This window comes from Heliophilum fasciatum, assembly GCF_004341395.1.
Lineage (GTDB): Bacteria > Bacillota > Desulfitobacteriia > Heliobacteriales > Heliobacteriaceae > Heliophilum > Heliophilum fasciatum.
On sequence record NZ_SLXT01000007.1, the window covers coordinates 57,672 to 145,157 of the forward strand.

Annotated in this window: 69 protein-coding genes, 1 pseudogene and 1 riboswitch (1 of these 71 cut by a window edge); of the genes and pseudogenes, 54 read left to right on the forward strand and 16 right to left on the reverse strand. The window is 51.5% G+C overall.

The features are described from left to right. The 8 genes from ilvN to cimA all read left to right on the forward strand — a co-directional run. A protein-coding gene (gene ilvN, locus EDD73_RS05225) for an acetolactate synthase small subunit (RefSeq protein ID WP_131918720.1) crosses the window boundary here: on the forward strand, positions 1-161 show its end. The gene continues 316 nt to the left of window position 1, outside the view; the window shows 161 of its 477 coding nt (coding positions 317-477); its start codon lies off the left edge, out of view; the stop codon is at positions 159-161. A gap of 112 nt (positions 162-273) precedes the next feature. Continuing rightward, positions 274-1,269 carry a ketol-acid reductoisomerase gene (ilvC, locus tag EDD73_RS05230; RefSeq protein ID WP_131918721.1) on the forward strand — a complete coding sequence of 332 codons (996 nt, stop codon included), beginning with the start codon at positions 274-276 and terminating at the stop codon, positions 1,267-1,269. A 15-nt stretch (positions 1,270-1,284) separates the two neighbouring features. Next, a complete protein-coding gene (gene ilvB, locus EDD73_RS05235) occupies positions 1,285-2,949 on the forward strand; it encodes a biosynthetic-type acetolactate synthase large subunit (protein WP_131918722.1) in 1,665 nt (554 codons plus the stop codon). 14 nt (positions 2,950-2,963) lie between these two features. Then, positions 2,964-4,520, forward strand: coding sequence for a 2-isopropylmalate synthase (locus tag EDD73_RS05240; protein ID WP_131918723.1), 1,557 nt, complete (start codon positions 2,964-2,966; stop codon positions 4,518-4,520). A gap of 24 nt (positions 4,521-4,544) precedes the next feature. Beyond that, positions 4,545-5,807 (forward strand): 3-isopropylmalate dehydratase large subunit, encoded by a 1,263-nt coding sequence (leuC, locus tag EDD73_RS05245; RefSeq protein ID WP_131918724.1) that lies wholly within the window; start codon positions 4,545-4,547, stop codon positions 5,805-5,807. Position 5,808: 1 nt separating this feature from the next. Beyond that, positions 5,809-6,309 carry a 3-isopropylmalate dehydratase small subunit gene (locus EDD73_RS05250; RefSeq protein ID WP_131918725.1) on the forward strand — a complete coding sequence of 167 codons (501 nt, stop codon included), beginning with the start codon at positions 5,809-5,811 and terminating at the stop codon, positions 6,307-6,309. 147 nt (positions 6,310-6,456) lie between these two features. Next, the gene (gene leuB, locus EDD73_RS05255) at positions 6,457-7,530 is read left to right on the forward strand and encodes a 3-isopropylmalate dehydrogenase (RefSeq protein ID WP_131918726.1); all 1,074 of its coding nucleotides are present in this window, start codon (positions 6,457-6,459) and stop codon (positions 7,528-7,530) included. Between the two features lie 37 nt (positions 7,531-7,567). Next, positions 7,568-9,157 (forward strand): citramalate synthase, encoded by a 1,590-nt coding sequence (cimA, locus tag EDD73_RS05260; protein ID WP_131918727.1) that lies wholly within the window; start codon positions 7,568-7,570, stop codon positions 9,155-9,157. A gap of 168 nt (positions 9,158-9,325) precedes the next feature. Here cimA and EDD73_RS05265 read toward each other — a convergent pair whose 3' ends face one another. Continuing rightward, entirely contained in the window at positions 9,326-9,724 is a 399-nt protein-coding gene (locus EDD73_RS05265) for a small basic family protein (RefSeq protein WP_131918728.1), read from the reverse strand. Between the two features lie 163 nt (positions 9,725-9,887). Between EDD73_RS05265 and cdaA the strand changes: the two genes are divergently transcribed. The 5 genes and pseudogenes from cdaA (at position 9,888) to EDD73_RS15585 (ending at position 15,289) form a co-directional block, all read left to right on the forward strand. Beyond that, a complete protein-coding gene (cdaA, locus tag EDD73_RS05270; RefSeq protein ID WP_131918789.1) occupies positions 9,888-10,670 on the forward strand; it encodes a diadenylate cyclase CdaA in 783 nt (260 codons plus the stop codon). Then, the gene (locus tag EDD73_RS05275; protein WP_131918729.1) at positions 10,667-11,725 is read left to right on the forward strand and encodes a CdaR family protein; all 1,059 of its coding nucleotides are present in this window, start codon (positions 10,667-10,669) and stop codon (positions 11,723-11,725) included. The genes cdaA and EDD73_RS05275 overlap by 4 nt, the downstream gene beginning before the upstream one ends. A gap of 100 nt (positions 11,726-11,825) precedes the next feature. Further along, positions 11,826-13,565: an NAD(P)/FAD-dependent oxidoreductase gene (locus EDD73_RS05280; RefSeq protein WP_131918730.1), complete on the forward strand. Its 1,740-nt coding sequence runs from the start codon at positions 11,826-11,828 to the stop codon at positions 13,563-13,565. A gap of 155 nt (positions 13,566-13,720) precedes the next feature. Then, positions 13,721-14,119: pseudogene (locus tag EDD73_RS15580) on the forward strand (phosphoglucosamine mutase); the annotation flags it as partial. A 174-nt stretch (positions 14,120-14,293) separates the two neighbouring features. Then, positions 14,294-15,289 carry a phosphohexomutase domain-containing protein gene (locus EDD73_RS15585; protein WP_131918790.1) on the forward strand — a complete coding sequence of 332 codons (996 nt, stop codon included), beginning with the start codon at positions 14,294-14,296 and terminating at the stop codon, positions 15,287-15,289. Between the two features lie 43 nt (positions 15,290-15,332). Here the strand turns inward: EDD73_RS15585 and EDD73_RS14810 are convergent, their stop codons facing one another. Continuing rightward, positions 15,333-15,488: a hypothetical protein gene (locus tag EDD73_RS14810; protein WP_165876340.1), complete on the reverse strand. Its 156-nt coding sequence runs from the start codon at positions 15,486-15,488 to the stop codon at positions 15,333-15,335. A 646-nt stretch (positions 15,489-16,134) separates the two neighbouring features. On the opposite strand from EDD73_RS14810, the gene glmS reads away from it, so the two are divergent. The 4 genes from glmS (at position 16,135) to EDD73_RS05310 (ending at position 22,187) form a co-directional block, all read left to right on the forward strand. Then, positions 16,135-17,970 carry a glutamine--fructose-6-phosphate transaminase (isomerizing) gene (gene glmS / locus EDD73_RS05295; protein ID WP_131918731.1) on the forward strand — a complete coding sequence of 612 codons (1,836 nt, stop codon included), beginning with the start codon at positions 16,135-16,137 and terminating at the stop codon, positions 17,968-17,970. A gap of 286 nt (positions 17,971-18,256) precedes the next feature. Beyond that, complete coding sequence (locus EDD73_RS05300) at positions 18,257-19,048, forward strand: hypothetical protein (RefSeq protein WP_131918732.1); 792 nt, start codon at positions 18,257-18,259, stop codon at positions 19,046-19,048. 753 nt (positions 19,049-19,801) lie between these two features. Next, complete coding sequence (locus EDD73_RS05305; RefSeq protein WP_131918733.1) at positions 19,802-21,358, forward strand: AAA family ATPase; 1,557 nt, start codon at positions 19,802-19,804, stop codon at positions 21,356-21,358. Then, on the forward strand, positions 21,351-22,187 hold the full coding sequence (locus EDD73_RS05310; RefSeq protein WP_131918734.1) for an HNH endonuclease: 837 nt from the start codon (positions 21,351-21,353) through the stop codon (positions 22,185-22,187). The genes EDD73_RS05305 and EDD73_RS05310 overlap by 8 nt, the downstream gene beginning before the upstream one ends. A gap of 231 nt (positions 22,188-22,418) precedes the next feature. Here EDD73_RS05310 and EDD73_RS05315 read toward each other — a convergent pair whose 3' ends face one another. Beyond that, positions 22,419-23,447: a hypothetical protein gene (locus tag EDD73_RS05315; protein WP_131918791.1), complete on the reverse strand. Its 1,029-nt coding sequence runs from the start codon at positions 23,445-23,447 to the stop codon at positions 22,419-22,421. Further along, entirely contained in the window at positions 23,431-25,758 is a 2,328-nt protein-coding gene (locus EDD73_RS05320; protein ID WP_131918735.1) for a DUF1156 domain-containing protein, read from the reverse strand. The genes EDD73_RS05315 and EDD73_RS05320 overlap by 17 nt, the downstream gene beginning before the upstream one ends. A 260-nt stretch (positions 25,759-26,018) precedes the next feature. Here EDD73_RS05320 and EDD73_RS05325 point away from each other — a divergent pair, with 260 nt between their 5' ends. Beyond that, the gene (locus tag EDD73_RS05325; protein WP_131918736.1) at positions 26,019-27,224 is read left to right on the forward strand and encodes a tetratricopeptide repeat protein; all 1,206 of its coding nucleotides are present in this window, start codon (positions 26,019-26,021) and stop codon (positions 27,222-27,224) included. Positions 27,225-27,396: 172 nt separating this feature from the next. On the opposite strand, the gene EDD73_RS14815 is transcribed toward EDD73_RS05325, so the two are convergent. Next, positions 27,397-27,852, reverse strand: coding sequence for a hypothetical protein (locus EDD73_RS14815; protein ID WP_165876341.1), 456 nt, complete (start codon positions 27,850-27,852; stop codon positions 27,397-27,399). Further along, a riboswitch (cyclic di-AMP (ydaO/yuaA leader) is annotated at positions 27,848-27,975 on the forward strand. (Overlaps the previous gene by 5 nt.) Positions 27,976-27,977: 2 nt before the next feature. Between EDD73_RS14815 and EDD73_RS05335 the strand changes: the two genes are divergently transcribed. Further along, entirely contained in the window at positions 27,978-28,589 is a 612-nt protein-coding gene (locus EDD73_RS05335) for a C40 family peptidase (protein WP_207668819.1), read from the forward strand. Between the two features lie 329 nt (positions 28,590-28,918). On the opposite strand, the gene EDD73_RS15530 is transcribed toward EDD73_RS05335, so the two are convergent. Next, positions 28,919-29,449, reverse strand: coding sequence for a (2Fe-2S)-binding protein (locus EDD73_RS15530; protein WP_341467346.1), 531 nt, complete (start codon positions 29,447-29,449; stop codon positions 28,919-28,921). Between the two features lie 47 nt (positions 29,450-29,496). Then, a complete protein-coding gene (locus tag EDD73_RS05345; RefSeq protein ID WP_131918738.1) occupies positions 29,497-29,961 on the reverse strand; it encodes a nucleoside deaminase in 465 nt (154 codons plus the stop codon). A gap of 383 nt (positions 29,962-30,344) precedes the next feature. On the opposite strand from EDD73_RS05345, the gene EDD73_RS05350 reads away from it, so the two are divergent. The 4 genes from EDD73_RS05350 (at position 30,345) to EDD73_RS05365 (ending at position 39,229) form a co-directional block, all read left to right on the forward strand. Then, a complete protein-coding gene (locus EDD73_RS05350) occupies positions 30,345-31,865 on the forward strand; it encodes a TIGR02677 family protein (RefSeq protein ID WP_131918739.1) in 1,521 nt (506 codons plus the stop codon). 31 nt (positions 31,866-31,896) lie between these two features. Then, the gene (locus EDD73_RS05355) at positions 31,897-33,267 is read left to right on the forward strand and encodes a TIGR02678 family protein (RefSeq protein ID WP_131918740.1); all 1,371 of its coding nucleotides are present in this window, start codon (positions 31,897-31,899) and stop codon (positions 33,265-33,267) included. A gap of 37 nt (positions 33,268-33,304) precedes the next feature. Further along, the gene (locus EDD73_RS05360; protein WP_131918741.1) at positions 33,305-37,579 is read left to right on the forward strand and encodes a TIGR02680 family protein; all 4,275 of its coding nucleotides are present in this window, start codon (positions 33,305-33,307) and stop codon (positions 37,577-37,579) included. Positions 37,580-37,690: 111 nt separating this feature from the next. Continuing rightward, positions 37,691-39,229, forward strand: a complete 1,539-nt coding sequence (locus tag EDD73_RS05365) for a TIGR02679 domain-containing protein (protein ID WP_131918742.1) — start codon at positions 37,691-37,693, stop codon at positions 39,227-39,229. Positions 39,230-39,580: 351 nt separating this feature from the next. Here EDD73_RS05365 and cooS read toward each other — a convergent pair whose 3' ends face one another. After that, positions 39,581-41,449 carry an anaerobic carbon-monoxide dehydrogenase catalytic subunit gene (gene cooS / locus EDD73_RS05370; protein ID WP_131918743.1) on the reverse strand — a complete coding sequence of 623 codons (1,869 nt, stop codon included), beginning with the start codon at positions 41,447-41,449 and terminating at the stop codon, positions 39,581-39,583. A gap of 76 nt (positions 41,450-41,525) precedes the next feature. Next, on the reverse strand, positions 41,526-41,942 hold the full coding sequence (locus tag EDD73_RS05375; RefSeq protein WP_131918744.1) for an RrF2 family transcriptional regulator: 417 nt from the start codon (positions 41,940-41,942) through the stop codon (positions 41,526-41,528). Between the two features lie 251 nt (positions 41,943-42,193). On the opposite strand from EDD73_RS05375, the gene EDD73_RS05380 reads away from it, so the two are divergent. Next, positions 42,194-43,852 carry an alkaline phosphatase gene (locus EDD73_RS05380; RefSeq protein WP_131918745.1) on the forward strand — a complete coding sequence of 553 codons (1,659 nt, stop codon included), beginning with the start codon at positions 42,194-42,196 and terminating at the stop codon, positions 43,850-43,852. 44 nt (positions 43,853-43,896) lie between these two features. Further along, positions 43,897-48,249: a choice-of-anchor I family protein gene (locus tag EDD73_RS05385; RefSeq protein ID WP_165876342.1), complete on the forward strand. Its 4,353-nt coding sequence runs from the start codon at positions 43,897-43,899 to the stop codon at positions 48,247-48,249. An 8-nt stretch (positions 48,250-48,257) separates the two neighbouring features. On the opposite strand, the gene EDD73_RS15075 is transcribed toward EDD73_RS05385, so the two are convergent. Then, the gene (locus EDD73_RS15075; protein ID WP_207668820.1) at positions 48,258-48,638 is read right to left on the reverse strand and encodes a YezD family protein; all 381 of its coding nucleotides are present in this window, start codon (positions 48,636-48,638) and stop codon (positions 48,258-48,260) included. Positions 48,639-48,958: 320 nt separating this feature from the next. Here EDD73_RS15075 and EDD73_RS05400 point away from each other — a divergent pair, with 320 nt between their 5' ends. The 13 genes from EDD73_RS05400 (at position 48,959) to EDD73_RS05460 (ending at position 63,023) form a co-directional block, all read left to right on the forward strand. Beyond that, the gene (locus tag EDD73_RS05400) at positions 48,959-49,444 is read left to right on the forward strand and encodes a NifB/NifX family molybdenum-iron cluster-binding protein (RefSeq protein WP_131918747.1); all 486 of its coding nucleotides are present in this window, start codon (positions 48,959-48,961) and stop codon (positions 49,442-49,444) included. Positions 49,445-49,608: 164 nt separating this feature from the next. Beyond that, a complete protein-coding gene (locus EDD73_RS05405) occupies positions 49,609-50,433 on the forward strand; it encodes an ABC transporter ATP-binding protein (RefSeq protein WP_131918748.1) in 825 nt (274 codons plus the stop codon). Between the two features lie 32 nt (positions 50,434-50,465). Beyond that, positions 50,466-51,470 (forward strand): ABC transporter permease, encoded by a 1,005-nt coding sequence (locus tag EDD73_RS05410; protein WP_207668821.1) that lies wholly within the window; start codon positions 50,466-50,468, stop codon positions 51,468-51,470. Between the two features lie 132 nt (positions 51,471-51,602). Beyond that, complete coding sequence (locus EDD73_RS05415; protein WP_131918750.1) at positions 51,603-52,610, forward strand: ABC transporter substrate-binding protein; 1,008 nt, start codon at positions 51,603-51,605, stop codon at positions 52,608-52,610. Positions 52,611-52,782: 172 nt separating this feature from the next. Further along, entirely contained in the window at positions 52,783-53,478 is a 696-nt protein-coding gene (locus tag EDD73_RS05420) for an ABC transporter ATP-binding protein (RefSeq protein ID WP_131918751.1), read from the forward strand. Next, positions 53,475-54,677, forward strand: coding sequence for an ABC transporter permease (locus tag EDD73_RS05425; RefSeq protein ID WP_131918752.1), 1,203 nt, complete (start codon positions 53,475-53,477; stop codon positions 54,675-54,677). Before EDD73_RS05420 ends, EDD73_RS05425 begins: the two co-directional genes overlap by 4 nt. 22 nt (positions 54,678-54,699) lie before the next feature. Then, complete coding sequence (locus EDD73_RS05430) at positions 54,700-56,010, forward strand: O-acetylhomoserine aminocarboxypropyltransferase/cysteine synthase family protein (RefSeq protein ID WP_131918753.1); 1,311 nt, start codon at positions 54,700-54,702, stop codon at positions 56,008-56,010. A 9-nt stretch (positions 56,011-56,019) separates the two neighbouring features. After that, entirely contained in the window at positions 56,020-57,501 is a 1,482-nt protein-coding gene (locus EDD73_RS05435) for a nitrogenase component 1 (RefSeq protein ID WP_131918754.1), read from the forward strand. Continuing rightward, a complete protein-coding gene (locus EDD73_RS05440) occupies positions 57,485-58,804 on the forward strand; it encodes a nitrogenase component 1 (RefSeq protein ID WP_131918755.1) in 1,320 nt (439 codons plus the stop codon). Before EDD73_RS05435 ends, EDD73_RS05440 begins: the two co-directional genes overlap by 17 nt. 253 nt (positions 58,805-59,057) lie before the next feature. Further along, positions 59,058-59,933 (forward strand): nitrogenase iron protein, encoded by an 876-nt coding sequence (gene nifH, locus EDD73_RS05445; RefSeq protein WP_131918756.1) that lies wholly within the window; start codon positions 59,058-59,060, stop codon positions 59,931-59,933. Between the two features lie 89 nt (positions 59,934-60,022). Beyond that, positions 60,023-60,949, forward strand: a complete 927-nt coding sequence (gene cysK / locus EDD73_RS05450; protein ID WP_131918757.1) for a cysteine synthase A — start codon at positions 60,023-60,025, stop codon at positions 60,947-60,949. 116 nt (positions 60,950-61,065) lie between these two features. After that, the gene (gene nifB, locus EDD73_RS05455; RefSeq protein WP_131918758.1) at positions 61,066-62,337 is read left to right on the forward strand and encodes a nitrogenase cofactor biosynthesis protein NifB; all 1,272 of its coding nucleotides are present in this window, start codon (positions 61,066-61,068) and stop codon (positions 62,335-62,337) included. A gap of 116 nt (positions 62,338-62,453) precedes the next feature. Continuing rightward, the gene (locus tag EDD73_RS05460; RefSeq protein ID WP_131918759.1) at positions 62,454-63,023 is read left to right on the forward strand and encodes a flavodoxin family protein; all 570 of its coding nucleotides are present in this window, start codon (positions 62,454-62,456) and stop codon (positions 63,021-63,023) included. Between the two features lie 138 nt (positions 63,024-63,161). Here EDD73_RS05460 and EDD73_RS05465 read toward each other — a convergent pair whose 3' ends face one another. Beyond that, the gene (locus EDD73_RS05465; RefSeq protein WP_131918760.1) at positions 63,162-63,437 is read right to left on the reverse strand and encodes a hypothetical protein; all 276 of its coding nucleotides are present in this window, start codon (positions 63,435-63,437) and stop codon (positions 63,162-63,164) included. A gap of 406 nt (positions 63,438-63,843) precedes the next feature. Between EDD73_RS05465 and EDD73_RS05470 the strand changes: the two genes are divergently transcribed. Genes EDD73_RS05470 through EDD73_RS05480 form a run of 3 tightly spaced genes read left to right on the forward strand, consistent with a single transcriptional unit; the run spans position 63,844 to position 67,839 of the window. Continuing rightward, positions 63,844-65,199 carry a nitrogenase component 1 gene (locus tag EDD73_RS05470; protein ID WP_131918761.1) on the forward strand — a complete coding sequence of 452 codons (1,356 nt, stop codon included), beginning with the start codon at positions 63,844-63,846 and terminating at the stop codon, positions 65,197-65,199. Between the two features lie 3 nt (positions 65,200-65,202). After that, positions 65,203-66,702, forward strand: coding sequence for a nitrogenase component 1 (locus tag EDD73_RS05475; protein WP_131918762.1), 1,500 nt, complete (start codon positions 65,203-65,205; stop codon positions 66,700-66,702). A 48-nt stretch (positions 66,703-66,750) separates the two neighbouring features. Continuing rightward, a complete protein-coding gene (locus EDD73_RS05480; protein WP_131918763.1) occupies positions 66,751-67,839 on the forward strand; it encodes a uroporphyrinogen decarboxylase family protein in 1,089 nt (362 codons plus the stop codon). Positions 67,840-67,949: 110 nt separating this feature from the next. Here the strand turns inward: EDD73_RS05480 and EDD73_RS05485 are convergent, their stop codons facing one another. Both EDD73_RS05485 and EDD73_RS05490 read right to left on the reverse strand, forming a co-directional pair. Continuing rightward, a complete protein-coding gene (locus tag EDD73_RS05485) occupies positions 67,950-69,272 on the reverse strand; it encodes a nitrogenase component 1 (RefSeq protein ID WP_131918764.1) in 1,323 nt (440 codons plus the stop codon). 18 nt (positions 69,273-69,290) lie between these two features. Further along, on the reverse strand, positions 69,291-70,757 hold the full coding sequence (locus EDD73_RS05490; RefSeq protein WP_131918765.1) for a nitrogenase component 1: 1,467 nt from the start codon (positions 70,755-70,757) through the stop codon (positions 69,291-69,293). A gap of 493 nt (positions 70,758-71,250) precedes the next feature. Here EDD73_RS05490 and EDD73_RS05495 point away from each other — a divergent pair, with 493 nt between their 5' ends. The 8 genes from EDD73_RS05495 to EDD73_RS05530 all read left to right on the forward strand — a co-directional run bounded on the left by EDD73_RS05495 (position 71,251) and on the right by EDD73_RS05530 (position 79,048). Beyond that, on the forward strand, positions 71,251-72,447 hold the full coding sequence (locus EDD73_RS05495) for an ABC transporter permease (protein WP_131918766.1): 1,197 nt from the start codon (positions 71,251-71,253) through the stop codon (positions 72,445-72,447). Between the two features lie 24 nt (positions 72,448-72,471). Beyond that, entirely contained in the window at positions 72,472-73,167 is a 696-nt protein-coding gene (locus tag EDD73_RS05500; RefSeq protein ID WP_243116806.1) for an ABC transporter ATP-binding protein, read from the forward strand. A 117-nt stretch (positions 73,168-73,284) separates the two neighbouring features. Further along, positions 73,285-74,076 (forward strand): ABC transporter permease, encoded by a 792-nt coding sequence (locus EDD73_RS05505; protein ID WP_131918767.1) that lies wholly within the window; start codon positions 73,285-73,287, stop codon positions 74,074-74,076. A gap of 41 nt (positions 74,077-74,117) precedes the next feature. Beyond that, positions 74,118-74,978 (forward strand): ABC transporter permease, encoded by an 861-nt coding sequence (locus tag EDD73_RS05510; protein WP_243116807.1) that lies wholly within the window; start codon positions 74,118-74,120, stop codon positions 74,976-74,978. Between the two features lie 62 nt (positions 74,979-75,040). After that, positions 75,041-76,057, forward strand: a complete 1,017-nt coding sequence (locus EDD73_RS05515) for an ABC transporter substrate-binding protein (protein ID WP_131918769.1) — start codon at positions 75,041-75,043, stop codon at positions 76,055-76,057. Positions 76,058-76,103: 46 nt separating this feature from the next. Next, positions 76,104-77,051 carry an ABC transporter ATP-binding protein gene (locus EDD73_RS05520; protein ID WP_131918770.1) on the forward strand — a complete coding sequence of 316 codons (948 nt, stop codon included), beginning with the start codon at positions 76,104-76,106 and terminating at the stop codon, positions 77,049-77,051. Positions 77,052-77,077: 26 nt separating this feature from the next. Next, complete coding sequence (locus tag EDD73_RS05525) at positions 77,078-78,250, forward strand: ABC transporter permease (RefSeq protein WP_165876343.1); 1,173 nt, start codon at positions 77,078-77,080, stop codon at positions 78,248-78,250. A gap of 24 nt (positions 78,251-78,274) precedes the next feature. Continuing rightward, on the forward strand, positions 78,275-79,048 hold the full coding sequence (locus EDD73_RS05530; RefSeq protein ID WP_131918772.1) for an ABC transporter permease: 774 nt from the start codon (positions 78,275-78,277) through the stop codon (positions 79,046-79,048). Between the two features lie 160 nt (positions 79,049-79,208). On the opposite strand, the gene EDD73_RS05535 is transcribed toward EDD73_RS05530, so the two are convergent. Both EDD73_RS05535 and EDD73_RS05540 read right to left on the reverse strand, forming a co-directional pair. Continuing rightward, a complete protein-coding gene (locus tag EDD73_RS05535; RefSeq protein WP_131918773.1) occupies positions 79,209-80,555 on the reverse strand; it encodes a nitrogenase component 1 in 1,347 nt (448 codons plus the stop codon). After that, complete coding sequence (locus tag EDD73_RS05540; protein ID WP_131918774.1) at positions 80,548-82,122, reverse strand: nitrogenase component 1; 1,575 nt, start codon at positions 82,120-82,122, stop codon at positions 80,548-80,550. Before EDD73_RS05540 ends, EDD73_RS05535 begins: the two co-directional genes overlap by 8 nt. 572 nt (positions 82,123-82,694) lie before the next feature. Between EDD73_RS05540 and EDD73_RS05545 the strand changes: the two genes are divergently transcribed. The 4 genes from EDD73_RS05545 to EDD73_RS05560 all read left to right on the forward strand — a co-directional run bounded on the left by EDD73_RS05545 (position 82,695) and on the right by EDD73_RS05560 (position 85,159). Further along, positions 82,695-82,982: a hypothetical protein gene (locus EDD73_RS05545; protein ID WP_131918775.1), complete on the forward strand. Its 288-nt coding sequence runs from the start codon at positions 82,695-82,697 to the stop codon at positions 82,980-82,982. 60 nt (positions 82,983-83,042) lie between these two features. After that, entirely contained in the window at positions 83,043-83,486 is a 444-nt protein-coding gene (locus tag EDD73_RS05550; protein ID WP_165876344.1) for a DUF4418 family protein, read from the forward strand. Positions 83,487-83,949: 463 nt separating this feature from the next. Further along, positions 83,950-84,768: an alpha/beta hydrolase family protein gene (locus tag EDD73_RS05555; protein WP_131918777.1), complete on the forward strand. Its 819-nt coding sequence runs from the start codon at positions 83,950-83,952 to the stop codon at positions 84,766-84,768. A gap of 208 nt (positions 84,769-84,976) precedes the next feature. Next, positions 84,977-85,159 carry an NAD(P)H-dependent oxidoreductase gene (locus tag EDD73_RS05560; RefSeq protein WP_243116808.1) on the forward strand — a complete coding sequence of 61 codons (183 nt, stop codon included), beginning with the start codon at positions 84,977-84,979 and terminating at the stop codon, positions 85,157-85,159. Between the two features lie 84 nt (positions 85,160-85,243). Here the strand turns inward: EDD73_RS05560 and EDD73_RS05565 are convergent, their stop codons facing one another. Beyond that, a complete protein-coding gene (locus EDD73_RS05565) occupies positions 85,244-85,618 on the reverse strand; it encodes a LysM peptidoglycan-binding domain-containing protein (protein WP_131918779.1) in 375 nt (124 codons plus the stop codon). Between the two features lie 269 nt (positions 85,619-85,887). Here EDD73_RS05565 and rpoN point away from each other — a divergent pair, with 269 nt between their 5' ends. Beyond that, the gene (rpoN, locus tag EDD73_RS05570) at positions 85,888-87,237 is read left to right on the forward strand and encodes an RNA polymerase factor sigma-54 (RefSeq protein ID WP_131918780.1); all 1,350 of its coding nucleotides are present in this window, start codon (positions 85,888-85,890) and stop codon (positions 87,235-87,237) included. The last annotated feature ends 249 nt before the right edge of the window (positions 87,238-87,486 follow it).

Consider the following 87,486-nt stretch of genomic DNA (forward strand, 5'->3'; position numbering starts at 1 on the left):
AAGTGTTTCGTGCCCGCATCGTCGATATGAGCCGCGCCTCCGTGACGATCGAAGCGACCGGTGATACCAGTAAGATCGAAGCGATTCTGACCACCTTCCGCCCCTACGGCATCAAAGAGTTTGCCCGGACCGGCCGCCTGTCGATGATGCGCGGCAAATAACACCTTTCCCCGGTACCATGATGACCGGGATGATTCTCAAGCTTGAAAACCGCGAACAGCGTTTTTCGTAAATAAAAATCAGGCAGTAATCGCCGAGGAGGATTTTTTACACATGAAAGTATTTTATGATTCCGATGCTGATCTCTCGCTTCTGGATGGAAAAACCGTTGCCGTGATCGGCTATGGCAGCCAAGGCCATGCCCAAGCCCAAAACCTCAAAGATTCCGGCGTCAACGTCATCATCGGCCTGCGCCCCAACTCGCCGCGGGTCAAGGAAGCCCAAGCTTTTGGCTTTGAAGTCTACTCCGTAGCGGAAGCCGCCCAAAAGGCTGATTTCATCCAAATCCTGTTACCTGACGAAGTGCAAGGCAAAGTCTACCGGGAAGAAATCGCCCCGTACCTCAAAGAAGGCGATGTGCTTTGCTTCTCCCACGGCTTCAACATCCACTTCGGCCAAATCCAACCGCCCAAAAACGTTGACGTCTTCCTCGTCGCACCGAAAAGCCCCGGCCACATGGTGCGCCGCATGTATGAAAAAGGCGCCGGTGTTCCCCACCTGATCGCCATCCATCAAGACTACTCGGGCCGCGCTCATGACATCGCACTGGCCTACGCCAAAGGCACCGGCGGTACCCGTGCCGGCGTCATCGAAACCACCTTCCGTGAAGAAACCGAAACGGATCTCTTCGGCGAACAAGTCGTACTTTGCGGCGGCGCCACGGCCCTCGTCAAAGCCGGTTTTGAAACGCTCGTTGAAGCCGGCTACGCTCCGGAAATGGCCTACTTTGAGTGTCTTCATGAACTGAAACTGATCGTTGATCTCATGTACGAAGGCGGCATCAGCGCCATGCGTTATTCCGTTTCCGATACCGCACAATGGGGCGACATGATCATCGGACCCCGCATCATCACCGAAGACACGAAAGACGAAATGCGCCAAGTGCTGGCCGAAATCCAAGACGGCACCTTCGCCAAAGAATGGCTCCTCGAAAACCAAGTCAACCGTCCGCAATTCAACGCGTTGGCCAAAGCTGACGAAGACCATGAAATTGAAGAAGTGGGCAAAAAACTGCGCGCCATGATGCCCTGGTTGAAAGCCACGAAGTAAGAGGGAGTGGAGACCATGGAATTGAACGGAGCCCAAGCGTTACTCAAAGCGCTGGAGGCCAATGGAGTGGACGTCATCTTTGGCTACCCCGGCGGATCAGTGCTGCCGATTTATGATGCCCTTCTTGATTCGCCCATCCACCACATCCTCGTGCGCTGTGAACAGGGTGCGGCTCATGCTGCCAGCGGTTATGCTCGGGCTTCGGGACGGCCAGGCGTTTGCCTGGCCACGTCCGGTCCCGGTGCGACCAACCTGGTCACCGGCATTGCCAACGCATATATGGACTCCATCCCCATGGTGGCCATCACCGGGCAAGTGCCCAGCTCCATGGTAGGCACCGATGCTTTCCAAGAAGTTGACATCACCGGCATCACCATGCCGATCATTAAACATAGCTATTTGGTACAAGATGTGACCGAGATCCCCCGCGTGGTCCAGGAAGCTTTTCACCTGGCTTCTACCGGGCGTCCCGGACCGGTGTTGATCGACATCCCCAAAGACGTTCAGCAAACCAAGTTGACCTGGGATGGACTACCGGAGATCGACATCAAAGGCTATAAACCCACCTTCAAAGGCCATCCGGCGCAGATTAAAAACGCCGTGCACATGATCGAAGCAAGTGAACGCCCCGTGATCCTCGTCGGTGGTGGCATCGTCAACCCCCAGGCTCCGGCCGAGTTGATGGAACTGGCACGGAAAGCGCAGATTCCGGTGACGACCACCTTGATGGCTGTCGGTGCTTTTCCCGAGACCGATGACCTGTCGCTGGGTCTTATCGGCATGCACGGTACGGCCTATGCCAACTTGGCCGTTTCCAATGCTGACCTCTTGATTGGCATCGGTGTTCGCTTTGGCGATCGCGCCACCGGGAACACAGCGCGCTTTGCGAAAAACGCCAAAATCATCCACATCGACATCGACCCGGCGGAGATCGGCAAAAACACCGAGATCGATTTGCCCATCGTCGGTGATGCCGGTACCGTCCTGGCCGAGATCAACCGCCTCGTCGGTGAGCACCGCCATGACGCGTGGATGGAACAGATCGCCACGTGGAAACGGGAGCGCCCCTTAAAATACCGCACCGATCGCCTGACGGTGCAGTATGTGCTGGAAGAAATGGGCGACTTGACGCGTGATCGGGCCATCGTCGCCACCGACGTTGGGCAGCATCAAATGTGGGCCGCCCAGCACTATAAGTTTCTCCGTCCCGGTCAACTGGTCACATCGGCCGGTCTCGGCTGCATGGGTTTTGGCCTGCCGGCGGCCAACGGTGTGCAAGTGGCTCGTCCCGATGACCTAGTGATTCTCGTCACCGGTGACGGTTCCATCCAGATGCAGATGCAAGAACTGGGCACGGCACGGCAAGAGAACTTGCCGCTCAAAATTGTGCTTTTCAATAACAACGCCCTGGGCATGGTTCGGCAGTTGCAGCATTTCTACTGTGACAAGCGCTTTTCCGGCGTCAAGCTGAGCTTTAACCCGGATTTTATCGCGCTGGCCAAAGCCTATGGCATTCAAACCTATCAGATCCACAGCAAAGAAGAAACCAAAGCGGTGCTGGAAGAAGCCTTCGCTCACCCAGGTATCGTGCTCGTCGAAGTACTTGTCGATGAAAACGAAATCGTCTATCCGTCGGTGCTCGGCAACAAAGGCCTCGATGAAACCTTAGTCTACGAGTAAGGAGGCGTGAAGCCATGTCCCAATCCAAGCAAGTTGTTATCTTTGACACAACCCTGCGCGACGGCGAACAGTCGCCGGGAGTAAGCCTCAACCTTCATGATAAAATTGAGATCGGCATGCAACTCGCGCGGCTGGGCGTCGATGTGATCGAAGCAGGCTTCCCGATTGCCTCGCCTGGAGACTTTGAAGCCGTCAAAGCGGTTGCCGAAAAAGTAAAGGGGCCGATCATTGCCGGTCTGGCCCGTGCCAATAAAAAAGACATCGATCGCGCCGCCGAAGCGTTGCGCGCCGCCGAGCATGCTCGCATTCACACCTTTATCGCCACTTCGGACATTCACATGCGTCATAAGCTGCGCATGGAGCCCGATCAAGTGCTGGAAGCGGCCGTGGAAGCTGTCCGCTACGCCAAGACCTTCACGTCCGATGTGGAATTTTCCGCCGAAGACGCCTTCCGCAGCGATGTGGCTTTTCTTTGCCGCCTCTTTGAACAAGTGATTCGCGCCGGTGCCAAGACGATCAACATCCCTGATACGGTCGGTTACGCCACGCCGCAAGAGTATGGACAGTTCATCCGCGATATCATCAACGGCACTCCGAACATCAACGAAGCCATCGTTTCCGTGCACTGCCACAATGACCTCGGCCTGGCCGTGGCCAACTCGCTCGCCGCCCTGGAAGCCGGTGCCCGCCAGTTGGAGTGCACCGTCAATGGCATCGGCGAACGGGCTGGCAATGCGTCGCTGGAAGAACTCGTCATGGCGCTCTATACGCGCTACTCAATCTACGGCCTCGACACGAAGATCAACAAAAGCGAAATTTACCGCTCGTCCCGTTTGGTTTCCAACTTGACGGGGATGGCCGTACAGGCCAACAAAGCCATCGTCGGCAAAAACGCTTTTGCCCACGAGTCCGGTATTCACCAGGACGGCGTGCTCAAAGAGCGCTCGACCTACGAGATCATGAATCCCAAGATGATCGGCATCTTTGAAAACAACATCGTTCTCGGCAAACACTCGGGCCGCCACGCGTTTCGCGAACGGCTCAAAGAGTTGGGCTACGAACTGAGCGATGAGGAAATGCAAAAAGCCTTCCTGCGCTTTAAGATGCTCGCCGATCGCAAGCGGGAGATCACCGATGCCGATCTGGCCGTCCTTGTCGACGACGAACGGCGCGAGGAGCCGGAAGCTTTTGTGCTCGACTACCTGCAAGTGACCAGCGGCACCACCTTGATGCCGACGGCCACGGTGCGCCTCGTCAGCGGTGACGGCAGCACCAACAAAGTAATCAGCGCATCGGCCCACGGTGACGGCCCCGTCGATGCCGTCTATAAGGCGATCGATCAAGCCACCGGTACGTCGGTGAAACTGACCCACTATGCCATCGCGGCGATCACCCCCGGCGAAGATGCCCAAGGGGAAGTGAGCGTTCGCGTGGAGCGTGACGGTTGCATCTACACCGGCCGCGGCGTCGATACGGATATTATCACGGCTTCCGCCAAAGCCTACCTCAATGGGATCAACAAAAGCATCAATGATAACCCACCGTCCCGCAAGCCCGACCGGGCGATCTAACATAGGGGAGGAACTACAGAGATCATGGGAATGACGATCACTGAAAAAATTCTCGCTGCCCACGCCGGCAAAGCGACGGTGGAGCCGGGCGAACTGATTCATGCCCAGCTCGATGCCGTGCTGGCCAATGACGTGACGGCGCCCGTTTCCATCAAAGAATTTGAAGCCCATAACATCGAAAAAGTCTTTGACAAAGAACGGGTCATTTTCGTGCAAGACCACTTTGTCCCCGCTAAAGACATCAAATCGGCTGAACAAGCTAAGATCATGCGCGATTTTGCCCGGAAGCATGAACTGCTCAATCATTTTGACGTGGGCGAAATGGGCATTGAACACTGCCTGTTGCCGGAAAAAGGCCTCGTCGGCCCTGGCGACGTGGTCATCGGCGCCGACTCCCATACCTGTACCTACGGTGCCCTGGGCGCTTTTGCGACCGGTGTTGGTTCGACCGACTTGGCAGCCGGTATGGCTCTTGGTGAAGCTTGGTTCAAAGTGCCCGAGACGATCAAGTTCGACTATGACGGCGTGTTGCCGGAAGATGTGACCGGCAAAGACCTGATCCTGCACACCATCGGCGACATCGGCGTCGACGGCGCCCTTTATCAAAGCATGGAGCTGACCGGCACGGCCATCGAAAACCTCTCCATGGACGGCCGCATGACCATGACCAACATGGCCATCGAAGCCGGCGCCAAAAACGGCATCATCGCTCCCGACAAAACCACGCTGGCCTACATCGAAGATCGGGCCGTCCGCCCTTTCAAAGTGTACGCTTCTGACAACGACGCCAAATACGTCCGCGAGATCAAGTATGACGTAGAAAAACTGGAGCCTGTCGTGGCTTTCCCGCACTTACCGGAAAACACCAAACCCGTTTCCGAAGCTGGCCACGTCGAAATCGACCAAGTCGTCATCGGTTCCTGCACCAACGGCCGCATCGAAGATCTGCGCCTGGCCGCGAAGATCTTCCAAGGCAAAAAAGTGCATAAAAACGTTCGTTGCATCATTTTCCCTGGTACGCAGGCCATCTACAAGCAAGCGATCAAAGAAGGCTTGATGGAGATCTTCATCGACGCCGGCGTCGCGGTATCCACCCCGACCTGCGGACCTTGCCTCGGCGGCCACATGGGCATCCTGGCCAAAGGCGAACGGGCGTTGGCTACGACGAACCGCAACTTTGTCGGCCGTATGGGCCACCCCGAAAGTGAAGTCTACCTCTGCGGCTGCAATGTGGCCGCCGCTTCGGCCATCGCCGGACGCATCGTTCATCCCCGGGAGGTGGAATAACATGAAATTCAACGGACCTGTCTGGAAATTCGGCAAAGACATTGACACCGATGCCATCATCCCGGCCCGGTACCTGAACACGACGTCACCGGAAGAACTGGCCAAACACTGCATGGAAGACGCGGACCCGACGTTCCCGCAAAAAGTCAAAGCCGGCGACATCATCGTGGCCGACAAAAACTTTGGCTGCGGTTCCTCGCGCGAACACGCACCGATCTGCATCAAAGCAGCCGGTGTGAGTTGCGTCATCGCCAAATCCTTTGCCCGCATCTTCTTCCGTAACTCGATCAACATCGGCCTGCCGATCTTCGAGTGCCCCGAAGCGGTCGACGGCATCAGCGAAGGCGATGTGGTTTCGGTCAACGCGGCCGATGGCACCATCGTCAACGAAACAACCGGCGCCACATTTAAGGCCAAAGCGCTGCCGGCGTCGATGCAAGAACTGATCGCCGTGGGCGGTTTGATGAAATACGTCCAAGCTAAATTGGCGGCCAAAGCCTAATGGCCAAATGGTCTGATTGCCTGGACGAAAGCGTGAATCGAACCAAATAAGATTGAAATAGCAAGGGGAGCGATGCATTTCGCCACCCCTTGCTGTTCTATCCTCAGAACAAAACCATATTTGTGGAAATGAGAAAGGTGGACCACTGTGAACTATCGCATTGCTGTACTGCCGGGCGACGGCATCGGCGCCGAAGTTGTCCCACAGGCCCTTCGTGTGCTGGATGCTGTTGCCGCCAAAGCCGGCATCACGTTTGAATATACCTACGCACTGATCGGCGGCGCTGCTATCGACGCCACCGGCCATCCACTGCCTCCGGAAACGCTGGAACTCTGCCGCAACAGCGATGCGGTGCTGCTGGGCGCCATCGGCGGCCCCAAATGGGATACCTTGCCGTCGCACCTGCGTCCGGAAGTGGCAGCCCTCTTGCCGCTCCGTAAAGAACTGGGCCTCTACGCCAATATCCGTCCCTGCCATCTCTTCCCGGCCCTGGCTGATGCATCGACCTTAAAGCGCGAAGTACTGGAAGGCGTCGACATGGTTGTCATCCGTGAATTGACCGGCGGTCTGTACTTCGGCGAGAAAAAACGGGAAACCCTGGAAGACGGCAGTGAGCGCGCTGTCGATACCCTCGTCTACAGCACCCCCGAAGTGGAGCGCATCGTCCGCCTGGCTTGCGAAACGGCCAAAAACCGCCGCGGTCAAGTCTGCTCCGTCGATAAAGCCAACGTGCTGGAATCGTCCCGCCTGTGGCGTGAAACAGCCCTGAAAGTGGCCGAAGCGTACCCGGAAATCACCATGAGCCACATGTACGTTGACAATGCCGCCATGCAACTGGTGCGCAATCCGCGCCAGTTTGACGTGCTGGTCACGGAAAACATGTTCGGCGACATCCTGACCGATCAAGCATCGATGCTTTCGGGCTCCCTTGGTATGCTGGCGTCGGCCTCGATCGGCGGCGAAGTGGCCCTTTATGAGCCGGCCCACGGCTCGGCACCGGACATTGCCGGCCAAAACAAAGCCAACCCGCTGGCGACAATTCTTTCGGTGGCCATGATGCTCGAATACAGCTTCAAACGGGTCGAAGAAGCCCGCGCCATTGAAGCGGCTGTGGACCGTGTCCTGAACCAAGGCTACCGGACCGGCGACATCATGGAAGCCGGCAAGACCCTTGTCAACACAGTAGAGATGACAGATTGTGTGATCAACGCGCTGGCGTAAATGCCGGCGCTTGGCCTGAAAAAGAGAGGTGCCGACGGTGAACCGGGTTTTTATCTATGATACAACCTTGCGCGACGGAACGCAGGGTGAAGGCATTTCCTTAAGTGTCGAGGACAAAGTCAAAATTGCGCAGCGGTTAGACCGGCTCGGTGTGGCTTATATCGAAGGCGGCTGGCCCTCTTCGAACCCCAAAGACATGGAGTTTTTCCGCCGCGCCCAAAAGCTGCCCTGGAAAAACGCCAAGATCGCCGCATTTGGTTCGACCTGCCGTCCCGGCAGTATGGCCTGTGATGATCCGAACTTGAAAGCGATTGTTGAATCAGGTGCACCGGTAGCGACGATCTTCGGCAAGACCTGGGACTTTCATGTCACTACCGCACTCAAAACAACGCTGGAAGAAAACCTGCGCTTGATTCACGATTCGGTGACGTTTCTTAAAGAAAGCGGCATGGAAGTGATTTTCGATGCCGAGCATTTTTATGACGGTTATGCGGCCAACCCGGAATACGCCAAAGAAGCGATTCTGACGGCCGAAAAAGCCGGCGCCGACTGGGTCTGCCTGTGCGACACCAATGGCGGCACACTGCCCCAGGAGATCCTGGCGGTGACCCAGGAGATCGTCTTTTTAGCACGAGTGCCTATCGGTCTGCATGTGCACAACGACGGCGACTTGGCCGTGGCCAACTCCCTCATGGGTGTCATGGCCGGTGCCCGGCAAATCCAAGGAACGATCAACGGGTATGGCGAGCGTTGCGGCAACGCCAACCTTTGCTCGATCATCCCCAATGTGCAAGTCAAGATGAAGATGGATTGCATCCCCGGTGAGAGCTTGGCCCACTTGACCGATACGGCGCACTACATTGCCGAGATTGCCAATCAAACCCTCCGTAATGACATGCCCTATGTGGGGCGGTCGGCCTTTGCCCATAAGGGTGGTATGCACGTCTCGGCGCTGCTCAAAGATGCCCAGACCTACGAGCATGTCACACCGGAAACCGTGGGCAATCAGCGGCGCATTCTGGTTTCCGAGCTCTCCGGCATGAGCAATGTGATCTACAAAGCCAAAGAACTGGGACTCGATATCAGTCATCAAAACCCGCAAGCCCGGCAGATCATCGACAATATCAAAGAGCTGGAAAATCAGGGGTACCAGTTTGAAGGTGCCGAAGCGTCTTTTGAATTGATGCTGCGCCGCGCTTTTGATCAGGAGCCCGAACCCTTTGTCCTGGATGCCATCAAGCTGATGATCGAAAAGCGTTCCAATGCCGAATTCACATCGGAAGCGACGATCAAGCTGCGCATCGGTGATCAAGTGGTGCACACGGCGGCCGAAGGCAATGGTCCCGTCAACGCCGTCGATAATGCACTGCGCAAGGCCCTCGGTACCGCCTATCCCTTCCTGCAATCCTGTCACCTCAGTGACTACAAAGTCCGTGTGCTCGACGAGAAGAATGCGACCGGTTCACCGGTACGGGTCTTAATAGAGACGCGCGATGCCCATGATACCTGGAGCACCGTCGGTGTTTCGACGAACATCATTGAAGCTTCCTGGGAAGCGCTGCGGGACTCCTTCTTGTATGGCTGGTTGCAACAACAAAAAAAAGGGGATACTGACCCGGTAGGCTAACTTACGCCACGCTGCCTTCCCGGTTGCCGGTTTCTACACATACAAAAAAGCCTGCCCGGAGGGGGCAGGCTTTTTCTGTCGGCCGTTGTGATTTTCTTCGCATAAAGCATTGATTGAGGAGGAAGATCACTGATACAATTATCAAGCAAGAGATAGAGCGGTTTGGTCTTAGACTTGCTTCGGCGCTTCCGGGAGCGAGGATTCGACCGGTTTGGGCGGTTTGTGCTTGGAAGCAGCGATCCGACTAAAGACGTAGCGGCGAATGACGGCGAGGTTCTGGAAGATACGGACGCCAAAGGCAAAGACAGCCGCTAAAAAAAGATCCACACCGAGTCGGTCACCTACATAGGCCAGCAACGCAGCGAGGAAAGCATTGGTGAAAAAACCGGTCAAGAGTAAGGATGCATCAAAGCGATCCTCCAAGTAGCCGCGCAGGGAGCCAAAGACCGAATCAAGCGCTGCCAATACAGCCACGGACATATATTTGGCGTATTCCATGGGAATGGTGATGGAGAGGGCTGAACCGATAACGAGGCCCACGATCAATCCGATCAGAGGAAGCCACATGTTTTTTCACCGCCTGTTAGATATTCAAAGGAATTGATCATACCGAACTCATTATAGACATAAACCGGATGGGGTCACAAGGGATTTTCCATGAAGAAAACGAAAATCTTAAGAGAGAGGGGTGATCAAGTTGTTTCCACCGGACCTGGAGAAATTCAACGCCATGGCGGTCATCGATATTGTGGCCGTCGCTTATATTATCTATCGCTTCACCATGTTCATTAAGGGGACGCGGGCGGTACAACTGCTGAAAGGGCTTACCTTATTGATCATTACCTCCTATCTTGGAGAAGCGTTGAACTTAACCACCTTGAGCTGGCTCTTGAAACAAGCTTGGACGGCGCTGTTTGTGGCGTTGCCCGTTGTGTTTCAACCGGAACTGCGCCGAACGCTAGAGCAACTGGGCCGGGGCAAACTTTTTCAAGCGCCCCTGTCGACCTTAGCGGAAGAAGATCTGGATCAACTGATCAATGAAATTGTTCGGGCCTCCGGTGTCCTGGTGAAAAATAAAATTGGCGCCTTGATGGTCTTGGAGCGGCAAACCGGTGTTAATGATGTGATTGAAACGGGTACGCCCATCGATGGCAAAGTGTCGGCCGAATTTTTGATCAACATCTTTATTCCCAACACACCACTTCATGATGGGGCTTGCGTGATCCGTGGCGATCGTGTGGCGGCGGCCGGGTGTTATTTGCCGCTGACGGAAGAGCCGGGCTTAGCCAAAGAACTGGGTACGCGCCACCGCGCCGGGATCGGTATCACGGAGCAAAGCGATGCGATTTCGATTATCGTTTCCGAAGAGACGGGGACCTTATCAATTGCCACGGATGGTAAACTGACGCGCTTTTTAGATGAAAAATCGCTGCGCTTGCGCCTGGAAGAGTTGCTGCAAGCGAAAACAAGTGTGACCCGGTCGTTCTGGCAGTGGAGGGGGAACGGATCATGAATTGGGCCAGCATTGCCCGGCGAAACTGGGTATATAAAGTGGCAGCGCTTGTTTTGTCGGTGCTTCTTTGGGTGTATGTGCAAGCGGAGCAACAAGGCAGCCAAGTGCTGACGATTCCTCTCGATGTGGAGGGATTGGAAGCGGGCTATGTGCTTGATCCTGAACCACCGAAAGTGGTGGAACTGAAAGTCAAAGGCCCCAAAGCCAGCTTGACGACCTTATCCAGCCGGGATTTCCGTGCGCGGATCAGCTTGACCGGCGCCCGGCCGGGATCGGTGGTCATTGCCATTCAAGTCGATTCGCCGCCGGCCGTGCAAGTGATCAGCAAAACACCGGCTGAATTGGAACTGAATGTGGACACCTTGCACAACCGTTCGATCCCGGTGGCCTATGAATTTAAGGGCACCTTGCCGGCCGGCTATAAAGCTGGGCAGCCAGTCATCCGTCCGGGTGAAGTGATGGTCAGCGGTGCCAAAAACCGCGTAGATGCCATCAACCGCGTTTACGTGCAAATTCCCGTCAATAGCAAAGAGAACTTGGCTACGAGTTTGCCTGTACGTTTGCAGATTCCCGGCGGTACGGGAGAAGATAACAATGTGCGCATTTCGCCAAAAGCGGTGGATGTGTATATGCCGGTGACGGAAGAAGAGCAAGCCAGAACCGTACAGGTGCGGCCGGTTCAGAGCGGTAGCCCGGCCGATGGCTATAAAGTAGCGGGGCTCCGGGTGGAGCCGGCGCAAGTAGCGATCAGTGGGACGAGCTCGGCGCTGCAAACCATAACGGCGATCAGTACGGCGTCCCTGGATGTGAACGGTGCCCGGGCCGATGTGGTGCGTGATTTGCCGCTGCTCGTGCCCAACGGTGTGAAAGTCAGCGGGCCGCAGTCGGTACGGGTAACGGCTGTAGTTGTGCCGGCAAACAGCGGAACGGTGCCGACGCCGGCTCCGGCTCCGGTACCGGAAGCGCCGAAGGAACCGGTCAAAGAAGAGCCGACGCCCGGTGGAACGGCCGGAACTCCCGTTGGGCCGTCGACTGGGACGACCGGTGGGGAGTAGGGCGTTCGCGAGGACGTTGATGAGATCGGGAGACCATTGATCAGAGCGGGAAACCATGGGTTGATGGAAGCAGAAGCGAAAATAAAAGGAGTGCCCCTTTGTGAAAATACGCATTGCCAATTTGCGTTCTCATCTTGACGAAGAGCCGGCGAAACTACGGGCCAAGGCAGCGCGGCGCATCGGGTTGCATCCGAACCAGGTTGCCGATTGCCGTGTAGTCCGCGAGGCGATTGATGCCCGTAAAAAAACGGAAGTGCGCATCGTCTCGACGGTGGAACTGACGCTGAAGCCGGGTGTGAAGGTCGACCCGGCCATTTGGCAAAAGGATCCGCAGGTGACCTTGCCGGAGGCGGAGGCTAGTGAAGCGGTAACAACAGCACAACCTGATGGGGACCGGTGGCAGCGGGGGGAACGCCCCTTACGTCACCGGCCGGTTGTGATCGGTGCCGGGCCCTGCGGCTATTTTGCGGCGCTGCAATTAGCCGAAGCTGGGCTGCGGCCGATTCTGCTGGAACGCGGTGGGGATGTAGAGCGGCGCGCGCAAGATGTAGGACGCTTTTGGCATGACGGCACGCTCGATCCCGAATCGAATGTGCAGTTCGGAGAAGGCGGTGCCGGTACGTTTTCGGACGGCAAATTGACGACGCGCACTCATGACCGGCGCATTCGCCGGGTTATGGACTGGCTGATCGACGCTGGTGCGCCGGTGGAGATTGCTATTCAAGCGCGGCCCCATGTGGGGACCGACCGGCTTCGTAAAGTTGTGGCCGGTTGGCGTAAAAAGCTGTTGGCGCTAGGCGGGGAGATTTTCTTTGGTGCCCGTGTGGAAGCATTGTTGTTGGAGCCGCTGGTAGAGGCGGAAGCCAAGGTGGCGGCTGGTACTGATGATGTAGATTTCGTGCGCGATCGCCGTGTTGTGGGGGTACGTCTGCCTTCGGGTGTTACCTTAGACGGGCGGGCTCCCGGCGGTGAACTGGCGGCCGATGTGGTCGTGCTGGCCATCGGTCACAGTGCTCGCGATACGGTCAAAGCGCTTTATGCGCAGGAAGTGCCCATGGAAGCCAAGTCGATGGCCATTGGCGTGCGCATCGAGCACCCGCAGGCTTGGATCGACCGGGCTCAATACGGTGAAGCGGCAGGGCATCCAAGGCTTGGTGTGGCTGATTATCAACTGCACAGCAAGCTCAAGGAAGCCGAGCGGACGGTGTTTTCCTTTTGCATGTGCCCGGGCGGGCAAGTGGTGGCGGCGGCTTCGGAAAAAGGCGGCGTCGTGACCAACGGTATGAGTTCCTATGCCCGGGCGACAGGTGTCGCCAATTCGGCACTGGTTGTTTCGGTGACGCCGGAAGATTTTCCGACGCCGGACCCGCTGGGCGGGATGGCGTTTCAGCGAGAGTGTGAGCAAAAAGCATTTCAACTAGGTGGCGGCAATTATCAGGCGCCGGCGCAGCGCATCGACGACTTTTTGGCTGACCGCAAGGGCGACTTAGCCGATACGGTCGTCGAGCCGACGTACCGGCCCGGTGTGACCGCTGCCAACTTGCGTGATTGTCTGCCCAAGGCAATCGGCGATGGGATCGCCGCCGGGATTGCCGATTTTGGGCGCAAGATCAGTGGCTATCATAACGATAATATTGTCATGACCGGCGTGGAAACAAGGACGTCGTCGCCGTGGCGGATTCCCCGCGATGCGACGTTGCAGTCACCGGCCATTGCCGGGCTGTATCCGGCCGGGGAAGGTGCCGGTTATGCCGGCGGGATCGTCAGTGCGGCCGTAGACGGGTTGCGGGTAGCCGAGGCGATTATCGGTACCTATCGCAAGCTGCCGGAAGAGGGCTAGCGACCTGACTTTTACGTGATAATTGAATTTTGATTTTAAAATGATAACGCCTTAGCGATGTACGAGGGCAGCAATATACAGGGAAACGATACACGAGAGCAGCAATACACGAAAACAGCGATCAAGAGACTCTAAAGTAGATAGGAGAAAGCAAGATGGGCAAATTATTTGGCACCGATGGAGTTCGGGGTGTGGCCAACCGGGAGTTGACGCCGGAACTGGCTTTTCGGCTGGGACGGGCAGGCGCTTACGTATTAAGTCAATCGGCACCGCACCCGCGCATCGTGATTGGTAAAGATACGCGGATTTCCGGTGACATGCTGGAAGCGGCATTGATCGCCGGGATCACCTCCGTCGGCGGTGAAGCGCTGCCTGTCGGTGTTTTGCCGACGCCGGGGATCGCCTTTTTAACACGGGAACTGCAAGCGACGGCTGGGGTGGTGATCTCGGCATCGCACAATCCGGTGCAGGATAACGGGATCAAATTTTTTGCTGGTACGGGCTATAAACTGCCCGATGCGCTGGAAGAAGAGATTGAAAGTTATGTACTGGGCCAAGGCTCTGTCAATAAATCGTCGCAACAATTGGGCGGCAGTCGTGCAGGAACTGACGGCAAGGTTGACGGCGGGACTGACGGTGGGGCTGACGGTAGCGACAATGCCTGTGATGATGCTACTGCCAATGCCAATGATATCGACGATGTCGATGAATCGAAGGCAACGCCGGTCATGGCGGATCGGGCTGTGGATGATGCGGTCAATGATACGGTCGGCGATCAGGAAGGTTTGCACCACGACGGGTTGCCAGCTCCCACAGGTATTCAAGTGGGCCGGGTGATCCCCGTAGCTGATGCAGCCGAACGGTACATAGCGTTTTTGCGGAAAACGGTGCCCGGTGATTTTGCCGGGATGAAGATCGTCATTGACGGTGCCAACGGGGCAGCGTCTAAGGTGGGGCCGGAATTGTTCCGGTCGCTAGGGGCAGAAGTGATCACAATTCACTGTGCACCCGATGGGACGAACATCAATGCCGGATGCGGATCGACTCATCCGGAAAGTTTGGCGGAAGCGGTTGTGGCCAACGGCGCCGATCTGGGGCTGGCTTTTGACGGTGATGCGGACCGATTGATCGTTGTTGATGAAAAGGGTGCGATCGTCGACGGGGATCAGATCATGGTGGCGATCGCCTTATACATGAAGGAGCAGGGACAACTGCCGAAAGATACGGTGGCTGTCACGGTGATGAGCAACATGGGGCTGCACCTGGCGCTCAAGGCGGCGGGGATTCAGATCTTGGAGACCAAGGTCGGCGACCGCTATGTTCTGGAGGCGCTCCGGGAAAACGGTGCCGTTTTCGGTGGTGAGCAGTCGGGGCATATCTTGATGCTCAACCACAATACGACTGGTGACGGTGTGCTGTCGGCGTTGCAACTGGTGCGGGTACTCCGGGAAAAGGGGCAGAAGATGTCGGAATTGGCCGGGCAGATGCAGAAACTGCCGCAACTGCTGGTCAATGTGCGGGTTAAAGACAAGGCCTGCCAGGAAGAGCTGGAGGTCAAAGCGGCCGTGGCGGCCGGAGCGGCTAAGCTGGCCGGACGGGGGCGTATCCTGGTGCGGCCTTCGGGGACGGAGCCGCTCATCCGGGTGATGGGTGAGGGGCCGGACGCGGAGGAACTGCGGGCGATCGTTGAAGAGATCGCTGATGTGTTCCGGCGGTATGCGTAAGTAGCGCATGGGGTGGCGTATGGGTCAGCACGTTCGCTAAGGGCTAGCGTCCAAAACGCTCACGTTGCTGACGCATGCGCTGGGGATGTGTCGGGGGCGTGCCGGGGGCATGCTGGCGATGTTCCGGTGGTATGTGTAGCGCATAGGTCAGCACGTTCGCTAAGGGCTGACGCCCAAAACGCTCACGTTGCTGACGCATGCGCTGGGGATGTGCCGGGGGCATGCTGGCGATGTGTAGAAGAACTGTACAGGAAACGGTCATTTTTTGGTTAGGGTAGAGCAGGGCTATCTGCGGAGGGCTATGCCGCAGGTAGCCTTTTTAGTCCTGAATTTTGGGGAGTGGGTTGCGCAGGGCTTGGCAGACTGATACAATGATCGCGAATGATAATAGAAACATAATGTTTAGATGAGCTATTTATGGGGTGCACATTCTCTGGCATTATGTAGAGAAAGGGTGGTGTTATTTTTTAACAATATAACAATACAAGTGATGTAATGGTTAGTCAGTAAGTTTGTGCTTAATTAAAAGGGTCAATGGTGGAATGGTTCTGACAAAAATAATGCAAGCGCCAGAACCGGTGCGGGTGAAAGTAAACCGGTTGACGAGGCGGGGGTTTATCGAAGATTTCGGCGGATGCCCCCTGGCTGCTCACGGCCTACAGTTCTGTAACAAATCCCGGGAGTAATCGCGGGGACAAAGGCGGAACGGTGAGTGTAGGATTCGTCTGTCCAATTGACCGCTGTGTACCTTTTCGGGTGATCGACCGAGCGAAAAGGGCAGTGGTTTTTTTGTGCTTTTTTCAAATTCAGCGAAAGTATGTAGCAGGATTGAGGAGGATTTTTCTATGTGTGGAATCGTCGGCTATATTGGTGCCAGTCTCGCGGCACCGATCTTGGTGGAAGGCTTGACCAAGCTGGAGTATCGTGGCTATGATTCGGCGGGTATTGCGATCGCCGGCAAGGACGGCATTGAGGTCAAGAAAGCGAAGGGTAAGCTGGCGGTTCTGGAGCGGCAACTGCAAAGTGGTATGCCGACCGGTACGGTAGGGATCGGGCATACACGGTGGGCAACGCACGGCAAGCCGTCGAATGAAAACTCGCACCCCCATATTGACAATAGCGGCGATTTTGCGGTGGTTCATAACGGGATCATAGAGAACTTCCAAAAGCTCCGGGATCAATTGGAAGAGGAAGGGACCGTTTTTACGTCCCAGACCGATACGGAAGTGCTGGCGCACTTGGTGGCGAAGTATTATGACGGTGACTTGGAAGCGGCGGTGCGGCGGCTGATCGTCGATATTGAAGGGTCTTTTGCGATGGCCTTTTTGTGCAAGCATGAGCCTGACAAGATTGTGGCCGTGCGCAAAGACAGCCCGCTCGTCGTCGGTCTCGGTGACGGTGAATTCTACTTAGCTTCCGATATTCCAGCGATTCTCAAACATACGCGACGCACTTATATCCTTGATGACGGTGAAATGGCGGTGCTGACGCGCCGTGGCGTTACGGTCAAGTGCTGCGGCACCGGGACGTGCATTGAGAAGGAAGTTTTTCAGGTGGAGTGGGATGCGGTAGCGGCGGAAAAAGGCGGCTATGACCACTTTATGCTCAAGGAGATCTTTGAGCAGCCCAAGGCGCTCCGCGATACCTTGTCGGGGCGGATCGTGGAAAACGGCCATGTGACGCTCAATATGGAAGAACTGAAGCTCGATCCGGCAGAACTGCGGGCGGCCAATAAGGTGTGCATCGTCGCGTGTGGTACGGCTTATCATGCCGGGTTTGTCGGCAAGTATATCATTGAGAATCTGGCGCGCATTCCCGTGGAAGTGGATGTGGCGTCGGAGTTCCGTTATCGCAATCCGCTCGTCGATGCCCATACGTTGATGGTCGTGGTTAGCCAGTCCGGTGAAACGGCCGATACGCTGGCGGCGCTGCGGGAAGCGAAGGGCAAAGGGGCCAAGGTTTTTGCGGTGACGAACGTGGTGGGTTCTTCGATTGCCCGTGAGGCCGATGCGGTGCTCTACACCTGGGCGGGACCGGAGATTGCCGTGGCATCGACGAAGGCGTACACGACGCAGCTTTTGGCGATGAACTTGCTGGCGCTGGCGCTGGCCGAGGCGCGGGGTACGCTGTCGGCGGAGGAGATCAGTGAGATCGCCGGAGCGATGCGGGAGATTCCCAAGCAGGTCGAAGATGTGTTGAACGCGGCCGGCGAAGTGCGCATGGTGGCCGAGAAGATCAAGAAGTGGAACGATGCCTTTTTCATCGGCCGCTCGATTGATTATGCGGTGGCGATGGAAGGGTCGCTGAAGCTCAAAGAGATCTCCTATATTCATGCGGAAGCTTATGCGGCGGGCGAACTGAAGCATGGGACGCTGGCGCTGATTACGGAGAATATTCCGGTGATTGCGCTGGCCACGCAGGAGCAGGTGTTGGAAAAGACGATCTCCAATATCCAGGAAGTGAAGGCGCGGGGCGCGATGATCATCGCGGTGGCGCAGGAAGGGAATAAGGAGATTGTCAAGTTTGCTGATGTGCTCTTGACGGTGCCGCGGACCCATCCGGCGTTGACGCCGATTTTGGCGGTGGTGCCGCTGCAATTGCTGTCGTACTATACGTCGGTGGTACGCGGTTGTGATGTGGATAAACCGCGGAATTTGGCGAAGAGTGTGACGGTGGAGTAGGGTTTGATAGGGTAGAGAAATGAGAATCCCCCTGATGAGGCGGTAAGCCTTGTCAGGGGGATTTTTGTTTTTTATAGGATGAAAGAGGAAGTATGGGAGGAATTTGTTGGGGATTGTCGAAAATAAGATTAAAGAATTCTATATTATGATGTTGAAAATATTAAAAAGTATCGACGTGTACAGTGCAATATCCTAATCTCAACTATGTTTGCCTTGATAAGTAGAGAGAAAACAAATTTATCTCGCGCTTAATGATGAATTCAATATATCTAGAGGAGTGATTAGCATGCATTTAGACCCTAAAACTGAGTGTGAAATGATAATAAAAAGGCATAAAATAATCTTTGAGAAAAAAATACTTGATTATTTATTGCTATCTCCTGAGGAACTGAGAGAGCGATTAGACTGGAAAGATGCGCGGATATCTTCAGAGCTAAAAAAAGCTAACCATGAAGATACACGCTTTATTTTAAAAAATGTCATGAATAGAAGTGTACATAAAGAAATTAAATCGCTTTTTGATGAACTGAACAAGGAACTTGAATGTGTATTTGAAAAAAATAACAAAAAATATCGGTGGTTAAAAATAAAGGGGGATGATATCAGTATATATAATGAAGAACCTTCAGATAATTGCACCAAGTCAAAAGAAACAAAAATTGCGGAGAAAATAGATTTGTTTTTAAAAGGATTAAACTTACCTAGCCAAATTAATACAGTTGTTTCAGTAGCATCAATTGTATTATCTTGGGTCGCAATACCGGCAATATCAGTGATACCTGCAATAAGCTTATCGGGTTCAGCTATCTTTTTTATCATAAAAAGAATATCTTCAACAAATCTAGATGTGAATCGAGATAAAGATTTGTTGGCTGATAAATTGAAGGAAATAAAAGATAAATTAGCCCCATCGGTAGCTGTAATGATTTCAGAAAAAATCACTAATATGTATGTAAATCATGTAGAACATCAGATCTCATACGGGAAGAAAACGAATGATTATAGTTTTATGAAGAGAGCTGCACTTGTAACACTTGGGGCAATTGTTTTGCTGAAAGAATCAATAATTAAAAAATAGTGTTCATACGATTGCAAAAATCCGAATCCTTAATATTGAATATTTCGCTCTGAGAGAGCCATTGTGTCGGCAAAATAGAGTCACCTTCACGGAGTAGAGATCCACCTGTTTTTTCACTCTATAATGGATTTATGCACATCCATATGTGTAAATTTATTATGGAGGCGGTAATCATGGTGAATTATCGCGAAATTCTACGATTGCGAAGCTTGGAATACTCGCAGCGCCAAGTTGCTGTCAGTGTCAAATGCTCCCGCAATACGGTCAGTGAAGTCTATCGATTCGCTGATGAAAAGGTATATCATGGCCACTGTCTTCCGAGAATGGACAAATACGGATTTGCAGCATCTCCTTTATCCTATGAAGGCATCGGGAACAGAAAGAAAAATGCCCGACCTGGCCCATTTGCACAAGGAGTTGGCCAAATCCGGTGTGACTCTGACCTTGTTATGGAGTGAATATTGCGACAGTGCAAGGAATACTTATCTTCCTAACAAGTATGTAATCCGTATTATCCACAGCCATTGCAGATGATGCTAAAAAAGAGTAGCCATCATAAGGTCATCGTAGGGATAGATGGCCCTCGTTCCGTGATCATGGCTCTATTTTCCCGTGAAGGTGGCTCTGTTTATCCGATAAAGTGGCTCTTTCACGTCGAAATACTCACTTTGTATGGCATAGATTCGGGTATTGTAACCGGTAAAAAAACTATTGACCGATTACAGTAGGTAAGAAAGGATACAAGGTGATAAAATGAAATTTACTGTTTATACTGGTTTGCTTATTGAGAAATCAGAAGGTGTATATTTGCAAATTGATAATTGGGATGACTGGTTTAAGTATTCGACAATGTATTATCTGCGATATGTAAATTCAGAAGGCAAAATATATGACATAGGTAGTGTAAAGATTGGTCAATACAATATGGAACAAAGGCGTCCCGGAATTCCAGATTCTTTCGAGATTTTAGGTGAAGAATTTTTTTCGGTTGGCCAAAGTGATGAATATTATGAAAATCTCAAGAAACTTGATGATAAAATTAGAGAAAACATATTGATTTCCTTAAGAGATATGGCTTACGATCTCGATATTTTCGAAAAATTCAAGAATGAAGATGTAGTTAATGTTTCGTTGATGCGAGATGTAACGAAAAAAACTATTACTAAACAATTTCACAGAATGGCTCATGGAGGAGCACGGCTTACCCGCTTCACTTTTGGCTATCGTTTCCCATCAATAATAAATTATCGGAATAATATGTTTGATGTTGATAAACCTGCGGCTATCACTTTTAAAGTCGAACCTGAATCAAACCCACCAACCAATATTCATATTGTTATAGGAAGAAATGGTGTTGGAAAAACCTTTATGATAAAAAATATAATTAGTGCTATAACAGATAATAAGAGTGATGAAGAAGCGGGGTATTTTTTTGAGCTTCAACATGAGAATAAGATTAGTGCTGACGAGCTATTTGCCAATGCGATTTGTGTTGGGTTTAGTGCTTTTGATGATCTTTCGAGTTCTATTGATACCAAAAATAATGATTCATTACCTTTGATATTTATTGGGCTAGATAACAAATATGATGGTGAAAATGTATTTTATAATGATAACTCTAGGATTGATAAGTTGTCGTTTCAGTTTGCCAATAGTTTGTTTAAAAGTTTTTTAAGTAAATCAAAAATAACTTTATGGCGTAGAGCAATGTCAGTATTGAATTACGATAACTATTTTCAAGAGTCTGGGATATCAGAATTAAAATTTGTTAAAGATGAAAACATATTTATCCAAACAGCAAGAGAACGATTTGCTTTGTTAAGTTCTGGGCACAAAATTATACTTCTTACCATAACCCGATTGGTTGAATTTATTGAAGAGAAATCATTAATTATTCTTGATGAACCTGAAACTCATTTACATCCCCCATTACTAGCAGCTTTTATAAGAGCACTATCTGATATATTGATTGAAAAAAATGGTGTTGCATTTATTACGACACACTCTCCAATTGTATTACAAGAAGTTCCTTCAAGTTGTGCATGGAAAATGCAACGCTCAAGAAGTACTGTTTCTCTTGAGAAATTAGATCAGGAGACATTTGGAACCAATATTAATTCATTGATAAGAGAAATATTTGGCCTTGAAGTGGATAAGTCGGGTTTTCATAAACTATTGAAAGAAAATCTTATAAAAATGAATTATGTTTTTGATGATGTTGTAAACAACTTTAATCACGAATTAGGTGATGAAGCGAGAGCTATATTGCGGTTATTGATTGCTTTGAAAATGAGGGAAAATAATGATTAGAATGAAAAAGCCAGAAAATAACATCGATATAATAATATCTGATTGTGTGAGTAATTATCGGGATGAAGATCTAAGAAATAGATTTAAGTCTAGTATCGCATTTATTGAAAGATATACAGAAAAATTTGACAATGAGATGATGCGAAATAATGTTCATTCACTTCAACCTCATAATAGTGTGAATGGAACTGTATCTGACGATGAAATGGTAAAATTATACGATGATAAGTTTTCCAAAAGAGATCAACCTGGAAGAAAACATTACGATAAGATAAAGGTATCAGCCCAGAATGGCCGGTGCCCATTTTGTGGAATTCGTCCAGTATATACCCTTGATCATTTTCTTGTTAAAAATTCGTTTCCTACTCTGGCGGTATCTCCAATGAATCTTGTTCCTGCTTGTAGAGATTGTAATACAATAAAAGGTAATAAACAGTTTTCGTGTTATGAAGACACACATCTACACCCATATTATGATGACTTAGGAAATGAAATTTGGTTAGAGGCAATAGTAAAAAAAACATCGGATATTGTAGTATTATATAAAGTAAAAAAGCCAGATTCATGGAATGAATCGCTTTTCCAACGTATGAAAAATCATTTTGATTTATTTGATTTAAACACTATATTCAGCCTTCAGGCAGTTGATGAAATTGCTAGTAGTATATATAAGTTTAAAAACATAAAGGAGATAGCTGGCCAAGATGCACTTTATAAGGATTTAAGTGGCACGTTAAAAAGTTGTGAAAAAGCATCACTTAATGGATGGAAATCTGCGTTGTATCGTGCTTTAGCTACAGATCGATGGTTTGTTGAAGTGTATATTTGATTGTATATCATAATATCCAACATGTATCTGGTCATTGTGGGTAATTCGGAAAAGCAAAAATTTCATGATGGATAGAGGATAAAAATAATGTGCTACAAGAAGAGTGGTATAGGGATTTAATATATATTTCCGAGATTGTTAGTTTGTTTTTGCTTAGGCGATGAAAAAAGCATTATAAACAGAGAAATTGGAATATCGTAAGGTAAGATGTGTATATAAAATGATTGTTACTTATCTTGATCTATATTCTGTTAACTTCGTATGCTCAACCAAATAACCCAGCGTCTGTGCCGTAAACACCTTCCCACTCGTTGCCAAGATTAACTTTTTCATATCTTCCCTACGCACCCCGAAACCACGCCCGCCAATGCAGGCAATTACTTCAAATTTCGCCTTCTCTAGTGGGCTACGGGATGTACTTAATGACGCCAAATGCTGTACACGCGTTACTTTGTCGCGGGCCGTGCCATCGTCCTCGGTGATTTTCGCTTCGATCACTACCTGTGGATTAAACTCGCTAGGAATGATAAAATCCGGTGCTTGATCAAACCCAGCGATTCGCTCAGCCCGCTTGGTCTTACGGTAGCTAATACCTGCTTTAACGAGCACGCTTTCAATGGCCGATTCAAGACTGTCCCCCACGAGTTCTGAGACTGAATCTCGATGCCCAGCAAAAGGCCGTCCTAAAAATCGTTCATACAACAACATGGCATAGGGAGCACCGAGTGCTGCCAATGAGCGAACTCCGTCCAATCCATGTTTTGTATCGGCTTTATCAAATCGATGTAATTTGTCCTCTTGCTCGATCACGCCTGGAGAAGCAAGTAATTGGCAAGCAGCAACAATTAAAGCTTCAATCCGCTGATTCATTTTCGGGCTACCCGGCAATGAGCGCAATGGATCCAAACGAATTGTACGATCAAGGGTGCGAGCAAAACTTTGGGTTACATCAATGCCTGTCCGTTGGCTGGCAAGGTAGGCCCACTCCGGTGGTGTAAGGCCTAAAATGGCGCGGATAACGACCAGCGACAACGGGGTTTCCTGAACAACGCGGAGTACATTCTCCGGCGAAAATTCCAGAAAGCCGCATGTAGCCCGTTTGAGCGCTTCATAACCTTGTTCAAATGTCGGATAGTCAATAAAGCCAGTGCCTTTGGGCATGACCAAAAACTCAGATTCAAGGCTGGAAAAAATGGCCGATACATAGGGATCAAGATCACGGGCCACTTCGTCAAAAGGCACTTCAAAAGGAAACCGCATCATCTTCTCCTCCGTCTTCATTGCAGGAATCATACGCCCCCTCATCTTCGAGGGCAACCCACTGTTGCCTTGGGGGAACGGTGACATAGGTTGAAAGATAAGCATTGACCTTGGGCCAACCGCCCAGTTGCTCAATCGCCTCATTCACTCTAGCGATCTTTTCGGACGGAGCGGCGGCGCTGTCCCAACAAGTGCGGAGGTGCCAGATCGCCAGGCGAATGAGATGACCGTAGCTGATGCAGCGGGTGTCACCGGCGCTTACTTTGACACCGGCAGCGTGTAGCTTGGCTACATCATTAAGGACTAAGCGCCCGATCGCTTCCGGTGTCTCGACCAGCGTGCGCCGCGAGACAGTGCCGGTTGTGCGGCAGACAAAAATCGTGTCGACGATGGACGATGAAGTGTTGTTGATGTGAATGGAAGCACCCATCTCGGCCGGGCAAGGCAAACTGGCTGTACAAGCAAAACCGGCATCCAATAAGGCGACAGCAATGGGTAAGTACGCTTGAATTTGATTGTGATGATAGGTAAAGGCCAACGGTGCCCCTGTCTTCAAAGCGGTTTTCATATTTTGAAACACCGAGGACATGCCTGCTGTAAAATGTTCAATTCCCCGGCCCATCGTGTTGTTGCCGGTCAATTCATCGTCATTGCGTGTGGAGTGTTGCTGGAAGCATGGCTCTCCCGGTGGAACAAGCCGCCGGAGCCAGACATAACAAAAATCCATCAACTCGGCATATTGCACGTTAGCGAAATAGGGAGGATCCGTAAACACAGCATCGATTGATTCAGGAGGCAAGCGCAATTCAGTGGAACTAACGCAGCGTAGATCAATGATGCGAGCAGGTATTTGTGCGGACTCGGTTTTGGATAAGCCATCGACGGGTTGCTGTTCTGGCCATAATGTGCAGGCTACAGCGCCCGAGTCGATGGCGTTTTTTTTATTTTCGGGGGACTTTTTAATGGAGTTACTTGGACCGATCCACTCGCCGCGAATGGATACTTGTGTTTTTTTCCCTTTGTGATGGCGGATCTCAAAGGGTTGGTGGCAGTAGGCTTTGGCCTTGGCATACTTTTCGATAATGTTGGTCCAGCCACCGCTGCCCACGTTGGTCCCTTTGGATTCGTGGATGATCCCGAGCAAATTGGATTCACATTGGATTAAGCCAACGGGAAAACCATGGACGGAAAAAATATCGAGTGACTTCAAGGCGGAGGCGTCATAGCGGCAAAGCATGTTTTGATAGCGAAGAAGATCGGATAAATTGGTACTGAGGGCATGCTGCACTTCGCCTTGCGCTGAAGTGGCAATCCAGCGGCAGCTAAGCTCTAACCCGAACAATTGCCGGGAGTTAAACAGATCGGCATAGCGCCGGTAGCCCCAGCGGTGGAGACGATCGGTTTCATCACCCATAGGGATGGGGTCGTCCGGTACAAATTGAGGGGATAGCTGGCGAAAGCGGGCTTCGGCTTCCTGATACCGAGCTAGATCGTGGGCATCAGGCTTTTTGAAAAACCGTCCTTTATGGGCGGGGCGGCAGGTGGGGCAGTGGTATTCCAGGGCGATCATCCGGTGTGGATAGGGGGCGTCGGGTGTTCCTGGATACCGATTTATTGTCTGGCAATGTGGACAAAGGCAGCGATTGGCACGGGCCGGGCCGGTTGTGATTAGCTTTTCGTGACATTGGTAGCAGGAGCCTGGCTCTTTGGGGTTATCCACTTCGTTCAGTTCACCGCAATGCCGGCAGATAAGTACGTAGCGGGGATGACGGTTGTTGGTTGCCAGCGTGTAGCCGGGAAAGAGGTCGTAGGTTTGCTGGCAGGCGCTGCAAACTTGGGTTTTGACCCAGATGAAATACTTAACGGGTGCATGGCGGTTGCTGCAGATTTGGCAAGTTGTTTCATAATAGCCGGCGAGTTGCTCCCGCAGATGGGCCAGTAACTGGTCGGCGCCTTGGCGATACTTGTCGATATCCAAGGCAGCGATTTCGCGCTCGACGATCCAATGAGCCATGGGGTTGATGTCGGCACCGATCACGTTGCAACCGAGACGGTTGGCTTCCAGGATGGGGGTGCCGCCGCCCATGAAGGGATCGGCGACAATGATATCCGGCAGTTGATTGGCCTGATAGTATAGGTCTTGAAGTTTGCCCTGGCCAAATTCCGATAATAAAAGCCCTCTGAACAATGTTCCAGGGCGGCGGGCGAACCATTTATGAACACCGATCAGAGGTCGGTAGTTTTGCTGGATTTGTTTTTCATTCAAGGCGAGTGCGGCGATGAATGAAATGTCGAAGTCTTTTTCAATCATGAAGTATCACGTCCCTTATCTGTCGCGTGATCGGTATATTCCACGGGCAGGTGGGGGATTCCTTTGTTTGTTCCGTGCGCCCCTCTTCCCGCAGCCATTTTTCGATATCGGTCATTCCCAGCACCTCCAGTAATATTTGGTTGACGCTTTTCGGCAGGATCGTTTCAGTGATGTTAAACAAGGAAAATCGGCGCATCGAGTCGAACAACTGCAATCAAGAATAAAGGCATCAAGTATAAAAGCAAGGGGCAAGTGTCAAGATGAGTAACCCATCATTGAGCTATACGCCGAGGTTTCTCCAGTTGTTGACCGGCATGGCTGATCAAGATCTCCCGGGGCGTCCGTCGATACAACAGTTGCCGGGGCGCTATGTCAAGATGATCGCGGCGATGGGGGAGCAGTTCTATCATGATGATCAGCGTAATTATTTTGAATTAACCTGCGCATCTTGTCAAAAAGCGGGTCGCTATGACTTGGCAACCGTTTGCGTAAAAAGTCCAATGCCTGATACCCAAGAGCTTAGCAACACTTTTTCGCTGGGGCAAGCAGAAGGCCGTGATACTTTGCAACCAAATTCAAAAGCAAAGCTGCAACTGTGGCCGGATTACCTACAGTGTATGGGCTATTTTCACTGTGCTCATTGTCATGCGGCGGGACCGTGGCTGGTTTCTCCCAGAACAAATTCCATGCTGATGCTGGGAGCCATGGCGGGTATGTTGGAAAATCGATTGACCGCACAAGGCGTAGAGGGACTTAATCCCAACTTGCATTTCCATATAGGCAAGCTGCTGATCGATAACGGGTTTGAACCTTCGTTGGGCACTGACGCTGAAGCGTATTATTTGGACAAGCTTGGTGACGCTCCGGAAGATGCCTGGCTGTGGAATCGCTTGGGGAATACCTACCTGAAAGGGCATCGACCGGAATTGGCGATCGTTGCCTATGAACATTCCCTGCGTTTCGATGCCAATCAGATGGAATCGCACTACTCCATCGGGATGTTGTTATATGAAGTAGGGGCCTATGCGGAAGCGATTCCGCATTTGCAAGATGCGCTTGCCCTGGCGAATGGGTATAAGCAACTGTCGCCACAACTTCTTCGGGCGTTTTTGATGGAAGTGGTTCGGATGCTTGACGAGTGTGCCGATCAAGTTGACCAGGATTTCACGTTGCTTTTGCCTGCGGATGACGATGAAGCCGCGAAAAAAGGCGAACCTTGGGCGATGCCGCTTCGTGAGGAGCTTATCGCTGAATTTGAGGAAGCGGACAGCGACGAAGAATGTGGTGAATTGTATATATATCTGGCAGAGACCTATATGTCCAGTGAAGTTGCGCAGTTAGTCAATCCGGTGGTAGCTGTTTTTGCCGATCGTTATGGGATTCCGATAAAGCAGCGTTCATCGAAGAAACCGGTTTCGCAGGCAACAAAAAAGAAAAAGTCAAAACGTAAGAAAAAAAGCAGGTAACCTGGACGTTTTCCAGGGGCATCTTTGATTTAGGGATAATAATTTATGGTTAGAATGAAAATCCCCCTGATGAGGCGGCAAGCCTGGTCAGGGGGATTTTGGGTTATAGGGGATATAAAAGTAAGCAAGTGGTAGGGTAGAGGTTATCCGTGAATGTATGGTGGTGACATGCTTATTGCGGGAGATGGGTGGAAGCGATTTTTCGAATTTTATCGATGGGGATACCGGTAAATCGGGCTACGGTTTCAGGAGGGAGTCCCTCTTTCAAGGCGGCGATAGCGACCATTTCTTTGCCTTCTTCACGGCCTTCTTCACGACCTTCCACGCGACCTTCCATGCGACCCTCAACGCGCCCCTCCTCACGCCCTTCTTCACGTAGCCACTTTTCAATATCGGTCATTCTCAGCACCTCCAGTAACATCTTTTTAACGCTTTCCGGCAGGATCTTATCGGTGATGGCAATGATACTGGCCACACATAACACTTGCAGTGATCCTTGAACTTCTTTGGCGAGATGGGCAGCCCGGATCGCCAGTTCAGCTTCATTGAGCACCAGATATTGATAACTATTCCTGATATTTAGAGTTGAGCCGATACGAATATAATGGTACGATCGTTGTGTTGCCAAAATTAAGCCGAAGCTCGCAAGAGCGCGGGGGAACCACTTCTTGGGGTGTAGCCGTTTTTCACGGCAGGTGCATACTCCCACCGAACCCGTCAGCTAACCTCGTAGGCGAAAAGGAGGAACCCTTGATGGTAAAGCGTACCGTTATGGCTTCGATTCTTGCCCTCAGCACCACCGTTACGATGCTGGTTGGACCGGCGCTGGCCGATACTTACGCCAACCAATCAGCTTCTGCGAACACCGTGACCTTCGCGGAAGCAGCGACTTCTGTGAAGGCATCTCTTGCGGAAACTGGGCAACTTCCGCCTGGTGTGACGATGGACAAGCTGATCAAACCTTTGGCGCCGCTCAACGCCAGCGATCAGGAGAAATTCAACGCGATCATGACGATCGCCAAGAGCAAACTAGGAACACCCTATGTCTGGGGTCATAATGAAGACAAGGGAACCAAGGGCTTTGATTGCTCGAACTTCACATCCTACGTCTATCATCATGCCCTGGGTTACAAAATGAGCACGGCTTCGCGTACCCAAAACCGTTCGGTGGGCTGGACTGTTCCGAAAAGCCAAATGCGCCCTGGTGACTTGGTTATCTTTAATAATGGCAGTCACGTATCGATTTACGCTGGCAACAACCAGGTGATTCAAGAAGGCGGTGGCCTTGGCAAAGTAGGCTACTTGAGCATCGCTCCGAAAACCTACTGGGGCAAGCACATCACCGCGGTTAAGCGCATGTACTAACAAGTAAAGTATTGAACGCAAAAAAGATTCTGCCTGGGCAGGATCTTTTTTGCGTTCGGTCAATATGGCATCGATAACGGGGAAAGATACCTTATGGAATAAAAACGGTTACAATGGTGATTCATTGACTAGTGGCGGTATCCATTAAAAATGTTTTTATTATCTTGTCGCTCCAAATGGCAGACAATCAACGGTATTGATAGAGAGCAGACATCATCATCATAGACGCCTAAAGGGAGTGCCACGTTGTCGGTGGCACTCCCTTTAGGTACGTTACGTTGATTTATCCAGCCGTCCAGCCATAGCAAGGTTGTCTGGGGGCATGGTGATTATCGGCCAAGTTCGATGATATTACGGATCAAAACTTTGCATTTTCCGCATCCATCGCCGGTCCCGGCTCCGGTAATTTCGCTGACTTTTTCTACCGTGTTGGCGCCATTGTTGACGGCGTCAACGACCGCTTGTAATGAAACTTTCTTACAGCCGCAAACAGAGGCCAGAATACCATCCAACTCAGTTTTGCATCCGTCGCAGGCTGCACAGACGCCGGCCATTTTAATGAGTTCCTCCGTTGTCCGTGCTCCTGCGCACATGGCTTTGCGGATAGAAAGATAATCCACGTCATGGGTTGCACAAATGGTTCGATTGCCAGCCATAAATCCTGCTCCTTTCAATAATTGCAAATTATCGACAAAAAATGATGCGATGAGTTTTTCGGTTCCTGACAGTTTCAGTCCCGGCATCAATAGCATTAGGGTAACAAAATGACCAGTAAAAAACAACGATTTAATGCATTTTCCCTCAAAGGTGGATTCAATGAATGGCGTAAAGCCAACTTGGCCATCGAAGGTACCGACCAAACAGAATCATCTGCGCAACCTTCGAAGTAGCAAGGCTCCCTGTGGTGCTAGTAAGGTTTTTTGTTTGGTAACCCCATCCACTTTTTGAATAGATCCAAACATGATTCCCGATCTTCTTGCTCAAGAGTCACGCAGGGATTGGCAGACGGATTCGCGATGACCTCATAAAAAAGCTTGTCATCAAAACCAATTTGGGCGGCATCGTCCGGTGAACATCCATAGTAGACCTTGTCTATCCTTGCCCAGAGAATCGCCCCGAGGCACATCGGACAGGGATAACAAGTGGTGTAAAGCTCGCAACCGCTAAGATCGTGGGTACCGAGTACTTGTTCGGCTTTTCGAATGGCCATAATTTCAGCGTGGGCCGTGGAATCATGGTCCGCGATAACCCGGTTATGCCCCGTAGCAATCACTTTTCCATTTTGGACAATGGCCGCTCCGAAGGGGCCGCCATTACCGGCCGTAATGCCTTGCAAAGCGGATGCGCAAGCAATTTCCATGAATCGTGACATTATTGGGCGCCCCCTTTTCGTTACCTAATGAGTAGGCCATTAGTTATTTTCGAACCATAAGAGAATCATCTGGGAGTGCAGTTGTTGCTGCACTTCTTTTTATTTTATGGTTATTATGTCGTTTTATTGGGCAAATATACCAACAAAAAGGTTGATTTTCAATATGATTTCTTCCCCTATCGTAGTATATTTTATTCTTCTGATCGACTTCAACATTTCCGTTACCGGCGCTTTTCCGCTTCGAGCGATCATGGTCGATGAATGCCTTCCCGGAGCAGGAGTTATATGCAATTTGTCGAATTTTCACCGGATAGAGCCGAAGGGGAGAGAATGATGAGATTGGCGCACCTAGATCCCAACTGCCGGAACATACGGTGGCAAGTATGAACGAAAAAAATAAGGACGCTCTCCGGACGGAATCCCTGCTCCGGACGATACCCGAACTTTCCTATCTAAACGCAACCAACACGCCGCGCTACCGGTTAATCATGCGCTACTTTTATGAACAACACCTGCGTCTGCACTACTGGCTGAAGCCGGAAGAGGTCTACGCAGGTGTTTGTGGTTTTGAACTGCTGGCGCAGTATTCGTTGGAGCAATGCCAGCAGGATCTAAATGCACTGGTGCAGTGGCAGAACTTAGTCCCCCGTCATGATGGCGGGCGATCCACGACGATTGAGGAGTATTTGCGCAAAAAGTATCGTTATCAGATGACGCCTTACGCGGTGGAAATCGAGCGGATGGTGGCCGGGTTAGAGAAAATTCGCGGCTACGGCGGTTCGCTGGAGCCGACGCTGCTCGACAACATTGCGGCTAACCTGCGGCGGATTTTACAACAACAAGGGGAGTTTGCTGCCGGTGAGGGACTGGCGCTGTGGAAAAGCACCTATGCATCCTTCATTACCTTAACGGAAAACGCTTCCGATTATATTGCATCGCTGCAAAGTGCCAAGGCGGAGGAATTGATGGCGACGGAAGCGTTTCTTATCTATAAAAATCAATTAACGGAGTACTTGCGCAACTTTGTGCAAAATTTGCAGCGCAGTGCCTTTCGGATCGAAGGACTGTTGCCATCGTTACAACCGGCGATGATCGAACGGTTTCATCAACATATCGTACGTGATCTGGCGGCCTTGCCGCTTTTAGAAGAGCGCCCCACAGAGGAAGAGGAACGGGAGCGGCTTCTCCGGGAATGGCAGGCGCTGGTGCGTTGGTTTCTCGGTGAAGGAGGGGAAAATAGCGACATTCAATACCTGGAACAGGCAAGCAAGGACACGATTGGCAAAATCGTCCGTTGTGCTTTGCGCATTCAGGAAAAACGGCTAAGTGGTGTGACGCGGCGCCGGGAACTGGCGTATTTGGGGCGCTGGTTTGCTTCACTTGATCATGTCGATGATGCCCATCGCTTGGCCGCCTATACTTTCGGACTTTACCGGACGCGGCATTTTCAAGGGCATGATGACAAAGGGACAGAGTCGGCCGATGTGACCATGTGGCAAGCGCCGCCAAACGGCTATGCACTGCGCTCACGGTCGCGCCAGCGCCGGCGGGACGGTGGCACCGATGCGATTGCCAATCATTCGCGCCAGAAAGCGGCGGCACGGGAAGTCTATCTGGCGGAGCGGCAGGCGGAGCGTGAGTTGATCGAGACGTTTGTGGCGCAAGGTTGTGTGCCTGTTGGTGAACTGCGTGAGGTTACGCCTTTTTTGCGCAATCAATTGCTTTTTTGGATCAGCCGCTGTATGCACTATCGTGATAAAACGTTCCGGACGCCGGAAGGTGTGCAGATCACGTTGCGTGGCGGCGGCGGTCGCACGCGGTTGCAGTGTGCCGACGGCGCGTTGGAAATGCCCGATTACACGCTGGTTTTTGTCGATGAACGGCAAGCAAAGGGAACGACGTAAGTGGTACGCGAGATGGAAAGGGATCGTTGCAATGGCCAAAAATGAGGTGAAGCTTGCCGTGGTGTCGGGGGCCAAGAAAGATTCAGGAACCGATAACAGAACCGATAACAGAACCGGTAATAAAACCGATAATGGAGCCGGTAGCAGAACCGGTAGCAGAACCGGAATCGGGCAGTCGGCCGGGGTACCAGGGGGAAACCGAACGGGGCGGCGGCGATTTCAGCGGGGAACGGCGGATTTTTTTCAGCAGGAACGGGTGGCTTGTGCGCAGGCGCTGCTCAACCGACCCTGGATTAGCAAGGAAGACGATCCGGAACTGTTTCAGGCGATCAAGCAGCATTACGAGGAATTGCGCAGCTTTTTCCAGGAATATTGCGATCTGGTGTTGATCGTGACCCGCTATATGGCCAAATTGGACAAATATCCGACAGTAGCCCATCCCTGGATGGGGTTTGAGGAGTTTACCCATTGCCGTGATTACACGTTGTTTGCCTTTTGCCTTTGGTACTTAGAAGGAAAAGGCGAATTGGAGCAGTTTCTCTTGACCGATATGATCGAGGAGATTCGCGATTATCTGGCCGGTGTCGACAGGGATATCGATATTGATTGGAACGTCTATGATCATCGCTTGTCGATGGCCCGGGCGCTACGGAAACTGCGTGATCTGTCGATTGTCACGGCGGTAGACGGAGATGAAACCGAGTGGAGCCGCAGCGGCAACGGTGAACATAATGTGCTTTATGAATGTGGACGAGCGCAATCTTTCCTATTGAGGCGCTTTCCCCGTGATTTGACGACGTACACTTCCATTGCGTCGTTAGGCGAAGGGGACTATGCCGATACCGATGAGGGGCGCGTGCGCCGGCGCCGTCACCGTGTGTTTCGTCGTTTGATCCAAGAACCGGTGGTTTATGACGGCGATTGGACTGATGATGAGCGGCAGTATGTGTTGACGCAGCGGCGCTACCTGTTGGAGGCCCTGGAAAAGCACCTGGGTCTTACCGGTCAGCGGTACCGGGAAGGACTGCTGGTGTTTCACCCGGAGTTGTCGGGGGAGGCGCTGCTTTTTCCTACTGGCAAGGCGATCTCGGACATTGCGGTGCTTTTTGCCGGTGAACTTCGCCGGCGACGGGCGCAAGGCAAACCGGTGGGCTATGATGAAGGCGGCCGTTTGATCGTAACTTGTCAGGAAGTCGAAACGGTGCTCCATCACCTGCGGGAGCGGCACGGTCGCCTTTGGGGCAAAACGCAGCGGGAAGCGAAGCTGCGCGATTTGATGCAGGAGTTGTTTGACCACTTATCGGAGTGGAATCTGGGCGGTGTGGTTGATGACATGCATCGCTGGGTCGGCCCGGCGCTGGGACGCTTTATCGGTGACTATCAAGCCGATTTTGATGAGTGAAAATATTGAGTGACGATGATAAAGAGGGGATCGAATCATGACGAGCGAGCGCTGGCGCATGGCGCGGGCAGGCATCTTGAATTTTTGGCATTACGATGAGGAAGCCGTGTTTCACCTAGAAGGGGGGCGTCTGATCCTGCGCGGCGCCAATGGCTCTGGCAAAAGTGTCACCATGCAAAGCTTTTTGCCGTTGGTTCTGGATGGGGACAAGCGGCCGCACCGCCTTGACCCCTTTGGGTCCAAGGATCGCCGCATGGAATACTACTTGCTTGTCGACGATGAAGCCAATACCGATCGCACCGGGTATCTTTGGTTGGAGTTTTGCCAACCGGCGCGGGAGCGCTATCTGACGATTGGCATCGGTCTGCGGGCGCGGCGCAACAATCCGCAGATGGGCTTTTGGGGATTTGCCATCACCGACAACCGGCGGATCGGGTATGATCTGCAGCTTTTTGAGCTGGATTACAGTGCGTCTAAGGAGCCGCAGAAAATTCCCTTGACGCGGCAAAAGCTGGCCGAGCAGATCAGCGACGGTGGGGAAGTGGTGGTCGAGCAAGGTAAGTACAAAGCGATGGTCAACCGCTTGCTGTTCGGCTATGGCGATCTGGACGGCTATAGTGAACTGCTGGACCTGTTGATTCAACTGCGCTCGCCGAAGCTCTCCAAGGATTTCAAACCAACGACGATCTATGAGATCTTGGGGAGTGCTTTGCCGCCGCTCCATGAGGAGGATTTGCGCCCGCTCTCGGAAGTACTTGATGATATGGATCAGATCAGCGATCGCTTGGAAGAACTAGAGCGCCATCGTGGTGAAACGGAAAAGCTGGCACAAGCCTATCAACGGTACAATGAGTTTACGTTATACACGTTGTCCAAGGAACTCACCACAGGGAAAGCCGAATGGGAAGCGGCGGAGGAAGAACTGCAACAAAGCGAAAGCCGTCTGCAACAGATCGAGGCACAATTGGCGGCGGAGCAATGCAGTTTGGAAGCGCAGAAAAAAGAATTACAAGCGTTACAGGCGGAGCGGGATGTACTCAGTCAAAATGAGGCCTTTAATACCCAAGGGGAGTTGGATGCCAAGGGCGCCGATCGGGATTTTTTGGCGAAGAAAAAAAAGAGCGCCCAAGAACGATTAGAGACGATCGATAAATACCTGATCGAAGTGGCTGGACGCCGTGAAGCGGCGGAGCAAGCGCGGGAAAAAGCGGCGATCGAACAGGCGCGCCTGTTGGCGGCCATGGGGCTGCTGGCTCAGCAGGCCGATTACAGGATGCATGAAGTGCACAGCCGCCCGTGGCAAGCGGGGATTCCTGCCGATGAGGAACGCTTTGCTACGTGGCAGCGGGACATGGCAGACCACCGTGAACGGCTGGAAGCCGCAGAAACGCAGGCCCATCAGGTGACGGTCTTGGGTTTGCGAAAAAACGATGCAGAAGTGGCCGTAGGGGAAGCGCGCCGGGAAAAGGATCGGGCGGAAGACCGGGTAAAACAAGCGGAGCAACAATTGGAGACGGTCAAGGACGAAGTACAGCGTGCCTTTTTTGATTGGCGCCGCAGTTTGGTGCATTTGCCCTTGACCGACGAGGGCTTTCAAGCGGTCCTGCACCGCTTGGCCAAGTTTCCCGACGCCGATCTTCATCAGATCCAAGAACCGGTGCGTTTGGCGCTGGGGGAAGGGCAGCGCCGCTTGGCCGATGAGCGAGCAGGATGGAAGCAACAAAAAGAAGCCCATGAGCAAAAGCGAGAGGAAATCGATGAGGAGCGCCGGCAGTGGTTGGCCCAAAAAGAACCGGAACCGCCGCGCAGCCGCCAACGGGAAGCGTACCGTAGCCAGCGGGCGGCTGCCGGGGAAGCCGGTGCGCCTTTTTATGCTTGTGTGGAATTTCGACCGGAAGTTGCTGAGGCGACGCGGGGCAGGTTGGAGGCGGCCCTGACGGAAGCGGGATTGCTGGATGCTTGGGTGGGAACGCAGGGCGTGAAGCTGGACGTTAAGCTGGAAAGGACGGGCAGTAGTGAACTGATGGCGATGCCTGGCGGCGCACCTATCGATGAAACCTGGGTTGCTACGGAACCGTTGCTGCTGGGGACGACGTTGGCCGATTATCTTGTTCCCCTGGTGCCGCCGGACAGCGGTTTGGATAAAGGAAGCATTGATGATTTCTTGCGTACGCTCCGGATGGGGGACCGTGAAACGGTGCTCGCAGTCGGTGCAAGCGAGCTGGAACAAAATAGTACGGGAACCTGGTTTAGCGAGGATGGGGCCTACCGGCTCGGTAACCGGGTGGGGATGGCGGCACCGAAAGATGTTGCGGAATATATCGGTCGAGAAAGCCGTCACCGGACCCGCCTGGCGCGGATCGCGGTGCTGGAAGCGTTGATCGAGGAAGAGACAAGGGCGATCGAAGCAGCGGCGGCGCATCTGACGGCGTTGGAGGAGCGTGAACAGGCGATCATGGCCGAAGTGGCGGCTTTGCCTGGTTTCTCCGGTTTATCCGATGCGGCTCGGATGCTTACGGAGGCGCACTTTTGTTTTACGATGGCTGACGATGAGTGCGGGCGCCGTGATCGGTTGTTTCGTCAGGCCGTGACGGACTTCCAGGCAGCCACGCTGGCACTCCATGAGTTGATGCGGGAGATGACGTTGCCGCGGGAAGAAAAAGCAATCCGGGCAGCACGAAGCCATTTTGAACAATACAGCGCGATCTGGCAGGCCTTAAAAACGGCGTGGAGCGCGTACCTTATGGCTGACCGGCAGTATGTCGGCGCAGCAGCCGATATTGAGAAATTTACCGTCCAAGCAGAGCAGCAAGAGCAGGAAATCGACGACTACCATGTTCAGTTACACCGGCTCGATGCGGAAATCGCTGCGTTGCAACGCCGGCTCAAGGAGATGGGGCTGGAGGACATCGTACGCCGCCGGGACGAATTGCGGCAGCAGATGCATCAACTGGAGGGAACGATCGCTTGGCGCAATGATCAGATACCGAAGTTGGCGGAGAAAAAGGGCGGAGCACGGAGTCAGGTAGAAAAAAATCTGGCGGAGCGACTGCATACCCAACGCCGGCTTCAGGACCGCCTGGGCAGGTGGCTTCAGGAGTGGCGTCGTGGGCTTTTGCCGGAATTGTCGGCCTTATGCCGAACGCTGTCTTCGAAAGTGCCATGGCGAGATCCGAATGAAATCAGATCCGATGCCGATGTCGTAGGGATGGCTGCCAGTCGAGGGACAGCGACCGCCGGTGGCCGGGCGGCTTGGGCCAATGAAGTAGAAGTGGCAGCTATGCACACGGCTGAGTTGGTGGTACAACATAGCAAAGGCCGCTGGGAAGCGCGTTTGGCCCAATCGGTAGCCAACGACTTGCACAGCATCTTGACGGATATTCGGCGAACCTTGTTTGAGTATGTGCCGGAATGGCGGGAAGACGAGGCGAGCGGGCGGATTCTTGTTTATTTTATGCGGGATCGCCAAAATCCCATTTCGCCGCGGCACCTCTTGGACGAACTGACCCGGGCGCGGGAAGAGCAGATGTTGCTGTTGGATCAAAAGGACCGGGAATTGTATGAGGAGATCATCATTCGGGCGGTAGGGAAAACGATTCGCAGCCGGATCCATCGTGCTGAGCAGTGGGTACAGCAAGTCAATGAACTGATGGGGCAGCGCAATACTTCCAGCGGGCTGCGGCTTCATCTCAAATGGGAACCCCGACCGGCGACGAATGAACGGGAACTGGACACGGCGGCGCTGGTGAAGCTCTTAAAGACGAATCCTGAACAGTTGCATGATGAAGACATTGATCGCATGGTGCGGCATTTTCGCTCCCGCATTGAGTGGGCCAAGCAGGAATCGGAAGCCAAGGACTCGTTGCGCCATTGGGTCAATCAATTGCTCGATTATCGCCGCTGGTTTCGTTTTGTGCTGCACTATGAAAAGGGTGAGTCGCCGCGCCGGGAATTGACCGATTCGCGGTTCAACGTGTTGAGCGGCGGCGAAAAAGCGATGAGTATGTATATACCGCTGTTCGCGGCGACGTATTCGCGCTTTAACGATGCCCGCCCGGATGCGCCCCATATTATCTCGCTGGATGAGGCTTTTGCCGGCGTCGATGACGAGAATGTTCGTGATATGTTTGATTTGCTGACGCAGATGGATTTTGATTATATGATGACAAGTCAGGTGCTGTGGGGCTGTTATGATACGGTGCCGGCGTTGTCGATTTATGAGGTTTTCCGGCCGAAAGATGTGAAGTTTGTGACGCTTTTCCAGTATCGTTGGAATGGGGAGCAAAGGCAGCTTGTGGAGAACAGTGCCTAAAGAGGGATGGGGAAAACGGTAACAAGATAGCCGGGCGGATATTAATGGATTGATTTTTGGCAGAGCATCAACATAGCAAAGAGCCAAAGATATTGGGGGGATGGGGAACAGATGGAGCCGGTTGGGTTGCCAGATGATTTGCGGCGGTATCTTGCGCAACCGGGACTGGTACAACTTTTGCGCGCAGCCCGCGAACGGGTGGAGGCGCTGGGGCGTATCGGCGGATCGTTGCGGTTAGCGAACCTGACGGTGGAGGCGGGAGACCGGCTCGATGGTTTTTTTGGGCGCCATATCCCGATGGAGCGTGGGCCCGTTACGATCAGGTTAGCGGAAATTGATCAAGTGTTGCAGCGCAGTCGCTGGCAGGTGACACTGACGAAAGTTCTTGAGGGCATTGACGGACCAATCCGACTTCGCCCGCAGCAACGACAGCAGTGCCGGCAAGCCTGGAAAGCGTTATTGGCAGGTGTGCAGGTACAAGTATCGGGGCCGGCGCGGGAATGGGTGGAGGCGATAGCGGCAGGAGGAACCGGCGGCTATCGAATCTTGAAAAGTGCTTTTGATCAGGACCCGGCGGCAGCGGAACGACAGCTTTGGGCGGTTGTGACGGCGCTGGAACGATTAGAGCCGATGCAGGGAGAGACGGAATGGCGAGGCGATATCGATGCAGCGGCTTCGGGGGAAAGTGCGGACGTTTTGGCGGATAAATCGGTAGTGTGGGGAAACCGTACAAGCCGATCGGGAAGGATGGGCCGTCTGCCGATTTTTGCTGCGGAAATTACAGGTGATCCTCATGCGTTTGATCGCGATACACCGTTAGGGCGCTTGTTTTATGCGGCCTTGGTTTTTTGGTTGCGGCGGGAGGAGCAGGGAGCGGCAGAATCGGAGGAATCGGAAGAGGCAGAAGCCACGGTAACGGAATCGGTGAAGGATAGCGATGCCAAGAGCGTGGGGACTTCTTCGGCGGAAGTGCATCGCACACTGTTACAGGAAGCGGGGCTGGAGGGGGATGACATTTCTTCGTTTGTCAGTGTCTTTGGACTCGTGGCGCTTCCCGATGATCCCCTAGCCCCGCTGTTGAAAGCTGCTTATCAGGCGGGGCAACCGATTAACTTGACTTTGCGCAATCTGCAAGGAGGCATCAAACAAGGGAAAGCGATTCGCCGCTGGGCGATGGTAGCAGGACAAGCTGTGTATATCGTGGAGAATCCGGCAATTTTTTCGGCGCTTTTGGATCGGTATGCGGAGCTACGGGGGCAACGGAACGCGGTTGTGACGGCGCCGTTGATCTGTTCCAGTGGCCAGCTTTCAATGGCGGCGCTTTGGTTATTGGATAGTTTGATAACGGCGGGATGTCAGCTTTATTACAGCGGTGATTTTGACCGTAAGGGTCTGGAGATTGCGCTGCAGTTGACTCGCAGGTATAAAATCGGTAACGGTGTTGGAGCCTTTCAAACATGGCGCTTTAATCAAGAGACATATCGAAGAGCGAAAAAAGCGATTCATTTCTCGGATGAAGATAGGGAATGTTTTGAAGGGATGACAATACCATGGGATCGGGAACTGCCAAAACTCTTGGCTAAAACCGGTATGGTCGCTTACCAAGAGAATTTTTGGGCGGAGTTAGCGATGGATTGGCTGGGAGAATAAATGGGGAAAAACGGTATGGGACGGGCCGATCGGGAAGCGACGGAAAATTGTGATGCCACAAAAAAGCACCCTTGGCCGTTCATTGGCCAAGGGTGCTTGAATTTTCATTTGTTAATGCCATTGCCAAGTATCTAAGTGCGGACCTAGTTGTGAAGCCATAGAAAAACACCCCCTATGGATAATTTTCGAATTTTATCCTAGGAGGTGTTTGTTGTTTTACTGCCCGCCAAACGGGCACTTCAATTTAATAAGGATAAAGATTGATGGCTCTTTCGACAGTTATTCAAGACAACTGCTATTTGAGACACTCTTTAGGCCGATTGCTGGAAATTCCATACACCATCCGGACTATCACCCCAGCCCCAGTCCCTTTCGACGATCACTGATAATCTCTTCCAGGATATCCGCCGCTTTAACGAAATCACCTTCAATGATTAACTGCCCACCAGTCAATTCCTTCAGATCGCTCGTCAACACTTGCGTAGCCAGTGTACTGCCCGTGACAAAAGGCGGCGTGGCTACGTGGAGCGGGAGACCCAGCGCAAGTCCAAAAGCGCCGTCAGCCAAGGCCTGCTCTTCCAGCCACTGCGGTGCCGAGAGAACCAGCGGCAATTGGGGAATATCGATCTGCAGATATGCGGCCAATTCGGCGGCGATCATCTCTAAGCGGCCGATCGACAAGCAAGGGCCGAAGTTCAGCACCGGCGGGATGCCGAGGCTTTCACAAACAGAGCGCAAGTTTTCCCCAGCCAAAGCGGCGGCCGAAGGCGACATCAAACCGACGTTCTCTAAGCCGCCACTGGAACAACCGGCCGATAGCACCAGGATGTCGCGCTTGATCAGTTCTTTGGTCAGTTCGACCGTATAGACATCGTGGCCCATCGTGGTCAGGTTCGAACAGCCCACAACAGCGGCAATACCTTTGATTTTCCCCGATGCGATCAGGTCGATCAGCGGTTTCCATGAGTAGCCCAAAAACTTTTTCAAGGATTTTTCGCTCAAACCGGTTAGTACATCATCGTGGCCATGATCGCGGGGGATGTGGATCTTCACGGTGCTTCGTCGGCTGGTGTAGCTGTTGAGCGCCTCGTCGACGATCCGATCAGCCAATTCCCCGGCGTCTTTCATCGAAAAGGGTGTATAGTGCGCATTGGCTTTTTTGGCGACGCTGTCGAGACAGAATTGAGGAACTTGATACTTTTCGGCCAGCGGTTCGAGGCCGGGCATGGAACAATTAAACTCTGTCAGGATGATGTCAATGGCACCGGTGGTGATCAACGCCTCACTGGTGAAGTTATTGCCAGTGTGGCCGGCAAAGACGTTAGCGCAATGTTCGCCCCGCAACTGCATATCTTGTCCGACACAGGTGGAACCGATGAGCTTGAAGCCTTGGGCACCGACCGCTTGGGCTTTAGCGATGACATCAGGGGCGGCAAGCTTTTCTTGTAATAAGGCGAACATGGAATGCTGGTGACCGGTGGCCATGATGTTTATGTACGCTTCATCGACCACCTTAAAGCCCACCGCAGCCTGCCGGATCACCGGTTCGCCCAGCATGATATCGTTAAGCAGATTGGTCATCGTCAAACCAAAGAGGCCCGTCGAGATCCCCAGGTTTAACGCATTGAGCAGCATGTCCACCGGGTCGCTGCTTAAGTTCGTCGATGTTTTAACAATGGCATCGAACACTTCCGCTTTCGCTCCGCCCGGGAGGATGCCTAACTCTTTCCACCGCTCATACCGCGGTGCATAGGCTAGCTTTTCGACGAGTTCCATTTTTTCATCTTTCGATTTATAGAGATCGGCAAGAATTTTTTGCGCTACCTGTACGGCTTTTTCATGGTGATCGGCCGTTTCAATGCCGAACGACGCGGCCAGTTCATGCAGGGTTTCAGCGCCTTTGATGTCGCCGCGGATCTCGCCAAGATGTTTCAGGTTTTTCGCCGTGTTTTCCGCCACATGCAGATAACAGGCCGATCCTGCAGCTACGGCGCGCAGAAAATTCCGTGTCACGATTGTGTCGGCTGTTGCTCCACAGATGCCGCGCGGTGCCGAAGGCGTGATCTTACAGGGTCCGTTGGAACATAATTTGCAACAGATCCCTTGTTGCCCGAATTGACACTTGTTCTTTTGGCCCCGCACCCGATGAAAAGACGTTTCATCGCCTTTTTCTTTCATAAATTTAAGCAGCTTTTTATCGGCGGATGTACACATTCCCATTACATACATGCTCCTTTTGATATCAATCTATACCTTTTAAGTGTAGTTTAGGGGCGTAAAAAGATAATCAACAAAACTATGATTCGTATTTGATCAAATCAGCAAATGTTACCCGTGCTAAGTCTCTTAAAAAGCGCTCTTGAATTTGCGAAAGTGCCAAATGTACTTGGCATTCTGTTTTATCTGTAACAAGGTTGCAGAACTGAATATTACCCAGGCAGGGATTTACATAGATGGGGCCTTCGATCGCCTCAATTACATCTTTGAGACTGATCTCGCCAGGAAGTCGATTCAGCGCAAAGCCGCCGTGGCTTCCCCGGTAGGACTTGAGCAGGTCGGCATGATGAAGCTTTCTGAGCAGCTTCAACAAAAAACGGAGCGGAATGGCCTGGGTTTCGGCGATTCGCTGAGCTTCAATAATATCACCATATTCTGCCTTAGATAGGTAGGCGATCACTCGCAGCGCATAATCGGACTCCTGTGTTATCTTCATCCTAGTAACCTCACCAAACTATACCTTAATGGTGCACTTTGTAGTATATCCATTATGCTGACGTTGTCAAGGCAGAATATCTTTTGATGGCGGCATGTTTGGTAATTATGTATGTCTGGCTATAGGAAAATTAACTATCCTTTAACACCCTGCTAACGAAAAACATGGTTTCGATTTCCTATAATTTAGTATGTCGCCGGCTTGTCCATAAGAAGTCCCTGTGACAATCTAGATTTCAGGAGGAATTAGCCATGTTCCAAAGAGCGAAGCGGTCCATTGCGTTATTGACAGCAACTGCTACCCTCTTGTCCGTCGGCTTGCCTGTTGAGCAGGCTAGTGCAAGCGCTGCTTACGAGCCTAACAAAGCAAAAAATGTCATTATGCTTGTCCCTGATGGCATGAGTGCCTCGGCAACCACACTGGCCCGTTATATGCTTGCGGACAATGAAAAAGGCACTGAAAAACTGACCATTGACAAATATTTTACGGGTTTCGCCAAAACAAGATGGGACGGCGGCCCGATCACCGATTCCGCACCGGCCGGGACAGCGTACGCTACCGGTCATAAGTCCCTGGCCGGCGCCTTAGGCATTGATGCCAATAAAATTCCCCGCGCTTCTTTGCTGGAAGCCGCTCAACTGCAAGACAAAGCGGTCGGCCTTGTCGCTACATCAGAATTTATGCATGCCACACCGGCAGCCTACGCGGCCCATGAAGAAAAGCGCTCCAACTACGCGACCGTTGCCGAACAAATGCTCCATCAAGACATCGATGTCCTATTAGGTTCCGGATCCGCCAAAGTCTCGGCTGCTGATTTCGATATCCTAGGTACGGCTGAAGCAAAAGGATACAAAGTCGTCAAAACCAAAGCAGAAATGGAAAGCGCATCGGCCACCAAACTCTGGGGCGACTTCACCAACACTTTTGGCGAGAAAACCAATCTTTCCTACGACATCGACCGCATCCCAGCGGAGGAGCCATCGTTAGCCGAAATGACGTCCAAAGCAATCGAACTGCTCAGCCGGGATGAAGATGGCTTCTTTCTGATGGTCGAAGGCAGCAAGATCGACTGGGCCGCCCATGCCAATGATACAGTCGGGATCATTTCCGATACGCTGGCTTTCAATCAAGCTTTTGAAGCGGCCCTGGAATTTGCGCAAAGAGACGGCAATACCGTGGTCATTGCCGCCACCGATCACGGCAACAGCGGTATTTCCATCGGAAACTACGACTTAACGGGCTATGACTCAGCACCGTTTAGCATTTTAGAACCCTTAAAAGGCGCCACCAAGACGGCCGAAGGTGCCATGGCGTTGCTCAACAGCAGCAAAACTAATACCAACGAAGTACTGCAAGCCTATGGCATCCAACCCACTGGCTATACACCGGCAGATGTGAATTCCAAAGACCGGACGGCGAAGAACAACGCGAAAGTAAATGCGTTAATCGACGCCTTTAAGTCGTCGCCCAGCACGGCTAACTTAGTGAAAATCATGAACCAACTCGCTTTTATCGGCTACACGACCGGTGGTCATACCGGTGAAGATGTGCCGGTTTATGTGTTTGCCCCTGACCATGTCAGTAAAAAGCCGCTCAAAGGACTCCGTGACAATACCGAGGTGGCGCAATTTATCGCCCAAACCTCAGGACTCGATTTGGACGCTGCCACAACCCAGTTGTTCGTCGATGTTACCAACCACCCCAACTACCCCGGTGCTCAGATCGACAGCAGCGCCCGGACGTTGACGTTGACTGACAACGACATGACGTTAAAGATAAAAGCGAACCAAAGTGAAGCAATGATCAATGACGAACCGGTTTCACTGAATGGGCAAATTGCCGTCTTGGTGAATGATCGCTTCTATGTACCCCAATCGGCTCTTGATTTATTGAAATCGCAGCCGGATTAAACGCCAGCGGTAACCGATCAACAGACATGGCAGGAGGTATCATCATGAAATTCCCTTTCAAAAAATTCCCCTTTAAGAAAACAACAGCCCTCTCCGTAGCGGCGCTCTTGTCGGCACTTTCCATCGGCACCGGTGCGGTGCCCCCCGCGCAAGCAGCCCCAAAAACAGCCAAGAACGTGATCATGCTGATCCCCGACGGTATGAGCACATCAGCCACAACCCTGGCGAGATACATGTTACCGGACAACAGCAATGGCGATCAAAATTTGACTCTCGATGAGTATGCATCGGCCTTAGTGACAACGACTTGGGATGGTGGTCCGATCACGGACTCTGCCCCCGCCGGAACCGCCTATGCCACCGGTCGTAAATCGCTCAACGGTGCCTTAGGCATTGACGCCCAGAAGTCCCCACGGGCATCCATACTGGAAGCCGCGCAAATGCAAGGCAAAGCGGTCGGTCTCGTCGCCACATCGGAATTCATGCATGCTACACCGGCTGCTTTTTCGGCCCACGAAGAAAAGCGAGGGAACTACGCGACTATCGCCGAACAAATGCTCAACCAAAACATTGATGTTCTCCTTGGTTCCGGCGCTGCCAAAGTTCCCGCAGAAACGCTGGATATATTGGCTACCGCCAAAGCTAAAGGATACACCATCGTCAAAACCAAAGATGACATGGACGAGTCCCCATCGACCAAAGTCTGGGGTAATTTTAACAATGCCAATGGCAATGACAACAACCTCTCCTACCACCTCGATCGCATCCAATCGGAAGAGCCGTCATTAGCTGAAATGACGACCAAAGCGATCGAGGTGCTTAGCCGCGACAAGGACGGATTTTTTCTGATGGTCGAAGGCAGCAAGATCGACTGGGCCGCCCATGCCAATGATACGGTAGGTGTGATTTCCGACACCCTAGCTTTTGACGAAGCTTTCAAAGCGGCAGTGGAGTTTGCCAAACAAGATGGACAAACCATCGTGGTAGCGGTCACCGACCATGGCAACAGTGGCATCTCCATTGGCAACTACGACTTAACGGGCTACGACTCAGCACCGTTTAGTATTCTGGAACCCTTAAAAGATGCAACCAAGACGGCCGAAGGTGCCATGGCGCTGCTCAACAAGGACAAAACGAACACCGCCGAAGTACTGCAAGCGTACGGCATCAATCCAACCGGCTATTCACCGGCCGATGCTACTTCTAAGGACCGGGCCACGAAGAACAACGCTACGGTTAACGCGTTAATCGATGCCTTTAAATCGTCACCCAGCACGGCCAACTTGGTGAAAATCATGAACCAGCGTGCCTTTATCGGCTACACCACCGGCGGCCATACCGGCGAAGATGTCCCGCTTTATGTGTTCGCACCGGAAGGCATCACGACGCCAGAAGGGATGATCGAAAACACCGATGTGGCGCAGTACGTCGCTCAAGCGATGGGGCTTGATTTGGAGCGAACAACAGCGCAGCTTTTCGTCGATGTCACCGAGCATGCCGGCGCATCGATCACCGGCGACACCCAGAATGGTTACACATTGACCCTAATAGAAAACGACAAAACCTTAGTGATCAAAGCGAATCAAAGTGTAGCGACGATCAACGGGGTACCGCGAGACCTCAACGGCGAAGTCGCCCTGTACATCAACGGCCGCTTTTATCTGCCCCAGTCCGCTTTGGAATCGCTACAGATGAACATCACCAAGATCGGTACATACACAGCGACCGGTGCTCCCAATCCCAACGGCGGTGTCACTGAAATCGTCAAGTACAATCCGGAAAATCAAAAATTTTACGTTGTGAACGGCGCTACCCGTAAGTTGGATGTAGCTTCCTTAGCGGCCCTACAAGCCAATGCCACGGCGCCCACCGTTTTAACGGCCGAGCAAAGCATCGACATCGGCAGTCTATTGCCGCCGGATTTTGCCTACGGCGACTTGACCAGTGTCGACGTGAATACCAAGCACGACCTTATCGCCGTTGCGATTCAAGAAGCCGATCCGTTGAAAAACGGCAAGGTCGCCCTCCTGGATTATAACGGCAACGTAGTGAAATTCGTCGATGCCGGTGTTCAACCGGACATGGTCACGTTCACACCGGACGATAACTACCTGCTCGTCGCTAACGAAGGGGAACCCCGCAATGGTTATACCGCCGAAGACCCCAAAGGTTCCGTAACGATCATTGACGTAAGGGCCGGTATCGAAAAGGCAACCGGCACCAATGTCTACTTTGATGCCTTCGACAGCACCCGCGACGATCTGATCGCTAACAAGGTGATCCTCAAGAAAGACGCCAAGCCTTCCGTCGATTTAGAGCCCGAGTATATTGCGGTAGCCGGAGACAGCCAAACAGCCTATGTAACGCTGCAAGAAGCCAACGCCATCGCTACCCTCGATCTCAAGAATAAGCAGTTTCTTTCGGTCAAAGGACTCGGAGTAAAAGATCACTCGCAAATTGGTAACGAATTAGACCTGATCAACGACGGCGCCATCAACATCAGCACGCAAGACAAACTCTATGGGCTCTACATGCCCGACGGCATCAGTGCCGTTGAACTCGGCGGCAAAACCTATTTGGTCACAGCCAACGAAGGCGACAGCCGGGAATGGTCCGAATTTGACAATTCTACAAAAGTTAAAATCGGCGGTGTCAAAGTCACAGTTCTCGATCCGGCCAAGCATGACGGCCTGGACCCAGCTAAAAACTACCTCTTCGGCGGTCGCTCTTTCTCCGTTTGGGATGCGGAAACGATGAACCAAGTCTTTGACAGTGGCAGCGCGTTTGAGAAGATCGTCGCCCAACGATATCCCGATTATTTCAACTGCTCGAACAACAATACAACCAAAGATGACCGAAGCGGCAAAAAAGGACCGGAACCGGAAGATGTCAAAGTCGGCCAAGTTGGTGATAAGACATTCGCTTTTATCGGCTTGGAGAGAATCGGCGGTGTCATGGTCTATGACATTACCGACCTTAGCAACGTAAAATATGTAGATTATATCAACACCCGTGACTTCTCCAAGGACATCGGTGGTGATGTATCACCGGAAGGACTTTGTTTCATTCCGGCTGCAAACAGCCCTACCGATTACCCCGTACTTTTAGCCGCCCATGAAGTGAGCGGCACGGTGGCAGCCTATCAATTCATTAGCCCCGATGCCAAGGCCAAACCCGAGAGCCCCGGTGGCTCCAGTCGTGCCCGCACGACAGAAGCGAGCGGCAACGGTGTAACCACAATTGCCGCGAATGTAAACAGCAACGGCAACGCTGTGGCTCAGGTATCTTCGGAGCAGATAAGTAAGCTCGTCAGTGGCCTGCAAAGCTCGGAAGGAGAAAAAATTGCCCAAATTAACATTGCCCTGCCGACAGCAGCCGACAGCATAAGTCTTGCGTTGCCCAAGGATATCTTCAGCAAACTAACTGACGGCAGCGTCAATCACGTAGCTATCAACTTTGGTTTAGGAACGCTGGACTTCGATCGAACCGCTTTGGAAGCAATGGCGGCTACAGGAAGTGACATTACCATCAACTTGGCCAAGGCGGACACCGGTGCGCTGTCCAAGCCGGCGCAAGCGTTAGTCGGTGTACGTCCGGTGCTCGAGATCACCGTCCATTCCTCAACAGGCAACCTGGCCAACTTTGGCAAGGGCACGCTTACCGCTCGCATACCCTATACGCCTGCAACGGGCGAAGATCAAAATGCCATTGTTGTTTGTTATCTGGGACCATCCGGCAATCCCCAAATCGTGCCGATGGCCCATTACGATCAGGAAAGCGGCAACGCTACCTTTGTGACGAATCACCTGAGCTTATATGCCGTAGGCTACAACAAAGTGAACTTCAATGATACAACCGGCCATTGGGCGAACGATGACATTGCCTTCTTAGCAGCACGTCAAGTTCTAACTGGTCTGGAAGATGGACAATTCTCGCCGGACAGCGGTGTTACGAGAGCTCAATTTGCCGCCATGCTGGCACGGTTGGCTGCCGTTGATGTTGCCAATTACAAGAAGACACCGTTTGCGGATGTGCAGGTGGACGACTGGTTTATGCCTTACGTTACCTGGGCTGTGCAGAACGGCATTGCTCAAGGGGTAGGGGATAACAAGTTCGAGCCTCATGCGCTGATCACACGGGAGCAGCTCAGCGTGATGATCCATAAATTCGCCCAGTTCGCTAAGCAAGGGCTACCGGCTACGGCTCCAGCTAAAACCTTCAGTGACGGCAGCAAAATCAGCCCCTGGGCAACGGAGGCAGTGACTGCCCTGCAAGAAGCGGAGATCATCGCAGGCAAGCCGGGCAATGTCTTTGAACCGCAAAGCGGTGCATCGCGAGCCGAAGCGGCCAAAATGCTCAAGCAACTTGTTCTCATTGTCAACGACAAATCTATGTAGTAACGATTTTAAATCCCGTCGCCGTCCATGCCTTGCCAAACGGGTACACGCATCTTTTCGGTACGTTCCAACTGTACCACCTGCCCGTTTTGCAAGGCCAACGTTACTTGTCCATAATGGACATCTTGAATGGCCCGCACCACACGCTGATAAAGATACCGTGATAATTCCGTTTGATCGGTGCGATCCGTCCCAACAGGCATTTTCGTCTCACTGGTACGGGTTGTCGAATGGGTGAGACGAATTTTCTCCGTAATATTCATTTGAATTACAAGCCGATCTTGAACGATTAAAGTCAGTGTGCCATGCTGAACCCGTTGAATCTTGGCAAATACTCGTTTCCAAGTCTCTTGATTTAATAACTCGTGGCACCGTTGCGATTCTGTCATTATTTATCATCCCCCTCACAAATCCCTACAATCAATATCGGTATTGTATACGATTGATTGAACCGTTGGCAAGAAAAAAATTACTGCTTATCCAGTAGCCATGGACGTGCTTGCCGGTCTGTAATCCTGCATGGCAGAAGTAATCTATTGACGAACGGCCAAATCCAATTTATACTCTACTAAACCAATAAGCATATAATTAAAAAAATAAATGCTTGGAAAAGAACAAATGAACTGACCAGAAAACTGGAGGTTTGTGAAGCAGCGTATACACTGTTTCCAACCCCCCAGTTTTTTTGTTTTTGAAAGGAAGAGTGAAGATGTCCTATAAAGTGGCTGTAACGTCCTCCGACGGTCTTACGATTGATCAGCATTTTGGTCATGCAAAAAGTTTTCATATTCTCGAGGTAGATGAAGCAAGCGGGGCCTGGGAGAATATCGGGCTGCGGGTGTTGCCAGAAGAACCCCTGTCGCACGCATGCGGATCAGGATGCCGGAGTGAAGTTCAGGGCGGTCAGCAGGGTGGCTCCCAGAACGGGCACTCGGGCGGTTGTCTGGGCGGACACCAGAGCGGATCCCCGAGCGGATGCCAGGCAGAAAAAACGCATGGCCATGGTGATCCCCATCTGTATGCGGTAGCTTCGTTACTTGGTGATTGCATCTATCTGCTGACGCAAAAAATCGGGCAAAGACCCTATGGGTTTTTGCAGCAACAGGGGATTAACGCGCTTGAATCGCCGCGTCATTTACCTACCGTTATCAATAAATTACACCAGTATCATCTAAAAAACCGGATGCCCTCTTGACAGGAGCACCAGTGGCAAACTAAAATCATATATGTAAATTGAAAAAGTCGGATTTAAGCGTCAGGCTGACCGGATTCATCGGAGGCTGAGCGGAGAAGCATTCTGAATAGAAGCTTTTCCCCTCGGCCTCTTTTTTCTTTAAAAATCAACAGGAGCGTGAGCGTATGAGTGTTGCAACGTTGGAGCAAAGGGCAGTTTCTCCGGCAGCAGAAGAAGCCGGACGGATTGTGGTCAAGGATGTGAACCGGATCTTCCGTCAGGAAGCGGGCCCCGATGTGATTGCCCTCGATCAGGTCAACCTGGAAATTGAACCTGGCAAATTCTATTCTTTGCTGGGGCCCAGCGGATGCGGCAAATCGACGTTGCTGCGCAACATTGCCGGATTGGATCATGTAACGTCCGGCGAGATCACCTTGGACGGTGAAGTTATCGATGGACCGCATTTTTTGCGCGGCCTGGTGTTTCAACAGCCCACGTTGTTTCCCTGGAAGACCATTGAACAGAACGTCGCCACTGGCCTGGAGGCGCGCGGGATACTGAAAGAAAAAGGTCATGAAGTACAGGAATACATTCGACTGGTCGGCCTGGAAGGCTTTGAAAAGGTCTATCCCCATCAAGTATCCGGCGGGATGGCCCAGCGGGCTTCCCTAGCCCGAGCTCTGGTGAATCACCCCAAGGTATTGCTGATGGATGAACCCCTGGGTGCATTAGATGCCTTTACACGCATGCAGATGCAGGAAGAGATTTTACGTATCTGGCAAGACCGGGGAACGACGATCGTTTTCGTCACCCACGATATTGATGAAGCCGTGTATCTAAGCGATAAAATCGTGATCATGACGCCGCGTCCCGGCAAAATCCAAGAGGTCATTGATGTGCCTATCGGCAGGCCCCGCAACCGCAACCATCCCGATTTCTGGAGAATACGCTCCCATATTCTGAAAATCTTTGGTTTTTCGCCGGAGCATGCAGAAAGTTATCAAATTTAATATCGCAGGGTTGAAAAGGGAGGATGACCACGATGGCCTTATCACAACCGGCACCGACCGGAATTTCGGAAGTACAGAAAAAACCCTTTCCCATCAAAAATATCGTAACTTCACTGTTACCGTTACTGTTACTTGCGCTGTTCTGGGCAGAACATACGCTGCTGCCCGATGGGCAGATGTTTACGAAACGAAGATACCTGGCGGAATCGTTTCCCTTTCTGATGGGACTTTATCTGGTAACCTTTGGTGCAAGTTTCTACCGGAAAGATTTTCATGAAAAGCTCACCTATCAAGCACCGTTGATTGCCGGTGTCATTGGCTTCCTGATGCTTTGGGATGTAGTGACGCTGAAACTGGGCTTACTGCCGTTGCCCCAATTTCCCTCGCCAGGGGCTGTGATCGCGGCGTTGATCGCCGATGCGGAAGTTCTCTTTGTCAGCATATACCATTCGTTGGGACTGCTGTTTGGCGGGTACTTGCTCGGTTTGCTTTTTGGAATTCCGACGGGCATTCTCATGGGTTGGTTTTCTTCGGTGAATTACTGGTTGTCGCCGATTCTTCGTTTTATCGGCCCGATTCCCGCTACGGCCTGGATTCCGATTGCCATGGTCGTTTTTCCGAGCAGTTTTCAGGCCAGTATTTTTTTGGTGGCCCTGGCCGCTTGGTTTCCGATTACGATTATGACCTGGTCAGGGATTTCCAATGTGAGCAACTCTTATTATGAAGTGGCTCGTACCTTGGGCGCCAGTACGCGCTATTTGATCTTGAAGGTAGCCTTACCGGCTTCGTTGCCGTCCGTTTTTGTCGGGACGTTTATGGGACTCGGTTCGTCCTTTGCCACGTTGGTTGTGGCGGAACTGCTCGGGGTAAAAGCCGGTATGGGCTGGTATGTTTCCTGGGCGCAAGGCTGGGCAGAGTACGCTAAGGTTTGGGCGGCTTTGTTCGTCATGGCGATTATCTTCTCTGGTACCACTTCCTTGCTCTTTAAGGTAAGGGATCGTGTTTTGGTCTGGCAAAAAGGTCTGGTCAAATGGTAGAAAAGACGCTGCTGGCGGTACAATCACGATGGCGGCGGCACAACCACGATGGCGGTGGCACAAACATGCTGGCAGCGGACACACGCAATGGAAGCAGCACAAACACTATGAAAAAAGAAAGGAGTGGAGAAGATGCGAGAACGATGGGAAAAACTCGGGGCCGCTTGTCTGGCCAGTATCTTTTTGGCGGTCGTCCTGACGGGTTGCGGCGGTGGCGATTCGAAGCCGGCAACGAATCCGGGCGAATTGAAAAAAGTAAAGATCGGCTACAGCGGCGGTACTTGTGAAGCGCCCGTATTTACGGCTTTGGAAAAGGGGTTCCTTAAAGAAGAGGGATTGGATGCGGAGTTGGTCAAAGGCGATTTTGACAACAACAAAAACAGTTTGGCCACCGGCAAACTGGACGCCGTGAACGGCTTAGTAATGAGTTGGATTAAACCGCTCGAGCAAGGGCTGGATGCCAAGTTTACCACCGGGATTCATACCGGTTGTAACTATGTCCTGGTTCCGGCCAATTCAACAATCAAAACGGCCCAGGATTTTAAAGGCAAACGGGTGGGTGTGGACGCCATGGGCGGAAGCCCCATGATGGTACTGGCCCGTGAACTTGTCAATAACGGTGTTGACTACAAAAACGATGTGCAGTGGCGGGTCTTCCCGAAAACCGAACTGGAAGCGGCCTACGACAAAGGCGAAATTGACGCCATTGCCGTAGGTGAACCTTTTGGCACCATGTGGAGGAAAAAGACCGATAAATTTACGGTTCTTATCGACACGGCTAAAACACCGCCATACAAAGACGAATACTGCTGCTTGCTTTTGGTGAGCGGCAAACTGATCAAACAAGATGAGCCTACGGCAGCGGCGATCACCCGCGCGGTCATGAAGGGTGCGCTGTATGTCAAGGATCATCCTCAAGAAATCGGCCAATTGCTCGTTGAGAAGAAATACGTTGGCGGTACGGCGGAATTGAACGGCGAAATCTTAAGCCAGTTCAACTATGTGCCATCCGTTGACGGTGGTGAAAAAGCGGTGCAGTCCACAGCCGTGGAAGCCCGGAAAGTGCAGTTCCTCGATCCGGCGACAGATCCTGATGTGTTGGCCAAACAGATTTTCGTACGGTTAAAAGGCGTACAGTAACGCGAAGCCAGATGGCGTTGTGAATTCCTTGCGTATCAGGAAATCACTCCGTAAGTCAGTCGTAATAACGAGATGAACAACCGACGAGAGCAAGGATGGTACATATCGCGGGATCGCCTGGGGACATCTCGACTGCTACGGCATCCAGCGTTGATGCAGGAAGTGAAAACAAATGATTATCGAAGCGCTAGAGATCACCAAAAAATACGGTCGCGATACGATTCTTTCAGCGGTATCGTTGGGAATTGAAGCAGGACAGTCGATCGCCGTTCTGGGTCCATCGGGGAGCGGTAAGACGACCTTGCTGTCTTTGCTGGGTTTATTGTTGGAACCAAGTGGCGGTGAAATCCGGTTGTATGATCGCACGACACAAGGACTGTCCGATGGGGAGCTATCGAACCTTCGCAATCAACATTTCGGGTTTGTTTTTCAAAGTTCCCAGTTAATCGGATCGCTGACGGTGGGCGAGAATGTGTTGGTGCCGGCCCGCTTAGCCGGGAAGGCACAAGAAAAACAAAAACGGTCCATCGAGATTTTAGAGCAGCTTGGCTTGGCAAGCCGCATCCATCATCTTCCCCATCAACTTAGTTTTGGTCAAAAACGGCGTGTTGCCTTGGCCAGAGCCCTCATCTTGGAGCCACCCTTGATTTTTGCCGATGAACCGACGAACGACTTAGACGCGGCCATGGCCCACCAAGTTACGGAGCGGCTGCTGGCGTTACAACATCAAGGGGTGGCATTGATGGTCGCTACCCACGATCGGCAGCTTGCGGAAAAACTGGATCGACGTTTTTTGATTGAACAAGGAAAATTGACCCCTATATCGGTACAGCGAAAAGAGGAAGCGATTGGGGGTCCGCTCACATGATGTACATCGTATGGCAGAGCTTGTATCGACGTCCGGTTCAAACGATAGCCACCCTACTGGGAACCGCTGTCGGAGTGGCGATCTTCATGACAGTGTTCCTGTTATACCAAGGGCTGGAAGAAGGGATGCGCGTCGGCTCCGGTCGTGTCGGTGCGGATTTGATGGTGCTACCGGCCAATGTCGAGATTGATCCCAAGCAAGCGTTATTTACCGGAGCCCCGTTAAATGTGTATATGCCCAAAAAATTGGCTGACGAAGTCCAAAAAATTCCCGGTGTGCGCAAGGTAGAAGGTCGTTTTTTTACGCAAACGTTGAATGAATCGTGCTGTTCTTTTGAAGAAGAAGTGCGTTTAATTGGGATTGAACCGAAAATCGATGGAATCACCGCTGCCTTAGTACCGGAATTGCGCGGCAAAGAACTGATGCCCGATCAGATCCTTGTAGGTGCCCAAGTGATCGGTGGCAATAAAGGCAGCCGGATTTCGTTGCTCCAAGAAATATTCCAGATTGCCGATGTATTGGCACCGACCGGTACCGGACTGGATCAATCAATTTTGATGCCGATGGATGTGGCCAAGCAACTGGCTCGCGGTAATAAAGAAATGCAGCCTTATTGGCAGAAGATGGGCGATCCGGAGAATTTGTTGTCGGAGTTGCTTGTGGAAGTCGATGATCCCCGCCAGGTCAAAGTGGTCGCCGAAGCGATCCGGAATACCGGTTCCCTGCGTGTGGTTCAGACGAATGAAGTCTTTTTGAATGTGAAAAAACAGATGCAGTTGATCTTTATTCTCTTGACCGGTGCCGGGGTTATGGCATTAGTGGCCAGTATCATTCAATTGATTGCCCGCTTTGCCAGTGTTACCTGGGAACGAAAAGGAGAATGGGGTCTCTACCGGGCGTTGGGGGCTTCCCGGCGATACCTGCAAGGCCTGGTCTTGCTGGAGTCGTTAACCCTTTCGGTAGGCGGTGCCGTTATCGGCATCGGCCTTGGCGCACTTATCTATGGTCAAGCGTTATCGCTCATTCAATCGTACCAAGCGCTTCCCTTTTTAACGCCATCGCTAACGGTCATCCTTGTTGGTGCTTTGGTTGCGCTGGCCGCTTTTGCTGCGGTCGGTGTGCTGGCCGCCGGAGTGGCCGCCAGTGGAGTGGGCCGCATTGAGCCGTCGCTGGCTATGGCCAAAAGCGATATTGATTAATGACAGGAAAGAAGGATGAGAGATGACGCAAGCTGTGCAGGGCTTTGATACCTTGAAGGTCCGGGCAGGATACAATTCGCACGACCATAATTATGCTGTTGCCGTGCCCATTTATCAGACCGCCTCGTACGATCTGGGCAGTGCGGAACGAGCGGAACGCCTGTTGGGTTTGGAAGAAGCGGGAGCGATCTATACGCGAATCGGTAACCCCACGGTGTCTGTCTTGGAACAGCGAATCGCCAGTTTGGACAAGGGGACCGGGGCCATTGCGCTTGCGTCCGGCATGGCAGCGATTTCCTACACCATGTTTAACTTGACCGCCAATGGAGGACGCATCCTCACGACGCCGAGAATTTACGGCGGTGCTTTTGACAGTTTCAAAAGGCTCTTTCCCAGCCTGGGCGTGGAATTTGATTTTGTCGAAAACTCCGATGATCCGGAAGCCTTTTTGCAAGCCCTCCGGCCTGATACCAAAGGGATCTTTATTGAATCGATCAGTAATCCGAAGGCGGCGATTGTCGATATCGAAAAGATTGCCAAGATTGCTCATGACCATGATATTCCCTTGATTGTTGACAATACGTTCGGGACACCGTACTTGCTCAACGCTTTTGATCACGGTGCGGATATTATCATCTATTCTGCTACCAAGCTGCTTGGCGGACATGGAACAACGCTTGGCGGATTGATCGTAGAAAACGGCAAATTTAATTGGGCCAACGGTAAATTCTCGCAATTTGAGGCGACCCAGTATATTCTGCGAAACCAAAAAACCGGACAACCGCGCAATATCCTGGACGTTTTTCCGCAAATCCCATTTACCAGTCGGATTCGCTTTAACTATCTGAACTATTTGGGGGCCGCCTTAAGTCCCTTTGATGCCTTTTTGCTCTTACAAGGCATTGAGACACTGTCGGAACGGATTACCAAGAAAATTGCCACAACCAAGAAAATCGTCGAATATCTCGAGAATCATGAAAAGGTCAGTTGGGTCAGTCATCCGGAGGCCAAAGACAGCCCTTATCAAGACTTGGCAGCCAAATACTTTCCCAAAGGAACCGGTTCGATCTTTAGCTTTGGATTTAAGGGCAGTCAAGAAGAAATCCGCAAGTTTATCAATGCCGTTACCATTTTTAGTTATCATGCCAACGTGGGCGATGCTCGATCGCTGATCATCAATTCACCGAAAAATACTCATGGTGAATTGACACCGCAGGAGCAACTTTTCGCCGAAATTACGCCCGATCTGATCCGGCTTTCGATTGGGCTGGAAGATGCCAATGATCTGATCGCTGATCTGGATCAAGCCTTTAAGAAAGCATTCAACAATTAGGAGGGCACTGTGGGTAAAATCAATATTCAAGCGCCGGAAGCGACGATCCGGGAAATCCGTATTGGTTCCATTACGGGATTTGAAGGTACGGCCGCACAATTGATCCAGTGCGGCCGGGAAGGGAAATTGCACGAAAGCACCCGTTCGTTCAGCCAGTGCATGGGTTGCAGCTCCGGCAACGCCTTTTGCCAGCTTTCCATGATTCAAGATGCCGCCATGGTCAACCATGCACCGGTCGGCTGTGCCGGTGACTTTTTTTCCTTTAACTTTGTCTATCGTGTTGGCCAGATGGAGCGCAATCTTCCACCGGTGATCGGCCGATACTTCAATACGAATATCGAAGAAAATGACACCATTTTCGGGGCTACGCAGAAACTGGAAGATACCATTCGCCAAGCCTATGACCGCGTTAAGCCCAACGCAATTTTTGTGACCACCTCATGCGCATCGGGCATTATCGGCGATGACGTGGAGGGTGTTACCGATAAGATGTCCATCGAACTGGGCATCCCGGTGGTGGCTTGTTTTTGTGAAGGCTTCAAATCCAAAGTATGGACGACCGGATTTGACTCGGCCTATCATTCGATCATTCGTAAGATTGTCAAACCGCCGCAGCAAAAGACGAATAAAATCAACATTATCAACTTCTGGGGCAGCGACATCTTCACCGAATTACTTGGCAAATTGGGCTATGAGCCGGAGTATATTGTGCCTTTTTCAACGATCAAGCAGTTGGAACGCATTTCGGAAGCGGCAGCGACCATTCAGATCTGTTCGACGCTGGGCAGCTATTTAGGTGCCGCTTTGGAGCAAGTCTATGGTGTTCCGGAGATCAAAGCGCCCTTGGCCTATGGCATCGCTGGTACCGATGCGTGGCTGCGGGAACTGGGTAAGGTGCTGGGGAAAGAAGCCGAAGTGGAAGCCATCATTGGCGACGAAAAGGCCAGGATATTGCCCAAGCTGGAGGAATATCGCCAGCAATTAAAGGGCAAGACCTGCTATGTCACAGCCGGACCGGCCCATGGGCATGCGCTGCTTGCCTTGCTGCGGGAACTGGGGATGGAAGTGCAGGGGGCAGCCATTTTTCACCATGATCCGCTCTATGACAACGGTGATCAGCGTAGCGATATGTTGGAGCATACGGTAAAAACCTATGGTGATATCCCCAACTACAACGTTTGTAACAAACAGTCCTATGAATTGGTGAACATACTTCATCGTGTCCGTCCGGACTTAATGATTGCCCGTCACGGCGGCATGACGCTCTGGGGTGCCAAACTCGGGATACCAACCTTGCTCATCGGTGATGAACATTTGGGATTTGGGTATCAAGGATTGCTGAATTATGCCGAACGGATCATTGAAACGCTCGATAACAAAGAATTTGTTACCAATCTTGCCAAACACAGCACCATGCCCTATACCAAGTGGTGGCTGGAGCAAAATCCATATACCTTTTTAGGGGGATCGGTCCATGTCGAAAATTATTGAGCAGCCCAGGTTCTCCTGCGCCTTGGGAGCCCAGCAATCGGTTGTTGCGATCCCCAGAGCCGTACCGATTGTTCATGCCGGGCCGGGATGCAGCGGTAAAATCTGCGCACTGATCGGCCAGGGGGAAGGGTATGCCGGCGGCAGCACCATTCCGTGCACCAATGCCAGTGGATCCGAGATTGTTTTTGGGGGAGAAGAACGGCTGCGCGGTGTGATCGACGGCGCCTTTAAGGTGATCGACGCGGACCTCTATGTTGTTCTTACCGGTTGCACCTCTGATATCGTGGGCGATGATACGGGACGGGTCACCCGGGATTTTCAAGATGACGATAAACCGATTGTCTATGCCGAAACAGGGGGCTTCAAAAGCAACAATTACGTCAGCCATGATGTGGTTGTGCAAGCGATTATCGAGCAATATGTAGATAAATTCAAAGATGAAAAAGCAACCCTAACGCCGGGGCTGGTCAACGTGTTTGCCACGATTCCTTATCAGGATCCTTATTGGAACGGCAATCTTGCCGAGTTGAAACGGATCTTGGAGGGAATCGGGTTACAAGTTAACATTCTTTTTGGAACGGAATCAGCCGGTATCGGCGAATGGCTAACCATCCCGCAGGCGCAGTTCAATATTCTGGTATCGGCTTGGCCCGGTCTGGAGATTGTCAAGCGGTTGGAAGCGAAATATGGGACACCTTATTATCATTTTCCCTATCTGCCCATCGGTGGGAATGAGACTTCAAAATTTTTACGGGGTGTATCCGAATTTGGAGGCCTTGATCCGGTAAAAACGGAAGCCTTTATCCGCAAGGAGGAAGAGAAGTTTTATTCCCATATTGAGCGTACGGCGGACTTTATGTTGGAGTTTCGCTACGGGTTGCCGCGCCGTTTTTATACGATTTTGGATGCGACCTATGCCGTTGGCTTTGCCAAGTACCTCGTAAATGAACTAGGGATTTTGCCGGCGAAACAATATATTATCGATGATACGCCCGCGATCTATCAAGAAGCCATTCGTGATCACTTTCGCCATGTTTCGGAACTGCGCTCAGCAGAGGTCGTCTTTTCAGTCGATGGTGGCGAGATTCAGGCGGAAATCCGAGGGGAAGAACATAAACATCGTTCCCTGATCCTGGGCAGCGGCTGGGAGCGCGATCTGGCACGGGAGATTCACGCAGACTTATTGCCGATCAGCGTCCCGATCACCTACCGGCTGGTTTTAAACTGCGGCTATGCGGGATATCACGGTGGGTTACGGGCCATCGAAGATATCTATGACCGCGTTCTGGATACCTATAGATGAGTAGTCCGATAAAATAAATATGATAATTCATATTGACTGCGAAGTATCGCTGTAGTATGATGCATACAAACCCCATTAATTAAAAAATTTGGCCCACTGGAAAAACTGGAGGCCGGGAAATGCATGCTTGTTGCGTGGATTTCCCGGCCTTTTGTGTTCTCTACAGCTTTGGAGAAAAAGGGCATTTTGACTGGGGGTGGCCCGGACGTAAGGTTACGGGCCAGCAAATAAGAACGAGGAAGGGATCATCAATATGGCTAAAAAGATTAAACAAATCGCTATCTATGGAAAGGGCGGCATCGGTAAGTCGACCACAACGTCTAATATCAGCGCGGCGCTGGTTGACGCCGGATTTAAGGTGATGCAAGTTGGCTGCGACCCGAAAAGCGATTCCACCAACACGTTGCGTGGCGGTAAATATATTCCGACTATTCTCGATACCTTGCGGGAAAAGAACAATGTAAAACTCAATGAAGTCGTCTTTGAAGGCTTTTCCGGTATCTATTGCGTCGAAGCCGGTGGCCCGGCGCCTGGCGTAGGTTGCGCCGGACGGGGGATTATCACCGCGGTACAACTGCTGAAACAGCAACGCGCTTTCGAAGAACTGGATCTGGACTATGTGATCTATGATGTCTTGGGTGACGTCGTTTGCGGTGGTTTTGCCGTACCGGTTCGGGAAGGAATTGCCGAGCACGTCTTTACCGTATCCTCAGCGGACTTCATGGCCGTATACGCTGCCAACAACCTCTTTAAGGGGATTCAAAAATACTCCAAGTCGGGCGGTGCTTTACTTGGCGGTGTGATTGCCAACTCGATCAATGCTCCCTACGCCAAGGCGATCATCGATGATTTCGTCAAGCAGACCCAAACCCAGGTCGTCGAATATGTGCCCCGGTCGGTCACCGTTACCCAAGCGGAACTGCAAGGGAAAACGACGATCGAAGCATTTCCCGAGTCCGAGCAAGCCAGTGTGTATCGCCGTTTGGCTGAAAAAATTGCCAACCATACCGAATCCAAAACACCGGCTCCCTTGGAGATTCAAGATCTGCGGGAGTGGGCTGCCAAGTGGGCTGACGAGCTGTTGGCCATGGAGACCGGCGAAGTTCGCAGTCAGGCGGCAGCGATTTAATGCATTCGTGCGATTGAATAGGGTCACAAAGTAGCGAGAGCAACGTTGAACATATTCCGTCCCCAAAAGAAATTAGGAGGGTACAAACAATGGGTAAAATTGTCGACAGTTTAACCGATTTGATTGGAAAAACGCCACTGGTACGGCTCCACCGCGTTACGAAGGATGCTGCAGCCGAGGTGGTCGTCAAGCTGGAGTATTTTAATCCCGGTGGAAGTGTGAAAGACCGCATTGGCTATGCCATGATCAAAGTGGCGGAAGAAAAAGGCTTGATCAACAAAGATACGGTGATCATTGAGCCGACCAGCGGCAATACCGGTATCGCATTAGCCCTTGTGGCGGCCGCCCGGGGATACCGGTTGATTCTGACCATGCCGGAAACGATGAGCCTGGAACGCCGGACCTTGTTGCAGGCCTATGGAGCAGAACTGGTCCTTACGCCCGGTTCCGAAGGGATGAAAGGTGCCATCCGTCGGGCTGAGGAGCTGGCGGCGGAGATTCCCAATTCCTTTATACCTCAGCAATTTAATAACCCGGCCAACCCGGAAATTCACCGGGCCACGACGGCGGAAGAGATCTGGAATGACACGGACGGCAAGGTGGACATCGTCGTTGGCGGTGTGGGGACCGGCGGAACGATTACCGGTGTAGGAGAAGTGCTGAAACAACAGAATCCCAACATTAAAATCGTTGCGGTTGAACCCTATGATTCACCGGTGCTGTCGGGCGGGAAACCGGGTGCCCATAAAATCCAGGGGATCGGCGCCGGCTTTGTACCTAAAGTATTGAACGTAGCCATCGTGGATGAAATCTTCAAAGTGAAAAATGAAGAGGCCTTCGAAACCAGTCGTCAACTTGCCCGTCAAGAAGGAGTTTTAGTGGGGATATCATCCGGTGCAGCAGCGTTTGCGGCCCTACAAATCGCCAAACGCCCGGAAAACGCCGGTAAGCGGATCGTGGTCATATTGCCGGATACGGGAGAGCGGTACTTAAGTGCCGGCCTGTATAACGATTAAGATTCTTTTTAACATCGCCGGGTGAACCGATCGCAGGGGCCAAGGTCTTTATCCCGCTCGGGGAAAGGATTGGCCCCTGCGTATTTACCTGTTTTTGCATAAAGGGGGGCATTGTCATGGCCGGTTGTTCCGGTGGTATTCATCCAGACCTGTTAGAAAAAACAAAAAAACATCCCTGCTATTCTGCGGAAGCCCATAAGCAATATGCACGGATTCATTTACCGGTGGCACCGAAGTGCAATATTCAATGTAACTATTGCAATCGAAAATTTGATTGTGTCAACGAAAGTCGCCCTGGTGTAACCAGTGAAGTGTTAACGCCGGAACTGGCCAAAGAAAAATTCCAATGGGTGAAAAGTGTCATTGAAGACCTGACTGTCGTCGGTATTGCCGGACCGGGCGATGCCTTGGCCGATTGGGTCCACACGAAAGCAACGATCGAACAGATCAAAGCCGGCAATCCCGATATTATCTTTTGCTTATCGACCAATGGCCTGCTCTTGCCGGAGTATGCACCGGAAATCGTCGAACTGGGTATTGATCATGTCACCGTGACCATCAATGCACTTGATCCGGTCATTGGGGCACAAATCTATAAACATGTCCTTTATCAAGGCACCCATTATGAAGGGGTGGCTGCGGCCGAACTGCTTTGGAAAAACCAAGAGGCCGGTGTTCGTTATCTAACAGAACGGGGCGTACTGGTGAAAGTCAACATCGTGATGATCAAAGGGATCAACGATGGCCATATTCCTGATGTGGTTAAGAAGGTCAAAGAACTCGGTGTTTTTGTGACCAATATTATGCCGTTAATTCCTGCGCCGGGAAGTGCTTTTGCGCATTTTCCCCAAACCAGCATGCAAGAAGTTAATCAGTTGCGGAATGCTTGTCAGCTTGACATCCAGCAAATGCGGCATTGCCAGCAATGCCGAGCCGATGCTATCGGGCGGATCCACGAAGATCGTTCGCAAGAATTTCGTATGTGCCATCGCCCGGCAGCCAGCGCCATACCGCAAGCACCGGCCCAGAAACAGTATCGCATCGCCGTGACTTCCAAACATGGCAAGTTGGTTGATCAACATTTTGGTCATGCTACGGCATTTCTCATTTACCAGGGTAACGGTCAGGAATTCCAAGAAGCGGGAACCCGTAACGTCGATCAATTCTGCACCGGTATGGAAGAGTGTGACTCCGATCAGGACAAACGGGAGCGAATCATCGATGCATTGCAAGACTGTGATGCCGTGCTGACCATGCGCATCGGCTATCATGCCAAAGAGCGGTTGCGTCAAAAGGGTATTGAGCCCATTGAGTACTGCGACACCGTCGAGGATGGCCTGCGTTATGTGGTGACGAAGCTGAGCGAGAGTGGTGCGCAAGCCGGGTAAGGGCGATGAACAAGCGATTGGCGATATCTATAATAAGCGGCGAAGTAGAATACGTAGAACTGAAGAACCGAAGAACCGAAAAAACCAAGAACCGAAGTCAGAGAGGATGAGTTTTTATGTCGAAAGTGCTTCTCCTTAGCGGTAGCCCCAAACCGGAAGGCAACACCGTCCAGATCCTTGAAGAATGTGCCCGTGCCATTGAAGCCCACGGAGTAGACACGGAGATTGTCACCTTGGCGGGAAAGAAAATCGAAAGTTGCATCGCTTGTGGCAAATGCAGTGAAATTTCCCGTTGTGTTCTCGATGACGGTTTAAACGACATCATCGACAAAATTCGTACTGCCGAAGGCTTTATCGCCGGTGCTCCGGTATATTTCGGCACCGCCCGTGGCGATGTGATGTCGGCGTTACAACGGATTGGCGTGGTATCGCGCGCGACCGGTCAGTTTCTTTCCTGGAAAGTCGGCGGTCCCATTGCGGTGGCCCGTCGTGGCGCTCATACGGCCACATTGCAAGAAATGCTCATGTTTTATCTGATTAACGACATGATCGTTCCCGGATCAACCTACTGGAACATGGTCTTTGGCCGCATACCCGGTGAGGCCCTTCAAGATGCTGAAGGTGTTAAGCATATTCAGCGTTTTGGCGAAAACGTTGCCAAACTTATTTTACGCATTCAGGAATGATCCGATCGTAATGCGTACGCTGGCGGTCATGTATGATATGACTGGTTGCAACCAAAAAGCAAGAGGCCGATTCCATTGGAACCAGGCCTCTTGCTTTTTATGATGCGCTCGATGCTTCTGTGGAAGAATTATCGGGCGTCAACGCTTGATGGCTTTATCACAGACATAAATCCCCTGGTCGTTGACATGTTTGGTGGGGCAGTAGGTAAAGAGCGTTTCGTTATGTACCTGGGAGATGCCGACATTCCCATTGTGCTCAGCCACTAAGATGGTTTTCTTATCAGCATTTCGAAAAGCACCGGCTCGGACTTCTTGAAGTTTAAGATAGGTTGTACATTGACCGACTTCTTGAATCCAGGAATAACAAACCTCATCAATCTGCACATGACCGTTTACAAGCAACTGTACATTCATCTTGAGCACCCTCCGTTTCTTTTTGTCCCGATTGCTAAAAGGCCAGCAAAAAAAAACAGAGGCCTGGTATAAACCAAGCCTCCGTTTTTCTGGTCAGCCTTCTAATTTGTAGTTACCACTAATCCAATTATACAGGTAGGATTAATTTGTTTTTCTAATTATAATCCCCTGAGCAACGACTGTCAACCTACTAAAATCAACGGTTTTTATTACTTGACAAGCAACGTTAGGCATGATTTAATGAATTCAACTGAAATGGAAAAATGCTGATCAGGTACACTGAAGGCAAGGCATGTTATTGCAAAATAACAGGCCTTGCCTTTTTTGTTTTAAACCTTGATGAATATCTGCACAAGTTCATTGAGGAAGCGCAGACGATCGTGATGAATCAGAAAGGGGATCAACGATGGCGACTTTTATCGAGCGACCGCGCAATTCTTGTGCGCTTGGTGGGGCCTTAACGACACTGAATGCATTGCAAGGGGTAATCCCCATCATTCATGCTTCCAATGGCTGTGGCGGTAATATCTGCGGCACCATCATGGCCGGAAGCGGCTACCAAGGTGGCGGCTATATCGGCGCTTTGTCCGTACCGAGTTCCAATGTTTCTGAAAAAGAAATCCTTTTTGGTGGGGAAGAGCGCCTGGAAGAACAGGTGGCCGCCACGTTGGAACTGGTGGACGGACAAGTGTACGTCATTGTGACCGGTTGCATGACCGAGATCATCGGTGATGACGCCAAGGCGGTGGCCCGGCGTTTTCAGCAACAGGGCAAGCCGGTCTTTGCTGCCGAGACAGCAGGATTCAAAGGCAATGCCTATCATGGCTACGATCTGCTCCTGGAGGCGCTGATCCGTGAAGGCGTCGTTGGTCCCAAGGGAGTAGAGAAGGAGCCCCACCAGGTAAACCTCTGGGGCATTGTGCCAGGTCACGATCCCTTCTGGCGGGGCGATTTGCTGGAAATTAAGCGCTTGTTGGGACTGCTTGGCTTGCAAGTGAGTACGTTCATCGCACCCGATGAAACGGCCGATAACTTGCGCCAGGCCTCCAAGGCGGCCGGGAACATTATTGTTTCGCAATCCTACGGGGTGGCAGCGGCAAAGGTTTTTGAAGAAGAATACGGCACGCCCTTTTTGGCCGTCGATTTACCGGTTGGCCCTACGGCGACTGCTGATTTTCTGCGGCAGGTCGGCCGGTTCTTGGGACTGGAAACGACTAAGGTGGAAGAGGTCATCCGGCGGGAAGATGGGCAGTACTACTGGTTTATTGAGCGTCTTGCCGATTTTTATACCGATTTGGATATGCAACATTATGCCGTTGTGGTCAGCAATGCCAATTACAGCGCCCCGATCGCCCGTTTTCTGGCCGATGATTTGGGCTGGCTGCCGGAAGTCGTGGTGGTGACGGAACCGCTTGCGGAAGAGCAAAAAGCTCATATTCAAGAAGCATTGGCCGGCCTGGCGGAGTTAAAGGACGGGCAAGTGCCCAAAGTGCTATTTGAGACGGATCCCTATGAAATCCACAACGCAGTCGTTGCGCATTGGCCGAAAAACAACGGTGAAAAATACGCCCACAAATTAAGTCCTGCCTTTGTGATTGGCAGTTCCTTCGAAAAAGATTTGGCAGCCGCGATCGGCGCTCGGCACCTGACCGTTTCATTTCCGATTCTTGATCGGGTGCTCCTCGACCGGGGGTATAGCGGATACAACGGAGCATTGCATTTGGTGGAAGATTTACTGGCCGTTGTGGTAGGAGGGAGATAGATTATGGCTTTTGTTGAATATGTAAATGAAAAGGCGAACCCGCGGCGCGACGACCGTCTGCGCACTTGCCATGCCTACGGGGGAACGGCCTGTGGATTGGTGAAGGATTCCCAGGGGGGATGCTTGGTTAATAAAGACCGTTCGTTCAGCCAGACTTTTGGTTGCCAGATGAGCCTTTCCATGTTCATGCTGCAGACGATTCCCGATACGGTAAGCATCTTGCACGGGCCTGTTGGCTGCGGTGGGGCTAGTCCCGGCCGTGACTACCGGGTGCGCGAGGGGAACCGGGCGCGAGGGTTAAAGGAACAACGGGTGATCTGGTACAATACCAACTTAAATGAAAGTGACGTGATCAATGGCGGCGAAGATTCCTTAGAAAAGACCATTTTAGCCATTGAAGAGCGGCACCATCCCAAAGCGATTTTTATCGTTTCCACTTGTGTTCCCGGCATCATTGGGGATGATGTGGACGCATTGGCCGCGCAATTGCAGGAGCGGGTGAAGGCGAAGCTCATTCCGCTGCACTGCGAAGGGTTCAAAACCAAAATCGTGGCTACAGCCTATGATGCGGTGTACCACGGGATTGCCCGCCATTTGATCGATGATCAAGAAGATGCGCCAGCGGAGGCAGCCGGTGCGGCTCAAGGGCAAGCAGACGGTCTGATCCCGGTCAATGTGTTTAACTTCAGTTCCATGGGGCGTATCGATGAAGTGGAACTGGCCCGTCTGTTAAAGGGAATTGGCTTGGAGGCTAATTTCTTCCCCAATTATGTCCACCCCGATGCCTTCAATCATCTCAAAAAGGCAGCGCTGAATATCAGTGTTTGCGCCACCCATGATGATTATTTCCTGGAATACTTGAAAGAAAAGTTCGGCACCCCTTATCTGATCGGCACGATGCCGATCGGCAGCCGGAACACCTCGGAATGGTTACTGGCCATTGCCGGGAAACTGGGCAAAGAAGAAGTAGCCCAGCAGTTTATCACTGCCGAGACTAAAGAATTGGAAGCGGCGCTGGCGCCGTACCAGGAACGGTTCCAAGGCAAACGGGTCTATATCAGCGGCGGTGAGATTCGTGTACCGGCGACGGGTATGCTGATGCAAGAACTTGGCTTCAAGGTTATTGGTCTTCGTGCCCACCACTACGATGAGTTCGGCGATGATCTTTATCTCAAAGTGGCGGAAAATGATCCGGATATGGAAGTCAACGTGGCAACGACGCAGCCTTTTGAATTGGTCAACTTGCTGAATCGCGCCAAGCCGGATTTGTACATCGGGCACGCGGGCAGTAATGTCTATGCCGCCAAGCTGGGGATTCCGGGCTTCCCCTTGTTCAATACGCCGAAGAGTTATTACGGATATCGCGGCGCTTATGAGGTGGCATTGCAGGTCGATCGGTTGCTCCGAAATCAGGCTTATCAGCGCAAGCTGAAAGAACATACGCGCAATCCTTATCATGAATCATGGTATCAACAAGATCCCTATCATTACATTACAGGCTGATTTTCATGGGCGATGGCAGGAGCTTGTAGGGACAAGGAGGAGAAAAAAATGTACGATGAGGCAAATTGGCCCGATCAGATGACGGCGAAAGAAAGAATGAGGGCACTGGCCCAAGGAAAGCCATTGGACCGACTCCCCTGTAATTTTTTCATGTCTGACCATGTAGCCAATCTCATTGGCGCCAAAGTATCCGAATTGCACTTGTCGGCAGAAAAACTGGTGGAGGGTCATGTGACGGCCCATCACATCTATGATACCGAAGGAGTTTCGGTAGGGCCCGGTCTCGGCGGATTCGCCGAAGCCCTTGGCAGTAAACTGTTTTTCCCTGATCACGGGTCGCCGCATGTTCAAGAGTTTGCGATCAAGAAAAAGGAGGATCTTGATCGCTTATCCGTTCCCGACCCGGCAAAAGCAGGTCGATTTCCGATTATCCTGGAAGCGGCCGAAATTCTTGCCCATAAGTTAGGTGATAAAATTCCTGTCACTGTGTCGATCATCGGACCCTTCAGCACGGCAGGCAACGTGCGGGGAACTGAAATACTTCTGCGGGATCTCTATCAAGATCCTGATTATGCCCACCGGTTATTGCGGTTGGTTACCGATACAACCATCGCTTTTATCAAAGAAGCGGCAAAAAAGGATGTTATTTTCAGTGTTGGTGATCCTACCTCGTCAGGCACGTTGATCAGTCCAAAGCAGTATCGGCAGTTTGCGTTTCCTTACTTAAAAGAAGTGATTGATGCGATCAAAGCAACGGGACGCCCGGCTCCGACACTGCACATCTGCGGCAATACGCGAAAGATTTGGACGGACATGGCTGATGCCGGTGCAGGCGTACTCAGCCTGGATGATGTAATTGATTTGGAAGATGCCAAGCGGGCTGTCGGGGACCGGGTGATCTTGATGGGCAATGTACGACCGACGGCGACGATGTATTTGGGTACGCCGCAACAAGTGATCGAAAATGCCATCGAATGTATCCGCAAAGCTTATGACAGCCCGAAGGGATACATTTTAGCCCTTGGCTGCGGCTTGCCGATCGATACACAGCCGGAGAATCTTCATGCACTGCGCTATGCGGCAAAGAAATATGGACGATTTCCGCTGGAAATCGATCGGCTCCATGTAGCCAATTAATCCACTGAAGCATCGGAGGTCTGGTTTTAATACCAGCCTCCTTTTTGCATGAAAAAAGCCCCCTATCCCCGAAGGGAAAGGGAGCTTAGATAGGGGGGGCTGGATGAAGGTTATTGAAAGTCGCTCAGAATTACCGTATAAATATCTTCCAGCAGCCGCAAGGCACCACGGTAGCCGAAATAAGCACGATCCAGTACCATCCGATCACTGACTGGAGCGGAAACGGACAGGTGATAACCATCCAGCTCTTCCGTGAAGGTCCGTTCCCAGGCGCTGCCGAAGATCAATGGCTTGCCGACAAAGGGAATCTTGCGGATTTCCTGCTGTGCCCAGCCGCCATCTTCGGTAAAGACGACAGGGACTTCATAACCGTCAATGATCTTTTGAAACTCTTGGCGGATGTTCTCTTGATGTTCTTCTGGGGTACCGTCAATGATGAACTGCGTCTCCGGAAGCAGCCCCATATCATTGATCAAGTATTTGGCGATGCCCAGGGCATAGGCGCTGTTGGTCAACGTGACAAAACGCCGTGGCAGCAAGCGGGTTTCTAACAGTTCATCGGCCGCGCGTTCGATGAAGTAATAATACTCATCTTCATGGCGGTTGATGACTTCTTCTGTCAATTGACTGTCAATTCCCGCATACTGAGATAAGGTGCGCAGGAAAGCGCTTGTGGCCGTCGGTCCGATGGGCAAGACCGGGATATGCAGATAGGGTGTGCCAAATTTTTCTTCGAGCAACTTGACGTTTTCCAGGCCAACCCAAGGCGAAAGCAGCAGGTTGAAGGCGGCTGCCGGCACCTTATTCAAAGCTGTAAGGCCTCGCTTGGGACCGAAAACAATGTTCGGTTCCAGTCCCAGTTCGCGGACAAGCAGTTCGATTTCTTTGAAGTTGCCGACCCAGAAGGGATCGTAGAAGGGAACGGTCGCCCAGATGTTTACTTGCTTGCTGTTTTTTGTTTCGGCTGGCTTTAAGTATTGTTCAATGATCGCGTTTACGACCAGTTCGTGGCCTTTGAGATTATTTCCTTTAAATCCGGCCGTTTCGGCAAAGATGACCGGTTTTTCAGCATCAGCGAAGCGTTTGACAACTTCGGCGACATCATCACCGACGATTTCCGGTGTGCAGCCGGACAAAACGATATATAAGTCACCGTCGATAACTTTGAGCGAATTTTCAATGACATCGGCCAAGCGTTCGTTGCCGCCAAAGACGACTTCCTTTTCGCCCAGATTGGTGCAAGGAATCAGGTGACTGCCGATATATCCCGAGCCTTGGCAACCATTTAGTCCACCGATGGCACTGGAAAGCTTGGACGAGCAACCGGGGCCGGCATGCAGAACCGGAACAGCTCTATCGATGGCCAGCACCGATTCTAATGCGCCTAATGCGCAGACGACACGAGGTTGATCAATGTATGTGGAAGTTGACATTGGGAACCCACCTTTTTTCTATTCTGCGGCTTCTTCCAAAAGGGCAAAGTGATTTTGCTTCATCCACCAATCGGTGTAGGGCAAGCGTGTGCGCTTGGCCAAGTTCTTGGCAAAGCTCCGGTTCGTCAAGGTATCGTGGATCCGCTGGCCAAAACTGATCAGGCCATTGAACCCAAAGGCTGTATATTCATCAATGATCGGAATGGAGGGAATGCCCAGCTTATTGGCCCACATGGCGGAGCCGGAGTGACGGGAGATGTAGATGTCAGGGCGAAGCCGGTTTAAGAGGTTGATAATTTCAAAGTTTTGCTGGTCACAGACGCTGATTGGCAGATCCTTTTGGGTTTGCGCCACATGCTTAACGGACTCCGGCAAAGCGCCGTGATCATATTGCTGATCATAATGCCAGGTGGCGCCCCAGATCACTTCGATACCCAACTCATTGAGAACACGGATATAATTGTGACCATAGCTGGGTCCCATTCCAACGACGGCCTTGGTTCCCCTGAGCTTGGCACGCAGTTTTTCTAAGGCAGGGGCAATGCGTTCTTCTTCTTTGGCGATATAGGCTTCCACTTCGGTTTCTTTACCGATCGCCTGGCCAAGACCGCGTAACCAGCTTTTAATACCGGCAACACCGTGGGGCTGCAAGGACTTCACATAAGGAACGCCGTACTCTTGTTCGAGTCCATTGCCAAGATAGCTGCCCAGCGTACCGCAGATGCTGACGGTGGCGGCCGATTCGGAAACTCGGGACAGTTGCTCTACCGTCGAAAAGGGTGCAACGAACAACGGTTCGACACCGAACTGGGCAAACATTTCGATAATTTCCTTGCGCGCGCTGCCGCGAAAATTGATCATATTAACGAAATTTGTCTTTTTTTCTGGTGGTTTGACGACTCCCGTAAGGATCGCATGGAAGGCAGCGTCAAATCCGGAAGCCCATACTTTGGATTTGAAACCTTCGCAAAATACCGGGACGAGAGGAACAGGAATATCATCGGCCAGTTCGTCCAAGGTGCTTTGGATATCTTCGCCGATGATCCCCGATACGCAGGAGGTAGTCACAAAGATAACCTTAGGATGATAGCGCTGGTAAATCTCTTCGATGGTTTGCCGTAGTTTGCCGGTGGCCCCGAACACCGTATCCTGTTCGTTGAGGTTCGTGCTGGCGAAGTGGATGTTTTTGTGTTTCCAGTCCCGGATGGAATTGCCCCATTTGTTGGTTACGTTGGAATAAATGGCATCAGCGGCACACCCAACCGGTGCGTGATTGATGATTGCGGCATCGATTATGCCCGACAGATACCCTTGGGCACAACCGGCGCTGCAGGACGTGCTTTGCGAGAAGCAGCGTTCCCGGTTTTTGAGCGAACACCCGGAACTCTTCTCGACTAAGTCGGTGACGGTTCCGTTGTAGCCCGAGATGGCCCCCAGGCGAAATTCACGGATGGGCGCTTCGGAATTGCGAATGTTGATGGCCATGACGATCCCCCTTTGATGCTGACTTTTTGGGTTTTTCCAACTTCGGCCCGAAATAGAAAAGAGGTCATATTCCAAATCATTGGAATATGACCTCCGGTTTAACTGGTCGGGCATAATCGACGTTGGTACCATTATTCGATTCGATACGAAGTGAACAGCGGCAACCATTGCTTTCTAGATATTAGAAATACAGCGTGTTGCTGGGGTCATTGTTTCACAATTGTATGGTTCTGTCAATATATTTTTTAAAGTTGCTTATGCAGGCTTGAAAACGAGGAATGGATGGTTGCTGCATTTTTGTCGGTAAAAAGTTTTGGAAGCAATGAAATGGAAAATAAATATTGACAGCCTCGGATTTGTGTATTATCATCATCACAAATTTATAGCTAGCTGATCAGGAAACTGAAGGCCAAAACCGATCATAAGGTTTTGGCCTTTTTTATTTCCCTGATAGGGTTTTGACGGCTGGCGTAACGGAAAGGAACGGTGGTGCATGTTCGCGATTATCTGGAAAAGCATAAATCACCGTAAGGTAGCAAGTCTGATTATGCTCTTCACGATGGCCGTCGGTGTTGCCATCGTCATTACTGTATCGCTGTTGTACCGGGGTGTATCGGTGGGTTTAGAAACATCAAAAGAACGGCTCGGCGCCGATCTGGTCGTTGTTCCCGGCGATGTTTCCATGGAACCGGGGTTGCTTTTCGGCGGTGCTCCCGTCAACAGCTATTTATCCAAAGACATCGTCGATGCGATTCGCAAGATCCCCCACGTCCAACAGGCGACTCCGCAGTTTTTTACCCATACACTGACATCGGATTGCTGTGATGTGGGGGAAGAGATCCGGCTTGTCGGTTATGACCCATCCAGTGACTGGATTATCAGCCCATGGCTGAAAACCATTCAAAAAGGGAATCTGGCCGATGATGAGATCATTGTCGGGCCGAAGGTGCCCGATGTTCTTGGTGATCAACTGCGTGTACTGGGCAAATCCTTTCGGGTCGTCTCCAATTTGGAGTACTCAGGAACAAGTCTGGATTATTCGATACTGGTCAATCTTGATGAAGCCCGGCGACTGGCCGCGAACAGTAAACCCCTTGGCCAGACATGGCAAAAGGTAGGCGAGCCCAAGAATTTGGTTTCCACCGTTTTGATCAAGCTGGACCCATCAGCCGATATTGCAGCCATCAGTTCGGAAATTCAACGCCTGGGATATTGTAAGGTGATCGTCGCATCGGAGGTGAAACAGCGAATTAGCGATCAATTCACGGCATTGCTGGTATTACTGGGGGGCATAGGGTTGCTGACCGTGATCGTATCGCTGCTGCAACTGTTTTCCCGGTTTTATACACTTACACTGGAACGTCAGGCGGAATGGGGGCTGTACCTGGCGATTGGCGCGACAACTCGTGATGTAGCCGCTTTGGTGATCGGTGAAGCGCTGGTGGTAATTTTAGGCGGTGTTGCAGCGGGAGGGGTGCTGACCCTTCCGTTGTACGAAGGAACGTTGTCGGTGTTACAGACCTATCAGTCGTTTCCCTACATCGCTCCGGGTTTTGGTTATATGGTTTCCACGATCTTCGCGGTCACCTTGCTCTACTTGGGGCTGGGCGCTTTGGCCGCCTGGCTGCCGGCGTATCAAGGAAGCCATGTGGAGCCGACTTCCGTGATGACCCGTGGGGAGTTCGATTGAACAGTGGGGGAAAGGAGGTAGCGCGTGGGCAAGGCGATTTTAGAGACGAAAAAAATCCATAAAAATTATGGGTCGGAGACGATCCTGGAACATATTTCAGTCGTTGTAGAAAGCGGATCGATGCTGGCGATTACCGGTCCCTCGGGCAGTGGCAAAACAACACTCCTCTCGATCATGGGACTGCTACAAAAAGCATCGGCCGGGGAAGTCCTTGTCGATGGGATTGCGGCTTCGCAGTTATCACCAAAAGGGCAGGCGGCATTGCGAAGGCAATATTTTGGACTTATCTTTCAGCGTGCCCGTCTCATCAGTTCCCTTACGGCCATTGAGAATGTGTTAGTGCCTGCCTGGCTGGCGCGGAAAGAAAAAGCAGTAGTGAAAAAAGCGCAAGCGCTGTTAGCTCATTTTGGTCTGGCGAACCGGATGCATCACCGTCCCCAGGAACTGAGCCTCGGGCAGTTGCGCCGGGTCGCTTTGGCCAGAGCCTTGCTGTTAGAACCACCGATCTTATTAGCCGATGAACCGACCAATGATCTGGATCCGATCATGGCGAACAAAGTGATGGATTGGCTGGCCGATGCTCGGGAAACCGGTGCCGCAGTGATCGTCGTCACCCATGATCCGGCGATGGCTGCCCGGGCTGACCATGTGGTTAACTTGCAACAGGGACGATTGGTTTTGGCAGACAATCAACATGAGGGAAACAACAACGGAGGTTGACCAGTTAAACTGGAGGCCTGGTGTTAAAACCAGCCTCCTTTTTGTTTGCCTGCGAAGCGATAGCGTTTTACCGGGAATTTTTCTGGAAACCTGCATGAAAAAAGGGGGTTAAAAACCATGGCCAACCGATTGGCAAAATGGACGGACAAATTCATTGATTACATTGGCTTGATTGGTTTTTTCGTCATTTGGGAAATGGCGCCGCGTATCGGTCTCGCCGATCCCCAGTTTATTCCGCCGGTTTCTCAAGTCATCGCTGATATGTGGAAAATCGGCAGCAGTGGAGAACTGTTTATACACATCGTCACCAGTTTGCGGCGAACGCTGCTGGGATTGTTTTTAGCGATTGTCCTGGCCATTCCTACAGGATTTATTCTCGGTGGCATTTTTCCACGACTGACGCAGTACTTGCGGCCCTTATTACGGCTTTTTGGTCAAATCAATGCCTTTTCGCTTTTTCCGATTTTTATTCTTTTCTTCGGTATCGGGGAAGTAGCCAAAGTCAGCATCATCTTTTGGTCCACGATCTGGCCGGTGTTGTTTACAACGATTGCCGGTGTTCAGCAAGTGGATCCGCTTTATATCAAAAGTGCCCGGTCAGTGGGCGCAAACCCGGTCACGATTTTTTTCAAAGTGATCTTGCCCGGCGCTGCACCGTCGATCTTTACCGGTATCCGGCTTGGCTCAACGACGGCCTTTCTCATGTTGATTGCCGCCGAAATGATTGGTGCCAGTGCCGGTTTAGGTTGGTTGATTCACAACTCGCAAATCAACAATCTTATTCCCCGTCTGTTTGTGGCAACGATTACGATCGCCTTGCTGGGAATGGGCCTCAATTATTATATTCACTGGTTTGAAGCGAACTTATTGACGTGGAAGCAGGCACCGGAAAGAGCCGGAAAAGGATAAGCCATGCAGTTGACATGGTCAGGAAAGGAGCGAGATGCAAAGTGGGTGTTTTGTTGAAGAAAGAAATCGGCGCGCAAGAACTTGCGATGGCCAAAAAGTCGTCATCGCAACTGTCGGTTCAAAAAAAGATACGATCTTGGGTTAAGCAAGGTTTCGCCAACAGTGCGGCAATCATCGTCTTTCTTCTATTATGGGAAATTGCTCCCCGCGTGGGGTGGGTGGAACAAACTTTTATTGCGCCGCCAAGTGTTGCTTTGGCGACCATTGGGAAATGGCTGGTCAAAGGTACGTTGATCAAACATGTCGGTGTAAGTCTGTCCCGAGCGTTGCTTGGTTTTATCCTGGCCATGATGGTAGGCATTCCATTGGGGTTCTTGCTGGGAGGTTGGTATCGGACGTTCGAACGGATCGTTACGCCGGTGCTGCGTCTGATGGGTGAAGTCAATCCCTTTGCCCTTTTTCCCGTTTTTATCTTGCTCTTTGGTATCGGTGAAGTATCAAAAATATCGATGATCTTTTGGGTATGTCTCTGGCCGATTTTGTTTAATACCGTTACCGGTGTCAAAAACGTGGATCCCTTGTTAATCAAATCAGCCCATTCCATGGGTGTCCGTCAAAATGCGCTTTTTTTCAAAGTGATCCTTCCTTCGGCAGCACCGAATATTTTTCACGGTGTAAAAATGAGTTCCGGTTTGGCTTTTTTCATGCTCATCGCCGCTGAAATGATTGGTGCCAGCAGTGGGTTAGGTTGGCTCGTCTGGAATGCCCAGAACAATTATCAGATTCCGGATTTGTTCGGAGCGACGATGGTCATCTCGGTATTGGGACTTTCTATCAATCAGCTTTTCGCGTGGGCGGAACGCCGGTTGCTCGCTTGGAAACAAAGTACAACAGCATGGTAAGCAATCTGGGTACCGGAAGGGGAAGAAAAGGGCAATGTTGATCAGAAGGAGGAAGAAATACAATGGCAGCTCCCAATAAAAACAAACTGTATCTAGGGATGGCCACATTGGTAGCCCTGGTGGCCGTCGTTTTCGGAACGGATCTCCAGCAACATGAGAATAGCAACAGTGGCGATAGCGGTTTGCTGACTGTGAAAACATGGACGCGCAAAGATTGTTCCTTGACGCCGTGGTTGGTGACCGAAAAGCTGGGGTACTTTGCGGAAGAAGGAATCCGGCTGGAATATACAGGGGAAACGCAGGCGCCGCAGCAGATTCCTTCTATTTTAAATGGCAATAATGATGTCGGATCCTTTCACCCCAATACGATTGCCGTAGCCAAAGCGGGCGGTGCAAAAATCACCGGCGTCGTCCGTGGTGGTCAGGAGCCGTCACTCGAGTTTGATCCTGACCTGCGGCATATGAATTGGTATGTCAATCCGGATAGTGGCATCACATCGTTTGATCAATTGAAAAATGTTGACCGGAAACTTAAGTTTTCGACCATCAGCAAAAACATCTGCGCTGATTTTCTGGCGAATAAAATCGCCGATAAGTACGGCCTTCCCCGCGATAAGATCGAATGGGTGACCATGCCCGATATTCAGGCGGTGCAAGCGCTGAAGCAGGGTTTGATCGATGTTGGCGGTATTCATCCGCCCTATTATAAGGCCATGGAGAAATCAGGTGCGCTCAAAGTTGCGGACACCAGTGAAACCCAACTGGGTCCCGCCGCTGGGGTAACCTACTATGTCTTTACCGATGATTTTATTGCCAAAAATCCCGAAACGGTGAAGAAATTTGCTCGTGCAATTACCAAAGGGCAGAAGTGGGCCAATGACAACCCCGAGCTTGCCCGGCAATGGACAGAAGAAGCCCTCGGGGTACCGGTGACGGGCGTTCACTATTATGCCAGCAGCCGGGAAATTGATGAAACACAAATTGAGCCTTGGATTGAGGATCTGGAAGCGCATGATGTGATCCCCAAAGGAAAAATCAAACCGTCCGATCTGGTCACCGATCGATTCACGCGCGGTTAATACGGGGCGATTCACTGGCGGTTAATTTTGAAAGGAGTCCTGAGCTATGACGGTACATCAACAAGAAACGGAAAGCAAAGAAGGGGGCAAAACCCAAGAGAATTCTGCGGCGCAGCCTGCCGTTGCTGCAAAAATCGCCCCGAATAAGATTGTCGCTCGCAATGTCAGCCGAATTTTTAAGACTCGCACGAACGAGGGGGACGGCTCCGGGGAATATGTCGCTTTTCGTGATGTCAGCCTGGAAGTTCGCCAAGGTGAATTTTTGACGATTGTGGGGCCTAGCGGCTGCGGGAAATCAACATTCCTAGATATTATCGCTGGGTTATCATCGGCCACGTCCGGTGAGATCTTGATCGATGATCAACGCATCACCGGGCCGGGCTTGGATCGGGGAATTGTTTTGCAGGGGTATGCGTTGTTTCCCTGGCGGACGGTGCGCGCGAATGTGGAATTCGGCTTGGAAGTGAAAAAGATACCGAAGGAAAAAAGAGGTAAAATCAGCCAGGAATATATCGAATTGGTCGGATTGCGGGGATTTGAAGACCGCTATCCTCATGAATTATCGGGCGGGATGAAGCAACGGGTGGCCATCGCGCGGGCATTGGCGTATGATCCGGAAGTATTGTTGATGGATGAACCCTTTGCCGCCCTTGATGCGCAGACCCGGGAAATCTTACAGGAAGAGTTGTTACGCATCTGGGAAGAGACCCATAAGACGATCATTTTCGTGACTCACAGTATTGATGAGGCCGTTTTCCTCGCCGACCGGGTGGCGATTATGCAGGCGCATCCGGGACGGCTCCGGGAAATCATCGATGTCAATCTGCCCCGTCCCCGTCACTATGCGGAGACGATTGCTTCCATTGAATACAGCTGGATTCGTCACAAGGTGTGGGAATTGCTTCAGGACGAAAATTCCCTGGTCAAAAGCAAGCGCGTTCAGACTGGCAATCAGGATGTGGCTGAAGTGATATCCAAATCGGTGAATCTCTAAAACAGCCAGGTGGGGGTGTCGGCATTTTGTTTCGTACAACAACATGGGTGAACCATGACCTCAATGACCTAGCGGACGATCGAGGGCCGGCGAAAAAAGAAGGCGGCACATCCTTTGATGGCTGGTACAAATATGCCGGATGGATCGCCATCATTGGGCTATGGGAGCTGGCACCTCGTTTCGGATGGGCCGATCCGCAGTTTTTACCTTCCTTTTCGCAAGTGCTATCCACCATCGTACAGTTGCTTTTTGACGGTACCCTCGCTACCCATGCGGTGGTAAGCCTTTGGAGGGTCATCGTGGCGTTACTGGGGGCGGCTCTGATCGGCTTGCCCCTGGGTATCCTTTTGGGTGGATGGCTAACCGGGTTGGCCGAAGATTTACGGCCGCTGTTACGTGTCTTCGGTCAAGTAAATCCCTTTTCGCTGATGCCTGTTTTTATTTTTTTCTTTGGTATTGGCGAAATGGCGAAAGCAGCCGTTCTCGGCTGGGTAGCCCTCTGGCCGATTCTTCATCATACGATTACCGGAGTACGTATGGTTGATCCGGTGTATATCAAGACAGCCCGTTCCATGAACATCGCACGGATGGATTTTTTTACGCAGGTGCTCCTGCCGGGAGCAGCGCCGTCGATTTTTGTGGGGTTGCGGATTGCCGTCAACTTGGCCTTTTTTATTCTTACGGCAGCGGAGATGATCGGTGCCAGTGCCGGCTTGGGCTGGGCGGTGCATAACGCGCACTGTATGTATCAGTTCCCCCGGCTTTATGCGTCAGCCGTCATGATCATTGCCTTAGGTTACGGCACTGCGCAATTGTTGCGATGGGTGGAGAGAAGTTATTTTTTCTGGAAAGAGCCAACTCAGGATGGGGAGTCCTTATCGGGCACGGAGACGGCAAAAGCAAAAGCTCGGCAACTTGGCTGGGGAGAGTGGATATTGATCGCTTCGCTCCTGTTCAGCTTCATTTATGTGGGGGATGGGGTCGTTGATCGGGTTAATGAAGAAGATAAAAATTTCGGCAGGGCGCAAAATCAGCCGCTTATGGATCATCGCCAGCACGGTGTGAGCCCGGGGCAATCCAACATGGATCACAGCCAACATCGTTCAGGTCAAAATCAGAATCAAAGCGGGAGCGAGCAAAATCAACTTCCGAAGGAACATGATGAGCCCGGCAATTTTGTGCCGGTGATCAAACCATAGCATCAGGATCGAAAGGAGCAACGGATGGAATTCGCCGTGAACATTGGACGGAAGGCCGCCGTCATCTTGGTTTTTTTAGCCCTATGGGAATTAGCGCCGACCCTCGGCTGGATCGACCCCCTCTTTGTACCGCCGCTGTCGGCCGTGCTGGCGGCGTTCAACGATCCCGCGGTGTCCGCAGGGTTATGGAAACACACTCAAATCAGTTTAGTTCGTGCACTGGGAGGGTATCTGCTAGCGTTGGCGCTGGCGATTCCTTTGGGCTTTTTGTTAGGCGGTTGGTTCAAAAAGCTCAACAAAGCCTTCGATTCTATCGTGAATGTCTGTGCTCAAACGAACCCCTTTATTTTTTATCATATTGTGATGCTTTTCTTAGGCATTGATGAATCCAGCAAAGTTGTGATGATCGCCTGGACTTGTACGTGGCCGATTTTGTTTAATACCATTGCCGGTATTCAGCATACCGATCCCTTACTGATTAAATCGGCGCGCTCTTTTGGCGTCGGTCGCTGGCGCTTATTTTCCCAAGTGGTACTGCCGGCAGCGGCACCGGCCATCTTTACGGGGATGCGATTAAGTGCAGGCTACGCTTTTCTCATGCTCGTGGCCGCCGAAATGATGGGGGCTGATTCCGGCTTGGGCTGGCTGCTTCGGAGCTATCAGGAAAACTATTATATTACACGGATTTTTGCAGCAGCCCTTTTGATCGCCCTGTTGGGTTTGACGGTGGATGCGGTGATTGGTTATTTTGAAAAAAGGTTTGCCCGGAGGGCAGCGATGGAGCAGGTGAAGGTCTGATGAGGAACAGACCCTCACCCTTTTTATGAAAAACTTTTTTATCATAGCCTGTGACCCAACGAGTCATGAACATTTTATTTGCTACAAAAAAAGCCAGGTTGTGCTTTCGAACAACCTGGCTCCATAGGTCGTATTTCGTATTGGTTTTGACGGTATGTACTTACCGTCCCGCGATGATCTGACCGATCAAATCTTCAATCAAGCGCAATCCTCCCCGGTAGCCGGTATATCCCCGATCCAGAATCGCCCGGTTGGCCACAGGATAGCTGACGCTTAAATGTCCCGCGCCGAGCGTGGCGGCCAGTTCTCTTTCCAGCGAACTGCCGACGACAAAGGCCGGATTAAAGGCATTTTTGTATTTTTGCTGGGGGTCGGAAGGCCAGCGCCGGCGGAAATGCTCAATGATCTGACTGCCGTCACTTTCAAATACCAGCTGCGGCGTAAGGCCTGTTGGGCTTGCTGCTACGCGCGCTTGCAAAAGCGTTTGCTTGTCATCATCATGAGGATCGGTGATGACGACGAGTTCCGGCAACCACCCTAAATCATCAGCGAGGAAGCGGGTCAGCGCCGGCGCATAATTTCCATCGCCCACGACAATGGCATAGCGCTGGAGATCAAAGTCATTATAGCAATCGGTGAGTGGCCCCAGGGTATGGTAAAAGGAACGACGTTCCGATGCAATGACCGATTCAACAACAGCCGATTCCAGCGCAAGTGCTTCACCGACTTTGGTCAAAAACGGTTCCGTCGCGGAAGGCCCGATCGGTAAGGGCAATGAAAGAAAAGGCACGCCATGAATTTCTTGAAATGCCTTGGCCGCTTCCAGCCCATAGGTTTCGGAGACAACGATGTTTAATTCCGCTGATGCCGCATGGCGGATGCTTTCCACCGTGTCTTCCGCCGTGAAGAAGCTGTTCACGGTGAGACCAAGCTTTTCCAGCAAGCGGCGCAGTTCGGACAGGTTACCGCGCCAGAACACGTCCTGATAAGGAGGAATCCCCCAAAGGTTGACGTTCCGCTTTACAGTTGGTATCCCCCGTTGCAGCACATCACGGAAAAGGGATTGCAGCACCAGATCATAGCCGACATAGGCATTGCCTTTAAATCCGGCCGTTTCGGCAAAGGTGATGGGGATGCCTTGTTCACGGTACTCAGCGATGACCGGAGCCACATCATCGCCGATGACTTCGGTGACACAACTGGTCAATACCACAAACAATTCGCCGTCCATGATCTTCAGGGTGTGGCCAATTTGTTCATGGAGCCGCTCGACACCGCCAAAGACAACTTCCCGTTCCTGTATGTTGGAACTAGGCACGGTCAAACTGCCGCAGTAGCCGCCTACCTGAAGGCCGGCCGCTCCATTTTGGGTCCAGGCAAAGTTACCGGCGCACCCTTGCGCGGCATGAAGGATCGGAATGCCGCCAGGCAGTGCAGTCACGGTGGCGACGGCTCCGCCGGAAGCGCAAGTATAACGAGGCCGTTCAACAAATACGTGATTAGCCATGAAGTGAGCCTCCCCGTGTCTTAATATATTGGAAGGGATTCGATTGATACCACTCGGTTTGGTAGGGAAGCCGCAGATGTTTGGCTAAATTAGCGTTGTAGGCAGGATTGCGCAACTGGCGATACAAACGCCGGGCTAATTCATAAGCGCCTTTATAGCCCACATAGCTTAAGCCGGTGTTATAGATCACATGGGTAGCAATCCCCAGCTTGGCGGCCGTCATGTTGCCGTTGGTATGACCGAGGAACAAATCGGGCTTGAGCTTTTGCAACAAGTTGGCCTCTTCAAAGGGCTGAACGTTGGCAATGTTCACGACATAATCGTCTTTGCTTTGACGGGCCAACTTTTTATATTCCTCTTCAGCAAACTCATCGTGGTGAAAAGAGCGGATTCCGCTTACTGTAAAGCCTAGTTCCGTCAGCAGTTGGGCCGTGACTAAGGCGCGAAACTCACCGGCGCTGACAAAGACGGTTTTGCCAGCAAAGAGCGGTTTGAATTCCGCCAGCGCTGCTTGCAGTTCCTGCTCTTCCCGGGCAATCAGTTGTTCCGCTTGATCGCTAACGCCAAAAAAGGCGGCAATATCACGAATCCATTGGTTCGTGTTTTCAATGCCGATGGGCATGTGTTTAAGCTGGTAGGGCACACCGTATTTTTCGTGAAGATGTTTGAGAATGTAATCATCATGAGTGGGGCAGGTACTGATGGAAAGAGCGGCCTTGGTCATGCGAAACATCCCGTCGGGAGAAGCAAAAACCGGGAAGAAATTCACATCCAAACCGATGGCCTTGAGCAGGCGCTCTAATTCCAATTCGTCTACGCGCCCCATCGAAGAAATATTCATCAAATTGACCGTGCGGTTGGGTTGATCATTTTCAGGGGAGGCTGTTTGCACGGTTGCTTGTGGAGCGCCGGTGGGGGCTTCCAGGGCAGCATCCTGGGCATCACCCTGGGCAGCCTCCGGAGCCGCATCGTCAGGCTCGTCCAGCAATGTCCGGCCGATACCGTGGTATACGGCATCATAGGCGGTTGCCCAGATCTTGGTTTTGAAGCCTTGGCAATGTATCGGTACAATCCGCGCAGACACATCTGGTTGTACTTCCGCGATTACCCCGTCGATATCGTCGCCGATGATGCCGGGGACACAGGTGGATACGACAAAGATTGTTTTGGGCCGGTAGCGCTGGTCGGCTTCGCGAATGGCTGGGGCCAATTTCAATTCGCCGCCGCTGATCACGTCGGTTTCGTTGAGCCCGGTGGAGAGCCAAAGGGCGTCTTTGCCTGTACCGGTTCGCTGGAAACTACCGGAACGGGTATTGGCGTTTTGCGAATGAGAAGAGGAACCGCAGCCATTGGCGCCGTGGATCAGGACCACGCTGTCGGGGATGGAGTTGAGGATCGCCAGCGCCGGCAGTAATAAACAAATGGACCCCTGGTTAAAAGCTCGTTCGCCGTCATCATGCAGGCAACTTTTCTTTTTTGCCAAGTTATGAACGGTATCGTTCATGGCGATGCAAGCACCGAGACGTTCTTCACGGCGCGGGGGTTCTTTTTGATCGAAAAAGGACAACCTGATCACCTCGCTTTATTTATGCTGTTATTGAGACTTTTGCACAAGTGGAGTTGTGCCAATGCCATCCTGTAACGATGCTGCCCTTGGCATAAGCAACGTTTGCCGGTACGGATCGGGTGTACTGTTTGGATATGGTTTTGCCCATCATTGAAATCATCACCTCCGAAAAAAAAGAAGCGCTGCCTACACGTCGGGTGTAAGACAGCGCCTCTGGTTGACCAGTCAGCAACTTATTTTTGGTTCCTTATTCATTAGTAATTAAATCGGAAAAATGGAGTTTTGTCAATCCTTTTTTGCTCGGAAGAGTCGAACGTAGTTGGCTGATCGATCCCAAACCCGAAAATGCTCTTTGTGAATAGTCATGAGAAAAAGATATTGACAAGAAAAAGGAAATACGGTAGCATCTGTGTCAACCCAATCACAAAGTGACGGGCTAACCGGACAGACCGGAGGCCGAGGTTATGGCGTTTTCATGACGCCTAACCTCGGCTTTTTGTTTTATCCGAATGAAGATGCCAGGAACGTCACTGGGTTATTTCACAGGATGTAGATATTGGCGGAAAAATGAAATGATGAAACGAGGTGAGGAAATGTCGCTACGCCTGTATACGTGGGCCAGTGTGATCATTGTTCTCTTGGGTATCACCGTCTTGTCCCAGGGGTGGAACCGGTATCCCTTTAATACAAGTGCTCCAGGGCATGCAGCTTCAAGTGCTACTTCAAGTACGGTACCCTTAAGCGGAACCAGTCAGAAAACGCATGAGATGAAAGAACCGCAAGGACAACCAGGTACTCATGAATCTATGAATGGCGCAACGGATGCCACATCCGTGCGCGGGGAGAGCAAAGCCCATTGAGCGTTCTGATGCCGTTCGCTTGCGTCGTCGGCACGAACCGTAAGAATCGGAGGGAGCACGTTGAAATCTCGTTGGAATTATTTTGGTTATGCAGCGATTTTTTTTAGTTTAGCCCTGTTGGTTACACCGAAAATAGTGCCGATCTGCAGGGAGCTTGTCATTACTCAGTCCGGAAGTGCGATTCCTATGCGTTGCCATTATGCATACCAAGCAGCGTTCCTGATCTCCTTGTTTGCACTGCTGATTGCAGGTTCATTACTGGTCGTCAAGGAGCAGGTAGGACAGCGGATTCTGGGTTTGCTTTTAGCGATTAGCGGTTTGGTAATTTTCCTGATCCCGCAAAGTTGGCTGATTGGTATCTGCGGTAAATCCACAATGGACTGCCATCATACGGTTGGATGGATGTACCTATGGGCAGGGTTGCTGGGTGTAACCGGGCTGATATCCACCTGGTTGGCAGGAAAAACCGTAGAACCGGTGGTGATAGACGATCCGGGAGTGTAGCTTACGGGCAATTGATAGGGCAACGGCAGTGATATTGACCAGGCGAAGCTATCATTAACGAACAAAGGGAGTATCACGTTGTCGGTGGTACTCCCTTTGTCGACTCAGCCCCGGTCCCTTGATGTTGATCTTCACCGTGCTTCGCCGGGTGGTGTAACTGTGCACTTTGTTGTATACCCATTGTACTGACTTTGTCAAGGCAAAATAGTCTTTGCGTATTGACAGATGGAAAGGCAAGAAGTAATATGACATTAACCGATAAGATTACTTTGATATGGATATCGGCATCTACGGGAAGTGCTGACTGGATAACCGGAGGCCGAAGAGTATCCTGCTGAGCGGGGGATTTTTCAGGGCCTCTTTTCTTTTGGGGAACTGCCACGCTGTCAACCACAGGAACTCGATAAGTGAAAGAAAAAGAACTGCGCAAGAATGCTAACGATAAGTAAAGGGGCGGAGCAAATTGGAGCGTTTTCAAAGTTTTCAAGTCCATGGTCAAACATTACGGGGCATAGTGCATTGGCCGGAAGAGGGAAGTGCCCAATCGCGAAATAGCCAACTTCCCGCGATTGTCATGTGCCATGGCTTTTGTGGCACCAAAGTAGGGTTACACCGTATCTTTGTCAAGGCAGCCCGTTTCTTTGCCCAAGCAGGATATGCAGTGCTGCGGTTTGACTTCAGTGGATGTGGTGACAGTGACGGCGAGTATGAACGAACAACGCTTACCAAGCAGGTCCATGAAGCTTGTGCGGCGGTAAAGACGATAGCATCCACCCCGGGGATCGACCCTTATCGAATTACACTGCTCGGCCTCAGTTTAGGGGGGGCTGTGACAGCGCTGGCTGCACCCCGGTTGCCACAATTAGAGCGTACGATACTTTGGGCTCCGGTGGCGCGACCCTGGCAGGATATCACGGGAATACTTGGTGAAGAGTTGACAGCAGAAATTCTAAAGCAGGGTATCGGCGACTTTGAGGGGTATGCGATTAGTAAGCCCTTTATCGAATCACTTCGCGAATACGAGCCGTTAAAAGCAAGCAAAAAGTTTCCGAAGCCCTCGTTGATTCTGCACGGCACTAATGATAATGAGATTTCTTGCGCGAATACGTTGTTGTATCGAGAAAACCGTAATGCCGCCGGCCTTCAGCATCTGACGGAAATCGATTTTATCCAGGATGCCGATCATACCTTTACGAGTCTTGCCTGGGAGAATGCGGTCTTTACGAGAACACTTCAATGGTTATCAGGCAACCGGCGGGAAGAGTTAGCCCTGTTTGGTTAAGATGGATACTTGGAATTGACACTGTATCACTGGAGGATGGGCTGCGTTATGTGGTGACAAAGCTGATTGAGAGTGGTGCGCAAGTTGGGTAAGGGCAATAAACAAGCCATTGACGATATGCTATAATGAACGGCGAAGCAGAATAGTTATAACCGAAGACCAAAGACCCAAGAACCGAAGTCAGAGAGGATGAGTTTTTGTGCCGAAAGTGCTTCTCCTTAGCGGTAGCCCCAAACCGGAAGGCAACACGGTCCAACTCCTTAAAGAATGTGCCCAGGTCATAGAAGCCCATGGAGTAGACGCGGAGATCATCACCTTGGTGGGAAAGAAAATTGATAGTTGCGCTTTGGCGAAAACGTTGCCAAGCTTATTTTGCGCATTCAGTAATTAAATCATCTGCACAGGCTGCTGACAATGTCAGTGGTCTTTTTTGTTGATACCTTGGGCAAAGGAAAAGGGAAGCCATCATTATGACTTACCCTCGCAAGGAAGGATTCACGACGAGTTGTTGCCCCGGATAGATCAGTTGGGGTCTTGTCAAATAATTGATGGCTATGAGCGTATCAACCCTGGTTCCAAAGCGTTTGGCAATGGAATAAAGCGTGTCGCCCATTTGAACAATGTAGATGATCGACTCCGGTGGCGACAACGGAACGATCACGCTTTGCCCTACGTAGATCAGATTCGGATTGGAAATACGGTTGAAGAGCAGGATATTGTTGATGGTCGTATTGAATTTTCTGGCGATGGACAGTAACGAATCGCCTGGTTCGACCACATAGGTTAATGTTCCAAAAGGCGTTGGCAGTTGGGCAAATTGATATTCCATTTCATAATAGGGAAAATCCATCGGAACTCCTCCTTTGGTTGGCTATGAACCTTCAAGCAAGTATAGTATATTCTAACCCATGTTCCGGTGCGACCAGGCAAGGTCATGAAGTTTAGCAGGTAGAAATCTTGACTGAAAAGGTGGTATTTGGTGGCATCAGCAAAGCTATATTTTCGAAAATAAATCAATATGGCAGGGTTTTTTCCATATATGGAGAATAAGCCTACATGCTATTTGGGGACGAGCCCTTGTAAGAATTCCATGCCTGACTGACGAAAGGTGGAGTACTCATGAGTTTCGGTTTTGGATTGGCCCTTGAGCAGTCGCAGAAACTGATGATTACTCAAGGGTTGCGCCAAGCGCTGGCGGTTTTGCAGATGAATACGCAGGAATTGATTGGTCATGTTGAGCAGGAACTGCTGGTCAATCCGTTGCTGGAACAGGATCCTCTGCCACCGTCTGATGCTCCCGAACCGGATTTTTTTCCCGTTGACGGAGCTTTTCGAGGGATGACCGGATGGCGTGAAGTCGCGGAAGCACCTGATTATGAAAATGTGATTACCGAAGAGCCGTCCTTGTTTGACTTCCTCACGACCCAATTGCATATCGCTGTTCCCAACGGACGGGAGTGCCGTATCGGTGAGTACTTGATTGGCAACATCGATGACAATGGCTACCTGCAGTGCAGTATATCGGAAGCAACTGCTGCTTTGCATGTCTGTGAAGAAGAAGTGGCGCGAGTACTGCAGATCGTGCAAACCTTTGAGCCTGCCGGTGTCGGTGCTCGCAGCTTGGCCGAATGCTTGCGCATCCAGTTTGACCAGTTAGGCATGCTCAATCCGGATTTGGAGACCTTTCTCCATGACCATCTGGAAGATTTGGCGGCAGGAAGAATGACCGTGATCGCCAAGAAGCTTCGATTACCGGTCAGTGAGGTGCAAGCACTGGCAGAAGCGATCCGGCAGATGGAACCTCGTCCGGGCAGGCGTTTTAGCCGGGCCGGTGATGTGCGAATGCAACGGCTGGATGTGATGATTGAGCGGGTAGCGGGCGAGTATGTGATTCTTGTCAATGACCGGGACATTCCTCGCATAGCCGTCAACAGTGCCTATCGCTCGATCTACCGGGAAGCTGGAAAAGATGATCCCGATACAAAGAAATATATGGAGGAGCGTTATCAGGCAGCATTGGGCTTGATCCGGTCGATCGAACAGCGCCGATTGACCCTGTATAAGGTGGTTCAGACGCTGGTGGAATTGCAGCGGGATTTTTTTGAACAGGGGCTGCATGCCTTAAAGCCGCTCAACTTGTTGCATGTGGCGGAACGGATCGGTGTTCATGAATCGACGGTCAGCCGTGCCGTCGCCAATAAATGGGCTGCCACGCCTTGGGGCACCTTTGAATTAAAAATGTTTTTCGGTAGCGGCGTAGGGCAGCACTGTGGCGGCGATATGGTTGCGGCAGAAAGCGTGAAGCGTACTATCCGGGAAATCGTGGCTACGGAGGATACACGACAACCGCTCAGTGATCAGCGCATTGCCGAACAATTGCAGGCGCAAGGGATCAACATTTCCCGACGGACCGTCGCCAAGTACCGTGATGAGTTAGGGATTCTGGGGAGCACGCAGCGGCGCCGGTAGTTTGCCGATGAAGCCGGGTCAGCGGTAGAGAAGCGACATCATGGGAAGATGGTATTTTGAATTTTCGAAAAATACAGTAAAATATCAGCAGCGCATTGGTTACCTTCAGCATCATCGGGAGACAACCGGAGGGGGGATAGAAAAAATGGTTCTGCGTTCCTTGGCGAGTATGGGAGCACGAGAAAAAGATCCTTGTGAGATGATCAAGCAACTGGGGGCGGTGCTGAATTCGGCCCACAATGGGATCGT

What these genes read in the sequence shown, in the direction of transcription:
- EDD73_RS05530 (WP_131918772.1), top strand. Translation starts at nt 78,275, where the DNA reads ATGGAATTCGCCGTGAACATTGGACGGAAGGCCGCCGTCATCTTGGTT.
- EDD73_RS15075 (WP_207668820.1), bottom strand. Translation starts at nt 48,638, where the DNA reads ATGACAGAATCGCAACGGTGCCACGAGTTATTAAATCAAGAGACTTGG.
- EDD73_RS05465 (WP_131918760.1), bottom strand. Translation starts at nt 63,437, where the DNA reads ATGAATGTACAGTTGCTTGTAAACGGTCATGTGCAGATTGATGAGGTT.
- EDD73_RS05490 (WP_131918765.1), bottom strand. Translation starts at nt 70,757, where the DNA reads ATGGCCATCAACATTCGCAATTCCGAAGCGCCCATCCGTGAATTTCGC.
- EDD73_RS05265 (WP_131918728.1), bottom strand. Translation starts at nt 9,724, where the DNA reads ATGTGGCTTCCTCTGATCGGATTGATCGTGGGCCTCGTTATCGGTTCA.
- EDD73_RS05350 (WP_131918739.1), top strand. Translation starts at nt 30,345, where the DNA reads ATGAACGAAAAAAATAAGGACGCTCTCCGGACGGAATCCCTGCTCCGG.
- cysK (WP_131918757.1), top strand. Translation starts at nt 60,023, where the DNA reads ATGGGTAAAATTGTCGACAGTTTAACCGATTTGATTGGAAAAACGCCA.
- EDD73_RS05335 (WP_207668819.1), top strand. Translation starts at nt 27,978, where the DNA reads ATGGTAAAGCGTACCGTTATGGCTTCGATTCTTGCCCTCAGCACCACC.
- EDD73_RS05360 (WP_131918741.1), top strand. Translation starts at nt 33,305, where the DNA reads ATGACGAGCGAGCGCTGGCGCATGGCGCGGGCAGGCATCTTGAATTTT.
- EDD73_RS05380 (WP_131918745.1), top strand. Translation starts at nt 42,194, where the DNA reads ATGTTCCAAAGAGCGAAGCGGTCCATTGCGTTATTGACAGCAACTGCT.
- EDD73_RS05400 (WP_131918747.1), top strand. Translation starts at nt 48,959, where the DNA reads ATGTCCTATAAAGTGGCTGTAACGTCCTCCGACGGTCTTACGATTGAT.
- cdaA (WP_131918789.1), top strand. Translation starts at nt 9,888, where the DNA reads ATGGCGGTCATCGATATTGTGGCCGTCGCTTATATTATCTATCGCTTC.
- EDD73_RS05325 (WP_131918736.1), top strand. Translation starts at nt 26,019, where the DNA reads ATGAGTAACCCATCATTGAGCTATACGCCGAGGTTTCTCCAGTTGTTG.
- ilvB (WP_131918722.1), top strand. Translation starts at nt 1,285, where the DNA reads ATGGAATTGAACGGAGCCCAAGCGTTACTCAAAGCGCTGGAGGCCAAT.
- rpoN (WP_131918780.1), top strand. Translation starts at nt 85,888, where the DNA reads ATGAGTTTCGGTTTTGGATTGGCCCTTGAGCAGTCGCAGAAACTGATG.
- EDD73_RS05300 (WP_131918732.1), top strand. Translation starts at nt 18,257, where the DNA reads ATGCATTTAGACCCTAAAACTGAGTGTGAAATGATAATAAAAAGGCAT.
- EDD73_RS05305 (WP_131918733.1), top strand. Translation starts at nt 19,802, where the DNA reads ATGAAATTTACTGTTTATACTGGTTTGCTTATTGAGAAATCAGAAGGT.
- ilvC (WP_131918721.1), top strand. Translation starts at nt 274, where the DNA reads ATGAAAGTATTTTATGATTCCGATGCTGATCTCTCGCTTCTGGATGGA.
- glmS (WP_131918731.1), top strand. Translation starts at nt 16,135, where the DNA reads ATGTGTGGAATCGTCGGCTATATTGGTGCCAGTCTCGCGGCACCGATC.
- EDD73_RS05440 (WP_131918755.1), top strand. Translation starts at nt 57,485, where the DNA reads ATGTCGAAAATTATTGAGCAGCCCAGGTTCTCCTGCGCCTTGGGAGCC.
- EDD73_RS05535 (WP_131918773.1), bottom strand. Translation starts at nt 80,555, where the DNA reads ATGGCTAATCACGTATTTGTTGAACGGCCTCGTTATACTTGCGCTTCC.
- EDD73_RS05320 (WP_131918735.1), bottom strand. Translation starts at nt 25,758, where the DNA reads ATGATTGAAAAAGACTTCGACATTTCATTCATCGCCGCACTCGCCTTG.
- leuC (WP_131918724.1), top strand. Translation starts at nt 4,545, where the DNA reads ATGGGAATGACGATCACTGAAAAAATTCTCGCTGCCCACGCCGGCAAA.
- EDD73_RS05345 (WP_131918738.1), bottom strand. Translation starts at nt 29,961, where the DNA reads ATGTCACGATTCATGGAAATTGCTTGCGCATCCGCTTTGCAAGGCATT.
- EDD73_RS05415 (WP_131918750.1), top strand. Translation starts at nt 51,603, where the DNA reads ATGCGAGAACGATGGGAAAAACTCGGGGCCGCTTGTCTGGCCAGTATC.
- EDD73_RS05375 (WP_131918744.1), bottom strand. Translation starts at nt 41,942, where the DNA reads ATGAAGATAACACAGGAGTCCGATTATGCGCTGCGAGTGATCGCCTAC.
- EDD73_RS05310 (WP_131918734.1), top strand. Translation starts at nt 21,351, where the DNA reads ATGATTAGAATGAAAAAGCCAGAAAATAACATCGATATAATAATATCT.
- EDD73_RS05520 (WP_131918770.1), top strand. Translation starts at nt 76,104, where the DNA reads ATGACGGTACATCAACAAGAAACGGAAAGCAAAGAAGGGGGCAAAACC.
- EDD73_RS05365 (WP_131918742.1), top strand. Translation starts at nt 37,691, where the DNA reads ATGGAGCCGGTTGGGTTGCCAGATGATTTGCGGCGGTATCTTGCGCAA.
- EDD73_RS05545 (WP_131918775.1), top strand. Translation starts at nt 82,695, where the DNA reads ATGATGAAACGAGGTGAGGAAATGTCGCTACGCCTGTATACGTGGGCC.
- EDD73_RS05485 (WP_131918764.1), bottom strand. Translation starts at nt 69,272, where the DNA reads ATGTCAACTTCCACATACATTGATCAACCTCGTGTCGTCTGCGCATTA.
- EDD73_RS05425 (WP_131918752.1), top strand. Translation starts at nt 53,475, where the DNA reads ATGATGTACATCGTATGGCAGAGCTTGTATCGACGTCCGGTTCAAACG.
- cooS (WP_131918743.1), bottom strand. Translation starts at nt 41,449, where the DNA reads ATGGGAATGTGTACATCCGCCGATAAAAAGCTGCTTAAATTTATGAAA.
- EDD73_RS05460 (WP_131918759.1), top strand. Translation starts at nt 62,454, where the DNA reads ATGTCGAAAGTGCTTCTCCTTAGCGGTAGCCCCAAACCGGAAGGCAAC.
- EDD73_RS05430 (WP_131918753.1), top strand. Translation starts at nt 54,700, where the DNA reads ATGACGCAAGCTGTGCAGGGCTTTGATACCTTGAAGGTCCGGGCAGGA.
- EDD73_RS05470 (WP_131918761.1), top strand. Translation starts at nt 63,844, where the DNA reads ATGGCGACTTTTATCGAGCGACCGCGCAATTCTTGTGCGCTTGGTGGG.
- EDD73_RS05315 (WP_131918791.1), bottom strand. Translation starts at nt 23,447, where the DNA reads ATGCGGTTTCCTTTTGAAGTGCCTTTTGACGAAGTGGCCCGTGATCTT.
- EDD73_RS05405 (WP_131918748.1), top strand. Translation starts at nt 49,609, where the DNA reads ATGAGTGTTGCAACGTTGGAGCAAAGGGCAGTTTCTCCGGCAGCAGAA.
- EDD73_RS05385 (WP_165876342.1), top strand. Translation starts at nt 43,897, where the DNA reads ATGAAATTCCCTTTCAAAAAATTCCCCTTTAAGAAAACAACAGCCCTC.
- EDD73_RS14810 (WP_165876340.1), bottom strand. Translation starts at nt 15,488, where the DNA reads ATGCGTCAGCAACGTGAGCGTTTTGGGCGTCAGCCCTTAGCGAACGTG.
- EDD73_RS05495 (WP_131918766.1), top strand. Translation starts at nt 71,251, where the DNA reads ATGTTCGCGATTATCTGGAAAAGCATAAATCACCGTAAGGTAGCAAGT.
- EDD73_RS05420 (WP_131918751.1), top strand. Translation starts at nt 52,783, where the DNA reads ATGATTATCGAAGCGCTAGAGATCACCAAAAAATACGGTCGCGATACG.
- EDD73_RS05475 (WP_131918762.1), top strand. Translation starts at nt 65,203, where the DNA reads ATGGCTTTTGTTGAATATGTAAATGAAAAGGCGAACCCGCGGCGCGAC.
- EDD73_RS05505 (WP_131918767.1), top strand. Translation starts at nt 73,285, where the DNA reads ATGGCCAACCGATTGGCAAAATGGACGGACAAATTCATTGATTACATT.
- EDD73_RS05410 (WP_207668821.1), top strand. Translation starts at nt 50,466, where the DNA reads ATGGCCTTATCACAACCGGCACCGACCGGAATTTCGGAAGTACAGAAA.
- EDD73_RS05275 (WP_131918729.1), top strand. Translation starts at nt 10,667, where the DNA reads ATGAATTGGGCCAGCATTGCCCGGCGAAACTGGGTATATAAAGTGGCA.
- nifH (WP_131918756.1), top strand. Translation starts at nt 59,058, where the DNA reads ATGGCTAAAAAGATTAAACAAATCGCTATCTATGGAAAGGGCGGCATC.
- nifB (WP_131918758.1), top strand. Translation starts at nt 61,066, where the DNA reads ATGGCCGGTTGTTCCGGTGGTATTCATCCAGACCTGTTAGAAAAAACA.
- EDD73_RS05515 (WP_131918769.1), top strand. Translation starts at nt 75,041, where the DNA reads ATGGCAGCTCCCAATAAAAACAAACTGTATCTAGGGATGGCCACATTG.
- EDD73_RS05240 (WP_131918723.1), top strand. Translation starts at nt 2,964, where the DNA reads ATGTCCCAATCCAAGCAAGTTGTTATCTTTGACACAACCCTGCGCGAC.
- EDD73_RS05250 (WP_131918725.1), top strand. Translation starts at nt 5,809, where the DNA reads ATGAAATTCAACGGACCTGTCTGGAAATTCGGCAAAGACATTGACACC.
- EDD73_RS05565 (WP_131918779.1), bottom strand. Translation starts at nt 85,618, where the DNA reads ATGGATTTTCCCTATTATGAAATGGAATATCAATTTGCCCAACTGCCA.
- EDD73_RS15585 (WP_131918790.1), top strand. Translation starts at nt 14,294, where the DNA reads ATGGCGGATCGGGCTGTGGATGATGCGGTCAATGATACGGTCGGCGAT.
- EDD73_RS05480 (WP_131918763.1), top strand. Translation starts at nt 66,751, where the DNA reads ATGTACGATGAGGCAAATTGGCCCGATCAGATGACGGCGAAAGAAAGA.
- EDD73_RS05355 (WP_131918740.1), top strand. Translation starts at nt 31,897, where the DNA reads ATGGCCAAAAATGAGGTGAAGCTTGCCGTGGTGTCGGGGGCCAAGAAA.